The sequence below is a fragment of the Brachybacterium massiliense genome (assembly GCF_900184245.1).
In the GTDB taxonomy this organism is placed as follows: domain Bacteria; phylum Actinomycetota; class Actinomycetes; order Actinomycetales; family Dermabacteraceae; genus Brachybacterium; species Brachybacterium massiliense.
In genome coordinates this window covers 164684-277541 of sequence record NZ_FXXB01000006.1, presented here as the reverse complement: position 1 = coordinate 277541, position 112858 = coordinate 164684, and the positions used below count along the sequence as shown (strand labels likewise).

Genomic DNA, 112858 nt, shown 5'->3' with positions numbered 1-112858 from the left:
GCCCCTGCGGCGGGCACAGCGGTGCGGCGCCCACCCCCTCGCGCGTCGCGGCCTCGCGGGTGCGGGCGGCGAGCACCTGCGCGGGCCAATCCTCGGCCCGTCGGCCCTCACCCACCCCGATCAGCGCACCCACGAGAGAGCGGACCATGTGGTGGCAGAAGGCGTCGGCGACGACGGTCGCGACGATGAGGCCCTCGTCGGCCCGGCCCTCGCCGGGCCGCTCCCAGCGCAGCTCACGCAGCTCGCGGATCGTGGTGGCGCCGTCGCGCGGGCGGCAGAAGGAGAGGAAGTCGTGCTCGCCGAGCAGGGCCCGGCTGGCGCGGGCCATCGCCTCGACGTCGAGGGGCCGACGGTGTCGCAGCACGTCGCGGCGCAGCGGGTCGTGGGCGGCGGGCCCGTCGGAGATGCGGTAGCGGTAGCGGCGCCACTGGGCGCCGAAGCGGGCGTCGAAGTCATCGGGGACCTCGCGGGCAACGTGGACCACGATGTCCTGCGGCAGCACGCCGGCGAGGCGGGTCACCAGGGCCTCGGCGGGGCTTCGGTCGGAACGGCCGGGGAGGGTGGCGAGCACGTCATCAGGCAGGTCGAGATGGCAGACCTGCCCGCGGGCGTGCACCCCGGTGTCGGTGCGGCCGGCGACGGTTACGCGGGCGGGGACGCGGGCGATGCGGCCCAGCGCCTTCTCGAGCTCCCCCTGGACGGTGCGCTGCCCGGGCTGGGCGGCCCAGCCGTGGAAGTCGGTGCCGTCGTAGGAGAGGTCCAGTCGCAGGCGGGTCGCGCCCCGGCCGCCGGTGGCGGGCGCCGTTGCGGGCACGGTCACGTGGGAGAGGACGACGGGCATGGGAGTGATGGTAACGGCGCGAGCGCGGCGGGTCGCATCGGCGGCAGACTCCGCAGTGCGGGCAGGTGTCCCCGATCCGGGGAGCTCTGGGTAGCCTGCCCACGTGAAGATCCTCATCCTCGGCAGCGGCGGCCGCGAGCACGCGATCACCCGTCGACTCGCCTCCGACTCCCCTGCCCCCGAGCTGCACGCCGCGCCCGGCAACCCCGGCATCGCGCAGCTCGCGACCTGTCATGACGTCGCCGTCACCGACCTCGACGGCCAGGTGCGCCTGGCCGATGAGCTGCAGCCCGATCTGGTGGTGATCGGCCCCGAGGCACCGTTGGTGGCCGGCGCCGCGGACCGCCTGCGGGAGGCCGGGCACACGGTGTTCGGGCCCTCGGCGGCCGCCGCGGTGCTCGAGGGCTCGAAGTCCTGGGCGAAGGAGATCATGGCCGCGGCCGGCGTGCCCACCGCCGCCTCGGTGACGGTCGCCGCGGTCGAGGAGCTCGCCGCAGGGCTGGACCGGGTCAACCCCCTCGCCGATGTCCCCTACGTGGTCAAGGCCGACGGTCTCGCCGCCGGGAAGGGCGTGGTGGTCACCGAGGATCGCGACGCCGCGATCACACATGCCGAGGCGGTGCTGACCGCCGGTGGTCAGGTGGTGCTCGAGGAGTTCCTCGACGGCCCCGAGGTGTCCCTGTTCTGCGTCAGCGACGGCACCCGCGTGGTGCCGCTCGCGCCCGCGCAGGACTTCAAGCGCGCGCTCGACGGCGACCAGGGCCCCAACACCGGTGGCATGGGCGCCTACTCCCCTCTCCCCTGGGCTCCCGACGGCCTGGTCGAGGAGGTGCTGCAGAAGGTGGCCCGCCCCACGATCGCCGAGCTGGCCGGCCGCGGCATCCCCTTCGTGGGAGTGCTGTACTGCGGCTTGGCGCTCACCTCGCGCGGGCTGCGCGTGATCGAGTTCAACGCCCGCTTCGGCGACCCCGAGACCCAGGTGGTGCTCGCACGCCTCGCCTCGCCGCTCGCTCCGCTGCTGCTGGCCGCCGCCCGCGGTGAGCTGGCCGAGGAGACGCAGCTGGACTGGAGCGAGGACAGCGCGGTGACCGTGGTGCTGGCGAGCGCCGGATACCCCGTCACCAGCCGCAGCGGCGACCCGATCACCGGGATCGAGGACGCCGAGCAGCTCGGCGCCCATGTCATCCATGCCGGGACCGCGCTCGCGGACGCCACCCTGGTCAGCGCCGGCGGCCGCGTGCTGTCGGTGGTGGGCACCGGAGCGGATCTGGAGGCCGCGCGCGCTCTCGCGCTGCGCGCCACCGAGGCGATCGGGCTCGAGGGCAGCCATCACCGCAGCGACATCGCCCTGCGCGCCGCGACCGACGAGCAGGCCGCGAACGAGGTGACCGCATGAGCTCCCACCTCACGTCACCGCTGATCGAGGCCCCGCAGCTGGAGGGCTGGGACCACGTCGTCTCCGGCAAGGTCCGTGAGCTGTACGTGCCCACGGGCGTGGACCCGTCGGCCGCCGAGGAGGTGCTGGTGCTGGCCACGGACCGCATCAGCGCCTACGACCATTCCCTGCAGCCGGGCATCCCGGAGAAGGGGTGCCTGCTGACCGGGATCAGCATGTTCTGGTTCGAGCAGCTGGAGGACATCGTCCCCCACCACGTGCTCTCGGCGACCGATGTGCCGGCGGAGGTGGCGGGCCGGGCGCTGCGCTGCCGCGGCCTGGACATGGTGGCGCTCGAGTGCATCGCGCGCGGCCATCTCACCGGCTCGGGCCTTGCGGACTACCGCGCGGGCGGCTCGGTGGGCGGGCATGTGCTGCCCGCCGGGCTGGTGGAGGCCTCGCGCCTGGAGCCGGCGATCTTCACCCCGTCCACGAAGGCGGAGGCCGGTCAGCATGACGAGAACATCACCGTCGCCCAGGCCCGGGAGCTGCTGGGCGAGGAGCTGACCTCGCAGCTGGAGTCGCTGACCCTCGCGGTGTTCGAGCGGGCCCGCCGCATCGCGGCCGAGCAGGGCATCATCCTCGCCGATACGAAGCTCGAGTTCGGGCACTCCCGCGTGGACGGCACGCTGATGCTGGGCGATGAGGTGCTCACCCCGGACTCGAGCCGTTTCTGGTCCGCGGACACGCACGCCCCGGGCCGCACGCCCCCGAGCCTGGACAAGCAGTTCGTGCGGGACTGGCTGACCTCCGCCGCCTCGGGCTGGCACCGCGGCGCGGATGTGCCGCCTCCGGCGCTGCCCGCCGAGGTGGTCGAGCAGACCAGGTCGCGGTACGTCGAGGCGTATGAGCGCCTCACCGGCCGCTCCTTCTGAGCGAGGGCTCAGAAGGCCACCAGCACGAGCACGGTCGCCGCTGCGACGCCCGCCGTCAGCAGCAGATCTCCTGAGCTGAGGGCGGCGGGCTTCCACACGGTACGGGGGCCGTCCCCGAGGCCGCGCAGCTCGAGGGCGAGCGCCAGGCGCTCGGCGCTGCGCAGCGCATCGACCAGCAGCGCGAAGGCGCAGCGCAGCAGGTGCCGCGGCCGCAGCCGTGCCGCCTCGCCCCGGCTCGTCAGCGGCAGCCGCACCCGGTGGGCGCGGGTGATGGTCTCCCAGCGGCGCGGCAGGTCATCGAGCAGCCGGCGCCCCGCGAGCAGCGCGTAGGCGTAGCGGGCGGGAAGGCGGGCATGGCGCTGCAGGCTCACCATGGTGCTGCGGGGGTCGGTGGCGCGGGCGACGGTGAGCGCGCCGACGCCGATCACCAGCGCCCGCAGCGCGAGCGCCGTGCCCAGCACGATCCCTTCCTCGGTGATCCTCACCGGCAGCTCGGGCCAGGGCTCGTGGCCGGGCCTGCTGACCATGTTGACCAGCAGCACCCCGGTCGCGAAGACCGCGAAGGGCAGCTGCGCGCGCAGCAGGGCGAGCGGCCCGAACCTGGCACCGAGCATCGCGCCGGCGCTGAGCAGCAGGTAGAGCACCAGCAGCGGCGCGGGATCGGTGAGGGTGATGCTCACGACGCTCAGTGCGGTCAGCAGGCCCAGCAGCACCGTCGGGTCCCGCCGGGAGAGCGGGCCGACGGGCACCGCCGTGCTCGGGGAGGGCTTGGGATCGGCGCTCGGCCCGGCGTCCCGAGTCTTCGACGCTGCGTGGCTCTCGCCATGCGGTTCCTCGACGACGGACAGTCCCGCGCGTCGGCGCAGCGATGCATCCGCGAGCAGCTCGTGCGGCGGCATGGGTCCGTGGGTCTTCCCGCCGGCGATCACCACCACCGCATCCGCCTCGGCGACCGAGTGCAGGTCATGGGTGGACATGACCACGCCTCGACCTTCCTGCGCCGCCTCGCGCAGAAGCGCCATGACGGTGCGCTGGGCGGCGCGGTCCAGCCCGTAGCCGGGCTCGTCGGCGAGCAGCACGGGGCGGTCGCCCAGCAGCATCGCGCCGATCGAGAGCCGACGCTGCTGACCGCCCGAGAGCCGGAACGGGCTCGCCGCCTCCTGCTCGCGCAGGCCCAGCCGTTCGAGCATCCGCTCGACCTGTACGGTCGAGGCGCCCGAGGCGGCGAGCTCCTCGCGCACGGTGCCGGCCAGGAACTGTGCCTCGGGGCGCTGGAACACGAGCCCCGCAGGGGCTCCTTCGACCGTGCCGTGGAGGGGCGGGTCCAGCCGGGAGAGGGCACCGAGCAGCGTGGACTTGCCGGCGCCGTTGCGGCCCACGACGGCGAGCAGCTCACCGGCCCGGACCTCCAGGTCGACGTCCTCGAGCACGGCCTGCTCGCCGTGACCCAGCGCCGCGGCACGGGCTGTGAGCAGCACCGCTCCCTGCTCCTCGCCGCCCGGCCGTGCGGGGCCGTCGGCCATGTCGCGCGGGCCGGCGATTCCCACTGCGGCGTGAGTGGGTGCAGCCCCGCCGTCGACCCGAGCCGGGGCGAGCGTCTCCTCGAGCTCGCGGGGAAGCCAGCAGCCGGCTTCCCGCAGCGTCTCTCCGTGGCGGTCGAGCACCTCGGCGGTGGGGCCGTCGGCGAGGATCCGGCCGTCGGCGGTGAGCGCGATGGTGCGCGCCGGCAGTCCCGCGACGCCGCGTTCCCCCGCCCAGTCATCGAGCCGGTGCTCGATCAGGAACGTCGCGATCTGTCCGCTCGCCGCTGCGGACTCGACGGTGCGGCGCACGGCGGCGACTCCGTCGGCGTCGAGCATCGCGGTGGGCTCATCCAGCAGCAGCAGGCGGGGTCGGGCCACGAGCGCGGCGGCCAGGCCCGCCCTCTGCAGCTCGCCCCCGGAGAGCGTGCCCGCGCCGCGCTCGGCGAGCGCGGCGACCCCCGCGATCCCGAGCGCCCGCTGCACCTGCTGACCGATCTGCGCCGGAGGTGTGCAACGGCTCTCGAGGGGCAGGGCGACGTCGTCCTCGAGGCGCGGCAGGCACACCCCGTCGGCAGGGTCCTGGCCGAGATGTCCGAGCACCTGCGCGGCGGCGAGGGCACCGCCGTCAACGGGGTCGATCCCGCCCACGGACACGCTCCCGGTGACGCGAGCGCGCTGGTGGGAGGGGATCGCCCCAGCCAGGGTGCGCAGCAGGGTGGATTTCCCGCTGCCGCTCGGGCCCAGCAGCAGCACCTGCTCGCCGGCGCTCACGGTGCCGCTCCACGGCCCCACACCGGCCCCTGAGGGCAGCACGATCTCCAGATCCTGCGCCTCGATGACGGGCACGGGCGGCGCGCTGCTGGTTGCCTGCCGGGCGAGGCCGGGCTCAGCGGACACGGCGCTCGGGGAACGCGCTGCCGCCGTCTGCCGCGGCGCCGATCGCGAAGTTCGTGAGCACGCCGGTGCGCTCGAGGGCGCGCACGATGACCTTCGCGAAAAGTCCGCCGAGCACGATCCCGGAGAGCACCTGCACGGTGAGGCGGAGGGTGAGCAGGTCCTGGCCGTACCAGCCGAAGCGGTAGGCGGTCCAGAAGAACACCAGCCCCGCGCCGAGCGCGCCGGAGGCCGCGAACACGCCCCACCCGAAGCGGCGGTAGCGGGTCAGGGCGAAGGGCAGCTCGCTGCCGATCCCCTGCAGAGCCCCGGAGAGCAGCAGCAGCGGGCCGGCGGGGCTGCCGAGGAACACCACCTCGATCGCCGCCGCGAGGATCTCGGCGATGACGCCCACGCCGGGCCGACGCAGGATCGCCAACGCCACCGGTGCCACCAGCAGCCAGGTCCCGAAGAGCACATGCTGGGCGAGGTCTCCGGCAGGTCCCATCGCGATCGCGAGCAGATTCCAGGCCTGCACGAACACCCAGTACAGGAATCCGAACACCACGCCGAGCACCACGACCATCACGATCTCGCGCAGGGTCAGCCTCGTGCGCCGCGCCGCGGCGGCGGTCTCCACCGCGCTCATCGTGCCGCTCCGTCTCGGGCGTCGCCATCGAGCTCGCGCGCCTCATGGGAGGGGCTGTTCAGCGAGAGGATGAGGTGGCTGGTGACGTGCTGGACGCTGCGTCCCACCAGCAGCCAGCCGGCCACGGCGGTGGCGATGACCTCGCCGATGTCTCCCTCGAGGCGGGTGACGAAGTGCTCGGAGCCGCGGAAAGTGCCCAGCTCGCGGGCATGGTCGATGGCGGCGTAGATGTCGCGCATGTGGTCGGGGGCGGTACCGCCGGCCGAGACCTGGTCCGCGAGCGGATAGAGCGCCCATTCGGCGGAGGCGTAGCGGCCGGTGCGGCGGGGCTCGGGCACGTCGGTGCAGCGGGGGCCGGCGCCGCCGGGCAGCTCGCACACCACCTCGCCGGGGCAGCCGCGGGAGAGGGTCAGGGAGAGGGTGGCATGGTGCTCGGTGCGAGCGAGCGCCTCGGCGAGGTCGATCAGGGCGCGCTGGAGGTGCGTCTCGTGGCCGCCGAGGTAGGTGGAGACGTCCCCGGTCTCGCGCACCAGCCCGGTGAGGTCGAGGCGGGAGAGGATGTCGACGAGCACGCGGGCGTAGTCGTCAGTCATCACGGAGGCGGTCACCCGGGCGCCCACGCCGAAGCCGAGCGGGGTGGCGGTGGGATCGGCGGAGGGTGCGCCGCTGGTGGAGGCGATCGTCATCGTCCGTGCCTTTCATGGAGGGCACGGGCGCGCAACGGCGTTCGCCGCGCGGAGCTCCCTGCGCCGGCATGATCCGGATCAGGTTCTACGGTCGGAGTTGGAGAACTCCCTCTCAGCCCGGCCTACCGGACTCCCGTGCACGCGGTCACCCTAGACGACCCGGGAGGCGGTCTGCACATCGGTGACCACTGAGCGGACCTGGTCCGGTTCAGGAGCTGTCCTCGATCAGGGGCACGGCACGGAAAGCGTCCTCGAGCACCTGCTGCGGCGTGGACGGTCCCTCGTGCGCCATCGCCGCTCAGCTCCCGGGCAGCGTGATCGTCCCGTCGGCCGGCCAGTCGCGCACCTCGGTGCCCTCGGGGGCGAGGTTCGTGGACTGGCGCAGGAAGATCGGGCGGCCGACGTCGCTCGCGATCGCGTCGTGGACGGGCAGCGCGAGCACCGGCTTCACCTCGCGCAGGAAGTCGATCGTCTCGGCCATCTTCGACCACGGGGCCACCACCGCGAAGGCGAGCACGTCGATGCCGTGGAACTGCGCGACGGGTTCGAGGGAGTCGCCGGTGACGCCGAGCCTCGGCTCTGCTCCCGCGCTGATGACGAGGCCCGAGTTGCCCACCCGGGGGATGTCCGGGTGGATCACGGCGTGCTGCCCGCCCACGGCATCGATCCGCACCGCGGCGTGCCCGTCGAGAGCGGGCATCTCGTGGCTCTGACCTGCGGCGAAGGGGTGCAGCCGCTGCGCGGGAACGGCCGCGTGGCCGTCGGCGGGCTCGGCGAGCTGCGCGGCGGTCTCAGGCTCGGCGAGCACCTGGGCGTCGGGGGCGAGCGCGAGCACCTCCGCGAGCAGTCCGCGCTCGAGATGGTCGGGATGCTGATGGGTCACCAGCACCGCATCGATGCCGGCGAGCAGCTCCTCCCCCAGGGCCCGCACCGCCTCGGCGCTGAAGGCTCCGGGGTCGATCAGCAGGCGACGGCCGGCGACCTCCACGAGCAGGCACGAGTGGACGAGGTGGCGGATCTTCATCGGTTCCTCCCGGAAGCGCACGGAACGGGGCTGCTCCGAACCTATCCCCGTCGGCCGCTCCTGCCCAGGGCCCGACCGCCCCCGCCCGGCGGCTGGACCGCTCGCGCCCGGACGCTGGGCCACTCCCGCCCGCCGGCTGGACCGCCCCCGCCCGGTGGGCGGGGTGTCCCCTCCACCGATCGGTGGAGGCGGGTGTGGCGCACCGGTGGTGCCGCGCACGCCCCTGCCGGCACGAGAGTGGACGCATGACCAGCACCAGCCCGCAGACCACCCCTCTGCCCACCGAGATGCCGCCCCCGGCGCTCACCGTCTCCCGCCTCACGAAGTCCTACGCGGGACGCCGGGTGGTCGACGACATCTCCCTCACCGTCCCGCGCGGCAGGATCTTCGGCCTGCTCGGCCCCAACGGCGCGGGGAAGACCACCACCATCGAGATGTGCGAAGGGCTGCGCCGTCCCGACGCGGGCACGATCGACGTGCTCGGCATGGATCCGCAGCGCCTGTGCGAGAAGGACCGCAACCGCCTGGGGATCGTTGCCCAGAGCGGCTCCGAGCGCGCCTCCCTCACGGTGCGCGAGATGGTCGCCCAGTACGCCGCCTACTGCGAGGACCCCTGGGACGTGACCGAGCTGCTCGCAGCCACGGGCCTCGCGGAGAAGGCCGCCTCGCGCATCGCGACGCTCTCCGGCGGGCAGCGTCGCCGGCTCGACGTGGCGCTCGGGATCGTCGCGCAGCCCGAGCTGGTGTTCCTCGACGAGCCCACCACCGGCTTCGATCCCGCCGCGCGCCGCGAGTTCTGGGAGCTGATCCGCTCGCTGCGCGATCTGGGCACCACGATCGTGCTGACCAGCCATTACCTCGACGAGATCGAGTATCTCGCGGACAGCGTCGCGGTGATCCGCGCCGGGCGGATCATGGCCGAGGGCACCCTTTCGCAGATCCACCGCACCCACGGCGACTCCGCCACGGTGAGCTGGACCGGCCCCGACGGACCGCAGCGGCGCACCGTCCCCGATCCCGATCCGCTGCTGCGCGAGCTCCTGGCTGCGCACCCCCATCTGCCCGACCTCGAGGTGCGCCGGCCCTCCCTCGAGGAGATCTACCTCGACCTCGTCTCGGAGGAGTCCCCCCTCGAGGAGATCTACCTCGACCTCGTCTCGGAGGAGTCCCGATGACCGCCGCCCCGTCCCTGCGCCCCGCAGCGCCCGCCCACGCCCGCCGCTCCCCCGGCCTCGTCTCCGCGGTGGCGATGCGCACCCGCGTGGAGATGCTGCAGTTCTACCGCGAGCCGCTGCAGGTGTTCTTCGGCTTCGCCTTCCCGATCGTGCTGTTCGCGATCTTCGCGACCATCTTCGACCAGTCCTGGACCATGCCGGACGGCACCGAGGTGAAGACCTCCACCTACTACCTGGCGGGGATGATCGCCGCTGCCGTGATGACCTCCGGGTTCCAGTCCACTGCGGAGATCATCGCCACCGAGCGCGACGACCGCACGCTGCGCCGCCTCGCGGTGAGCCCGATGCCCCGCAGCGCCTACCTGCTGGGCAAGGTGGTGCTGGTGCTGATCAACACCACGCTGCAGACCGCCCTGCTGCTGGTGGTGGCGCGGGCGCTGTTCGATGTGCCGATGCCGCACCAGGTGCTCACCTTCGCGTGGGTGCTCCTGCTGGGCACGGCCGCGGCCACCGCCGCCGGGGTCGCCTTCGCCTCCGCTCTCCCCTCGGGGCGCGCCGCGATCGCCGCGGCCACCCCGATCACCGTGGTGCTGAGCTTCTTCTCGGGCAGCTACATCCCGATGTCGGAGCTGCCCACCTGGCTGCAGCACCTGGGATATGTGTTCCCCCAGGCCTGGATCGCGCGCGGCTTGCGGGTCTCGCTGCTGCCGGAGCAGTTCGGGCAGGAGATCGAGATCGCGCCCTTCGGCCTGAGCGACATGCCCGTGCTGCCGCTGGCCGCACTAGTGTTGACCGCATGGCTGGTCGTGATGCTGGTGCTGGCGAGGACCACGTTCCGGTGGAGCCCTCGTGATGCCGGCTGACGCGCGCACCATGGTCGCCGGCGGCCACCTCGAGGAGGATTCGGCCGAGCAGCGCGGCTGGATGACGAACTGGCCGCTGCACCTGCTGGTGCTCGTCACCGCGGTGCTCGGGCCGGTGCTGAGCTCGCAGCCCTGGACCCCGCTGGTGATGGGGCTGTGGGTGGCCGCCTACGCCGCCGCGCACTGGGCGGTGGTGCTGCGGCGCCTTCCCGGAGCGGGCCCGATGAGCGTCGCGGTGCTGATCGCCCTGTCCCTGCTCGCGCTGGTGGTCACGGATCAGGGCCTGCACCTGTTCGCCTCGTTCATGCTGATGTGGGTGCTGCTGCCGAGCTACCGCTCCGGCGCGATCGCCACGCTCGTGCTGGGCACCGGGCTGGTGCTGGTGCTGCTGCCGGAGACGCTCTCCACGGGGCCGACGGGCCCGGCGCTCGCCGTCGCGATCGCCACCGGCGCCGGCAGCACGGCCTTCTCTCTCGTGATCGCCTCCTGGATCTGGCGCTCGGAGGTGATCTCCGCGCAGCGGCACGCCCTGGCCGAGGAGCTCGCCGACACCGTCACCACGCTCGAGCGGACCCGCGCTGAGCTGGGCGCCCTCGAGCGCCGACGCGGAGCCCACGAGGAGTCGGTGCGCCTGTCGGCCGAGATCCACGACACCCTCGCCCAGTCCTTCACCTCCATCACGATGCTCACCCAGGCCGCCCGGCAGCCGGGCGTCGAGCCCGCACCGCTGCTCGCCCAGATCGAGGAGCTCTCCCGTGAGGGACTGGCCGAGTCACGGGCACTGATCTCCCGCTCCCAACAGCCGCTGGACCTCGCCGCGAGCCTCGACCGCCTCGCCGACGACCTCGCCCAGCGCACCGCCGTGGACTGCTCGGTGGACACCTCCGCCTGGTCGCCGCTGTCCACGCGCGCCGAGGTGGTGCTGCTGCGCACCCTCCAGGAGGCGCTGCGGAACATCGAGCACCATGCCGAGGCGGCGACAGTGCGGCTCCGCCTCGCCCGCGAGGACGGTCAGGCGGTGCTCGAGGTGGAGGACGACGGGATCGGCTTCGACCCCGCCCTGCCCACCGCCGGATTCGGCCTGACCGGGATGCGGTCCCGGCTCGAGGCCGAGGGCGGCGGCCTCGAGATCGAGACGGCCCGGGGCCGCGGCACCTCGCTGCGCGCCGTGCTGCCCGGAGCGCCCGCCGATGCTGCCGTCGGCTCCCCGGCGGAGCGCCTCGCCGACTCATCCACCGGCTCTGCCGTCGGCTCCCCGGCGGAGCCTCCCGCCAGCTCGTCCACCGGCTCTGCCGCCGGTTCTCCCGCTGGCTCTGCTGCTGATTCTGCTGCCGGCCCAGCCATCGTTTCCCCTGCCCCGGAGGTGCCCCGTGACCGCTGAGCCGCTGCGGATCGTGCTCGCCGACGACCACCCTATCTTCCGCTCCGGACTGCGGGCGGTGCTCGAGGGCGCCGGACACCGGGTGGTCGCCGAGGCCGGCTCCGGGGACGAAGCAGTGAGTCGCGTCGAGCGCCTGGTGAGCGAAGGTCAGCGGCCCGACCTGGTGCTGATGGACCTGCGGATGCCCGGGACCGACGGAGTCTCCGCCACCCGGACCCTCGCCGCGGCGGACCAGCCGGTCCCGGTGCTGGTGCTGACCACCTACGACACCGACTCCGCGATCCTGCGGGCGATCGAGGCGGGCGCCACCGGCTACCTGCTCAAGGACACCCCTGCCCCGCAGCTCCTCGAGGCGATCGCGAGCGCCACCAGCGGACGTACCACCCTCGCCCCCGCCGCCGCTTCCGTGCTGGCCTCCTCGCTGCGGGGGCCTCGCCCCGAAGAGCTGACCGGGCGGGAGCTGGAGGTGCTGCGCCTGGTCGCGGAGGGACTGTCGAACTCGCAGATCGGCACGCGCCTCTCGATCGCCGAGTCGACGGTGAAGTCCCACCTGCTGCGGGTCTTCGCGAAGCTCGGCGTGGACGACCGCACCCGGGCGGTCACCCTCGCCCTCGAGCGCGGGCTGCTCTGAGACCCTCGCCCGGCGACGCGTCCCCCACCGTGGGCGGACTGCCGCGCAGGGCTCCACGCTCGCTACGATGAAGGGGTCGGGCACGGACCCGTCGGCCGCACCGCGTCGATCCCGAGCCCGCCCCTGAGTCGGCCGCACCGCGTCGATCCCGAGCCCGCCCCTGATGCCCCACCCGTCCGGCCCGCCCATCGAGGCCGTCGTCCCCAGGAGAGCACCCATGCCACGTGTCGTGGTCCACGTCATGCCGAAGCCGGAGATCCTCGACCCGCAGGGCAAGGCCGTCGCCGCCGCGCTGCCGCGACTCGGCTTCGAGGGCATCGCCTCGGTGCGCCAGGGCAAGCGGTTCGAGCTCGAGGTCGAGGGCGAGGTCACCGACGAGGTGCTCGCCTCCCTGCGCGAAGCGGCCGAGACGCTGCTGTCGAACCCCGTGATCGAGGACGTCGTGGCCCTCGAGGTCGAGGACGCCTCCGCGGAGGGCGCAGCCTGATGCGCATCGGTGTGGTGACCTTCCCGGGCACGCTCGATGACCGGGACGCGCTGCGCGCCGTGCGGCTCGCCGGCGGTGACCCGGTCACGCTGTGGCACGGCGAGGACGATCTGCGCGACGTCGAGGCAGTCGTGCTGCCCGGCGGCTTCTCCTACGGCGACTACCTGCGCGCCGGGGCGATCAGCCGCTTCGCCCCGGTGATGGACAAGGTCGTGGACGCCGCGAAGGGCGGGATGCCGGTGCTCGGCATCTGCAACGGCTTCCAGATCCTGTGCGAGACGCATCTGCTGCCCGGCGCGATGATCAAGAACGCCCACCGTGCGTTCCTCTGCCGCGATCAACCGCTCACGGTCGAGAACACCCGCACCGCCTGGACCACGGGCTACAAGACCGGACAGGTCATCCGCATCCCGCTGAAGAACCAGGACGGCCAGTACGTCGCCGACGAGCGCACGCTCGCCGAGCTCGAGGCCGAGGAGCGGATCGTGTTCCGCTACGCCGCGGGTGCCACACACGGCCCGGCCGGCTTCGAGGCCAACCCCAACGGCTCGCGCCACGACATCGCCGGCATCACCAACGCCGAGGGCAACGTGGTGGGGCTGATGCCGCACCCCGAGCACGCGGTCGAGGCCGGCTTCGGCCCGGACCACCCCGGTCAGGGCACCCGCTCCGGCACCGACGGCCTGGCGATGTTCACCTCCGTGCTGCGCAGCCTGGTCTCCTGACCCGCACCGCGTGAGGCGGACGCCCGCACCGCACCGGGCGCAGAGCATCGCACACTGCGCGCTGAACAGCCCGCTCAGGAACCACTTCCGGCAGGAATCTGGTTCGTGAGCGGGCTGTTGCGTTATGGACGGCGCCGGTCAGCGGATGGCGCGGAGCACCGTGAAGCGGCGGTCGCGGGCGCGCTGCTCGACGTCTCCGACCCGCCGCTCCACCTCGGTGCGATAGCGCAGGTGCGAGTTGTGCACGAACCAGAGCTGCCCGCCCGGGCGCAGCACCCGCGCGGCGGAGTCCAGCAGACCCTGCACGAGCGTCGCGTCCACCGTGGTGCCGTCGTGGAAGGGCGGGTTCAGCAGCACCAGGTCCAAGCTCTCCGCGTCGAGACCTGACAGCGCGTCATCCCAGCTCACCTGCACGTTCTCGCGCGTCAGGTCGTTGGCGGCGAGGGTCTCGCGGGTGGAGCCGACGGCGTCGGCGTCCACGTCGCTGCCCAGCACCGACGTCTCCGGCAGCGCAGCGGCGAGGTAGGCGGTCATGAGCCCGTTGCCGCATCCCAGATCCGCGGCGGCGCGGAGGGGCGCTTCGGGGGCGCCGAGCTCGCCGGCGGTGAGGGCTCGATCCAGCGCGTCCAGCAGCAGCAGGCTGCCGGCATCGGCCCCGGCCCCGCCGAACACCGCACCTATCCCGCGCAGGGCCAGCTCCCGCGGCTCGCCGCGCACCGTGAGGAGGGCGCTGCTCTCGGCGGCGGCAGGGGCGGTGGCCTGCTCGCGCAGATCGGTCGCGATCAGGGCCCGGGACTTCCCGATCCCGCGGCTCGCGCGGACCTCGTCGAAGAGCGTCCCGAGCGCCTCGTTCTGTGCCCGGGTCATGTGCTTGACACGCCCGCCCGCGACGATCTCGAGTCCGTTCTGGCCACTGCCCCGCACCGCCTCGGCGAGGCGACGGGCACGGTCCTCGAGGGCGTGCACGGCCTTCGGCAGACGCATCAGCACCATCAGGTGCCCCTCGACCTCGGCCGCGGCCTGCTCGAGCGGGGTCACGCCCGGACCTGCGGGAACGCGCAGACGACCCGCATCGATCTGCTCGGCGAAGCGCTCCTGCAGCGCCGCGGCGCGGGTGAGGGAGGAGGTCCAGCTGAGCACCACAGCGTCCGCGTGGTCGGCGACAGCGTCGAGGGCGAAGGCGGTCAGCTCGCCTGTCGCATCGTCCACCACGACCACGTCGCAGGGGCAACCGATCCCGAGCTCCTCGGCCGCGGCGATGATCACGCGGTCGGTCTGGTCCGGGCCCTGCGGCGCCGGGGCGGTCTGCGGGGTGTGGTCCGGTGCGGCGTCGGGGGTCTGGGGCACGGGTCAGTCCTTCGGGGGGATGCCGACGCGGCCGCGGGTGCGCAGCCGGCCGTGTGGAAGCTGGGGAGCGGGCAGGGCCGCGGGGGTGTGCGGGGCGAAGGTGCCGAACTGCTCGTCGTCGGCCGCGAGGCCGCCGCGGGTGCGGGTCTCCGCGTGGATCGGGACCTCGGCGATCGTACCCTCCGCGCCGATCTCTGCCTGGTAGCGGGCCCGGAACTGCTCGATCTCCTCGTGGCTGCGGCCCACGAAGTTCCACCACATCAGGATCTCCTCGCCGAGCGGTTCGCCTCCCAGCAGCATCACCCGCAGGCCCTCCCCCGCTCCCGCGCGCAGCGTGAGCTCGGAGGCGCCGTCGGGCACCACCATCAGCTCGCGCTCGGCCACCTCGGCGGAGCGGTCCCGGCTGCGCAGCTGCGCGGCGCCCCGGTCCACGAGCAGCCCGTACTCGTGCTCGGGGTCGAGCTCGATGCGCAGAGAGGTGCCCGCGTCCAGGTCCAGCTGGACCATGAACAGCGCGGTGTCGGTCCCGACAGGGCTGGTGTGCTCGAGCAGTCCGCCCTCCTCGTCCTGGGCACGGAAGCTGCCCAGACCCACGCGGGCGCGAGCGGTGGTGGTGGCGATCTCGGGCGGGGTGTGGACCTCGAAGTGCTGGTCGCGGAAGCGTGCTCGGTCGGGCAGGGCGTACCAGAGCTGGACGCCGTGCAGGATCGTGGTGTCGAGGGTGGAGAACTCCGAGTGGGTGATGCCGGAGCCGGCCACCATGATGTCCACGTCCCCGGGTCGCACCAGGGCGTGGCTGCCGATCGAGTCGCGGTGGGTGATCGCCCCGTCGAACAGCCAGGACACCGTCGCCAGGCCCGTGTGCGGATGGCGTGCGACCTGCATGCCTCCGCTGCCCGTGACGTCATCTGGGCCGAAGTGGTCCACGAAGCACCAGGCTCCGATAAGGGACGTCGCCCGGGCGGGCAGGGTGCGGTGCACGGTCATCCCGCGGGGCCCGCCGAGCGGCACGTCACGGGGTTCCAGCAGCAGGAAGTCCTCGAAGGCGCTCATGGGCTGAGTCTAGGTCGCCCACGCTCCGCCGAGGCCGGGGTGGGAAGTGCTGCCCGGGGCCGTGCCGGCGCGGGTGACCCGGGGCCGCGCCGGGGCGGACCGGCCGCTCTCCCACCCCGCCACGCGACAGAAAGTTCCAGGCAGCTGGTACTTCCTGCCGTGTGACCGGTGGCGCGAGCGGGCGGCCGCTGGCGGGCCGGGGTCGGCACCGCCGCTCACTCCCAGGCGGCCGTCTGCGGATCCACGCCGTGGGCGCGGGCGTTCTCCTCGATCACGGCACGCAGCCACGCCGCGAGGCCCTCGGCCCGCTCATCGTAGTGCGCGGCGAAGCGCGGATCCTCGGTGTACATCCGTGCCAGCACCACCTGCATTGAGCGGGTGCAGTCGTAGTGGCGAGCGATCGTGGCGCGGTGCCGCTCGGCGAGGGCGTTCGCCTCCTCGCTGCCCGGGGCGATGCCGCGGGCGAGAGCATCGGCGAGCGCGGACTCGACGGTCTCGAGCTCGTCCTTGACCTGCTGCCACTGCTCGGGTCCCCACTCGCGGGTGCGGGCGGCGGACTGCTTCCACGCCTCGGTGCCGCCCCAGCGCTCGCGCGCCTCGTCCTGGTAGGCGGGGTCCCAGTCGGCCCCGAAGATGCGTGCCTGCTCCTCGGCGCTGAGCCTGATGCCGTTCTCGTGTGTCATGTCTGTCCTCTCGATCATCTCGTCGACGGCGCGTGCCGTCCTCTCGAGCCGGCGGATCCGCTCCTCGAGCAGGGTCCGCTGGCGCTGGAGGTGCTCGCGCGGGTCGACGGAGGGGTCGTCGAGGATCTCTCCGATCTGCGCGAGCGCCAGACCGAGCTCGCGGTAGACGAGCACCCGGTGGATCCGGGCCACGTCCTCGGCGTCGTACAGGCGGTACCTCGACCAGCTGCGCCCACTCGGGCGCACCAGGCCGATCGCGTCCCAGTGATGGAGGGTCCGGACGCTCACGCCGACGAGGTCGGCGACGCGCCCCACGGTGAGGTCCTCGTGCACGGTCGTCTCGGTCATGGGATCCACCGTCGGGCCTGACGCCGCGTCAGGGTCAACCCCGTTCATCGGTGCGCTCGTCGGGAGCAGGGACGGGCGGGAGCGATCTGACCGGCTCGAGCACCGGATCGTCATAGGACATCTGCGCATGCGCCATCCGGCGATCCTCCCGCAGGCGAGCCCTCCCCGCCACCTCGACGACCGTAGGCTGGGTCCATGGCTCTCCCCCTCCTGGTCGACTGCGACACCGGCATCGACGACGCGATCGCGCTCGCCTATCTCGCCGCCCATCCGAAGGCCCGGGTCAGCGGCATCGTCTCCACCGGCGGCAATGTCGAGGTGGGCGCCGTGCATCGCAACAACCTGGTCCTCGCCGAGCTGCTCGGCATCGACGCCCCGGTCGCGCGCGGCGCGGAGCGGCCGCTCGTGCAGGAGCCGATGTACGCCGACGACACCCACGGTCCGGGCGGACTCGGCCACGCCGTGCTCCCCGCGCCGTCCCGGACCGGGGGTCCCCGCAGCGGCGCCCAGCTGTGGGTGGATCTCGCGCGCGAACGCCCCGGCGAGCTGACGGGCCTGGTGCTGGGCCCGCACACGAACCTCGCGCTGGCCCTGGAGATCGAGCCGGAGCTGCCTCGACTGCTGAGGCGCCTGCACATCATGGGCGGGGCGATCCATCATCGCGGCAACACCGGGGCCACGAGCGAGTGGAACATCGCCGTGGATCCGGAGGCGGCGCAGCGCGTGCTCTCCGTCTTCTCCTCAGCGCCGCAGCGCCCGGTGATGGGGGCGCTCGAGGCGACGGAGTCCGTCCGTTTCACCCAGCGTGAGCTGGACCGCTTCGCCGCCCTGGCCGAGAGCACCGGTCATCCGGTGGCGCAGATCCTGGTGGACGCGCTGCGGTTCTACTTCGAGTTCCACGAGGCCGACGGCTTCGGCTGGTCGGCGCACGTGCACGACCCGCTGGTCACCGCGCATGCCGTCACCGGCGACTTCGCCGGGACGAGACCGCTCGCGGTGGACGTCGAGCTGGCCGGCACCCTGACCCGCGGTCAGACGGTGGGCGATGAGCTCGGGCGCTGGGGCCGGGAGCCGAATCTCGAGGTGCTCACCGACGTCCGGCCGGGAGAATTCATCGAGCACCTGCTGACCGCGCTCGAGGCCGGTCTGGCCCCGGCCTCCGCCGGATAGCTCCGGGCCCGGTGCCGACCGGGCGAGCAGGCCCGGGCGAGCCCTCCCCCGGACCTGCCCCGGAGCTCACCGATCCAGGGTCGTCACCTCGACCTCGAAGCAGCGGCGCGGCCCCTTGTCCCCGCGGCCCGCGCGCCAGCCGGTGCAGGTGACGGTGCCCGTGCCGGCATCGTCCGCGAAGGCGACCAGCACGGTGCCCGGCAGCGTCACCGGGGCGTCGAAGGAGACGTCCCAGCGCAGCGGACGCGAGAGATCGACCCGTGATTCGGTGAAGGCCCGGGAGGCGGTGTACATCCCGTGCGCGATCGCCTTCGGGAAGCCGAAGACCTTCGCGCTCAGCGCCGACATGTGGATCGGGTTCACGTCCCCCGAGACCGCCGCGTAGCGCCTGCCGGCATCCGCGGGCAGGCTCCAGCGGCCCGTCGGCGTCGGCGCCTCGAACTCGCGCCGCTCGGCGCGAGCGTCGGCCGACGATGGCCCCGCACCATCCCGCCCGGCCGACGGCCCCGAGGCCTTGGCGAGGTAGGTGGACACATCGGTGGCGATGATCTCGCCATCCTGAGCGAGGATCGTCGAGACCGCCTCGAAGGTGCGTCCCTTGCGGTGCGGCCGCAGGTCCCGCACCCGGCACTCGACGTCCACCAGCTCCCCCACCCGCACCGGACGGTGCTGGAGCACCTGGTTGCGCAGATGCACCAGGCCCAGCAGCGGGAACGGGAAGTCCCGCCGCGCCATCAGCGCGAGGGAGACGGGGAAGGCGAGCACGTGCAGCACGCCGGGGTGGACGAGGTCGGTGGCGGGCCCGCCCATCAGGTGGTCGAAGTCGCGGGCGCGCTCCGCATCGATCCGCACCGAGCGCACTCGGTACGCGATCGCGGGAAGGGTCGGCTCGCCCTTTCTCCGGCTGCTGCGCGGGTCCAGCGCCGCGGCGTAGACGGCGGGGAAGGAGGGGACGTCGGCGAGGTCCTTGATCTGCTCGGCGGTCTGCACGGCGCTCACTTCCCCACCATGTTCTGGCCGCACACGCGCAGCGTCTCGCCACGGATCCCGCCCGCCTCCGGGGTGGAGAGGAAGGCGATCGCCTCGGCGACGTCCACGGGCAGGCCTCCCTGCTGGAGGGAGCTGAGCCGGCGGGCCACTTCCCGGGTCAGGGCCGGCATCCTGGCGGTCATCTCGGTCTCGATGAAGCCGGGGGCCACCGCGTTGGCGGTGCCGCCCCGCGAGTCGAGCTGCGCGGCGAGCGCCTCGACGAAGCTGATCACACCGGCCTTGGAGGCGGCGTAGTTGGTCTGCCCCCGGTTGCCCGCGATGCCGCTGGTGGAGGCGAGGGAGACCACGCGCGGCTGTTCGCCCAGCACGTCCCCGGCCTCGATCAGCGCCTCGGTGAGGGTGATCTGGCTGCTGATGTTCACCGCGAGCACCGCGTCCCAGCGATCGGCGGTCATGTTGGCCAGCAGCTTGTCGCGGGTGATGCCGGCGTTGAGCACGAGCACGTCGAGGGCGAGGCCCCGCTCCCGCAGCGCCTCCACCAGGCGCCGGCCCGCGCCCGCGGAGGTGACGTCAAGCTGGATCGGCACGGCGCGCAGCTCATTGGCAAGGCGTGCCAGCTCGGTGCCCGCACCCGGGATGTCCAGCACCACGAGCTGGGCGCCGTCGGCGGCGAGAGTGCGGGCGATCGCCGCACCGATGCCCCGGGCGGCGCCGGTGACCAGCGCCGTCCTCCCGGCCAGGGGCAGGGACTCGTTCTCGGTGTGGCTGCCGGCCCCGCTCGCGACGGTCAGCATCTGACCGGTGACGTAGGCGCTGCGGGCGGAGAGGAAGAAGCGCAGCGCACCGAGCACACCGGGGGCGTCGAGGCCCACGCCGTCCTCGACAAGGATCCCGTTGGCGGTCGCGCCCCCGCGCATCTCGTGGGCGAGCGAGCGCACGAAGCCCTCGACCCCGCCGCGGGCGGCATCCCGTGCCGGGTCCGACCCGCGGGCGGGACGGGACACGGTGACCACCCGGGCCCCGGGGACGAGGCTGCGCATCGCACCGGCGAGCGGGAGCACGAGCGGGCTGAGGTCCGCGGGCGCGGAGATCTCGTCGGCGACGATGATCACCGAGCCGACCTTCCGCAGCTCCTCGAAGCGACGGCGCACGTCCACGCCGCGCTCGAGCAGCAGGTGCGCGATCCCGTCGGCCCCGGCGCCGTCCCCCACCACCACGACCGGTCCGAGCACGGGCTCGGGACGGTCCTCGCGGCGGAGGAGCTTCGCGGGACGGGGCAGGCCCAGCTGCTTGGCGAGGGCCCCGCCGGGGGCGGAGCGGATGAAGCGGGTGTAGGCATCGGTCATGGGAACCTCCGGGTCGGGGCGACGGGTGCGGGGTGCGGGAGGGCCGCGCGGTGATCAGTCGGTGACGGACTCGAGCAGCACGACGGTGCCCTGACCGGCCGCGGCGCACACGGAGATCAGGCCGCGCTGGACGCGGCCGGTTTCCTTGGCGCGCTCGTGCAGGAGCTTGGAGAGGGTGGCCACGAGCCGCCCGCCGGTGGCCGCGAAGGGGTGGCCAGCGGCGAGGGAGGAGCCCGCGACGTTGAGCTTGTCGCGGTCGATCGCGCCGAGCGCTCCGCCGCGCCCCAGCCGCTCACGGCAGAACTCCTCGGACTCCCAGGCCTTAAGGGTGGTCAGCACGGTCGAGGCGAAGGCCTCGTGGATCTCGTAGAAGTCGAGGTCCTGCAGGGCCAGACCGTTGGCGTCCAGCAGCTCGGGCACCGCGTAAGCGGGGGCCATGAGCAGGCCCTCGTCGCCGTGCACGTAGTCCACGGCGGCGCTGCGCGCGTCGACCACGCGGGCGAGCGGGGTCAGGCCGTGCTCGGCGGCCCACTCCGCGCTGCCCATCAGCACGGAGGAGGCGCCGTCGGAGAGCGGGGTCGAGTTGCCGGCGGTCATGCTCGGCTCGGCGACCTGCGGCGACTTCACGCCGAAGACGGGCTTGAGGGAGCCGAGCTTCTCGAGCGTCGAATCGGGACGCAGGTTCTGATCGCGCGAGAGCCCGCGGTAGCCGGTGACGAGGTCGTCGAAGAAGCCGGCGTCGTACGCGGCGGCGAGGTTCCTGTGAGAGGCCAGGGCCAGCTCGTCCTGCTCCTGACGGCTCACGCCCCACTGAGCCGTGGTCAGCGCCTGGTGCTCGCCCATGGACAGCCCGGTGCGGGGCTCGCCGTTGCGGGGCGGGACCGGGGCGAGGTCCGCAGGACGGATCGCGCCGAGCGCCTTGAGGCGCTGCATCGCGGTCTTCGCGGCGAAGGCGCGGTGCAGGATGCGGCGCAGCCGCGGGGTGACCTCGATCGGGGAGTCCGAGGCGGAGTCGACGCCGCAGGCGATGCCGGAGTCGATCTGGCCCAGCTGGATCCGGTTGGACACATGGATCACGGTCTCGAGGCTGGTGGCGCAGGCCTTGGACATGTCGATCGCGGGGGTGCGCGGGTCCAGGGGCGTGCCCAGGGCGCTCTCGCGGGTGAGGTTGAGGTCCCCGGCGAGCTTGAGCACGGCGCCGCCGGCGATCTCGCCGAGCTTCTCGCCCTGCAGGCCGTAGCGGGCCACCAGGCCCTCGAGCGCCGCGGTGAGCAGGTCCTGGTTGGAGATGCCCGCGTAGGGGCCGCCCGAACGGGCGAAGGGGATCCTGTTGCCGCCGAGGATCAGGGCGTCGCGCGGGAAGTCGGGCTGGGTCACGGGGTGCACCTCTTCGTGGTCACTGTGGTCGCTGCGAGGGTCGGAGTGCCGGGTCGGGGCTGCGGGATAGTACGGGCCGGGCGGGCCCGTCCGCTCGCGTTCCGCCGACGCGCTCCGGAGAATCTTCTGCGGAGCACTTTACATAGAACCGACGGTACTTGATACCCTAGGTTCTGTGAACGCGACGACGCAAGCCCCCGTGGACGGCCGATCAGCCCGTTGGGCCCGCCACCGGGAGGAGAGACGGGCCGAGCTGCTCGATGTGGCCCGGCACCTGATCCATGAGAAGGGCCCCGACGTGACGATGGAGGACATCGCCGCGGCCTCGGGCACGTCGAAGTCCATCGTGTACCGCTACTTCGAGGACAAGGCCCAGCTCCAGCGCGCGCTCGGGCGCAGCATCCTGTCCGCGATGCACGCGAAGCTGCTCGCGGAGATGCGCACCCTGGAAGAACGGGTGGGGCGCACCCCCGCCCCCGACGAGCGGATCCACGCGATGATCCTCGCCTACGTCGAGACGGCGCAACGCTCCCCGGGCGTGTATCGCTTCGTGACCCGCCCCAGCGACGGGCTGAACCACTTCCTCTCCTCCGTCTCCCGGCTGGTGGCGACCTTCCTGCCGACCGAGACCCCCGCACCCCAGGTCTGGGCCCACGGCGCCGTGGGCTTCGTCGAGAGGGCGGTCGACACCTGGATGACCGATATCGACAACAACACCGACAACAGCACCGACGGCGAGCCCGACGAGGAGCTCACCGGCCGCGCCGCACCCACCCGGCGCACCACCCCACTCACCTCCGATCAGCTCGTGACCCACCTGGTCACCTGGCTCATGAAGGGACTGCACGCATGACCATCGACTCCCGCACCGCACCCGCCCTGCCGACCGCCGACGGGACGACCTCCGACGTGTCGACCACCGCGAATCCCACCGGCCCCATCCCCATCCCTCCCGGCGGCAGCCCGCGCCTGGACATCGAACAGGTCTCCGAGGCGCTGCTGGGCCGATGGGCCGACGCCCGCCGCGAGGCCCGCGAGCGCGCCGCCCGCCCCGAGCTCCACCGCCCGATCGACGCCTCGGTCGCCGAGCACCGCGAGCGCGTGTTCGAGCAGCTGGGCCTGCTCGCCGAGGAGGACGTCTCCCACCGAATGCTGCCCGAGCACCTGGGCGGCCCCAATGACAACGGCGGCAACGTCGCCTCCTTCGAGGAGCTGGTCGTCGCCGACCCCTCCCTGCAGATCAAGGCGGGCGTGCAGTGGGGCCTGTACACCTCCGCGATCGTGCAGCTGGGCAACGAGGAGCAGCAGCGCGCCTGGGTGCCGGACGCGATGGACCTGACCACCCCCGGCGCCTTCGCGATGACCGAGATCGGGCACGGTTCCGACGTGCAGTCCCTGGCGACCACCGCCACCTACGACCCCGACGGCGGGGAGGACGGCGAGTGGATCATCCACACCCCGTTCCGCGCCGCCTGGAAGGACTTCCTGGGCAACGCCGCGATCCATGCGAAGGCGGCGACCGTGTTCGCGCGCCTGATCACGAACGGCGTGGACCACGGCGTGCACTGCTTCTACGTCCCGGTGCGGGACGCCGACGGCGAGCTGCTGCCCGGCGTCTCGAGCGAGGACGACGGCGAGAAGGGCGGCCTGAACGGGATCGACAACGGCCGCCTGGCCTTCGACCAGGTGCGCATCCCGCGCACCAATCTGCTCAATCGCTACGGCGACGTCGCGCCCGACGGTACCTACACCTCCCCCATCGAATCGCCCGGCCGGCGCTTCTTCACCATGCTCGGCACCCTCGTGCAGGGCCGCGTCTCGCTCGACGGCTCTGCGATCCGCGCCAGCCAGCTCGCGCTGCACATCGCGATCACCTACGCGACCCAGCGCCGCCAGTTCAGCGCCGCCGATCCCACGCAGGAGACGGTGCTGATGGACTACCAGGCACATCTGCACCGCCTGCTGCCCAAGCTCGCGGAGACCTACGCGGGGGCGTTCGCGCACGAGCAGCTGCTGCTGGCCTTCGACGACGTCTTCTCCGGCCGCGCCGACGATCCCGAGTCCCGTGAGGACCTCGAGACGCTCGCCGCGACCCTCAAGCCCACCTCGACCCGCCTGGCGATGGACACCATCCAGGAGTGCCGCGAGGCCTGCGGCGGAGCGGGATTCATGGCGGAGAACCAGCTGGTGGGCCTGCACCAGGACCTCGACGTCTACACCACCTTCGAGGGCGACAACACCATCCTGCTGCAGCTGGTCGCCAAGCGTCTGCTCTCCGACTACACCTCCGAGCTCAAGAACGTGGACCGCGCCGGGATCGGCCGCTTCATCGCCCAACGCGCCGAGGTGCTCGCCAAGCGGCACACCCCCTGGGCAAGCCTGGGCCAGAGCGTCGCCGACCGCGGCAACTCCCGCCGCGCCTTCGACTCGATGCGCCAGGCCGAGTTCCAGGAGGAGATGCTCGCCGACCGCGCCCGGATCAAGGTCGAGGAGGTCGCCCTCTCGCTGCGCGGGGCCGCGAAGATGAGCCCCGCCGACGCCGCCGCCGAGGTCAACAAGCACCAGGTGGAGATGCTCGACGCCGCGCGCGCCCACGCCGATCTGGTGCGCTGGCGCGCCTTCACCGCCGGCATCGAGGCACTGGGCGATGAGGACTCACGCGCCGTGCTCACCGATGTGCGTGACCTGTTCGGCCTCACCGCCATCAACGACGACCTGGCCTGGTTCCTGCTCAACGGCATGATCTCCACCCAGCGCGGCCGCCAGATCGAGGGCGACCTGCGACGGCTGCTGTGGCGTCTGCGCCCGCACGTGCTCGACCTGATCGCCGCCTTCGACGTGCGCCCCGGGCACGTGCGCGCCCCGATCGCACTCGGCGGCGAGCAAGAGCGGCAGGACGAGGCGGCCGCCTACTTCCGCGCCCAGCGGGCCAGCAGCACGGCCCCGGTGAGCGAGAAGACGCTGCGCGACAAGGAGAAGCGCGCGCGCCGCGCCGCGGCCGCCGCGAAGCGCTGAGGCACGCGGCGCCGACGGGGGCGGTCTCAGCAGGTGCTCGGTACCGCCCCCGTCCGCGCCGCGATCGTAGACTGGGGGCGCCGCGTCGGGCTCCCCGCCCCGCGCTCCCCAGCCCTCGTGACGAACGGAACCGACACCGCGATGACCGCTGACCTCGCCCCCTCCTCACCGCACGGCCGGCCGCACCCGTCCGGGGATGTCGACACGGTCGAGCACGCCGCCTCCACCCCTGAGCAGGCGCAGCCGTACGCGGAGCTCGGACTCAAGGACGACGAGTACGCGAAGATCCGCGAGATCCTGGGCCGCAGGCCCACCAACGCCGAGCTGGCGATGTACTCGGTGATGTGGTCCGAGCACTGCTCCTACAAGTCCTCCAAGAAGCACCTGAGCACCTTCGGCAAGCACACCACCGAGGCGATGCGAGAGAAGCTCCTGGTGGGCATGGGCGAGAACGCCGGCGTGGTCGACATCGGCGACGGCTGGGCGGTGACGTTCAAGGTCGAGTCCCACAACCACCCCTCCTATGTCGAGCCGTACCAGGGCGCGGCCACCGGCGTGGGCGGCATCGTGCGCGACATCATCTCGATGGGCGCCCGCCCCGTCGCCGTGATGGACCAGCTCCGCTTCGGCGCGATCGACCACCCGGACACCGCTCGAGTGGTCCACGGCGTGGTCTCCGGCGTGGGCGGCTACGGCAACTCGCTGGGCCTGCCGAACATCGGGGGCGAGACCGTCTTCGATGCCTCTTACCAGACCAACCCCCTGGTCAACGCCCTCGCGGTGGGCGTGATGCGCCATGAGGACATCCACCTCGCCTCCGCCACCGGCCCGGGCAACCAGGTGGTGCTCTTCGGTGCGCGCACCGGCGGCGACGGCATCGGCGGCGCCTCGATCCTCGCCTCGGAGACCTTCGACGAGGGCGGTCCCGTCAAGCGTCCGAGCGTGCAGGTGGGCGACCCCTTCATGGAGAAGGTGCTCATCGAGTGCTGCCTCGAGCTGTTCGCCGCGGGCACCGTCGAAGGCATCCAGGATCTCGGCGCCGCGGGCATCTCCTGCGCCACCAGCGAGCTCGCCGCCAACGGCGGCTCCGGCATGCACATCCACCTCGAGGAGGTGCTGCTGCGCGATCCGAGCCTGAACGCCGGAGAGATCCTGATGAGCGAGTCTCAGGAGCGCATGATGGCCGTGGTGCGTCCCGAGAAGCTCGCGGAGTTCCAGGCGATCGCCGCGAAGTGGGACGTCGAGGCCGCGGTGATCGGTGAGGTCACCGGAGACGGTCGCCTCACCATCGACCACCACGGTCACCGCATCGTCGACGTGGACCCGGCCACCGTCGCCGTGGACAGCCCCGTCTACGACCGCCCCTACGCCCGCCCCGACTGGCAGGACCCCTACGCCCGCCCCGACTGGCAGGACGCCCTGCAGGCCGACACCGCCGAGGCCCTCCCCCGCCCGGAGGGCGCGGAGGAGCTCGCCGCGACGATCCGCACCCTGATCGCCTCCCCGAACCTCGCCTCGAAGGGCTGGGTCACCGACCAGTTCGACCGCTACGTGGGCGGCAACACCGCGCTCTCGATGCCCGACGACGCCGGCGTGCTGCGCATCGACGAGACCACCGGGCGCGGCATCGCGATCGCGACCGATGCCAACGGTCGCTACACCAAGCTCGACCCGCGCACCGGCGCACAGCTGGCGCTGGCCGAGGCCTACCGCAACGTGGCCACCTCCGGCGCGGTGCCGCTGGCGATCACCGACTGCCTGAACTTCGGCTCCCCCGAGGATCCGGGCCCGATGTGGCAGCTGGTGGAGGCGATCGGCGGCCTCGCGGAGGCCTGCGAGGCGCTCGAGGTGCCGGTCACCGGCGGCAACGTCTCCCTGTACAACTCCACCGGCGAGCCCGGCCTGATCGACTCCGCGATCCATCCCACCCCCGTGGTGGGCGTGCTCGGCGTGTTCGACGACGTCGCCCGCCGCGTGCCCTCCGGCTGGCAGGGCGAGGGCGAGTCCGTGCTGCTGCTGGGCACCACGCGCGAGGAGCTCTCCGGCTCCGCCTGGGCGGACGTGGTCCACCAGCACCTGGGCGGTCTCCCGCCCCGCGCCGATCTCGACGCCGAGCGCGCCCTGGCGAAGGTGCTGATCACCTCTGCCGCCCAGCAGCTCGGCTCCGCCGCGCACGACCTCTCCGAGGGCGGTCTCGCGCAGGCGCTGGTCGAGTCCGTCACCCGCTTCGGCGTAGGCGCGCAGGTCTCGCTCGCGGCGCTGACCGAGCGCGACGGCGTGGATGCGGCCACCGCCCTGTTCTCCGAGTCCCAGGCCCGGGCGCTGGTCGCGGTCCCTGCCGAGCACGAGGAGCGCCTGACGGCCCTCGCGGCCGAGAATGACGTGCCGGTGCTGCGCCTTGGCACCACCGGGGGTACCGCGCTCGAGATCGACGGTGTGGGCTCCTTCGCCGTGGGTGAGCTGCGGGACCTGCGTGAGGGCACCCTGCCGCGCTACTTCGGCTGAGCATCCGGCGGCTCCCGGCGCACCACTCCCGCGTGCTCGCCGCCAGCCGGTCTCAGCTGTCGTCGACGACCTGCGTCAGCGACAGCTGAGACCGGCTCGCCGAGAGCCGACGGGCATCAGGCCCCGTCGCGGCGGGGCCGGTTCCTGCGCACCATGTCCCATGCTCGCCGGCCCGCACCGCTCACCAGCGCCCGCATCCCCGGAACCTCGCGGGGCTCCGCGATCCGATCCAGACGCTCGTGCAGCTGCGCGACCTCCGCCCGCAGCGACCGCAGCTCCTCCAGCACGCGCTCCTCGCTGCGGCTCACGTGCGCCTCGGTGTCCTTGGACAGGAACATCGGCAGTCCGAGGCCGTTGTCCTGCACCCACTGCCGGAAGTAGCGCTCGCGCAGCTCCGCGTCGTGATGGCGGTGCCCGCCGGAGGCGGCGAACATCGAGTTGCTGTCGGCGCCGACGGCGGAGGGGCGCTGGCGCCACTGAGCGAGCGGGCGGTCCAGGAAGCCGATCTCTGTGTGCCGGAGCAGCTGGAGGTGGAAGGCGTAGTCACCGACCACGGGCATGGACTCGTCGTACAGGCCGACGATCTCGTGCACGCTGCGGCGATGCAGCATCGAGATCGGCACGTTGCGGTTTACGGCGACGTAGTCGAGCAGACGCACCCCCTCGAGCTCGCCCCAGAAGGGGAATGCCTCCTCGTCGACGAATCCGGTGGGGGTCTCGCGCTCGTGGACGACCCAGGTGCGCACCACCACGGCCCCCTGCTCCGGATGGGCCTCGAGGTGGGCGAGGGTTTGCTGGAGAAAGGTGGGATGCCAGGTGTCGTCGTCGTCATGGACAGAAACCGTGGGCGCGGTGGTCTCGCGCAGTCCGTGGTTGCTGGCCGCCTCCATGCCCGTGGAGACCTCGCGGTGGATCACGCGGATCCGTCCGTCGGCCTCGGGCGTATGCCGGGCGACGACCGCATCGACCGCGGCGGCGTCGCCCGCATCGTCGACGATCACCAGCTCCCAGTCCTGTCGGGTCTGGCCGAGCAGGTCCTGGACGGCGCGGTCAAGCATCACGGGCCGGTCGCGGGTGCGCATGATGACGGCGACTGAGGGCTCCCCGGTACCGCCGACGGTGCGGGTCCAGGGGGCAAGGCGGCCGCGAAGGTTCGCGTCCCAGCGCATCACCGGCTCCAGACCGGCTCCGATAGGGTCAACGAGGCCGACAGGCTCGGCGGCTGCCTGCTCCAGGGCTGTGCTGACGCGGTCCCACCATTCCTCGCCCGCCGCCAGCAGGCGGGGCCTGGCGCTCACCAGATGCGCGTGCTCTTCCTCGCGGCGGGCGATCAGCGCCTCGACCAGGGGTGCGACGAGTGAGGAGGGTCCGCCGGAGACCGGGTCCCACAGCGCGGCGGCGGGGACCGCGGCGCCCGCCAGGCCCGCGTTCCGCATCGCCCCGTCCATCCGGGTGTGCCCGTAGCGGTTCAGGGGCAGCGCGAGCACCGAGGAGCCGGCCGCGGTGCCGAAGACAACCGGGTGGAAGCGGGTGCTTATCACCCAGCCGGCCCGGGTGGTGCGCACGGCGGCCTCGGTGTCCAGCGCGATCGGCAGCACCGTCGCCGGGATGCTTAGCTGCGCGGCGACCTCCTGATGCAGCGCCAGGTCTCCGCCGCCGTCATCGGGGTCGGCCATGTGCGGGACCAGCTCGATCCGGGCGCCGGTGCGCTGAGCGACCTCTTCGATCACCGCGCAGGCCAACGCGATGTAGTCGTCACGGGGAAGAGGGTCACCGTCCCCGCCGAGGGTGACGCTGAGCAGGCTCGGGTCGACCTCGTGATCCTCGCCGTGCGCCGGCATACCCAGGCCCACCGCATCATCGAGGGTCTGAACCAGGGCGGGATGGTCGGGGCACAGGTCGCGCGCGATCCGGATGCTATGGACATCGCGCAGACCCACGAGGTTGCACAGCTCGAGCAGCTCACGGGCGCTCTCGCGGTCCGCGGGGCTGAGCTCGGGCCCGAGACTCTGACCGGTCAGCACCACGGGCTTGCCCAGGGCGCGGGCGATGAGCGCGGTGGCCAGGCGCTCGTCAAGCAGCCAGCCGTATCGGGAGTTCAAGCTCCCTCCCCCGCCGATCACGAGCGCGTCCACCCCGCGCAGCTGCTCGATGATCCCGAAGAGCTTGTCCTCGGCGGGAAGGGCCCTAACGTCCCCTGCCAGGACGCTTCGGATCTCCTCGAGGTACCGGCCCCGGTCCTCGAGCGGCCAGGGGAAGACCAGCGCCGGGATGCTCTCGCGCGGTGCGGACCCGCCCGGCCCGTACTTCTCGTGGCGCGAGAGGCGCACGACCTCGTGGCCACGTGCTCGGAGGCGCCGCGTGCTCATCGTCGCGATCGCTTCGTCGCCGACGTGGTAGACACTCTGGTCCACGTCGCACAGCAGGGCGACCTTCACCGGCTTCTCCTCCTACGTCTCGGAGCGGGACCGCTCCTCCTCGGAGGAGTCAGAGCCCCCGCTGCTTCATCCAGCGGATCATGAATGCGGCCATGGCGTCGCGATTGATCGGGTCAACGGGACGGAACGTCCCGTCGGGCCAACCGTTCGTGATGCCCTGGGAGACCAGCCAGGTGATCTCCTTGCCGAACTGATGCCTCGACGGGACGTCGGAGAACTTGTTCGAGGTGCTCGTCGCGGTCGCCTCGGAAGCACGGTACAGGAAGGCGGCGACCGCTCCACGCTCGACGGAGGCCGTGGGACGGAAAGTGCCGTCCGGCCAGCCCTCGACGATCTTCTCGCTGTGCGCCCAGGTGATCTCCTTGTAGAACTGCCTGCTGCGCGGCATGTCCTTGAATGGGGAGGCCGGCGGCGGGGTGAAGGCGGGCTCGCCGAGGGCGCGGTAGACGAAGGCCACCATCGCGTCGCGCTGTATCGGGGCGAGCGGGCGGTAGCTGCCGTCCGACCAGCCCTCGGTGATGCCCCGGCTGGCGAGCTGCTCGATCTCACTGCGGAACTTGAGGTTCGTCGGGACGTCGATGAACCGGCGGTTGTGGAACTGGACGCTGCTGCCGGTCTTCACCACGTTCCCGTTCTGGAACTTCTGGACGGTCTGGCCGAAGCGGGTGGAGGCGGAGTTCGTGGGCCGTCCCCAGGAGGCCCGCCACTGGGTGGCAAAGGGCGTGGCGTAACCGGTGGCCCGGCCGCTGCCCTCCTGCAGCACCAGTCCCTTGGTCAGCACGGTGGCGGTGTACTTCCCCGTGCGGTAGGCGCTCTTGATCACCGTACCGAGCTTCGAGGCGCCTCCTGCCTTGGTGAAGGCGTTCAGGTGCTCCTTCCAGCCGCCGTCGATGAAGGCCTGGGCCTCTCCCCGGATCGTGTCGAACTGACGATAGAGGCTCAGCCCCGGGCACTCCGTGTAGTTCACATCGCGATGACCCATCATCTTGGCGAGCGAGATCGTCTTGCCCGCCGTGAAGCGGGTTCCGGTACCGGGGGTCCAGGAAGACTTCCCCCAGACGCTCGTCTGGAAGGTCGAGAGCAGCTTCCATCCCACCAGCTGCGCGACCGCGACGCGAGCGGCGCGAGGAACGGCGGTTGAGGAGTAGTCGCCCATCACCGAGATCCCGAAGGAGCCCGAGTTGAAGCCGTAGGCGTGGGCGCCGGTGATGTTGCGATGCAAGCCGCCGCTGCGGCCCTCGAAGATCTGGCCGTACTTGGAGACCAGGACGTTGTAGCCGATGTCGGCCCAGCCCAAGGTGGCGGTGTGGTAGGTCAGGATGCCGCGCACGATCTGGGCGGACTGGCTAGAAGTGTAGTTGTTCGTGCCGGCCGTGTGGTGGATGACCACGGCCTTCAGCTGGTTCGCCGCGCTCGTCCCGCGAACCCGTGACTCATCGGCCCCCCAGGAGGCGCGAGAGACGTAGGAGGGCATCCCGGGCCCGAGCGCGGGCGTGGCCGGGTTCGTCGCCGCGGGAGCGGAGGCCGTGCGCAACTGCGTGCTCTGGGGAGCAGCGCCGGAGGGGCCCCCAGACTGGGCGAGGGCGTCATCGTCGTTCGTGGCCGAGGTCGTCACGACGTGGGCGGTGAGCGCTTCAGTGGCATCAGCACCGTCGAGCTCGGCGCGGACCTGCACGGCAGAGACCACACCGAGCCAGGACGCCTCGGTGCCTGCGGCCTCCTCCCCCGTCTCCGGGTCCTCCGCCGTCTCGAGTTCGAGCCACTCGGTCCACTCGCCGTCATGGTCGAGGCCGCGCGCGTGCACCACCGGTGCGTCGATGTCCGCCGGCCAGGTCGCCGCGATCATGGTGGCGGGCTGCTCGGCGAGGTCCCGGACCTCGGCGCCGTCTGCTTCGACGAGCGGGACGCCCTTCAACGGGACGTCGACGATGCGCGTCTCACCACCGGTGACGGTGGGATCCGCGATGGCCGGAGCGGCGCTGAGCACTGCGGCGCCGGCGGGCACGGCGGCTGCGGCCGCGAGCAGGCCGCGGCGGGACAGGGACGAGGGGCGGGGGGCGTCGGTGGCGGGGGGAAGAGACCGCTTGGACATGGCACAGCTCCGAGAACGTGGTGATGCTCGGGACTGCCCGGAGCACGTCGCTCCAGGGGACGGAGCGGCCCGGGCGCACGAGCAATGGGCATCCACGCGCAACGCTAGTGCACGACGGGCGAAGGGCAACCCCGATGCCGGTCACGATCCGACAAAGGCTGGAGATGCTCGTCTCTCCCCGTCGACGCCCTGGACCGCGCCGCCCGGGCATGACGAAGGGCGGGACGCCGGGGTCTCCCCCGTCGGCCCGCCCTCGTCGGTGCGGTCCTGGCTCAAGCCTTGGACTCGTCCTCGGTCGTCTCCGCGAGATCCGCCTCGACGGTCTCCTCGGCGGCGGTGTCCTCGGCCTTGGTCGCGTTCTTCGCGGCGCCCTCGGCCTCCTTCACCACGGCCTGCTTCGCCGAGTACTCCTCGGTGACCAGCTCGATGACGGCCATGGGGGCGTTGTCGCCCTTGCGCGGGGCCACCTTGGTGATGCGGGTGTAGCCGCCGGGACGCTCGGAGAAGGTCGGCGCGATCTCCTCGAACAGGGTGTAGACGACACCCTTGTCGCGGATGGTCTCCATCACGCGGCGACGGGACGCGAGATCGCCCTTCTTCGCCTGGGTGATCAGACGCTCCGCGTGGGGGCGCAGGCGCTTGGCCTTGGTCTCGGTGGTGGTGATCGCCTTGTGGCGGAACAGCTCGGTGGCGAGATTCGCGAGGATCATCCGCTCATGAGCGGGGGATCCGCCGAGGCGAGCGCCCTTGGTGGGTGCAGGCATGGAAGTTCTCCTTGAGGAATATGAAGGTCAGTACTGGTCGCCGAAGCCGTCGGAGTAGGAGTCCAGGGCCGAGGGGTCGAACCCGGCCGGGGAATCCTTCAGCGACAGACCGAGGTCGGCGAGCTTCGCCTTGACCTCGTCGATGGACTTCTGGCCGAAGTTGCGGATGTCGAGCAGATCGGCCTCGGAACGGGCGGTCAGCTCGCCGACGGTGTGGACACCCTCGCGCATCAGGCAGTTGTACGACCGGACCGTGAGGTTGAGGTCGTTGATCGGCAGCGCCAGATCGGCGGCCAGGGCCTGATCCGTGGGCGAGGGGCCGATCTCGATGCCCTCCGCCTCCTGGTTCAGCTCGTGGGCCAGTCCGAACAGCTCGACCAGGGTCTTGCCTGCCGAGGCCACCGCGTCGCGCGGGGAGATGGCGGGCTTGGTCTCGACGTCGACGATGAGCTTGTCGAAGTCGGTGCGCTGCTCGACACGGGTCGCCTCGACCTTGTAGGTCACCTTCAGCACGGGCGAGTAGATCGAGTCGACCGGCACTCGGCCGATCTCGCCGTCGACGCCCTTGTTCTGCGCGGCGGAGACGTAGCCGCGACCGCGCTCGACGATCAGCTCGATCTCCAGGCGGCCCTTCTCGTTGAGGGTCGCGATGTGGAGGTCGGGGTTGTGGATCTCCACGCCGGCGGGCGGCGTGATGTCGGCGGCGGTGACGCGGCCGGCTTCCTCACGACGCAGGTACATCACGACGGGCTCGTCGTTCTCCGAGGAGACGACGAGGTTCTTGATGTTGAGGATGACCTCGGTGATGTCCTCCTTGACGCCGGGGACGGTGCTGAACTCGTGCAGCACGCCGTCGATGCGGATCGAGGTGACCGCGGCGCCGGGGATGGAGGACAGCAGGGTACGACGCAGGGAGTTGCCGAGGGTGTAGCCGAAGCCCGGCTCGAGCGGCTCGATGACGAACCGGGAGCGGTTGTCCGACACGACCTCTTCGGTCAGCGTGGGGCGCTGTGCAATGAGCACTGGTGGATCCTTTCAGCGAACGTCCGCCATATGACGCTCAGAAGGGGGCGGTGGGCCTAGAAGGTTTGTGGTGTCCAGGGTCCCGGGAGGGCGGCGCGGCCGCCCGTCCCGGTGCGGTCGGGGCAGAGACGACGCCCCTCCCCCGACCGGTGAGGTCAGACGCGGCGGCGCTTGGCCGGGCGGGTGCCGTTGTGCGGCTGCGGGGTGACGTCCTGGATCGAGCCGACCTCGAGGCCGGTCGCGGTGAGCGAGCGGATCGCGGTCTCGCGGCCGGAGCCCGGGCCCTTCACGAAGACGTCGACCTTCTTCATGCCGTGCTCCTGGGCGCGGCGGGCAGCGGCCTCGGCGGCCATCTGCGCGGCGTACGGGGTCGACTTGCGCGAGCCCTTGAAGCCGACCTGGCCGGCGGAGGCCCAGGAGATGATGGCACCGGTCGGGTCCGTGATGGACACGATGGTGTTGTTGAACGTGCTCTTGATGTGTGCCTGGCCGTTGACGACGTTCTTCTTGTCCTTGCGTCGCGGCTTGCGCGCGGCCTGCTGGGTCTTGGTTGCCATGCGGCAGAACTCCTCTGGTGAGTATGGGGTGCGCCGGATCCCTCAGCGGCGCGGGGTGACTACGGGTCCGAAGACGTCCGCGGTCCGACGGCGGATGCCGTGGATCAGCGGGCCTTCTTCTTGCCGGCGACCGTGCGCTTGGGGCCCTTGCGGGTGCGGGCGTTGGTCTTGGTGCGCTGTCCGTGCACCGGGAGGCCGCGGCGGTGGCGCAGGCCCTGGTAGCTGCCGATCTCGACCTTGCGGCGGATATCGGCGGCCACCTCACGGCGCAGGTCACCCTCGACCATGTAGTTCGCCTCGATGTGATCGCGGAGCTTGACGAGATCCTCGTCGCTGACCTCGCGAACACGGGTGTCACCGGAGACACCCGTCGCGGCCAGGGTCTCCTGGGCGCGGGTGCGACCCACGCCGAAGATGTACGTCAGGGCGACTTCGAGGCGCTTCTCGCGCGGAAGGTCGACTCCCACCAGACGTGCCATGTGCATTCTCCTACTGTCTCGGAGGCCTGATCCGACTCCCCGCCCGGGTCTCTTCCCTGGCGCCGCAGCCTCCGCACTGCGGGTGTCCGGCGCATGCCGGCGGAGTCGTCTCTTCTCTTGTGTGGTGCCCGCGATGCGGGCTGCCCCGTGGGGCGTGCCGCCCTCAGGCGGCGGTCACGGCAGATGCCGGGACGGACGGATGTGCTCCGTTCAGCCCTGGCGCTGCTTGTGACGGGGGTTCGAGCAGATCACCATGACGCGCGAGTGGCGACGGATCACCTTGCAGTTGTCACAGATCGGCTTGACGCTCGGCTTGACCTTCATTGCTTTCCTTCTCCCGGGACGATCACTTGTAGCGGTACACGATGCGGCCACGGTCGAGGTCGTAGGGGCTCAGCTCGACGACCACACGGTCCTCGGGAAGGATGCGGATGTAGTGCTGGCGCATCTTCCCGGAGATGTGCGCGAGCACCATGTGCCCGTTGTCGAGCTCGACCCGGAAACGCGCGTTCGCGAGCGCCTCCGTGACTCGGCCCTCGACCTCGATCACGCCGTCCTTCTTCGCCATGCCTCCCCAATCTCTCGCCACCGGCATGCCGGGTCCGAGTTCCGCGTTCCTGAATGTTCAGGCTGTGCTCACCGACCGTCGGGTGACGGTACGGTGGTCGAAGAGGGCGCACCTGCACGAGTCGTCGGCCTCGCGGAACGAGACGGCGGAGCCGCCCGCTCGATCGGCACGACGGGACTGCCCGACCTGCGATGAGGACGACGCGCACGGAGCACACCCGATGGACCAGCCTACACGCGAGGCCCGGATCAGGCGAGAGCTGGCGCGATGACCCCGGTCACGTCACATCGCGGGGCCGGTCCGCTGCGCGGCGCTCAGCCGGCGGCGAGCGGATCCGGAGCGGCGGTGATGCCGCGGGCCGCGAGCTCGGCGGCGCCGCCGTCGCCCTCGGTGAGCACCAGCAGCCCCTGCTCGGTCACGGCGACCGAGTGCTCCACGTGAGCGGCCCGGCCGCCGCCGGTGGCGCGCACGGTCCAGTCGTCGTCCTCGAGCACCCAGGAGCCGGGGCCCTGGATGAGCATCGGCTCGATCGCCAGGCACATGCCGGGACGGATCTTCGGGCCGCGGGAGCGCGTGCGGTAGTTCATGACGTCGGGCGCCTGGTGCATCGCGCTGCCGATGCCGTGCCCGCCGAAGCCTTCGAGGTGCGAGAGGGTCTCCCCCGCGGCGTCGGTGACGTGGTCCTCGATGGCCGCGCCGATCTGGCCCACCCGCTCCGCGGTGGCCAGGGCCGCGATGCCGGCCCACAGCGCCTCGCCCGTGATGCGCACCAGGTCCTCGTCGGCGCTCGAGCGCGGCGCGCCCACGATGTGGGTGCGGGCGGCATCGGAGTGCCAGCCCTCGATGATCAGTCCCCCGTCGATCGAGACGATGTCGCCCTCCTGCAGGGGGCGGTCATCGGGGATGCCGTGGACGATCACCTCGTTGACGCTGATGCACAGCGTCGCCGGGTAGCCCTGGTAGCCCAGGAAGTTCGGGGTGGCGCCCTCGTCACGGATCATGTCGTGGGCGAGGGTGTCCAGCTGGTCGGTGGTGATGCCGGGCCGGATGTGCTCGGCGAGCATGTCGTGCACTCGGTGCAGCAGCTTGCCGCTGCGCCGCATCACCGCGATCTGCTCGGGGGTCTTGAGCTCCACCCGCTCCGGCAGCAGGCTCATCGGTCGGTGAGGGCCTTGCGCAGCGACACGGTGACGTCGTCGATCGAGGCCATGCCGTCGACCCGGCGCACCAGGTCGCGCTTCTCGTAGACGTCGATCAGCGGCGCGGTCTGCTCGGCGTACACCTCGAGGCGGCGACGGATCGTCTCCTCGGTGTCGTCGCTGCGTCCCTGCGCCTTGCCGCGCTCGACCAGCCGGCCCACGACCTCCTCGGTCTCGACCACGAGCAGCAGCACCGCGTCCAGCGAGGTGCCGAGCTCCTCGAGCATGCCGTCGAGCGCCTCGACCTGGTCGATGGTGCGGGGGTAGCCGTCCAGCAGGAAGCCGTCCTTCGCATCGTCCTCGGCCAGGCGCGAGCGGACCATGTCGTTGGTGACGGAGTCGGGGACGTACTCGCCCTTGTCCATGTAGGACTTCGCGAGCACGCCCAGCTCGGTCTCGCCCGAGACGTTGGCGCGGAAGATGTCACCGGTGGAGATCGCCGGGATCGACAGCTCCGCGGCCAGGCGCTCCGCCTGCGTGCCCTTCCCGGCTCCGGGCGGGCCCACGATCAGCAGGCGGCGGGCGGATGCGGCGGGGGCGGACGACTCGGTCACTTGAGAATCCCTTCGTAGTGGTGCTGCTGGAGCTTCGCGTCGATCTGCTTCACGGTGTCGAGGCCGACGCCGATGATGATCAGCAGGGACACGCCGCCCAGCGGGAAGTCCTGGGACGTCCCGAGGTAGGCGAGGGCGAACAGCGGGATCAGGCAGATCACCGCGAGATAGACGGCGCCGGCGGACTGGATCCGGTTGATCACGTAGCGCAGGTAGCGCTCCGTGGGGCGGCCCGCGCGCACGTTGGGGACGAAGCCCCCGTATTTCTTCATGTTGTCGGCGATCTCCTCCGCGTTGAAGGTGATCGAGGTGTAGAAGAAGGCGAAGAACACGATCAGCGCGACGTAGACCACCGCGTAGATCCAGGAGAACGAGAAGCCCAGCACGAGGTGCGAGTTGACCCACTGGACCCAGCCCGCCTCGGGGTCCCCGAAGGAGGCGGCCATCTGGGGCAGGGCCAGGATCGAGGAGGCGAAGATGACCGGGATGACGCCGGACTGGTTGACCTTCACCGGGATGTAGGTCGAGGTGCCGCCGTACATCCTGCGGCCCACCATGCGCTTGGCGTACTGCACCGGGATGCGGCGCTGGGACTGCTCGACGAACACCATGCCCACCATCACGACCAGCGCGACGAGGATGACCAGGGAGAAGGTGAGCCAGCCCTGCAGCTGCCAGACCTGGGCGAAGGAGCCGGGGAAGGACGCCGCGATGGACGTGAAGATCATCAGCGACATGCCGTTGCCGATGCCGCGCTCGGTGATCATCTCGCCCATGAACATGATCAGCACGGTGCCCACGGTCATGGTCAGCACCATCGTGAGGAGGGTCGGGATCGACTGGTCCGGCACCAGCGGGAGGTTGCAGCCGACGAAGAAGTTGCCCGAGCGCACCAGGGTGATGATGGTGGTGGACTGGAGCACGCCGAGGCCGATGGTGAGGTATCGGGTGTACTGCGTGAGCTTCGCCGTGCCGGAGGCGCCCTCCTTGTGGAGGGCCTCGAACCGCGGGATCACCACGCGCAGCAGCTGCACGATGATCGAGGCGGTGATGTAGGGCATCACTCCGAGAGCGAAGATGGACAGCTGCAGCAGGGCCCCGCCGGAGAACATGTTGATCATGCCCATCACGTTGGAGCCGCCGCCCGAGGCCGCCTGATCCGCGCAGATCATCACGTTGGTGGCATCGAATCCCGGGGTGGGGATGAAGACACCGAGGCGATAGACCGCGATCAGGCCGAGCGTGAAGAAGATCTTCGCCCTCAGCTCCGGGGTGCGCAGCGCGCGCACGAACGAGTTCACCTGTTTCCCTCCTGGAGGTCCGGGGACTGGACCAAGGGTGTCACGGTCCGTCCCGGTGCCGCGGCACATGCGCGGCCGTCGGACCGGCCCGGCTAGGACGTCCGGATATGGCGACGGGGCACCGCGGTGCAGACTATTCTGCGCCGCGATGCCCCGTCAAAAGAGACTCACGCGGTGGTGACGGAACCGCCAGCCGCCGCGATCTTCTGCTCCGCCGAGGCGGAGAACTTCTGCGCGGTGACGTCGAGCTTGACGCTCAAGTCACCGGAGCCCAGCACCTTGACGGGCTGGTTCTTGCGCACAGCGCCCTTGGCCACGAGATCCTCGACCGTGACGGTGCCGCCCTCGGGGAACAGCTCCTGCAGGGTCGCGAGGTTCACGGGCTGGTACTCGACGCGGAACGGGTTGGTGAAGCCGCGAAGCTTCGGCAGCCGCATGTGCAGCGGCATCTGCCCGCCCTCGAAGCCGAACGGCACCGTGTTGCGGGCCTTGGTGCCCTTGGTGCCGCGACCAGCGGTCTTGCCCTTCGAAGCCTCACCACGGCCGACGCGCGTGCGTGCGGTCTTGGACCCGGGCGCGGGGCGCAGGTCGTGAAGCTTCAGAGGGTTCTGGGAGTCAGTCATGTTCAGTCCACCTCTTCGAACGTCACCAGGTGGGTGACGGTGCGGATCATGCCGCGGATCTCGGGGCGGTCTTCCTTCACCACGGTGTCACCGATGCGCTTGAGGCCGAGGCCGCGCAGGGTGGCTCGCTGGCTCTGGGTGCCGCCGATCTCGGAACGGGTCTGGGTCACCTTGATCTGCATCAGGCACCCACCTTCTGAGCGCGAGCGGCTGCACGACCCTCGGCCTGAGCCCGCAGGAGCGGGGCCGGGGCGACGTGCTCGACCGAGAGGCCACGACGTGCTGCCACGGCCTCCGGCTCCTCGAGCTGCTTGAGGGCGTCGACGGTGGCCCGCACGATGTTGATCGCGTTGGTCGAGCCGAGCGACTTGGAGAGCACGTCGTGCACTCCGGCGCACTCGAGCACGGCGCGGACCGGACCGCCGGCGATCACACCGGTGCCGGGGGCCGCGGGGCGCAGCAGGACGACGCCCGCCGCATCCTCGCCCTGGACCGGGTGCACGACGGTGCCCTGGATGCGGGGGACGCGGAAGAAGTTCTTCTTCGCCTCCTCGACACCCTTGGAGATCGCCGCAGGGACCTCCTTGGCCTTGCCGTAGCCGACGCCGACGGTGCCGTCGCCGTCACCCACCACCACGAGGGCGGTGAAGGAGAAACGACGGCCGCCCTTGACGACCTTCGAGACTCGGTTGATGCTCACGACGCGCTCGAGGAACGCCGACTTCTCGGCGTCCTGACCGCGACCGCGACCACCCTGGCGGCCGCCGCGGTCGCCGCCCTGACGGCCACCGCGCTCGTTGCTGTTGGGGTTGTCGTCCCGCCGGCCGGAGGCCGCGGGACCGTTGCTTCGCTGCTGTGCAGCCATATTCAGATCCTCTTCTCGTCCTGTGTCCGGGCGGCGATCACAGCGCCAGGCCAGCCTCGCGGGCGCCGTCTGCGACGGCGGCCACACGGCCGTGGTACTTGTTGCCGCCGCGGTCGAACACGACGGAGTCGATCCCGGCAGCCTTGGCGCGCTCGCCGACGAGGGTGCCGACGGTGCGGGCCTTGTCGGCCTTGGAGGCCTCGGTCTGACGCAGGTCCGCCTCCATGGTCGATGCCGACGCGAGGGTCTTGCCCAGGGCGTCGTCGACGACCTGCACGAAGACGTGGCGCGCCGAGCGGGTGACCACCAGGCGGGGGCGCTGGGCGGTGCCGACGACACGGCGACGGACGCGCAGATGACGACGGCCGCGCATGCGCAGCTTGCTGCCGCGGTTGCCCTTGGTGTGCTTGAGTGCGTAACCCATGATCACTTACCAGCCTTTCCGGCCTTGCGGACCACGACCTCGTCGGCGTAGCGCACGCCCTTGCCCTTGTAGGGCTCGGGCTTGCGGAGCTTGCGGATGTTCGCGGCGACCTCGCCCACCTGCTGCTTGGAGATGCCGTTGACCGAGAGCTTGGTCGGCGACTCCACGGTGAAGGAGATGCCCTGGGGCGCCTTCACCACGACGGGGTGGGAGAAGCCGAGCGCGAACTCGAGGTCCGTGCCCTTCGCGGTGACGCGATAGCCCGTCCCCACGATCTCCAGCTTCTTGGTGAAGCCCTCGGTGACACCGAGGACGATGTTGTTGATGAGGGTGCGGGTCAGGCCGTGGAGGGCCTTGGTCTCGCGCTCCTCGTCGGGACGGCGGACGACGATGGTGCCGTCCTCGCCGCGCTCGACGGTCAGGGGCGCGGGCACCTCGTGGGTGAGCTCACCCTTGGGGCCGGTCACCGTGACGGTGCGACCCTCGATGGCGACGTTCTGCACTGCTGCCGGTACTGCGACCGGTCGGAGTCCGATGCGGGACATAGCTGTTCTCCTCTCCCGCTCACCAGATGTAGGCGAGGACTTCCCCACCCACACCCTTCTTGGCAGCCTGCTTGTCGGTCAGGAGGCCGGAGGACGTGGACAGGATCGCCACGCCCAGGCCGCCGAGGACCTTGGGCAGGTTGGTGGACTTCGCGTACACACGCAGGCCGGGCTTCGAGATACGGCGGATCCCGGAGATGGCGCGCTCACGGCTGTCCGAGTACTTCAGCTCGAGCACGAGCTTGGAGCCCACCTCGGCCTCCTCCTCGGTCCAGCCGAGGATGTAGCCCTCTGCCTTCAGGATGTCCGCGATGCGGGCCTTCAACTTCGAGTACGGCATGGACGCGGTCTCGTGGTACGCCCCGGAGGCGTTACGGATCCGCGTGAGCATGTCCGCGATCGGGTCGGTCATGGTCATGTCTGTTGCTTCTTCCTCACCTGGTTTCCCTCGGCCGCGATGACTGCGACGAGGGACCTCTGGCGGTAGTCCTTACCAGCTGCTCTTGGTGACGCCGGGGAGCTCTCCGCGGTGAGCCATCTCGCGAAGGCAGACGCGGCAGAGACCGAACTTGCGGTACACCGAATGAGGGCGACCGCAGCGCTGGCACCGGGTGTAGGCGCGGACCGCGAACTTGGGCTTGCGCTCCGACTTCTTGATCAGGGCTGTCTTTGCCATATCAGTTCTCCTTGAAGGGGAAGCCGAGCAGCTTGAGCAGCGCGCGTCCCTCGTCGTCGGTCTTCGCGGTGGTCACGACCGTGATGTCCATACCGCGGACGCGGTCGATCTTGTCCTGGTCGATCTCGTGGAACATGACCTGCTCCGTGAGACCGAAGGTGTAGTTGCCGTTGCCGTCGAAGTGCTTCGGCGAGAGACCGCGGAAGTCACGGATACGGGGCAGGGCGGTGGACAGCAGGCGGTCCAGGAACTCCCACATGCGGGCGTTGCGCAGGGTGACGTGCGCACCGATCGGCATGCCCTCACGCAGCTTGAACTGCGCGATGGACTTGCGGGCCTTGGTGACCTGCGGCTTCTGGCCGGTGATGTCCGCGAGGTCGCGGATCGCGCCGTCGATGACCTTCGAGTCGCGTGCGGCGTCGCCGACGCCCATGTTCACGACGATCTTGGTCAGGCCGGGCACGAGCATCACGTTCTCGTAGCCGAACTGCTCGGTCAGCTGAGCCTTGATGGTCTCGTTGTACTTGTTCTTCAGGCGCGGGGTGGGCGCCTGGGTGGCGGTCTCGCTCATCTCAGATGTCCTTCCCGGAGCGCTTCGCGAAGCGGACGCGCACCTGCTTGGTACGGCCGTTCTCGAGCTCGAGGGTCTCGACGCGGTAGCCGACCTTGGTCGGCTTGTTGTCCTCCGGGTCGACCAGGGCCACGTTCGAGACGTGGATGGGGGCCTCGCGCTGCTCGATGCCGCCCGCGCCGCCTGCCTGGTTGGGCTTGACGTGGTGGGTGCGGCGGTTGATGCCCTCGACCAGCACGCGCTGGGTATCGGGGAACACCTGTAGGACGCGGCCCTGCTTGCCCTTGTCGCCGGGCTCGAGGCCGCGCTTGGCGGCCTTGTCGCCGTCGCTGGTGCGACCGGTGATCACCTGGACGAGGTCGCCCTTCTTGATCTTCATCTTTGCCATGTCACACCACCTCCGGTGCCAGCGAGACGATCTTCATGAAGCGCTTGTCCCGCAGCTCGCGCCCGACCGGGCCGAAGATGCGGGTGCCGCGCGGCTCGCCGTCGGTCTTGAGGATGACCGCGGCGTTCTCGTCGAATCGGATGTAGGAGCCGTCGACGCGACGGACCTCCTTGGACGTACGGACGATGACCGCCTTGACGATGTCGCCCTTCTTGACGTTGCCACCGGGGATGGCGTCCTTGACGGTCGCCACGATGGTGTCCCCGATGCTGGCGTAACGGCGACCGGAGCCACCGAGAACGCGGATGCAGAGAATCTCCTTGGCACCCGTGTTGTCGGCGACCTTCAGTCGCGACTCCTGCTGAATCACTCGTTCTCCTATCGTCTCACCGGTTCTCTTCCCGCTCGCGCGAGCGAGCAGGCCGAGCCTGGCGGAACGGAATGTGGACCATGCCCGGCAGCGCACCGATCGGCGGACCGACAGGGGCGTCACCGCCGACGAGCCCCGGGCACCAAAGAATCCTCGGCCGGACTCAGGCACTGGCGTGGTGAACGCAGGACGTTCGCCTCTTGTGCGAGGTCTCCGACGAGGAGGGATCGGGTGGCACCGGATCCAGTCGCGGACTCCTGGGACCCGACTCCAGACAGGAGCGGGCGCACAGTCCTCCGGCAACCGTTCAAGACTACGCTCCCCCGCCCTCGGATGTCACCCCTTCAGCGGCGCACCGGGCATGTGTGCTTGCTCTCCCCTGCCCGGGGGCGAGTAGGTTCAGCTCATGATCGACATCGATATCGCACGACGCCTGCGGGACCGAGGACTGGCCTGGGAGCCGGCCGACGGGGATCGCTTCGCGATCGACAACGAGCAGCTGCGCGCGGAGACGTTCATGCTCTCCTCCATGGTGGTCGAGCAGGCCCGAGGCCGCAACGGGCTCCCGGTGCTGCGCTTCAACGGCACCACCGAGTGGGCGCTGGACTCCGTGGAGCAGGACGAGGTGGTGTGGCTGCCCCGCGAGGACCAGCTGCGCGCTGCGCTCGGGGACAGCTTCCGGGCCCTGCACCGTCAGCAGGACGGCAGCTTCACGGTGACGGTGCGGAGCGAGGATGGTGCAGAGCGCTCGGTGCCCGCGCCGCGGGCCGAGGATGCCCTGGCCGGTGCGCTCCTGATCCACCTCACCGGCAGCTGATACACGTCACCGGCAGCTGAGCCGCGTGGCGGCCCGGGCTGCTGTGTCCCGGGCACAGCGGAAGGGCCGGCCCTCCCTGGGGGAGGACCGGCCCTTCTCAGAGGAGCGGTGCGGTCACGAGGACCGCCCGATCACTTGGCGCGCTCGAGGATCTCGACCAGTCGCCACCGCTTGGTCGCGGAGGTGGGACGGGTCTCCATGACCAGGACACGGTCGCCGATGCCGGCGCTGTTCTCCTCGTCATGAGCCTTGAAGCGGCTGTTCTTCGTGGTGACCTTGCCGTAGCGGGCGTGCTTGACGCGCTCCTCGACCTCGACGACGACGGTCTTGTCCATCTTGTCGGAGACCACGTAGCCACGCAGGGTCTTGCGGTACGGGCGCTCGCTCGAGGACGCCTGGGCGCCCTCCTTGTCGAGCTCCTCGATGGCCGGGGACTCGGCCTTGGTGTTGTCAGTCATCTCTGTTCCTCGCTTCGCGGTCACTCGGCGGCGCCGGGCGCCTGACGGATGCCCAGCTCGCGCTCGCGCAGGATCGTGTAGATCCGTGCGATGTCCTTCTTGACGGACCGCAGACGGCCGGAGTTCTCGAGCTGACCGGTCGCGGACTGGAAACGGAGCTTGAACAGCTCGTCCTTGGCCTTCGCCAGCTCCTCGGCCAGCTTCGCGTCGTCCAGCTTGTCGAGTTCATCGGCGGTGAGCTTGGTCGCTGCCATCAGATGTCACCACTCTCTCGGCTCAGGATGCGGCTCTTCATGGGGAGCTTGTGCTGCGCCAGGCGGAGTGCCTCGCGAGCCACCTCCTCCTCGACGCCGGCGATCTCGAACATGACTCGTCCCGGCTTGATGTTGGCGATCCACCACTCGACCGAACCCTTACCGGAGCCCATGCGGACCTCGGCAGGCTTCTTGGTGAGCGGACGATCGGGGTAGATGTTGATGAACACCTTGCCGCCACGCTTCATGTAGCGGGTCATGGCGATACGTGCAGCCTCGATCTGGCGGTTGGTGACGTAGGCCGGCTCGAGAGCCTGGATGCCGTACTCACCGAAAGCCAGGTCGGTGCCGCCCTTGGCCATGCCCGTGCGGTGCGGGCGGTACTGCTTGCGGTGCTTGGTCCTGCGAGGGATCAGCATGTCGCTCAGGCCTCCGTTCCGGGCTGCTGTGCGGGCGCTGCAGCCTGCTCGCCGGCTGCGGGAGCGGCCTGGGCCTGCTCCCCACCACGGCGCGCAGCTGCGTTGCGCTCGTTGCGACGGCCGCGGGGACGCTCGGCACGCGGGCCACGGCCGCCGGAGCGGGGACCCTGCGAGGCGGCCTGCTGAGCCGCGAGCTCCTTGGCGGTGACGTCGCCCTTGTAGATCCAGACCTTCACGCCGATGCGGCCGAAGGCGGTGCGGGCCTCGTAGAAGCCGTAGTCGATGTTCGCGCGGAGGGTGTGCAGCGGCACGCGCCCCTCGCGGTAGAACTCGTTACGGCTCATCTCGGCGCCGCCGAGGCGGCCGGAGACGGCCACTCGGATGCCCTTCGCGCCGGCGCGCTGCGCGGACTGCATGCCCTTGCGCATCGCACGACGGAAGGAGACACGGGCGGCGAGCTGCTCGGCGATGCCCTGTGCGACCAGCTGAGCATCGGCCTCGGGGTTCTTGACCTCGAGGATGTTCAGCTGGATCTGCTTGCCGGTGAGCTTCTCCAGCTCACCGCGCAGACGCTCGGCCTCCGCGCCACGACGCCCGATGACGATGCCCGGGCGGGCGGTGTGGAGGTCCACGCGGACGCGGTCACGGGTGCGCTCGATCTCGACCTTGGAGATGCCGGCCCGCTCCATGCCGTTCGACATGAGGTTGCGGATCGCGACGTCTTCCTTCACATAGTCGCGGTAGCGCTGACCCTCCTTGGAGGAGTCGGCGAACCAACGGCTGGTGTGCTCCGTGGTGATCCCGAGGCGGAACCCGTTGGGGTTGATCTTCTGACCCATACGTACGGCTCCTTACTTGTTCACGGGAGCGACCACCACGGTGACGTGGCTGGTGCGCTTCTTGATCTGGAAGGCTCGACCCTGTGCACGCGGCTGGAACCGCTTCATGGTCGGACCCTCGTCGACGAATGCGGCAGAGACGGCGAGTTCGCGCTCATCGAAGCGCTCCCCTGCCTGATCTGCCTTCACCCGCGCGTTGGCGATCGCGGACTCGACGAGCTTGAGGACGGGCTCGCTGGCGGCCTGCGGGGCGAACCGCAGGATGTCCAGGGCCTCGGCCGTGCTCTTGCCACGAATCAGGTCCACAACGCGGCGAGCCTTCATGGGCGACATGCGGAGGTACCGCACCTGCGCCTTGGCTTCCATTGCTGTCCTGCTTTCTTCTGGATGTCGGGACGTGCTGCCGCACTGACCGAGGTCAGCGACGACGGCCCTTTCTGTCGTCCTTCTCGTGGCCCTTGAAAGTCCGCGTGGGAGCGAACTCGCCGAGCTTGTGACCGACCATCGACTCGGTGACGAACACCGAGACGTGCTTGCGGCCGTCGTGCACTGCGAAGGTGTGGCCGAGGAAGTCCGGGGTGATGACCGAACGACGCGACCAGGTCTTGATGAGGTTCTTGGTGCCCTTCTCGTTCTGGGCGTCCACCTTCTTCTGAAGGTGGTCGTCCACGAAGGGGCCCTTGGCGATACTGCGAGGCATGTTTCCTGGTTCTCCCTATCAGCGCTTCTTGCCGGTCCGGCGACGGCGCACGATGAGCTTGTCGCTCGCCTTGCCCGGTCGGCGGGTACGGCCCTCGGGCTGACCCCAGGGCGACACCGGGTGACGGCCACCGGAGGTGCGGCCCTCGCCACCACCGTGCGGGTGGTCGTGCGGGTTCATGACGACACCGCGGACGTGGGGGCGCTTGCCCTTCCAGCGCATGCGGCCGGCCTTGCCCCAGTTGATGTTGGACTGCTCGGCGTTGCCGACCTCGCCGATGGTGGCGCGGCAGCGGGCATCCACGTTGCGGATCTCGCCGGAGGGCATGCGCAGCTGCGCGTAGGGCCCTTCCTTCGCGACCAGCTGGACGGACGCGCCAGCGCTGCGGGCGATCTTCGCTCCGCCACCGGGGCGCAGCTCGATCGCGTGCACAACGGTGCCCAGGGGGATGTTGCGCAGCGGCAGGTTGTTGCCGGGCTTGATGTCCGCGCCCGGACCGTTCTCGATCCAGTCGCCCTGACGCAGCTTGGCCGGCGCGAGGATGTAGCGCTTCTCGCCGTCCAGGTAGTGCAGCAGCGCGATGCGCGCGGTGCGGTTGGGGTCGTACTCGATGTGAGCGACCTTCGCGTTGATGCCGTCCTTGTCGTGACGGCGGAAGTCGATCACGCGGTAGGCCCGCTTGTGGCCACCGCCCCGGTGACGGGAGGTGATACGACCGTTGCTGTTGCGGCCGCCGCTCTTGGACAGCGGGCGGACCAGCGACTTCTCCGGCGTGGACCGGGTGACCTCGACGAAGTCGGCGCCACTCGAGCCGCGACGACCGGGGGTGGTCGGCTTGCTCTTACGAATTGCCATGTGGGTTTCCCTCAGACTCTCTTCGGCTCCTCGGATATCGGCCGCCTCAGGCGACCGACCCTCCGAAGATGTCGATGGCTCCGTCAGTCAGGGTGACCACGGCGCGCTTGGTGTCCTTGCGCTTGCCGGTCCCGAAGCGCGTGCGGCGCGACTTGCCCTGACGGTTGATCGTGTTCACCGAGGAGACGTTCACGTCGAAGATCTTCTCGACGGCGATCTTGATCTCGGTCTTGTTGGCGTCGGCAGCCACCAGGAAGGTGTACTTGCCCTCGTCCATCAGCCCGTAGCTCTTCTCGGAGACCACCGGGGCCAGCAGGACGTCGCGGGGATCCTTGTTCAGCGAGGTCACTTGGACTCCTCCTCAGCCGGGGTGGACTCCTTGACCGCGTTCACGAAGCCGGCGGCCTTGGCGGCCTCCTCGCTCGCGAACCAGACCTCGGCCTTGGTACGGCCGTACCACGGGGAGTCCGGGGTGTGGAACTTCATCGAGTCCTGGTTGCCCTTGATGGTGAAGCCCTCGGGTGCGGAGCCGTCGGCCTGTGCGGCCGCCGAGCCCTCGCCGAAGGGGGCGTCCTGCGCGGCGGCAGGGGCGGCGGCGGCAGCAGCCGGCGCAGCCTTCGCCGCGGCGAAGTTCGAGGTGGGCAGGGCCAGGGTCGCCTGAGCCACGAAGTCCTCGAGCGCACCGGCGGTGAAGACCACGTCGTCGGAGAGCATGACGTCGTAGGTGTTCACCTGGTCCGCGTACAGGACGTGGGTGGTCGGCAGGTTGCGGGTGCTCAGCGCGCCCAGGTCGTCATCGCGACGCACGACCACCAGCAGGTGGCGACGGTCGGAGATCTTCGCCAGGGTCTGACGCGCGGCCTTGGTCGACGCGACATCGCCCGCCAGGAGCGAGGAGACGACGTGGACGCGGCCGTTGCGTGCCCGGTCCGAGAGGGCTCCGCGCAGAGCGGCGGCCTTCATCTTCTTCGGGGTGCGCTTGCTGTAGTCACGCGGGACGGGGCCGTGGACGACGCCGCCGCCGGTGAACTGCGGTGCGCGCAGGGAGCCCTGACGGGCACGACCGGTGCCCTTCTGCTTCCAGGGCTTCTTGCCGCCGCCGCGCACCTCGGCGCGGGTCTTGGCCTTGTGGGTGCCCTGGCGGCCTGCCGCCTGCTGGGCGACGACCACCTGGTGGATCAGGGGCACGTTGGTCTGCACGTCGAAGATCGACGCGGGCAGCTCGACGGAGCCGGACTTCTTACCGGCCGGATCGAGCACGTCGACAGTCAGGTTCGCTGCCATCGGGCTCAGGCCTCCTTCGCGGGGCTCTTGACAGCCGAGCGGACGAGCACGAGACCGCCCTTGGGGCCGGGGACGGCACCCTTGACGAGCACGAGGCCCTTCTCGACGTCGACCGCGTGAACGGTCAGGTTCTGGACACTGGTGCGGTCGCCGCCCATGCGGCCAGCCATGCGCTGACCCTTGAACACGCGACCGGGGGTGGAGGCGCCACCGATGGAGCCGGGCTTGCGGTGGTTGCGGTGCTGGCCGTGGGACGCGCCCACGCCGGCGAAGCCGTGGCGCTTCATGACGCCCGCGGTGCCCTTGCCCTTGGAGGTGCCGACGACGTCGACCTTCTGGCCGGACTCGAACACCGAGGCGTCGATCTCCTGGCCGACGGTGTAGTCAGCGGCGTTGACGGTGCGCAGCTCGACGAGGTGACGGCGTGGGGTCACGCCGGCCTTCTCGAAGTGGCCCTTGAGCGGAGCCGACACCTTGCGGGGGTCGATCTGCCCGTAGGCGATCTGGACCGCGTCGTAGCCGTCGGTCTCGACGGAGCGGATCTGGGTGACGACGTTCGCACCGGTCTGCACGACGGTCACGGGGACGAGCTTGCCGTCCTCGTCCCAGACCTGGGTCATGCCGAGCTTGGTGCCGAGCACGCCGGACACCGGAGCGGCCTTCTGGCCGGTCAGTTCGTTGCTCATCTCCACCACCCTCAGAGCTTGATCTCGATGTTGACGTCCGCGGGCAGGTCGAGGCGCATGAGCGAGTCCACAGCCTTGGGCGTGGGATCGACGATGTCGATCAGTCGCTTGTGCGTGCGCATCTCGAAGTGCTCACGGGAGTCCTTGTACTTGTGGGGAGAACGGATCACGCAGAACACGTTCTTCTCCGTCGGCAGCGGCACCGGGCCCACGACCGTCGCGCCAGCGCTGGTGACCGTGTCCACGATCTTGCGCGCGGAGGTGTCGATCACCTCGTGGTCGTACGACTTGAGCCGGATGCGGATCTTCTGTCCCGCCATGGCGTCCTGTCTCTCTTCTTCGTCTGGCATGGATGCGGCCGCCTCCCGGTACCCGAGGACGGGCGTGTCGGCCTCCGCAGGGCGTGTGAGCCCAGCATCGAACCGCCGTGAGCCGGCTGCTTCTGCGACTGATCCCTCGTCGATGCGCGATCGATGCCTAGGGGCAAGGTTCGCATCCTCGGGACGGGCCTCATCCGGTGATCATTCGCCGAGGATGACCCTCGGAGAACGGAACCGGGCATGTCGGCCCGCGCAGACAACTTGAACAGTCTGCCAGACGGCGCTGTGCTCCCACAAGGTCGCACCAGGTGCACCCGGTCACAGATCACGTCCGTGCGGCGCTGCTCCTGCCTCCACGATGAGGCAGGGCACCGCCCGGGCCCCGGGGGCGCGGTGCGATGCCCTCCCATTGTCGCAGAGACGGGACGAGCTCACTTGTCGGTGCTCGGCCCCACTCCGCCCTGCAGCTGGCGCTGGAAGATGACGTACACGATCAGCACAGGGATCACGGTGATGACCACCGAGGCGAACATGCCGCCCCAGTCCACCTTGTAGCCCTGCTGGGCCTGGAGGTTCACCAGGCCCTGAGCGAGCACGTAGTTGTCGCGCTCGGTGTTGAGGACCAGGGGGAGCAGGTACTGGTTCCACATCCCCAGGAAGTTGAAGATCGCCACCGAGACCAGGCCCGGCTTCGCCATCGGCAGCATCACCTGGAAGAAGGTGCGGAAGTCCCCGGCGCCGTCGATCGCGGCGGCCTCGCTGATCTCGTCGGGCAGGCCCGAGAAGAACGAGTGCAGGAAGAACACCGTGAACGGCAGGGCGAAGGCGACGTAGGAGAGGATCACGCCGACCAGGCCCATCCGCCCGTCCAGCAGCCCCATGTTCTTCAGCACGAAGAACAGCGGCACCACGGCCAGGAAGATCGGGAAGGTGAGGCCGGCGACCATGCCGTAGTAGATCGCCCGGTTGCCGGGGAACTGGAAGCGGGCGAGCACATAGGCGCACATCGCCCCCAGCAGCATCACGGCCACCAGGCCCGCGCCCACGACGATCAGGGTGTTGAGGAAGTACTCCCCGATCTTCGCCTCCTGCCAGGCGCGGGAGTAGTTCTCCCACTGCATGTGCTCGGGCAGGCCGAAGGGGTCCGTGAGGATCTCGCGGGAGGTCTTGAACGAGGTGTAGACCGTCCACAGCAGCGGCAGGATCACCAGCAGCGCCCACAGCGTCAACACCGCGTGGTGCAGGGCGGAGAACCCGGCGCCGTCGCTGCCGCGATCACGACGCCGCACAGGGATGCGGCGCTGCTCGCCGCTCCCCCGCTCACGCACCTCGGCGTGCGTGCTCGGGTGGGTCGGGGCGCTCATCGCTTCTCCTTCTTGCTGCGGCCCAGCCCGATGACCACCACGGCCACCAGCATGGTCACCACGGCCATCATCACACCCATCGCGCTGGCCTCGCCGAAGCGGCCGTCGCGGAACGCGGTCTGGTACAGGTGGAGCGAGACCACCTTGGTGCTGTTGTCGGTGCCGCCGTTGGGGGTCATCACCGACACGAACGTGAAGGCGTCCAGGGCGAAGATGCCCATGTACACCAGGGCGGTGGAGATGTTGTCCCGCACCATCGGCGCGACGATCTGCACCGAGGTGCGGAAGCGTCCGGAGCCGTCGATGCGTGCCGCCTCGAGCACCTCCTGCGGGATCGACTTGATCCCGGCGACGAACAGCACCATGTAGAAGCCCACGAACGTCCAGATGATCGCGAAGCCCACCGCTGCGAGCGCGAAGCGCTGATCACCGAGCCAGGCGGTGCCGACGTCCTGCATCGGCTCCGCGCCGACGATCCCGAGCACCGCGTTGACCGGGGTCAGCAGCAGGTTCAGGAAGCCGTTGAGCAGGCCTCCGCCGGGGTGGTAGATGAAGTTGAACAGGATGCCGGTGATCACGGCCGGGATCGCATACGGGAAGAAGCTCACCACGCGGTAGAAGCCGGCGCCCCGCACACCGCGCACACCGCCGTGGGTGCTGCCGCCGATGGTGACCATCACCGCGAGCGCGAAGGCCAGCACGATGGTGATCGTCGGCAGGGCGATCAGCAGCGCGAGGTTGTTGCGCAGCGACTTCCAGAAGACGGGGTCGTCGAAGATCCTCTGGTAGTTGGCCAGGCCGATGAACTCCATCGACGGGCTCAGCCCGCTCCAGTTGGTCAGGGAGTAGTAGAAGGACTGGGCGAACGGGGAGACGACGAACATCAGGTACACCGCGAGCGGGATCCCCAGGAACACGAGGAAGAACAGCATCCGCTGCGGGGTGGGCACGCGCCGACGGCGGCGGGCGACCCCACGGGTCGCCGCCGCCGTCTCGCGCTCTCCGACGTCGACGCCGGAAGCGGTCATGAACCAGCCTCGAACTTGGTGATCGAGTCGTCCTCCCGCACCCGGTCGATCATGGCCTGCTCGGCCTCGCGCAGACCCGCTGCGTCGATGTCGCCCTTGAGGAAGCTGGTCCAGTTGGTGATGGAGTCCGCCCCCAGGCCGTACCAGTCCGAGAAGTTGTAGGTGAAGGTGTTCTCGCCCGCGGCCTGGATCATAGTGTTGACCGAGGCGAGAGCGGTCGAGCCGAAGCCGTCCTCGGGCACGGTGTCCTTGATGACCGACGGGGCCTTGGTCAGCTCGGCGAAGTTCTCGGCCTGCTCCTTGGAGAGCATGATCCGCAGGAACTCCGCACCGCCGGTGGGGTTCTCACCACCGGAGGGCACGAAGTACTGCTCGGCGGCGGTGCCGTGGAAGGCCTCGTGCGGCATCGCGCTGTCGGGCAGGGACGGGACCGGTGCGCCGGTCATGTCGTATCCCTCGGGGGTGACGTCGGCCTGCTCGTTCTCGATCCAGGAGCCGGAGGGGTAGAACACCGAGGTGCCGGTGACCCAGTTGGTCTGCGCGTCGGTGTGCTTGATGCCCTCGCCGCCGGGCTCGAAGTAGCCGGCTTCGACGGCCTCGGCCATCGCGTCGTAGGCCTGGACGATGGCCTCCTGCTCGAAGGCTCCCTCCTCGAGGGCATCGATCTTGGTGAGCACCTCGGGCCCGCCCAGCTTGGCGGCCATGGACAGCGCCATCTCCTGGTAGTAGTTCGAGGCGTTCTGGCCGCCGTAGGAGAACAGGTAGCGGCCCTCGCCCTTGACCTCCTCGCCCAGGGCCATGAGGTCCTCCCAGGTCTCCGGGACGGTCCAGCCCTTCTCCTCGAACTCCGAGGCCGAATACCACAGGGCGAACACGGTGTAGACGTAGTTCATGCCCAGGAACTTGCCGTCGAACATGCCGGGCGAGGTGACGCCGGGCAGCAGGTTCTCCTCGACGGTGCCCTCGGCGTCGAGCATCGGGGCGGCGAGCAGGTCGCCGAGGTCAGCGAGCTGCGGGACCAGACCGTCGATCGCGAGCTTCTGGGCGCCGGAGTTGTCGAACAGGTCCGGCGGGGTGCCACCGGCGAACTGGGGCTGGAGGTCCTGCTGGATGTTCACGGTGCCGGAGACGTCCACCGTCGCATCCGGGTAGAGCTCCTGGTACTTGGTGCCCGCGTCCTCGGCGTACTGGGTGCCGTATCCGCCGTCGAAGATGACTGCGGTGACCGCAGCGGCGCCGTCGACGCCCAGCGGGTTCTCGTCCGTGACCTCGCCGTCGCCGGTCACCGAGCCGCCGCCCTCCGTGGTCTCTCCGCCTCCACCGCCCGCGCAGGCCGCGAGCACGGAGGCGCCCGCTCCGGCGCCGGCGAGAGCCAGGAAGCTGCGCCGGGAGGCGCCGAGGCGCTCGAGCGGGGTCATGTCGTCAGAAGCAGTGGTGCCCATGGGGACCTCTTTCATCCTTGAAAGGGTCGGGAGCACGCCCTGCGGCGTGCTTCGCCCGACGAGTGGTAGAGCACACAGTACGACGATTTACACCGTTTCTCCGACAGCTGTCGGCCCCGGACAGGTCACGTTTGCATATAGGAGGCAGTGCGGCGCGCTCAGGGCCGCGGCCCGATGGAGCCTGGTCGCTGTCCTCTGGCGTTGCGGGGGCGTCCCGCGCCCACCCAGCGGATTCGCCGAGTGCTGGTCTACGGTGTCCCCATGAGCCAGCCACCGCAGTCCACCAGCCCGGCGTCGCCGCTGACGGCGCGTCTCTACGACCTCGAGTATCCGCGCTCCCTCGGCGTGTACAGCACCTATCAGGAGGTGCAGTCGGTGGTCGACACGCTCGCGGACAACCAGTTCCCCGTGCAGTCCACCCTGATCGTGGGCACGGACCTGAAGCTGATGGAGCGGGTCACCGGCCGCAAGACCTGGCCCAAGGTGATCGGGCAGGGCGTGCTCTCGGGCCTGTGGATGGGTCTGTTCCTCGGCCTGCTCCTGCTGCTGATCAATCCCGGCAACTTCATGATCGTGCTGACCAGCATCCTGATGGGCATCGTGTTCTTCACCGTGTGGACGGTGATCGGCTACGCGATGACCGGCGGCAAGCGCGACTTCACCTCGATGACCTCGACCATCCCCATGCAGTACGAGCTGCTGGTCGAGCACAAGCATGCCGCGCAGGCTCGTCAGATCCTCGCCGACTCCGGGGCGGCTCCGGTCCCCGCTCCCGGGCACGCACCCCCGTCGCAGGGCGGCCACGGCCCGCAGCACGGCTCCCCCGTCCCGCAGGGCCAGCAGTACGGCGCTCCTGCCCTGCACGGCCCGCAGTACGGCGCTCCCTCACCGCAGCAGACTCCGCAGCACGGCGGCCCGACGCCGCAGTCGGCACCTCCTGCTCCCGCGCAGCCCGGTCGGCCGAACTATGGCCAGCCCGCACCGCAGAACGCACCGGCGCAGGAGCCGGGTCGCGGTCAGCGCCCGAGCTTCGGCCAGCCAGCGGGCACGCCCCTGCACGAGAGCTCCTCGGCCCCATCGGCGCAGTCGGCCTCCCCTGCCGCCGGCGGCTACGGCTCCGCCGGCTCGGCGGAGGCCGACGGCGAGCAGCGTCCCGAGACCCCTCAGGAGCCGCCCCGGCGCTGACCTCTCCGGCGGCTCGCAGAAGGCCCCCGCCCCCGCACCCTCAGTGCGGGCACGGGGGCCTTCTGCTGCGCCCGGAGCGGGGCTCCAGTCGTGGGGATCGGCGCCGACGCGGTCTATCAGAGCGAGCACGGCGCCAGCGCGGATCCGGGCATGAGAAAGGGGCCCTGCACCGGTCTCCCGGCACAGGGCCCCTCCCTGCGGTGCGGCGCTCGGCGGACGAGCGCCTCACGTCAGCGGGGACTGGCCCCGCTCAGATCACTTGTTGATCTTGGTGACGCGGCCGGAGCCCACGGTGCGGCCACCCTCACGGATGGCGAAGCCGAGGCCCTCCTCCATGGCGATCGGCTGGATGAGCTCGACCGACATCTCGGTGTTGTCGCCGGGCATGACCATCTCGGTGCCCTCGGGCAGCGTGATGACGCCGGTGACGTCGGTGGTCCGGAAGTAGAACTGCGGACGGTAGTTCGAGTAGAACGGGTTGTGACGGCCGCCCTCGTCCTTGGACAGGATGTAGACCTGCGCCTCGAACTCGGTGTGCGGGGTGATAGAACCCGGCTTCACGACGACCTGGCCGCGCTCGACGTCCTCACGCTTGGTGCCGCGCAGCAGCAGGCCGCAGTTCTCGCCGGCCCATGCCTCGTCCATCTGCTTGTGGAACATCTCGATGCCGGTGACCGTGGTCTTCTGCGGCTCGCGGATGCCCACGATCTCGACCTCGGAGTTGATGGTCAGCTTGCCGCGGTCCACCTTGCCGGTGACGACGGTGCCACGACCCTGGATCGTGAAGACGTCCTCGATCGGCATGAGGAAGGGCTGGTCGAGATCGCGGACCGGGTCCGGGATGTTCTCGTCCACGGCATCCATGAGCTCCTCGACGGACTTGACCCACTTCTCGTCGCCCTCGAGAGCCTTGAGCGCGGAGACCTGGATGACCGGCGCGTCCTCGTCGAAGCCCTGAGAGCCCAGCATCTCGCGGACCTCCATCTCGACGAGCTCGAGGATCTCCTCGTCCTCGACCATGTCGGACTTGTTGAGAGCTGCGAGCAGGTAGGGGACGCCGACCTGCTTGGCGAGCAGCACGTGCTCACGGGTCTGAGCCATCGGGCCGTCGGTGGCGGCAACCACGAGGATCGCGCCGTCCATCTGAGCGGCACCGGTGATCATGTTCTTGACGTAGTCGGCGTGGCCGGGGGCGTCGACGTGCGCGTAGTGACGCTTCTCGGTCTCGTACTCGATGTGCGAGACGTTGATCGTGATGCCGCGCTGCTTCTCCTCGGGCGCGTTGTCGATCGTGTCGAAGTCGCGCGCCGTGTTCAGATCCGGGTACTTGTCGTACAGGACCTTCGAGATCGCAGCGCTCAGCGTGGTCTTGCCGTGGTCGACGTGACCGATGGTGCCGATGTTGACGTGCGGCTTGGTCCGCTCGAACTTGGCCTTCGCCATGATGGTGTCCTCCTAGGACTTCTTATCGTGGTACTTCTGGATCGGGATCGGATCCCCGCCTCGGCGAGGTGGAGGTCCGATGGGGGTTTCGGGGGAGGCAGGAGAAGGAGCCTACCTGCTTCCCCCGACTCCTCACTCGCCCCGGGTCTTCGCGACGATCTCCTCGGCAATGCTGCCGGGGACCTCCGCGTAGCTGTGGAACTGCATGGTGTACATCGCACGACCCTGGGTCTTGGACCGCAGGTCGCCGACGTAGCCGAACATCTCCGACAGCGGGACGAGAGCACGGACGATCTTGACCCCGCTCGCGTCCTCCATCGACTGCACCAGACCTCGCCTGGAGTTCAGGTCGCCGATGACATCTCCCATGTACTCCTCAGGAGTACGGACCTCGACGTCCATGAGGGGCTCGAGGATGACCGGCTGCGCCTTGCGCAGGGCCTCCTTGGCCGCCATGGAGCCGGCGATCTTGAAGGCCATCTCCGAGGAGTCGACGTCGTGGAATGCGCCGTCGAGCAGGGAGGCCTTCACGTTCACGACCGGGTAACCGGCGATGATGCCGCCCTGGAGAGCGTCCTGGATGCCGGCATCCACGCTCGGGATGTACTCGCGCGGGATGCGGCCGCCGGTGACCTTGTTCTCGAACTCGTAGAACACGCCGTCCTCGGCGTCCTCGAGCGGGCCGAAGGTGATCTGGACCTTCGCGAACTGGCCGGAGCCGCCGGTCTGCTTCTTGTGGGTGAAGTCGAACTTCTCCACGACGCGCTTGATCGTCTCGCGGTAGGCGACCTGGGGCTTGCCGATGTTCGCCTCGACGTTGAACTCGCGGCGCATGCGGTCCACGAGGATGTCGAGGTGCAGCTCGCCCATGCCCTTGATGACGGTCTGGCCGGTCTCCTCGTCCAGCTCCACCTGGAAGGTCGGGTCCTCCTTGGCGAGCTTCTGGATGGCGACACCCAGCTTCTCCTGGTCACCCTTGGTCTTCGGCTCGATGGCCACCGAGATGACCGGCTCCGGGAAGCTCATGGACTCGAGCTGGATCGGGTTGGCCGGATCGGTGAGGGTGTCACCGGTGGTGGTGTCCTTCAGGCCGATGAACGCGTAGATGTGGCCCGCGAAGGCCTCCTCCACCGGGTTCTCCTTGTTGGAGTGCATCTGGAAGAGCTTGCCGACGCGCTCCTTCTTGCCGGTGGTGGCGTTGAGGATCTGCATGCCCTGCTGCACCTGGCCGGAGTAGACGCGCACGTAGGTGAGCGAGCCGAAGAACGGGTGCGCGGCGACCTTGAAGGCGAGCGCCGAGAAGGGCTCGTCCCAGTCGGCGGCGCGAGTGAGCTCGGTCGACTCGTCGCCCGGCTTGTGACCGATCATGTCGGGCACGTCCAGCGGCGAGGGCAGGTAGTCGACGACACCGTTCAGGACGGGCTGGATGCCCTTGTTCTTGAAGGCGGTGCCGCAGAAGACCGGGTAGGCCTGCGAGGAGATGGTCAGGGCGCGGATGCCGGCCTTGAGCTCCTCGATCGAGAGGTCGCCCTCCTCGAGGTACTTCTCCATGAGCTCCTCGGAGCTCTCGGCGACGTCCTCGACGAGCTTGCTGCGGTACTCCTCGACCTTGTCGGCCAGGTCCTCGGGGATCGGGATCTCACGCTGCCACTGGCCGAGCGAGGGGTCACCCTTCTTGGAGTTGATGGCCGGCATGTCCTCGGCGAGGGTGTCGGGCCACTCGTAGGCCTTCATCTCGACCAGGTCGACGACGCCGCGGAAGTCGTTCTCCGCACCGATCGGGACCTGCATGACCAGCGGCTTGGCGCCGAGGCGGTCGGTGATGGTGCCGACGGTGAAGAAGAAGTCAGCGCCCAGCTTGTCCATCTTGTTGACGAAGCAGATGCGGGGGACCTCGTACTTGTCGGCCTGGCGCCAGACGGTCTCCGACTGGGGCTCGACGCCCTCCTTGCCGTCGAACACTGCGACGGCGCCGTCGAGCACGCGCAGCGAGCGCTCCACCTCGACGGTGAAGTCGACGTGACCGGGGGTGTCGATGATGTTGATCTGGTTGTCGTGCCAGTAGCAGGTCGTCGCGGCCGACGTGATCGTGATGCCGCGCTCCTTCTCCTGCTCCATCCAGTCCATGGTGCCGGCGCCGTCGTGGGTCTCGCCCATCTTGTAGTTCACGCCGGTGTAGAAGAGGATGCGCTCGGTCGTGGTGGTCTTGCCGGCATCGATGTGAGCCATGATGCCGATGTTGCGGACCTTGTTCAGGTCGCTGAGCACTTCGAGTGCCACGGGCTTGTGCCTTTCTGGAGAACGGATGCTGGTGGAGCTGCCGGAGGACGGCAGGTGGGGTTCGCCCGGACGGACGAACCCCACCGTGCACTCACCAGCGGTAGTGAGCGAAGGCCCTGTTGGACTCGGCCATCTTGTGAGTGTCCTCGCGACGCTTGACAGCGGCGCCGAGACCGTTGGACGCGTCCAGGATCTCGTTCATCAGACGCTCGGTCATGGTGTTCTCACGGCGGGCGCGGGAGTAGCTGACCAGCCAGCGCAGCGCGAGAGTAGTGGAACGACCGGGCTTGACCTCGATCGGGACCTGGTAGGTCGCACCGCCGACGCGGCGGGAGCGGACCTCGAGGGAGGGCCGGATGTTGTCCAGCGCCTTCTTCAGGGTGACGACCGGGTCCTGGCCGTTCTTCTCACGAGCCCCCTCGAGGGCGCCGTAGACGATGCCCTCGGCGACGGTCTTCTTGCCGTCGAGGAGGATCTTGTTGATGAGCTGCGTGACGATCGGCGAGCCGTAGACCGGATCGACGACCAGCTGGCGCTTGGGAGCGGGGCCCTTACGAGGCATTACTTCTTCTCCTTCTTCGCGCCGTAGCGGGAGCGCGCCTGCTGGCGGCCCTTCACGGACTGGGTGTCCAGAGCGCCGCGCACGATCTTGTAGCGCACGCCGGGCAGGTCCTTCACACGACCGCCGCGGACGAGCACGATCGAGTGCTCCTGGAGGTTGTGGCCCTCGCCGGGGATGTAGGCGGTGACCTCGACGCCGGTCGACAGCTTCACACGCGCGATCTTGCGCAGCGCGGAGTTCGGCTTCTTGGGGGTCTGGGTGTAGACGCGCGTGCAGACACCGCGGCGCTGGGGCGAACCCTTGAGCGCGGGCGTCTTCGAGGAGGACGAGCGAGCGTCCCTCCCCTTGCGCACCAACTGCTGAATAGTAGGCACAGCTTCTCTTCCTTGTCAGCCCTCGATGCTGTTGGCACCGAAGGATCACCTTCTTCGACCGCTCGCACGGCCGGCGACCCAATGTCACCTCCCCATGCCCGGGGTGCGCGGTGACTCGACCCGCCCGTCAGGTGATGGCACCTGCCGGGCGTCCAGGAGGACCGTGATCGGTGCCCGCGGGCAGGGGGCCGGGCATGGCCCCCGCACCGAATTCGGGCACGCCGCGAGGATCCGCTCCTCGCGGGGGACATCCTCCGCCGCTCTCGAGAAGGCGACGGATCAGTCCCGGGTCACGACCAGAGGGCACTCCGGACGCACACGCAGTCTACTGAGATGCGCGGGATGCGGTCAAAGCTTCTCCTCGGTTCCGACGCAGATCACATGACGCCGTATGAGCGACGGTTTGCCTTCTGGTGACGTGCCGGGATATAGCACATGACCCCGCAGGTCAGAGCCGGTTCCCAGGAAGTGCTCGCGCCCCGTCCCGGCGACGTCCGGTGCCAGGAGCGCGGACGGGACCCCGAGCCTCGGCTCGGGGTCCCGTCGGGTGCAGCCGTGGGCCGCGGGGCTCAGCGGATGCCGAGCTTCGAGGTGCAGGAGGGCCAGGCGCCCCAGCCCTGCGCGGCCTGGGTCTTCTTGGCGATGTCGATCTGCTGCGAACGGCTGGCGAGGTTCGCGGTGGGCGCGTACTTGCCGCCGCCGAAGGCGAGCCAGGTCGACTTCGAGAACTGCAGGCCGCCGTAGTAGCCGTTGCCGGTGTTGATGGACCAGTTGCCGCCGGACTCGCACTGAGCCAGGCGGTCCCAGACGGAGCCGGAGGGCGCGGACGGCGCCGAGGCGCCGGTGTTGCCGCCCGAGGAGGAGGACGACGAGGAGGAGGACGACGACGACGAGGAGCTGCGCTCGGAGCTGCGGTTCGCGCTGTCGTTCTGGCGGGGCTCGGGACGCGGCGCGGGCTTGGTGCCCTCGGCGACCACCTTCGTGGTGGGCTCGGAGGTGATCTCCTCGGAGACGACCTCGGACTCGGTGACCTCGCCGTCGACCTTCACCTCGCGGATGACCTTCTCCTTGGAGCCGGACTTGCCCTCGGTGGTGACCTTGGTGCGGCCCTCGAGCAGGTCGTCGTCCTTGACGGTCTTGGTCTCGAACGGGATCTTCTCGGTCTCGGTGCGCTCGGTCTCGCGCACACGCTGGACGGTGTGGGTGGCGCCGTCCTCGAGCAGGGTGTCGCGCGGGACGTCGGCGGTGTCGGTGTCCTCGATGTTGCCCAGGACCTTCTCCATCGCCTCGCCCACGGTGAGGGCGGTGACGTCGAAGGTGTCCTGGCCGTACTGGCCCTTGAAGGTGACGGTCTTGCGGGTGACGACCTCGACCTGGCCGTCGGCGGCCTCGAGGGTCTCCTCGGGCTCGGGGGTGATCCGTGCGCCCTCGGCCTTGTACTCGGTCTCCGCGAGCGCATCGGCGACGGTGTCACCGGTGGTCAGCAGATCGGTCTCGACGCCGTCGATGGTGACGGTGACGGGGGTGCGCTGGACGACCTGGATGTCCATGCCGTCGGTGACGGGCTCGTCGAGGGCGGGGGTCACCAGGTCGGTGTCCTTCACCTCGATGCCCTCGGCGGCGAGCAGGTCACCGACCGTGGGCTGGGAGAAGGTGCGGACCGAGGACTCCTCGCCGTACACACTGATCTGCGCCTCGTTCGACATCGCGAACGCGGTGCCGCCACCGCCGACTGCGATGACGCAGACGGTCGCGGCCGCGAGGATCCACGGGCTCTTCTTCACTGTTCCACCTGTTCCTTGCCGCCGGCATGCGGCGCGTCGTGTCGTTCCCTGAGCGTCGGACCCCGCGGGGCGGGGTCTGCAGCTCCGACACGCGCGCGCACTCACGGGGAGGCGCAGCAGGAAAGGTCGCGCGGGAACTGCCAGGTGCCATGGTTTCCCGATTCGCGCGGAGACGTAAGGGATCCGGCCAGAGTTTGAGCAAGCGCCCAAGAGGTCTTTACCCTCTCGTGAACCTCCGCGTCTGCCAGGTCACCCCGCAGGCCTTCGCAGCCCCCTGGGACGCGACCTGGGACACAGCACGGAGGTCCACCGCTCCCCCGCCGACACCCCGGGAACGGGTGAGCCGTTGGCACGGAGGGGCCGACAGAGCGGGCTCCGTCCCCGCCCTCGTGCACCGCGGCCGACGCCTGAGACGACGACGCCGCGGGGCGGCCCCACCTCAGTGGGACCGCCCCGCGGCGTCCGGTCACCCCGCCTGCCCGGGGGCGGCGGGGTGCCGTGTCAGCGTCTGCTCAGCGGCAGATCACCGGAAATCGGTGCGGAAGGGATCGGCGTAGTCGATGTCGTCGAGGTTGACGGCACCGGTCTGGCCGAAGCCCGAGAAGTCCAGCTCGTCGTAGCCGGGCACCTGGTACATCTGCGCCTTCGCCTCGTCGGTGGGCTCGACCGCGATGTGGCGGAACCGCGACAGGCCGGTGCCGGCCGGGATGAGCTTGCCGATGATGACGTTCTCCTTGAGCCCCATGAGCTGATCGCTCTTGCGGTTCAGGGCGGCCTCGGTGAGCACACGGGTGGTCTCCTGGAAGGAGGCCGCCGAGAGCCACGACTCGGTCGCGAGCGACGCCTTGGTGATGCCCATCAGCTCCGGACGACCCGAGGCCGGCTGACCGCCCTCGGAGAGCACCCGACGGTTCTCCCGCTCGAAGGTGACGCGCTCGGCGAAGTCACCGGGCAGCAGACCGGTGTCGCCGGACTCGATGACCGTCACGCGACGGAGCATCTGGCGCACGATGACCTCGATGTGCTTGGCGTGGATGTCCACGCCCTGGCTGATGTACACCTTCTGGACCTCGTCCACGAGGTGCTGCTGCACCGCGCGGGGGCCGAGGATGCGCAGAACCTGCTTCGGATCCACCGAGCCCTGGGTGAGCTGCTGGCCGACCTCGATGTGGTCGCCGTCGGCGACCAGCAGCGACACGCGCTTGGAGACGGTGTACGAGACCGGGTCCGAGCCGTCGTCCGGCGTGACCGTGATTCTGCGCTGCTTGTCGTTCTCCTCGATCTCGACACGACCCGAGAACTCGGAGATCGGCGCAAAGCCGGCCGGGGTGCGGGCCTCGAACAGCTCCTGCACACGCGGCAGACCGTGCGTGATGTCGCCGTCGGCGCTGGCCACACCACCGGAGTGGAAGGTACGCATGGTCAGCTGGGTGCCGGGCTCACCGATCGACTGGGCCGCGACGATGCCGACGGCCTCGCCGATGTCGACCAGCTGGCCGGTGGCGAGCGACTTGCCGTAGCACTGGGCGCAGGTGCCCACCGCGGAGTCGCAGGTCAGCACGGAGCGGATCTTCGCCTCGCGCACGCCCGCCTCGACGAGCTGCTCGATGAGCACGTCACCGAGCTCGGCGCCGGCCGGAGCCGCCTCGGAGCCGTCGGCCCCGATGGCCGCGGTGGCCAGGACGCGCCCGTACACCGTGGACTCGGCGTGCTCGTGCGTGCGCAGCTCGCCGGCCTCCTCGACCGCGATCGGCAGGACCAGGCCCTTGGTGGTGCCGCAGTCGTCCTCGCGGACGATGACGTCCTGCGAGACGTCGACCAGACGACGGGTCAGGTAGCCCGACTGAGCGGTCTTCAGCGCGGTGTCCGCCAGGCCCTTGCGGGAGCCGTGCGAGGCGATGAAGTACTCCAGGACCGAGAGCCCCTCCTTGTAGTTGGAGAGGATCGGGCGCGGGATGATCTCGCCCTTGGGGTTGTTCACCAGGCCGCGCATACCGGCGATCTGACGGACCTGCATCCAGTTGCCTCGTGCGCCCGAGTCCACCATCCGGAAGATGGTGTTGGTCGACTCGAAGTTCGCCCGCATGGCCTGGTCGACCTCGTTGGTCGCCTCGGTCCACAGGTCGATGAGCTCCATGTTGCGCTCGTGCTCGGAGATCAGGCCCAGGTCACGGTTCTCCTGGATCTGGGCGTTCTTCTCCTCGTACTTCGCGATGATCTCCGCCTTGTTCGGCGGGGTCACGACGTCCGAGAGGGCGAAGGACGCGCCCGAACGGGTCGACCAGGTGAAGCCGTAGGCCTTGAGCGCGTCCAGCGACGCGGCGACCTGGCCCTTGTCGTAGCGCTCGGCGAGAGCGTTGACGATGCCGCCCAGGCGCTTCTTGCCGACCTGGCCCTCGACGAACGGGAAGTCCACCGGCAGCGTCTCGTTGAAGTAGACGGAGCCCAGAGAGGTGGTCAGGACGATCGGGTCGCCCTCGGTCCAGCCCTCGGGGGCCTCCCAGCCGCTCGGCGGGACGATGTCCGTGAAGCGGATGTCCACCATGGCGTTGAGGTGCAGCTCGCCGCGGTCGAAGGCCATGATGGCCTCCGCCTCGGAGGCGAAGCGGCGACCGGCGCCCGGGACGTCCTCGCGCACCGTGGTGAGGTGGTAGAGGCCGATGATCATGTCCTGTGCGGGCATGGTCACGGGGCGGCCGTCGGACGGCTTGAGGATGTTGTTGCTCGAGAGCATCAGGATGCGGGCCTCGGCCTGCGCCTCCGCGGACAGCGGCAGGTGCACGGCCATCTGGTCACCGTCGAAGTCCGCGTTGAAAGCGGCGCAGACGAGCGGGTGCAGGTGGATGGCCTTGCCCTCGACCAGCTGCGGCTCGAAGGCCTGGATGCCCAGGCGGTGCAGGGTGGGCGCACGGTTCAGCAGCACCGGGTGCTCGGTGATGACCTCTTCGAGGACGTCCCACACCTCGGGGCGCGCACGCTCGACCATCCGCTTGGCGGCCTTGACGTTCTGGGCGTGGCTGAGCTCGACCAGGCGCTTCATGACGAAGGGCTTGAACAGCTCGAGCGCCATGCCCTTGGGCAGACCGCACTGATGCAGGCTCAGCTGGGGGCCGTTGACGATGACGGAGCGGGCGGAGTAGTCCACGCGCTTGCCCAGCAGGTTCTGACGGAAACGACCCTGCTTGCCCTTGAGCATGTCGGACAGCGACTTCAGCGGGCGGTTGCCCGGTCCGGTGACCGGGCGGCCGCGACGGCCGTTGTCGAACAGCGAGTCGACCGACTCCTGCAGCATGCGCTTCTCGTTGTTCACGATGATCTCGGGGGCACCGAGATCCAACAGCCGCTTGAGGCGGTTGTTGCGGTTGATCACGCGGCGGTACAGGTCGTTGAGGTCGGAGGTCGCGAAGCGGCCGCCGTCCAGCTGCACCATCGGGCGCAGGTCCGGCGGGATCACCGGGACGGCGTCCAGCACCATGCCGACGGGCGAGTTGGTGGTGGTCAGGAACGCGGAGACGACCTTGAGGCGCTTGAGCGCACGGGCCTTCTTCTGTCCCTTGCCGGTCGCGATGATCTCGCGCAGCTGCACGGACTCGGCCTCGAGGTCGAAGTCGCGCAGACGACGCTGGATCGCCTCGGCGCCCATGCCACCCTCGAAGTAGGTGCCGTAGCGGAGCTTCATCGCGCGGTAGAGCTGCTCATCACCCTCGAGGTCGGCGACCTTGAGGGACTTGAAGCGCTCCCACACGCGGGTGATCCGGTCGATCTCCGCGTCGTACTTCTTGCGGATCTGGGCCTGCTCACGCTCGCCGGAGTCGCGGACCTTGCGCTTCGCGTCGGCCTTCGCGCCCTCCTCCTCGAGCTGGGCGAGATCCTTCTCCGCGGTCAGCGCACGCTGGTTGATCGCGGCGTCGCGCTCGTTCTCGAGCTCCTTGACCTCGAGGTCGAAGCGCGCCTGCAGATCCGGCATGTCGTCGTGGCGGGCCTGCTCGTCCACCTCGGTGATCATGTACGCGGCGAAGTAGATGATCTTCTCGAGATCCTTCGGCGCGAGGTCCAGCAGGTAGCCCAGGCGGCTCGGCACTCCCTTGAAGTACCAGATGTGGGTGACGGGAGCGGCGAGCTCCACGTGGCCCATGCGCTCACGACGCACGGAGGACTTGGTGACCTCCACGCCGCAGCGCTCGCAGACGATGCCCTTGAAGCGGACGCGCTTGTACTTGCCGCAGTAGCACTCCCAGTCCCGGGTGGGGCCGAAGATGCGCTCGCAGAACAGGCCCTCCATCTCGGGCTTCAGGGTGCGGTAGTTGATGGTCTCCGGCTTCTTGACCTCGCCGTGGGACCAGCCGCGGATGTCGTCGGCCGTGGCGAGGCCGATGCGCAGCTCGTCGAAGGTGTTGACGTCGATCACAGGTGTCCTTCTCTCGATCGGAAGAGTGTGTGTCTGAGGGAACGGGGTCGAGGGTGGGGCTCGGGGGCGGTCACCGCGTCACGCGGCGGGACGGCGCCTCCCGAGCCCGCGCCCCTCAGACCTCTTCGATGGAGCCGACGCCCTCGTGGGGTCGGCGGGACAGGTCGATGCCGAGCTCCTCCGCCGCGCGGAAGACCTCCTCATCAGCTTCCTGAACCTCATGGGCGGTGCCGTCGGCCGAGAGGACCTCGACGTTCAGGCACAGCGACTGCATCTCCTTGAGGAGCACTCGGAAGGACTCCGGGATGCCGGGCTCGGGGATGTTCTCGCCCTTGACGATCGCCTCGTAGACCTTGACGCGGCCGGCGATGTCATCGGACTTGATGGTCAGCAGCTCCTGCAGGGCGTAGGCGGCGCCGTAGGCCTCGAGGGCCCACACCTCCATCTCGCCGAAGCGCTGGCCGCCGAACTGGGCCTTACCGCCCAGCGGCTGCTGCGTGATCATCGAGTACGGGCCGGTGGAGCGCGCGTGCAGCTTGTCGTCCACCAGGTGGTGGAGCTTCAGCATGTACATGTAGCCCACGGAGATCGGGTCCGGGAACGGCTCGCCGGAGCGACCGTCGAACAGACGCGCCTTGCCGTCCTCCTTGACCATCCGCTCACCGTCGCGGTTGGGGCGGTGGTTGGCGATCAGGCCGGTGACCTCTTCGGCGGTGAGGCCGTCGAAGACCGGGACCGCGACCGCGGTGCCGGGCTCGCCGTGGAGGGCGCCCTCGGGCAGATCCGCCGCGGTGGGATCCTCGGGGTCGAGGTCCCAGCCGGCCTTGGCGACCCAGCCCAGGTGGGTCTCCATGACCTGGCCGATGTTCATTCGGCCGGGCACGCCCATCGGGTTCAGGATGATGTCGATCGGGGTGCCGTCCTCCAGGAACGGCATGTCCTCGACCGGCAGGATCTTGGCGATGACGCCCTTGTTGCCGTGACGGCCGGCGAGCTTGTCACCGTCGGTGATCTTGCGCTTCTGGGCCACGTAGACGCGGACCATCTCGTTGACGCCGGTGGGGAGGATGTCCCCGTCCTCATCATCGGTGAAGACCTGCACACCGATGACGGTGCCGGACTCGCCGTGGGGGACGCGCAGCGAGGTGTCGCGCACCTCGCGGGCCTTCTCGCCGAAGATGGCGCGCAGCAGGCGCTCCTCCGGGGTCAGCTCGGTCTCGCCCTTCGGGGTGACCTTGCCGACCAGGATGTCGCCCGGCTCCACCTCGGCGCCGATGCGGATGATGCCGCGCTCGTCGAGATCGGCCAGCACGTCGTCGCCGACGTTCGGGATGTCCCGGGTGATCTCCTCCTTGCCGAGCTTGGTGTCGCGCGCATCGACCTCGTGCTCCTCGATGTGGATCGAGGTGAGGACGTCGTCCTGGACCATCCGCGAGGACAGGATGATGCCGTCCTCGTAGTTGTGGCCCTCCCAGGACATGAACGCGACCAGCAGGTTCTTGCCGATGGCGAGTTCGCCCTGATCGGTCGAGGGGCCGTCGGCCAGGATCGAGCCCGCCTCGACGCGATCACCCTCGTTGAACAGCACGCGCTGGTTGTAGGAGTTGCCGGCGTTGGAGCGCTCGAACTTCCCGATCGGGTAGGTCTGGCGGGTGCCGTCGTCGGCCATCACGACCACGAGGTCCGCGGAGAGCTCCTCGATGACGCCGCCCTTGGAGGCGACGACCACATCGCCGGCGTCGACCGCCGCGCGACGCTCCATGCCGGTGCCGACCAGCGGCATCTCGGAGCGCAGCAGCGGCACGGCCTGGCGCTGCATGTTCGAGCCCATGAGCGCACGGTTGGCGTCGTCGTGCTCGAGGAAGGGGATCATCGCGGTGGCGACGGAGACCATCTGACGTGCGGAGACGTCCATGTAGTCGACGTCGGCGACGGCGACCAGATCCGGCTCGCCGCCGGGCAGACGCACCAGCACCTCCTCGTTCAGGAAGCGGCCGTCCTCATCGATCTTGGCGTTGGCCTGCGCGATGATGTGGCGGTCCTCGTCATCGGCGGTGAGGTAGACGACCTCGTCGCTGACGCGGCCGTCCGCGACCTTCCGGTACGGCGTCTCGATGAAGCCGAAGGGGTTGATGCGGGCGAAGGTCGCCAGCGAGCCGATCAGACCGATGTTCGGACCCTCGGGGGTCTCGATCGGGCACATGCGGCCGTAGTGCGACGGGTGGACGTCACGGACCTCCATGCCGGCGCGGTCACGGGACAGGCCGCCCGGGCCGAGCGCGGAGAGGCGACGCTTGTGGGTCAGGCCCGACAGCGGGTTGTTCTGGTCCATGAACTGCGAGAGCTGGGAGGTTCCGAAGAACTCCTTGATCGCCGCGGTGACCGGACGGATGTTGATCAGGGTCAGCGGCGTGATCGCCTCGACGTCCTGGGTGGTCATGCGCTCGCGCACGACGCGCTCCATGCGGGACAGGCCGGTGCGGACCTGGTTCTGGATCAGCTCGCCCACGGCGCGGATGCGACGGTTGCCGAAGTGGTCGATGTCATCGGTCTCGACCCGCACGGGCTTGCCGTCGGCACTGGTGTACTCGCTGACACCGTCGTGCAGGGCGACGATGTACTTGATCGTGGCGACGATGTCCTCGAGGCGGAGGGTCGACTCGGAGAGGCTGCCCTCGAGGCCGAGCTTCTTGCCGATCTTGTAGCGGCCGACCTTCGCGAGGTCGTAGCGCTTGGCATTGAAGTAGAGGTTGTTCAGCATCGCCTCGCCCGCATCGCGCGTGGGCGGCTCGCCCGGGCGTTGCTTGCGGTAGATGTCGATGAGCGCCTCGTCCTGGGAGGCGATGCGGTCCTTCTCGAGCGTGGAGCGCATCGACTCGAACTCGCCGAACTCCTCGAGGATGTCCGAGTGGGACATGCCCAGGGCCTGCAGGAGCGTGGTGACCGACTGCTTGCGCTTGCGGTCGATGCGGACGCCGACCTGGTCGCGCTTGTCGATCTCGAACTCGAGCCAGGCGCCGCGCGACGGGATCATCTTCGCGGTGAAGATGTGCTTGTCGCTGGTCTTGTCGATGGACTCCTCGAAGTACACGCCCGGGGAGCGGACCAGCTGCGAGACGACCACGCGCTCGGTGCCGTTGATGATGAAGGTGCCCTTGGCGGTCATGAGCGGGAACTCGCCCATGAAGACCGTCTGGGTCTTGATCTCGCCGGTCTCGTTGTTCATGAACTCCGCGATGACGTACAGCGGAGCCGCGTAGGTGAGGTCCTTCTCCTTGCACTCGTCGACCGTGTACTTCGGGTCGTCGAAGGTGTGGTCGCGGAAGGACAGCGACATGTTGCCGGCGAAGTCCTCGATCGGAGAGATCTCCTCGAGGATGTCGGCGAGACCGGAGGTCTGCGGGACATCCTCGCGACCGGCGGCGGCGGCCTCAGCGGCACGCTCCTGCCAGCGCTCGTTGCCCAGCAGCCAGTCGAACGAGGTGGTCTGCAGACTCAGCAGATCCGGGACCTCGATCGGGTCGCCGAGCTTCGCGAAGGTGACGCGAGGGGAGGCGGTACGAAGTGCGATGTCAGTGGTGCGATCGGTGCTCGAGGCAGCCAAAGGGGGGTCCTTCCACAGGCCGATGACGGAATCCCAGGCGCGGCGAACACCCGTCGGGCGGTGGAGCAGGCAATGTGGTGAGACAGAGCGGCAGAACCGAGGCGGGCGACGCACAGCGCAAGGACCGAGCATACAGAAAATCGCGGATGGACACAAGTGCCGTGACGCGGCTGGTCCATCCGCGTCGGCCGCTATATGCCTGGCGCGGAGGTTCTGACGTCGCTTCCTGCCCGTCTGGCTCGACCGGCCCGGCGGTGTCATCACACCGGGCACATGCGGCAGGAACAGCTCCGTACGGCAAAAAGGATGAACGGAAAATCGCTCGGAGTCAAGCAGGCGCGTCCTCTGCCGGGGTGTCGCACCACGTCAGGGGCTTCTTCTGGTCGTGTCAGCGGGGCAGCGGCAGAGCCCGCCGTGCTCGTCGGAGGGCGGGGCGGCATGACGCGGGCCGCACCTCCCCTGCCAGGTGATGCGGCCCGCGATGATCTCGCTCACGTCGCGCAGCTCCGTGTGGAGCAGGCGGTGCGGGGCGGGGCCCGGTGCGCCCCGGTCCCCGCGCCGCTCGGCTCAGCGGCGCCGGCGCATCACCAGCAGCGCACCGCCGCCGAGCAGCAGGGCCGCCGCCGCGGCGAGGGCACCGGTGATCTCGACGCCCGTGCGTGCGAGCGGGCCGCCGCCGGAGCCGTCAGCGGAGCCCGAGCCGCCGCCCGCGCCCGTGCCGGCTCCGCTGCCGCCGCCCGTGCCGTCACCCGCGTCTCCCCCGCCGCCGGGAGCGCCGGCCGGGAGGAGCAGGTAGGTGGCCTGCGAGGGGCCCTCGAAGGTGAGCACGCCGTCGGCCCAGGTCGCCTGGACCGGGAGGCGGGTCCCGTCGGGGAGGACGCGCAGCACGCGCTCCCCCTCCGTGCCGGGGACCGTGATCACAGACTGGAGGGAGCCGTGGGTGTTGGCGAGCACCAGCACGCGGGCCTCGCCGCCCTCGGCCGACTCGAGCGCGGCGGCGAGCGTGTCATCGCTGCGGAAGGTGGCGGTGACGGTGACCTCGCCGGCGGTGAGGGTGACCTCCTCGAGCACGATGCTCACAGTGATCCGCTGCTCGATCGGCTCGCCCTCGGCATCGACCAGGATGTCGCCCGCCTCGTCGATCGCGAGGATGCCGACCTCCTGCTCCCCGTCCACCAGCACGGTGCCGGGTGCCAGGCGCAGCGAGACGCCCGCCTCCTCGGCCTGCTCGGCGTCACCGGCGAAGGTCGCCCGGTAGGAGGACAGCACGGCCCTGGCCAGCGCCGCCTGATCGCCGAGCTCCTCGCGGTGGATGCTCAGCTCCACCGACTCGGGGCCGTCGATGCCGAGCGCCGTCTCGAGCGGGGCGATGCGGAAATCGGCGGTCTCGGTGGTGGTGTTGCCCGCGAGGTCGGTGGCGACCACGGTGAGGGTGTGGGCGCCCTCGTCGAGATCGTCGGTGGAGACCAGGGCGGTGAGGACCTCCTGGACCGCCATGGTGCGCGCTCCGGTGGCCGCGAACGGGATCTCGGCGATGTCGCCGTCCGCAGCGTCGGCCTCCGCAGCGTCGGCCTCCGCGGCGTCCGTCTCCGCGGAGGCGGTGTCAGCGGTGTCGGCCTCGGCGCCGTCGGCGTCCGCGGTGTCGGCGTCGCCGGTCAGCTCCCGCAGATCGATCAGGGCGTCCTCGACGGAGTGCTCCTGCGTGGACAGGTCGCTCGTGACCTCCTCGACGACCTCGCCGTCGAGCAGCACCTGCATCCCGGCGATGTGGTCACCGCTCGCGGAGACCTCGATCTCCGCGCCGACGGGCAGCGTCTCGCCACGCTCGGCGATCTCCAGGTCCACGCGGGGCGGATCCTGGTCGACGATCACCGGGATCAGACCCACCAGCACGTTGCCGTTGGAGTCGGAGAACTCCACCAGCAGGGTGTCACCGTCGGCGACGGTGATCTCGGTGGAGAACTCACGCGTGTTCGAGCCCTCCCCCGGGCTGCCGATGTCGAAGCGCTCGATCACCGTCGAGTCGTTCAGCGACAGGGCGTAGCCCCAGCCGTCATCGGCGGCGGTGCCGGCCACGGTGACCTGCTCCTCGGCGGTGTAGAGGGTGCCGCCCACCAGGGTGGGCTCCTCGATCTTCAGGGTCGGCGCCGTGACGTCGAAGTACACGCGCACCCCGCGGTCGTAGCGGACCTGGCCGTCGGCATCCTCGATCACCATCCTGACGTGGTTCTCGCCGGTGGCCACGGGGAGGTCGGCGGCGAAGGAGCCGTCCTCCGCGATCGCGACCTCGATCGGGTCCGCCTCGACGATCCGGCCCTCGTCGTCCGCGCGGGCGCCGGGGGTCAGCGTGATGGTGCCGCCGGCGGGGTAGCTGCCCCGCAGCGTGAAGACGCTGCCGTCGGCGCTGACGTCCTCGGTGCTGCCGGGGACGAAGCACGCCCCGGACTCGAGCACGCAGTCGGCGTTCAGGATCTCGGGCATCGCCCAGCCGCCCTGCGGCGCGCGGCCGGAGATCGCGAAGGACTGCGAGTCGGTGTTCACCCCGTCGGAGGCGGAGAGGGTGAACGCCGCGGCGCTCTCCCCCGGCGTCACCGTGATCTCGAAGGTGCCGTCGGCGCTCACCTCGCCGACGGTCTCGCCGGAGGTGACGGTGAGGGTCGCGTCCTCGCGCTCGTCGGTGACGGTACCGCGCACGGTGATGCTGCCGTCGTCGTCGAGGATCGCGGCGCCCTGCGGGTCGGTCTCCATCTCGGTGATCTCGAGCTCGGGCGCGGTCGCGTCGTAGGTGACCGTCAGGGACTGCTCCTGCACGATCTCGCCCTCGACGTCCCGGCCCTGGACCAGGAACTCCTGGGGGCCCTCGACGAGCGGGAGCGGGAGGCGGAAGCGGCCGTCCGGGGTGGGCACGGACTCCTCGCCCACGCGCACCTCGACGATGTCGGAGGAGACATAGCCGCTCAGCAGCAGCGCATCATCGGAGACCATCAGCGACTGCGGGCCGAGCACCCCCTGCTCGAGCTGCGTCATGTTGGCGATCAGCATGGTGGACTGCTCGAACACCTTGGTGGCGGCACCCAGGTTGAAGCCGCCGTCCAGCACCGAGACGGTGACGAACGGAACCGCCTCGGGATCCACCTCGATCGAGTAGCTGCCATCGGGCGCCTCGGTCACCGGGATGTCCTCACCGGAAGCCGCGGTGACCGTCGGCGGCTGCAGCAGCCCTGAGCCGTCCTCGACGATGCTGAAGGGCAGCAGTCCGGCCTCGTAGGCACCGAACTCGATCACGGGGGCGGTCGCGTCGATCCCGAAGTCGAACTCGGAGGTCTGCCACGGCTGGTCCTCGCCGAGGCGGGCCTCGATGCGGTAGGTGTACTGGCCGTCGGGCAGCGCGGCGAACTCCGCCGCCTGCGGGTCGTACAGCGTGCCGTCGAAGGTGTAGCCGGTCCACTGCAGCTGGCGCGGATCGGAGACCGCGCCCCAGTCGGCGAGCAGGTTGCGGTACACGCCCTGCTCCTCGCCGAGCACGGTGATCTGCTCACCGGAGGCGTCGAGCACCGAGTAGCGCACGTCCGAGGCGTTGCGCATGGGCACCAGGTTCGGGGCGATCACGTCCATGTCGCCGTCGCCGTTGGGCGAGAGCCAGAACTCCCCCATCTCGCTGTGCAGCGGGAGGGTGGAGCCGCCCCAAGTGGTGATCAGCTCGCTGCTGACGCCCACGCCCTCGAGCGCCTCGCCTGCGGGAAGGATGATCGGCTCGGCGTTCCAGTCGCCGGCGAAGCCGAGGAAGGGGACCACGAGGTCCGGCTGGTCCGCGGCGGCGGACTCGAAGCCCACCCAGCCGCCGGTGAAGTGGTCCCCGCCGCTCTCGGGAGTGACCGTCACCTGGACGTCAGCGCTGCCGCCTGCGGGGACGACGACCTCGCCCGGCAGGGACACGGAGCCGCCCGAGGCACGCACCGTGGTGGCGGCGCCGGCGTCGTTGGTCTCGGCCAGCAGCGGGACCTCGGGGAGCGCGAAGGAGACGTCCTGCGCACCGCTGTTGGTGAGGGTGACGGTGAAGGAGGCGGATCCGTCGATCTCGCGCAGCGCGGCGCCGCCCTGGCCGTCGACGGTAGCGATCACCTGGGAGTCCAGGGCCTTGTCCACCTGGGCGAGGCCGGCGCCGATCTGGCGCGGGGAGGCCGACGGGACGCCGTCCTCGGTGGCCGGGACGAGGGCGGTGTTCATCAGCATGACCTTGGCGAGGTCCACGCGCTCGGCGCCGGTGACCTCGGGGCGGTTCTCCTCGAGGTGCTCGAGCACGAGCGCCGCCATGCCGGCGACGTTCGGGGACGCCATCGAGGTGCCCGAGCTCGAGCCGTAGGTGCCGTCGTTGTAGGTCGAGTAGACGTTGCCGCCGATGCCCGCGATCTCGGGCTCGAAGTCCAGCGTGGGGGTCGCGCCCCAGGAGGTGAACGAGGACGGGGTCAGGCCGCCCGCGACGGGACGCACATCCATCTCGTCGGTGATGCGCAGGGTGGTCTCGCCCGCGGCGATCGCGGCCTTCAGCTCGAGGCCGACGGACTGGGTGACGGTGATGCCGGGCAGGGTGAAGGTCTCCACGCCCGCCATGCCGAAGGGTGCATCCTCCGTGTTGTAGATGACCACGCCCCCGGCGTTCGCGTCGATCGCGTTCTCGTACTTCTCGCTGAAGGCGATCTCGCCGCGGCCGATGAGGGCGTAGGCGCCGTCGAGGTCGCGGCCCGCGGTCTCCTCGGCGGTGCCCAGACCCAGGTCCACCAGGGGGTGGGGCTCGCCGTCGTGAGTGCCGGTCGCGGGCGTGTAGGGCACGCCCTCCTCCTCGCCGCCGACGTAGGCCATCAGCTGGGTGAGGGCGGCGTTGTCGATCGAGGCGACCGTGAAGGCGGAGCCCAGGGTGCCCGGGGCACCGATGGTGCCGTCGTCGTGGAGGCCGTAGAGGTCGTCGGCCACGCCGCCGGGCGAGAAGTTCTGGCCGTCGTTGCCGGCGGCGATCACGGAGATCACTCCGGCGTCGCGTGCCGCTTCGATTGCCAGCGAGCTGGCGTCGGAGGAGTTCTTCTGGCCGTTCGCGGCGCCGAGGGACATGTTGATGACGTCGGCGTCGAGCTTCACCGAGTCCTCGATGGCGGCGACGATGTCGGAGTCGGTCGCGCCGCCGCCGGCGTTGGAGAACACCTTCATCGCGAGCAGCTGCGCGTTGGGGGCCACGCCGTCCAGCTCGCCGGTCTCGACGAAGTCGCCGGGCTGATCGCCCTCGGAGCCGTTGGCCGCGGCGATGCCGCCGACGTGCTGCCCGTGGGCGTCGACCACGCTGTCCTTGATCACGAAGCTCTCGTCGGCGTAGTTGTAGCCGTCGGGCACCTTGCAGGTGAAGTTCGCTTCGGCGGCCGGGTTGATCTCGGTGATCGCGGCGGCATCGCAGTCGTCCAGGCGCAGGGCCGGGTGACCGGCGTCGATGCCGGAGTCGATGATCGAGATGACCATGCCGGTGCCGTCGACTCCGTGGTCCTCGAACGCGGCGGGGACGCCCTGGAGGTCGCGTGCGGTGTGCTCGGTGCGCTCGTAGACACGCTCGCGACGCACCGAGACCACCTCGGGCTCGAGCGAGAGCGCGGCGAGGCGATCCCCCGGCACCGCGGCGGAGAAGCCGTTGACCAGGTAGCCGAACTGGCGGTCCACCTCGAGGCCGTGCTCCTCGGTCCACGAGTCGATCAGCCGCTGCTGCTCCTGCAGACGGGAGCTCTCCTCGGACATGGAGTAGCTGGTGGGCTGGTTCTTCAGCAGCACCACCACGTCGACCGGCTCCGCGGTGAGATCATCGGCGATCCCCGCGATGTCCTCGACGGGCGCCGGGGCGGCCGGAGGCGTCGTCGCCTCCGGCGCCGCGGCGGCGGTGGACATGCCGAGACCGAGGGTCCCGATCAGTACGGCGCCGGACAGAGCGGCGAGACGACGAAGCGGCCGTGATGGCACAGGGACCCCCGAGTGATTCATGACATAAGCCCGACCAGCTTAGGGAGCGTTCAGAGAACTTTCAGCCGATCGTCCTCGCCCGAAGGTCACGAATAGGTGACGGCGCAGGGGCGGCGGGCCGACGGGGCACGGCCGGGGCGACCTGGATGTCCGGGGGTGCCGTCACGCCGCTGGAGGCCCGAGGACATGCAGAAGGGCCGCCCCGCAGATGCGGGACGGCCCTTCAGGAGCAGTGCGACTGCCGTCGGATCAGGCGTGCGCCGGGCGCACGCCGGTGATCACTTGACGGAGACGGTCGCGCCGGCCTCCTCGAGCTTCGCCTTGGCAGCCTCGGCGTCGTCCTTCTTGACACCCTCGAGGACGGGCTTGGGAGCCTCGTCGACGAGCGCCTTGGCCTCCTTCAGGCCGAGCGAGGTCAGGCCGCGCACCTCCTTGATGACGGCGATCTTCGCGGAGCCAGCGGACTCGAGGATGACGTCGAACTCATCCTTCTCCTCCTCGGCGGGGGCGTCACCACCGGCGGCGGCGCCACCGGCAGCGGCCACGGCCACGGGGGCGGCGGCGGTCACGTCGAAGACGTCCTCGAACTGCTTCACGAACTCGGAGAGCTCGATGAGGGACATCTCCTTGAAAGCTTCGATGAGCTCGTCGTTGCTGAGCTTCGCCATGGTGGCGTTCCTTCCTGTAGTCGGGACCTGCGTCCCTGCGGTGTAGAGCGGCGCACACGCGCCAGGTCATGCGGTCCGGATCTCCTGGTCAGGGTCTCCGGGGGACAGCGCTGAGGCTGTGGATGCGGAAGCCGCGAGCCCGAGGGCTCAGGCGGCTTCCTGCTTGGCCCGCAGCGCGTCCACGGTGCGCGCCGTCTTGGACAGCGGTGCAGCGAACACTGCGGCGGCCTTGGACATCGACGCCTTCATGGCGCCGGCGGCCTTGGCCAGCAGGACCTCGCGGGACTCGAGGTCCGCGAGCATCTGGACGTCCTGTTCCGAGAGCAGCTTGCCCTCGAAGTAGCCGGACTTGACCACGAGGTTCTCGTGGGTCTTGGCGAAGTCACGCAGAGCCTTCGCAGGCTCCACCGGCTCGCCCTTGATGAAGGCGATAGCGGTCGGCCCGCTGAGCGTGCCGTCGAACACGTCGATGCCGGCCTCGCGGGCAGCGATCTCCGTGAGCGTGTTCTTCACCACGGCGTAGGTCGTCTCGGAGCCCAGTGCGCGGCGGAGCTCCTTGAGCTCCCCCACGCTGAGCCCGCGATACTCGGTGATGACGGCGGCGTCGGATGCACGGAACAGGTCCGCGATCTCGGCGACGGCGTCCACCTTTTCGGGGTTCGCCATGGCCCTCCTTCCAGAGGTCTCTCGCCACCGGGTGAAGGCGTCCCAGGAAGGGAAAGGGCCTCGACACGCAAGTGTCGAGGCCAGCACGCACGATCCGGCTCCCCGGGAGCTGCTGCTCCGCGGAGGGCGCGACCGTGCGGGTCGCATCTTCACCTGCGCAGGCCGTCCCAGGGGGACTTCTTCGGTCGCTCTCCGGGTGGAGGGCGACGACCGGCGGTCTTCGGTAGGCACCACAGTAGTGCAGACCCGCCCCCGCGCGCCATGCCGTCGGCGGCGGTCTCCGTCACAGTCCGGAGCCGCTCCCCCGCACGGCCTGCCGGGCCGCGACGAGCTCGGCGACGCCCGCGAAGCGCGCTGCCCACCGCTCCCCGGGGGTGCGCGTGGTCATCTACTGGCGCAGGGCGAATCAGTACGGTCATATCGCCGTAGGGACACGCCACCCGCCAGTAACTGACGAACCGGCCTCTCCCCGCCCCGGACAGCACGACGCCCCGCCCACCGCTGGGGGTGGACGGGGCGCCGAGATGCGAGGAGGAGACGAGGCTCAGGCTGTTCCTGCTGCCTGAGCTCCTACCGCTCGTACGTCGCTCAGGCCTCGTCGGTGTCCTCGAGGAGGTTGCGCGTACGGTTCACGTCGACCGGGATGCCCGGGCCCATGGTGGTGGACACGGTGATCTTGGTGATGTAGCGGCCCTTGGAGGCGGACGGCTTCAGACGCAGGATCTCGTCGAGCGCGGCGACGTAGTTCTCGACCAGCTGCTGGTCGGAGAAGGAGACCTTGCCGACGATGTAGTGCAGGTTGGCCGCACGGTCGGTGCGGAACTCGATCTTGCCGCCCTTGATGTCGGACACGGCCTTGGCGGTGTCCATGGTGACGGTGCCGGTCTTGGGGTTCGGCATGAGGCCGCGGGGGCCCAGCACGCGGCCCAGCTTGCCGACCTTGCCCATCAGGTTCGGCGTCGCCACAGCGGCGTCGAAGTCGGTCCAGCCGCCGGCGACCTTCTCGATCAGCTCGTCGTCGCCGACCTCGTCGGCGCCGGCCTCACGGGCGGCGTCGGCCTGCGCACCGGTCGCGAAGACGATGACGCGGGCGGTCTTGCCGGTGCCGTTGGGCAGGTTGACGGTGCCGCGCACCATCTGGTCCGCCTTGCGGGGGTCCACGCCCAGACGCATCGAGACCTCGACGGAGGCGTCGAACTTGGCCGGGGAGGACTTCTGGGCCAGACGCAGAGCGTCCAGCGGGGAGTAGGCGCGACCCTCTTCGATCAGCGCGGCGCCGTTCTTGTAAGCCTTGCTACGGAAACCCATTGTCGTCAGCCCTCCACCGTGATGCCCATGGAACGAGCGGTGCCGGCGACGATCTTCGCCGCGGCCTCGATGTCGTTCGCGTTCAGATCAGGCATCTTGGTCTCCGCGATCTCGCGGACCTGTGCCTGGGTGATCTTCCCGACCTTGTCGGTGTGCGGGGTCGCCGAGCCCTTCTGGAGGCCTGCGGCCTTCTTGATCAGCTCAGCGGCCGGCGGGGTCTTCGTGATGAAGGTGAACGAGCGATCCTCGTAGACCGTGATCTCGACCGGGACGATGTTGCCGCGCATGTCCGCGGTGCGATCGTTGTAGGCCTTCACGAACTCCATCATGTTCACGCCGGCAGCGCCGAGCGCGGGACCCACGGGCGGCGCAGGCGTGGCCTGGCCGGCCTGGATCTGGAGCTTGATGATGCTCGCGATCTTCTTCTTGGGAGCCATTGCTCTTCCTTACTGTGGTGTGGTCCGGGCGGAGGTCATCATGCACTCCTCCCACGGCTGGACCCGCGCTCGCGCGAGGCGGAAACGGGTCCGGGATGCGACGTTACCTGCACGTCGCGGCGGCGTCGACCGGGATCGGGAGTGATCCTGGTCGTACTGGCACGGCCGGGGCCGTGCGCCGCTCAGATCTTGGCGACCTGGTCGAAGCCGAGCTCGACCGGGGTCTCGCGACCGAAGATCGACACCAGCACCTGCAGCTTCTGGGCCTCGGCGTGGATCTCGGAGATGGTGGCCGGCATGGTCTCGAAGGGGCCGTCCATGACGGTGACGGACTCGCCGACGTGGAAGTCGGGCATCTTCTGCGCGGCGGCGGGCTTGCTCGAGGAGCCGCCCGAGGAGCGCTTCTTCTCCGGCAGGCCGACGGAGGGGGCGAGCATCGAGTAGATCTCGTCGAAGGTCAGCGGGGTGGGCTCGGTGGCGTTGCCGACGAAGCCGGTCACGCCCGGGGTGTCCCGCACGACCCGCCAGGACTCGGTGGTCAGATCCATGCGCACCAGCACGTATCCGGGCACGCGGACGCGGCGGACGATCTTCTTCTGGCCGTTCTTGACCTCGGTCGCGTCCTCCATCGGGACCTGGACCTCGAAGATGTAGTCCTCCATGTCCTGGGTCTCGGTGCGCGTGGCGAGCTGGGTCTTCACGCGGTTCTCGTGACCGGAGTAGGAGTGGATGACGTACCACTCGCCGAGCGACGAGCGCAGGTGCATCTTCAGCTGCGCGAGCGGATCCTCCTCGGGCTCCTCGTCGGCGGCGCCCTCTGCGGTTGCGTCCTCGTCGGCCACGTCGGCCTCGACGGAGTCGTCGCCCTCGGCGGCGTTCTCCGCGGCGCCGTCGGACTCGTCCGCGCTCTCCTCGAGATCCGCGGCGGCGTCGGCCTCGACCTCGGCGAGCTCAGCGGCGTCCTGGGGCGCGGCGGCGTCGGCCTGCGGGGAGGCGGAGAAGGAGAGGGAGTCGTCGACGTTCTCGTAGGACTCGTCGGGGGTCGAGGTCTGGTCGCTCATCGGCGGGAACCTGCCTTCCTGGCGGCTGGGGACTGATCGGTCACGGTGCGGTGCGCGGTGCGGGCCGGCCTGCGGCTCACACGTCGGGGACCGTGAAGGCGATCCTGGAGAGCCAGCTGAACACGGAGTCCAGGCCGAAGATCAGCAGGATCATGAAGACGACGAACAGCAGAACCGTGATCGAGTACAGCACCAGCTCGCGACGGGTCGGGGTGACGACCTTCCGGAGCTCCGCGATGACCTGGCGGATGAACAGACCGATGGCCAGGAACGGGTTCTTCGACCCGGTGCCCTGGGCATCGGCGCCTGCGGGCGTCGACGGGGCGTTCTGGCGGGAGTTCACGTCTGGACTGTCCGATCTCGTCGAGGTCATCCGCATCCGGCCGGATCACCCCGACCGGACCGGCAGGGCAGACAGGGCTCGAACCTGCAACCTGCGGTTTTGGAGACCGCTGCGCTACCAATTGCGCCACTGCCCTTCACGAGGAACCTGCCTCGTGAGGTAGATCCGCGAGCCCCTGGAGGAGCCCGTCGTTTCTGACCAGCGATCAGCATACAAGCCTCCGGGGGATGGTGCGAATCGACTGGCGTCAGATCACATCACATCCGCTCCCGCAGATGCCGGCGGAGATGTCAGCGGAGATGCCGACGGGGATGCCGGGGCGCTCGCTCGCCGCGGCATCGGAGGGGTCCGGAGGGGCGATCGGAGGGGTCCGGAGGGGCGATCGGAGGGGTCCGAATGGGCGCAGGTCCTGGCACCTCTCCCCCGGCTCTGCCACGATAGGTGTGTGACCACCGACGATTCCAGCACCCCTGTGACCAGCAATCCCGACTCCGAGCGTGCGCGCATCTCGCAGCGCGTCGGAGCGATCCAGCCCTCGGCGACCCTCGCCGTCGATGCGACCGCGAAGGCGCTCAAGGCGGCAGGCCGTCCCGTGATCGGCTTCGGCGCCGGTGAGCCGGACTTCCCCACCCCGCAGCACATCGTCGACGCCGCGATCGAGGCCGCGCAGGATCCCAGCACGCATCGCTACTCCGCCACCGGCGGCCTGCCCGAGCTGCGCTCCGCGCTGGCCGAGGCGTTCAGCAGCACCACCGGCCTGGAGATCGAGCCGGCGCAGGTGCTGGTGACCAACGGCGGCAAGCAGGCGGTGTTCCAGACCTTCGCGACGCTGCTGGATCCGGGCGACGAGGTGCTGCTGCCGGCCCCGTACTGGACCACTTATCCCGAGGCGATCCGCCAGGCGGGCGCCGTCGAGGTGCCGGTGCTGGCGGGAGCGGACCAGGGCTATATCCCCACCGTGGACCAGCTCGAGGAGGCGCGCACCGAGCGCACCCGCGTGCTCGTGCTGTGCTCCCCCTCGAACCCGACCGGCGCGGTGCTCACCCCCGAGCAGGTCGCCGAGATCGGGCGCTGGGCCCTCGAGCACGGCATCTGGGTGGTGACCGACGAGATCTACCACGCGCTGACCTACGAGGGCATGCCCTTCACCTCGGTGCTCAAGGCCGTGCCCGAGCTGGCCGAGACCACTGTCCTGCTGGGCGGGGTGGCGAAGTCCTTCGCGATGACCGGCTGGCGCGTGGGATGGATGGTGGGCCCGGCCGATGTCATCAAGGCGGCCGGCAACCTGCAGTCCCACCTGACCTCGCACGTCAACAACATCGCCCAGCGCGCGGCGCTGGCCGCGCTGACCGGGCCCTCCGAGCCGGTCGAGCAGATGCGCGAGGCCTTCGACCGCCGTCGCCGCCTGATCGTCGAGAAGCTCTCGGCGGTGCCCGGCTTCACGGTGCCCACCCCGACCGGTGCGTTCTACGTGTTCCCGGACGTCTCCGGTGCGCTGGGACGCGAGATCCGCGGGAAGAAGGTCACCACCTCGACCGAGCTCGCCACGGTGATCCTCGAGGAGGCCGAGGTCGCGGCCGTGCCCGGCGAGGCCTTCGGCGCACCCGGCCACCTGCGCTTCTCCTACGCCCTGGCCGATGACGACATCGTCGAGGGCATCGACCGGGTGGCAGCGCTCCTGAGCGAATGAGCCTCACCCGCGGCGGGCTCCGCGATCTGCAGGCGCTGCCCAAGGCGCATCTGCATCTCCACTTCACGGGGTCGATGCGCCAGCAGACCCTCCTGGAGCTCGCCGCGGAGCGCGGCATCCGCCTGCCGCGCTCCCTCACCGACGATGTCGCGCTGCAGGTCGAGCCCACCCGGCGCGGCTGGTTCCGCTTCCAGCGGCAGTACGACGCGGCGCGCGCCGTCGTCGACTCCGAGGCGGCGATGCGGCGGATCCTGCACGAGGCGGTGCTCGATGACGCCGCGGAGGGCTCGGGCCGCCTCGAGCTGCAGGTGGATCCCACCAGCTATGCGCCCTTCGTGGGCGGCCTGACCCCCGCGCTCGAGATCGTGCTGGACCAGGCGGCGCTCTCGGAGCGCGAGACCGGCGTGAGCGTCGGGATTATCGTGGCCGCCTCCCGCACCCGCCACCCGCTGGATGCGCGCACCCTGGCACGGCTCGCGGCGCGCAACGCGGGACCGGTGGTCGGCTTCGGGCTGTCCAACGACGAGCGCCGCGGCACCACCGCGGAGTACGGCCCCGCCTTCCGGATCGCCCGGGAGGCCGGGCTGCTGTCCGTGCCGCACGGCGGGGAGCTGCTGGGGCCCGAGCACGTCCGGGACGTGGTCGACCACCTGGGCCCGCACCGTCTGGGGCACGGGGTGCGTGCGGCGGAGGATCCGCGCCTGCTGGACCGGATTGTCGAGGCCGGTATCGGGCTCGAGGTGTGCCCGGCCTCGAACGCCTCCCTCGGCGTGCTGGACACCGCCGCCGATGTGCCTCTGCGGCGCCTGGTCGAGGCGGGGGCGCAGATCGCGCTCGGGGCGGATGACCCGCTGCTGTTCGGCTCACGGCTGCTGGATCAGTACGAGACCGCGCGGGCCGTGGGCTTCGACGACGCCGAGCTCGCGGAGCTCGCGGCCTCCTCGATCCGGGTCTCCTCCGCGCCCGAGCCCGTGAAGCAGCGCCTGCTGGGCGGGGTGCGGGACTGGCTCGCCGCCGAGCCTCTCCCCCGCTAGCGCACAGCGACCGGGCTGCGGCCCGAGCGCCGGTGCCCGCCTCAGACGCCGGGCGGGTCGCCGGGCCTCTCCCCCGGTGCGCCCCGCGCTGGCCGCACGGCGTGCTCGCGGGATTTCCAGCGCACCGTCCTGCGCAGCGCCGCGGCGAGCGCCGGGAGCGTGAGCAGGGGCGTGACCGGGCCGAGCAGGCCCTCGGCGAGGTCCTTCGGCCCGCGCCGACCGGTGGCCGCGGCGACCACCGCACGATCGGCGATGCTCGCGAATCGCAGGACCCGCACCCACGGTGTGGGCCGCAGGCACCACACCAGCGTGTGGGAGAGGCCGTACCCGGTCACGGTCGCGATCGTGGCCAGGCGTGAGCCGCCGTGGAGGGCCACGGCGGATTTCCCGAACCCCTGCACCGAGTCGCGGTAGGAGTCGTAGTTGCGCACCCCGAACAGGCGCCCGCCCAGCACCAGACGGGTCCGTCCCGGCCGGCCATCCCGGCGCAGGCGCTGCACGGCCCGGCCCAGCGCCATGTCGTCCTGGATCACCCCGGCTAGCGCGTGATGACCGCCGGTGGCGAGGTAGGCGCTGCGGTCGATCGCGATCAGCGCACCGCTGGTCGCGCCCGCGCCCAGCCGGTCCCAGGCCAGCAGCGGCCAGGGCGCGAGGGTGAGCACGATGTTCTCGGTCAGCGGGGAGAGCAGGCGGGTTCCGACGGTCAGCCCCCGCATCGAGGGCAGCACGCTGAGCAGGTCCGCGCGCAGGCGGCGCTTCGCCGCGAGCACGGCGTCGAGGGTGCCCTCCTCCCATGCCGTATCCGCATCGGTGATCACGAGCACCTGCCCGCGCGCGGCCCGGGCGAGCTCCCAGAGCGGCCAGTTCCGGCCCACCCAGCCCTCGGGCCGCGTCGAGGAGAGCACCCGCACGCCGTGCTCCTCGGCCCGGTCGAGGCCGGCGCTGTTCAGCCCGTCGTCGAACACGAGGATCTCGTCGGCCCCCTGGGCGGCGAGGGCGCGCAGCAGGCCGGGGAGGTTCGCCTCCTCGTCCCGGGCGGGCACCAGGAGGGACACCGTCGGGGCCTGAGGCCGCGGGGCGGAGGGCCGCAGGCGCGGCATCACGGCGAGGTTCAGGGCGAGCGTGGCGGCGCGTGCGAGGTAGACCGCGGTGACGCCGGCGAGCAGCGCGCGGCGCGGGCTCACCATGACAGCACCATCCCCGTGGTGGTCAGGCCCGCGCCGGTGCCCACCAGCAGCACCTGGTCGCCGCCGGTGACGCGGCCCTGCTCGAGCGCCTGGTGGAGGGTCAGCGGGATGCTCGCGGCGACCACGTTGCCGAGGTGCTCGAGGGTGGTCTCGATCTTCTCCTCGGGCCATCCGTAGCGGCGCAGCAGCGTCATCCCGGCGGCGCTGGTCTGATGCGGGATCACCCGGTCGATCCCCTCCAGAGAGGTGGAGAGCCCCGTGCGGAGCTGCTCGAGGAAGGGCGGGACCCGGGTGTGGGCGAGCTTGAGGGCGTGCTTGCCATCCATGCGGAAGGCATAGTCGCGCAGGTCGTCTCCCGGGGCGGGCCGGAAGGAGCGGTAGCCGCCGGCGCGGATCTCGGTGGCCGCCGCCCCCTCGGGCCACATCTGGGCGAGGTAGCGCACGATCCCCTGTCCCTCGCGCTCGGCCGGGCCGAGGATCACCGCGGCCGCGCCGTCCCCGAACAGCAGGGAGGACTCCGGGTCTGTGAGGTCCAGGCCGCGGCTGGAGGCTTCGCAGCTGACCACGGCCGCGCTGCGCACCTGCCCGGTGGCGATCTGGAGGGCAGCCTGGTGCATGCCCACCAGAGCGCTGACGCAGGTGGAGTGCACGCTGAACGCCTGGCCGCCGCGGAATCCCGTCAGCTCGGCGAGGTGCGCGGAGCCGTCCGGGATGGGCTGCGGGGTCCCGCCCGAGGCGTGGATCAGCAGGTCCAGCTGGTCGATCCGGAGCCCGGCGGCGGTCAGCGCGTCGGTGAGGGCGCGGGCGCCGTAGCGCAGCGGGTCCTCGCCGGGCTCGACCCAGCGGCGCTCTCGCACGCCCGTGGCCCGCACGGCCCGTTCCGGGTCGATGCCGATCCGCTCGGCGAGCTCGGCGGTGGTGACCACGCCCGCGGGCAGAGCGCTGGCGGTGGCGAGGATCCTGGTGGGCAGCATCGGTCTCATCTCCCTGTGCGCAGGACGCGTCGCAGCTTGGTCCCTGCCGGGGCGGGCCGCCATGCGTGCTCGTCGATCGTGACGAGATCCCAAAGTACGCCCTGTCTGCGCAGTGCACGGCCGATTCGCTCACGCACCTCCGCCCGGACCGGAGCGCTGCTCGGTGCGGTCTCGACCCGAAGCATCGCGGGGCCGGTCTGGAGCACGCGGTACTCCTCGAGGCCCGGGACATCGCTCAGCGCGCCGCGCACGAAGTCGGGCCAGATGGTGATCTGTGCTCCCCCGGGGCCAGGGAGCTCGAGCGCGTCATCCTGCCGGCCGATGATCCGGCGGATCCGACGGGTGGCGCTGCCGCAGGAGCAGTCCGGGGCGAGGTCCAGGACGTCGTCGAGGCGGTGGCGGATCACGGGCTGGGCGCGCCGGCGCAGGTCGGTGAGCACCGGGCGCACCAGTCCCCCGCCCAGCGGCTCGGTCTCCACATGGACGTGCTCCTCGGCGAGGTGCAGCTCCCCGGCGGCGCAGGGCAGGCCGAGCATCCCCTCGGTGGCCTGGTAGATCTGCACCACCGGCGCCTCGAAGCCGTGCTCGAGCACGCTGCGGGTCCCGTCCTCGAGCACCTCGGCGACGCTGACCACCTTCTCGGGCCGGGCCCGTGCACCGGCCTCGAGCACGGCGCGCAGCACCGACGGCGGGCCGACGACGAGCGTGGGGTCGGTGGCGGTGAGCGCGGCGGCGAGCTGCTCGATGGGGCGGAGGATGTCGTGGAAGTCGATCTGCACGCGGGAGGAGGCCGCGGTGCGGTACAGCGTGCCGTCGGCCCGCAGGAAGAAGGCGACCCGCTGCGGGGTGCGAAGCGACCAGGGGAAGGGGCGCAGGAGGGCGGCGAGCACGGTCCCGGCCCAGCGCAGGCGGTCCTCGCGGTCGACGAGGAAGGCGCCGCGCGCGCCCGAGGTGCCGGTGGACAGCCCCACCCCCACCTCGCCCGCGGCGGTGGTGAGGGTGCCGGTGAAGTCGCGCGTGTCCTCGGCCTCGTGGGCGAGGGCGAGCACCTCCTCCAGGCGCACTCCCACGGTGTTCAGTGCATCGAAGTGCGCCATCATCTCGCGCTTGCCCACCGGCGGCAGCTGCCACCACCGCTCGGGCGGGAGGTCTGCCTCGGCGAAGCGCTGCGCGGTCCAGGCGGAGTGCTGCAGCAGCCACGGGATCTGGTGGCGGGCCAGGCGGCCGTGGCGGGCACGGACGGCGTCCCGCGTGGTGAGGCGACGGCGTGCGGCGGCGACCCCTTCGAGCCCGATCAGAGCGGTATCGGGCAGCAGGCGTTCAGCGGCGCGGGCTCTCATGGGAGACCCTCACCTCCGCACGGGGATGGCGGGCGAGCCACTGCCGCCACCGCTGCCCTGTCTCCCGCGCCGCGGCGGGGTCATGGCTGACCAGGCGGTGGATCAGCGGATGGGCCGGGATTCCCTCGCGCAGCGCCTGCTCGCTCCAGGCCACGTCGCCGCCGAGCAGCACCAGTCCTCCGCCGTCGCCGTCGGCGCCTCCGCCGTCGGTCTCTGCCACGCGCGCGATCGCGCACACCGAGCCGTGCGTGTGCCCCGGCGAGGGGACCAACCACAGGCTCCCGTCGCCGAAGAAGTCCGTGGCCCGCTCGAAGGGCGCGAGCCCCGGCGGGGCGGGGGCGTGCGCGAGCGGCCGCAGTCGCTGTCGGGCGGGCACGGCCTCGGGGACGATCCCGTGGCGGAGGGCGGGGACGCCGCGGAGGGAGGTGAGGGTGTCGATCTCGGCGGCGTCCATCCACACGGGGGCGTGCGGGAGGTCGACGGCGCCGGAGAGGTGGTCGAGGTGCAGGTGGGTGACGATGACCGCGGTGATCGAGGAGGGGTCCGTGCCGCGGCGGGCGAGCTGGGCGAACAGCTCCTGCTCGCGGGGCAGGGACGCCGGCAGCAGGGTGCCGTAGAGCCGGGCGGGCCAGCGCCGCAGCGCCTCGAGGGCCGTGCGGGAGTATCCGGCGTCCAGCAGCACGGTGCCGTGCTCGGGGTGCTCGATGAGGGTGACGCCCGCGGGAAAGCGCCGGGGGCGCCAGGGCTGGCCGCGCTGGGCGAGGGCGGCGAGGGAGGTGCACCACCCCACCTGCAGGTGCGCGAGACGCAGCACGGTCATGCCCCTTCCTCCTCCCAGGCGGAGGCGAGCCCGTCCTCGCGCACCGGGGCGTAGCCGAGCTCCTCGCGGGCGCGGGTGAGGTCCAGCCGCATCCCGCGCGTGAGCAGGCGGATCCCGGTGGCGGTCAGTCGCGGCTCCGCACGGCCGAGGCGGCGGGCGACCTGCTCGACCAGGCCCGCGGCCCGCTCGACCGGGGCGGCGGGCAGGCGATGGCGCGGGCGGGGCAGGCCCCGGTGGTCGGCGAGCCGGTCGATGCCGTCCCAGATCGCGATCGGGGTGCCGTCGGCGATGTTCACGGCACCGGTGACCTCGCTGTCGAGGGCGAGCGCGATCGCGTGAGCGGCGTTGTCGACATGGGTGAGGTCGGTGAGCACGTCGCCGTCGACCAGCCGGGGCAGCCGGCGCGACTCGAGCGCGGCAACGATGCGGGGCACGATCGAGGTGTCTCCGGGCCCGTAGATCCCGCGGGGCCGCAGCAGGCACGCGTCGGGGTGCGCGGCGATCACGGCGCGCTCGGCGAGGTGCTTGGAGCGGGCGTAGTCGCTGTCGAAGCGCGGCCCGACGGGCAGCGACTCCGGGACGGGGCGCTGCGGGGTGCCCCAGCGGGGGTCCTCGTGCACGGCCCGGTTGTAGATGCTGGGCGAGCTGATGTGGACCAGTCTCAGGCCCCGCTCGGCGCTGGCCCGGGCCAGGCGCGCGGAGGCGTCGACGTTGATCCGCTGCAGCTGATCGCGCCGTGCCCAGAGGGTGGACAGGGCCGCGCAGTGCACCACCGCGTCGACGTCCTGGAGCAGCGGGCGCAGGGAGTCCGCGGCGGTGAGATCGGCGGTGCGCAGGCGCACCCCGGCCTCCTGGAGGGCGCGGCGGCGGGAGGAAGGGAAGACCCTCCCGGTCCCCACCACCTCGTGCTCCTCGACGAGGAGCCGCGCGGTGCGGCCGCCGAGGAACCCCGATGCTCCCGTGACCAGGACTCTCATCGCTGGCCCCGTCGGCTCGCTGTGCCCGCCGGCCGGCTCATCGCGCGCCGCGCCTCAGCGGTCCTGGCCGGCGCCCTCGGACGGCAGCGCGAGGAAGAACACCGGGGCCTCGAAGCCCTGCTCGGTGAAGGCGGCGGCGATCGCGGCGGCGACCTGCTCGGCCTGCTCCGCCTCGACCAGGGCGATCGTCGAGCCGCCGAAGCCGCCGCCGGTCATGCGGGCGCCGTGGGCGCCGGCGGCCCGGGCCGCGTCGACCGCGACGTCGAGCTGGGCGACGGTGACCTCGTAGTCCTCGCGCAGGGAGTCGTGCGAGGCGTTCAGCAGCGCGCCGAGCTCGGTGACGTTCTCGCGCACGGTGCCGGCGGCGAGCAGCGCGCCGAACTCGCGCACGCGCTGGATCTCGGTGATGACGTGGTGGGCGCGGCGGCGCACCACCTCGTCCTGGATCGTCGCCAGGAGCGTCTCGAGCGCGGCGGGGTCCGTGGCCTCGACGTCGCGCAGGGTGTCCACCCCGAGCTCGCGGGCGGCCTGCTCGCTGTCCGCGCGGCGTGCGGTGTACTCGCCGTCCACATGGGAGTGCTCGGCGCGGGTGTCCGTGATCAGCAGTGCGAGGCCCTGGGAGGCGAGGTCCCACGGCACGGGCCGGGTGGAGAAATCCCGGCAGTCCAGGAACAGGGCGTGCCCCTCGCGGGAGAGCACGGAGGCGGACTGGTCCAGCCCGCCGGTCGAGGCGCCGGCGAAGTCGGTCTCCGCGGTGATCGCGGCGCGCACCCGGTCCAGCGGCTCGGTGCCGAGCGAGAGGAGGTCCTCGATCGCCTCGGCGGCCGAGCACTCGAGGGCGGCGGAGCTGGAGAGCCCGGCCCCGAGCGGCACCTGCCCGTCGATCAGGATGTCCATGCCGCGGGTCGAGGCGCCGGAGATGCGCGAGCCGAGCGCCCACAGCACGCCCGCCACGTAGGCGGGCCAGCCGGTGACGGTCTCCGGGCTGAGGGTGCGGGCGTCGATGTCGAGCACAGTCTCGTCCTGCACGGAGCGCAGCCGCAGGCGGTTGGTGGGTGTGCGGGCGGCCGCCGCGAAGCAGCGATGGGAGATCGCCATGGGCAGGCAGAGCCCGTCCTGGTAGTCGACGTGCTCGCCGATGATGTTGACGCGCCCGGGCGCGGACCACACGCCGTCGGGCTGGTAGCCGAACGACTCCTCGAACAGCTGCGCCGCGCGTTCCGCGGCCGCCGCACGGTCCGGGGCCGCGGAGAGCTCGACGGCGGCGGGCGAGGCGGAGGGGGCGGCAGAATTCATGGATGTCCTTCCGAAGCGATGAGGGGCCGGTGGCGCAGCGGGAGGCGCGTCCGTCCCGGCTCGGCGTCGGTGAGTCTATCCGTCATGACGACAAGAGGGCAGGGGCGGTCTCTCAGGGTCGCACCGCGAGGCATGCCACCGAGGGGGCGGGGATCGGTTCGCCGAGGGTCTCGAGCCGCTCCTCCCGGCGATGGAGCACGTCGATGCGGTCACCCTCCTGCGCGGCGACCAGCACCAGATCGTCCCACTGGGTGAAGTGGCGGGGATGGGCGCCGACCTGCACCTCGGCCACCCGCTCGGGGCGCCTCATGGTCAGCGACAGCAGGGAGAGGGTGTCGGGGCCGCGGTTGGCGACCAGCAGCAGGGAGTCGTCGTCGGCCAGCTCGATGTGGGAGACGGCGTTGTCACCCTCGTGCCCGCTCGCGGGGATCATCGAGCGCACGCTCCAGCGGTGCGCGCTCACGCTCGCGCGGGCCACGGAGCCGGGTGTCGGCGCCGTCGCCTGCTCCCGGGAGGCGGTGGCGACGGTGCCCGAGAGCTCGCAGGCGATGTGCAGCTGCTCGGACTCGTGGTCGGTGGCCAGGTGCCTCGGCCCGCTCCCCCGGCGCAGCGGGATCTCGCCGGCCAGATCGATCATGCCCTCGGGGTCCTGGTGGTACAGCAGCACCCTGTCCAGGCCGAGATCCGGCACGGCCAGGAGCTCCGTGCCCGGCAGCGCGATGACCTGATGCGGGTGCGGCACCGCGACGTCGCTGTGGTCGCGGTGGTCGTCGAGGTCGATCTGCTCGAGCGGCAGTCCCTCCTCGTCCAGCCGCACCGTGGCGACCGTTCCCGCGCCGTACTGCGCGATCACCAGCGTGGAGGGGTCCGTGCCATGGGCCAGGTGGCAGCCGCCGTGCCCCTGGACGGCGAGGTCTGCGACGATCTCGGCGCTCTCGCCGTCGGCGCTGACCCGCACCGCGACGACCCGGGTGGGTTCCGTCTCGAGCACGGCGTACAGCAGGGAGCCGTCGCCGCTCCACAGCACGAAGGAGGGATCGGGCAGGTCCACCACGGCGAGGCGGGCGACGGCCGGCGCGGCGGCGGGGTCCTCGCGGCTCAGCCGCAGGATCTCCAGGCCGGGGCCTCGGCCCCGGCCGCTGCGCGAATAGCCGCCTGCGGCGATCAGTGCGGTGGGGCTCATGGTCACTCCTCGCGATCGGTGCGCCGCCCCGAGGTGCTCTCCTGTTCGGAGGGCAGTTCGAGATCCTCCAGGAAGGAGGGATCCTCGAACATCGTGGACGACAGCGCTGTCATCTCACCGGTCATCGTAGACGGCTCGATGACCGGAGCACCACGACGGCGCCGCACGCGCCGTGAGCCGAGGGAGAGACGGCGGCGGCGCATGGTGGTGAACGGCGAGGAGATCGCCGGGGTGTAGGCGATGCCGCTGCGGCGGAAGTACGGCATCAGCCGTGAGGCCAGCAGCTGGCCGGCCACCACGCCGGCGGCGATCGAGACCGCGATCTCGGCCGCGCCCAGCAGCTCGGCGGCGCCGGACATCAGGTCATCGCCCAGCCCCAGCAGGCCCCGGTAGATCCGGCTGCCGGGCACCAGCGGGATCACGCCCGCCATCACGAAGGCGAGGGCGGGGGCGCGCAGCCGGTCCCCGAGCGCTGTCGCGGCGAGCCCGCTGAGGAACGCGGCGACGCCCACGGCGACGGTCCGGTCCAGCATCAGGCCGCCCAGCACCTGGGAGATGATCGCCGAGCCCGCGGCGACCAGCGCGGCGGTCAGCAGCAGGCGGGCGGGCACCTGGGTGCCCACGCCGTAGCCGAGCCCCATCCCGAGCCCCGAGATGATCGCGACCACGGCGGTGGTGAGGGTCAGCGGCATCGAGGCGCTCACCGAGATGTCCGCGCCCAGCAGGTCCGCCACCAGCATCCCCACCCGCACCCCGGCGACCAGGCCGACGGTCAGCATGAGCGCCTCGAGCATGCGCCCCGCGGCGGTGACGTACCAACCGGTCACGGCATCCTGCACCGCGCTGATGGAGGACAGCCCCGCGAGCTGCACGATGATGCAGGAGACCACCACGATCGAGGGGTTCGCGGTGCTGTCCACGAGGGCGACCGCGGCCGCGGCGAGCACGGCGACGAGACCGCCCAGGGCCTGGCCGTAGAAGGGCGGGATGTTCCAGCGGGCGAGCACCTCGCCGGCGCCGATCAGCAGGCCCGCGGCGAGGGTCGCGGCGACCACCACCAGGCTGCCGGCCCCGAAGCTCAGCGCGGCCGCCCCGCCCATCACGGCGAAACCGCCGATGACCAAAGGGATCTTGTACAGCGGCGGGCGCTGCGGGATCGCGGCGGCGCGGCGGCGCGCCTCGTCCAGCGGCAGCTCGCCGGAGAGGTACTCGTGGGAGATGTCCTCGAAGGCCGCCAGGCGCGCGAAGTCCTGCACCCGCACGCTCGCCGAACGCACCCTGGTGAAGGGGGTGGCCGACTCATCGGCCAGATAGGAGATCGTCACCTCGTTGAACGTCACCTGGGCGGAGACGTTGCGCAGGCCGGAGGAGCTGGTCACCCGCAACACGGTCGCCGTGACCTCGGAGGCCGCGGCACCGTTGGTCAGCAGGCCCTCGCCGATCCTCATGGCGAGGTCGAACACAGCATGGAGCCGGGCGGAATCGGTGGGCACGGATCGATCGTGCCATACCGCCGAGGGCCGGGAACACCTCGCCCGGGCGAGGACTCGTCACACTCGCGCAGCAGGCGGCGGGCTCAGAGGTTCGGCGCGGTGGACAGCAGGCCGAGGGAGATCGCGAGCAGCAGGAGCACGGCCACGTCGAGCCCGCGCGAACGCACCGCGAGGGCGCCGACGGCCCGGATGGGCAGCACGGCGCGCAGCACTGCGAGCACCCCCAGCAGGAGCGCGAGCAGCAGCCCGGCCAGCGCCGCGGAGGAGATCACGCCGACCACCAGGATCCCGCACAGCGCGATCAGCGCGAGGGTGAGCACCGCCTGCCGCTGGAAGGCGGCGGCGAGGCTGGTGGGGGGACGTCGTTCGAGCACAGACCCATGGTACGGGCCGTGGGGCCCTCCCCCGCCGGTTACCCTGGCCGTGGTCGGCAGTGCCGTCGACCGCCGCCCTACCTGGAGGACGCCTCGATGACCCACCCCGGCGCGATGACGGGCCCCACTCGCCGCGAGCACGATCTGCTCGGCGATCGCGATGTGCCGGCCGACGCCTACTACGGGATCCAGACTCTGCGCGCGCAGGAGAACTTCCACATCACGGGGGTGCCGCTGCACCACTTCCCGCGGATCATCGAAGCTCTCGCGCACGTCAAGCGGGCCGCGGCCCGCGCCAACCATCGCCTGGGCGCGCTCGACGACGCGCGCGCCGCCGCGATCGACCAGGCCTGCGAGGAGATCGTGGGCGGTGCGCTGCATGAGCACTTCGTGGTGGACATGATCCAGGGCGGTGCGGGCACCAGCACGAACATGAACGCCAACGAGGTGATCGCCAACCGCGCCCTGGAGATCATGGGGTTCGAGAAGGGGCAGTACGACGAGCTGCACCCCAACAACCACGTCAACCTCGGCCAGTCCACCAACGACGTCTACCCCACCGCGGTGCGGCTGACGATCATGCTGTCCTTCCCGGCGCTCGCCGAGGCGATGGACCACCTGATCCGGACCCTGCGCGCAAAGGGGGACGAGTTCTCCGACGTGCTGAAGATGGGCCGCACGCAGATGCAGGACGCGGTGCCGATGACCGTGGGCCAGGAGTTCCACGGCTGGGCCGTCACCATCGAGGAGGACGTCCAGCGCCTGACCCGCACCGCGACCCTGTTCCAGGAGATCAACCTGGGCGCCACCGCGATCGGCACCGGCATCACCTCCGATCCGCGCTACGCGAAGATGGCCACGGCGAACCTCGCCGAGCTCACCGGCATCCCCTTCGTGGTCGCCGCGGACCTGGTGGAGGCCACGAGCGACACCGGCGCCTTCGTGACCTTCTCGGGGATCCTCAAGCGGATCGCGGTGAAGATCTCCAAGATCTGCAACGACCTGCGACTGCTCTCCTCCGGCCCGCGCGCCGGCTTCCACGAGATCAACCTGCCCTCGGTGCAGCCGGGCAGCTCGATCATGCCCGGCAAGGTGAACCCGGTGATCCCCGAGGTGGTCAACCAGGTCGCCTTCGAGGTGATCGGCAACGACCTCTCGGTGACCTTCGCCGCCGAGGGCGGTCAGCTGCAGCTGAACGCCTTCGAGCCGGTGATCTGCTTCAACATCCTCGAGTCCACGCGCATCATGACCCGGGCGATGAACACCCTGGCCGATCGCTGCATCGCGGGGATCACCCTGAACGAGTCGGTGCTCGAGGACTACCTGCGCCGCTCGATCGGTGTGGTCACGGCGCTGGTGCCGGTGCTCGGCTACGCGGCCTCGACCGAGGTGGCGCAGGCGGCGCTCGAGACCGGGCGTCCGGTCGCCGAGCTGGTGCTTGAGCGGGGCCTGCTGGACGAGGAGCGCCTGGAGGGGCTGCTCTCCCCCGCCTCGATGACCGCCCCGCACCGCGCGACCGCGACCGGCACGATCCCGGTGTTCGAGGATTTCGACGAGGTCGAGCGCGATTCGGGCGAGGTGGGCATCCCGCCGACGGATCGCGCGGACTTCTGAGCTGCTCTCCGCGACGCTCACCCGCTGAGACAGGCCGGGCCGGGCACCTCGAGAGGTGTCCGGCCCGGTCTGTGGCTGTTCAGCGCGGCTGCTCAGCGCCGACGGCTCACTCGTCGGCCTCCTCCATCTTGCCGCGCATGACCAGCTTCGGATCCGGGGTGCCGACGACCTCGTGGTCCTTGTCCTCGTACTCGAACTGCGAGAGGAAGTAGCGCATGGCGTTCAGGCGCGCGCGCTTCTTGTCGTTCGAGCGGATGATGGTCCACGGCGCGTACTTCTTGTCCGTGCGGCGGAACATCTCCTCCTTCGCGGCCGTGTAGGACTCCCAGCGGTCCAGGGACTCGAGGTCCATCGGGGAGAGCTTCCAGCGCCGCACCGGATCCAGCTGACGGATCGCGAAGCGGGTGCGCTGCTCCTTCTGGGAGACGGAGAACCAGAACTTGGTGACGTGGATGCCGGAGTCCACGAGCATGCGCTCGAAGTGCGGCACCTGGTTCATGAAGGTCTCGTACTGCTCGGGGGTCGCGAAGCCCATCACCCGCTCCACGCCGGCGCGGTTGTACCAGGAGCGGTCGAACAGCACCATCTCGCCGTCGGTGGGCAGGTGCTGGATGTAGCGCTGGAAGTACCACTGGCCGCGCTCGCGGTCGCTGGGCTTGTTCAGCGCGACCACGCGGGCGGTGCGGGGGTTGAGGTGCTCGGTGAAGCGCTTGATGGTGCCGCCCTTGCCGGCCGCGTCGCGCCCCTCGAAGATGATGATCGACTTCTGGTCGTTGTCCTCGAGCCAGTACTGGTACTTCAGCAGCTCGACCTGCAGCTTGTACTTCTCGAGCTCGTACTCGTCCCGGTCCATGCGGGTCTCGTACGGGTACCCCTCCTGCCAGGTGTACACGGGGTTGCCCTGCGGGTCGATCAGATCCGGGTCCGGGGTGTGCCCGTCGGCGACCGAATACCCCTCTTCACGCAGGTGCTCGATGTACTCGCGCAGGCTCTGGTTGTCGGGGATCTTCACGGTCGCTCCTTCGCACGCTGGTGGATGGCACCAACTCTAGAGGTCCTGCATGACCGCAGGGTGAACAGCGGTCCCTCGACACGGCCGGCAGGTCGTGCCGGGCCCGGCCGTGTCGCGTGGGGGGTGTCCATGCGCGGGCTCAGTGCGCGAAGTGGCGGGTGCCGGTGAAGTACATCGTCACGCCCGCCGCGCGGCAGGCCTCGACGACCTCCTCGTCCCGGATCGAGCCGCCGGGCTGCACGACTGCCTTCACGCCCGCGTCCAGGAGGATCTGGACGCCGTCGGCGAAGGGGAAGAACGCGTCCGAGGCGGCGACCGCTCCGCGGGCGCGCTCCGGGGCGGCCTCGCCCTCGGCGTGCTGGCCCAGGCTGTTCGCGCGGGAGACGGCCAGGCGGCAGGAGTCCAGGCGGTTGACCTGCCCCATCCCGATGCCCACGGCGGCGGAATCCCTGGCCAGCAGGATCGCATTGGACTTCACGGCGCGCACCGAGCGCCAGGCGAAGGCGAGGTCGGCGAGGGTGGCCTCGTCGGCCGTCTCGCCCGCGGCGAGCGTCCACTGCGAGGGGTCATCGCCCTCGGCGTCGATCGCGTCGGCGTCCTGGATCAGCATCCCGCCCCAGATCTCGCGCATCTCGACGCCGCGGGAGTACTCGCCCGCAAGGCGCAGGATCCGCAGGTTCTTCTTGGTGCGCAGCAGCTCGAGCGCCTCGTCCTCGTAGCCGGGGGCCAGGATCACCTCGGTGAAGACGGGCTTGACCTGCTGGGCCATCGCGAGAGTGACCGTGCGGTTGGCGGCGATCACGCCGCCGTAGGCGGAGACCGGATCGGTGCCGTGGGCGCGGGCGTGGGCGAGGGCGATGTCCTCCCCCTCGGCGGTGACGGCGATGCCGCAGGGGTTGTTGTGCTTGACCACGGCGACGGCGGGGAGGGCGTGGTCGTAGGCGGCGCGCACGGCGGCGTCGGCGTCGACGTAGTTGTTGTAGCTCATCTCCTTGCCGCCGAGCTGCTCGGCGCCGGCGAGGCCGGGCGCGGACTCGTCGGTGACGGCGAGGCGGGCGCGCTGGTGCGGGTTCTCGCCGTAGCGGAGGGTGGCGGCGATGCCCATCTCGGCGGCGTCGGCCTCGGAGAGGTCGAGGATGCTCAGGTCCTCGTCGAGCTCGCCCGCCGGCGGGGCCTCGTCCTCGGAGGTCTCCTCGGCGGGGGTCTCGAGCTGCTCGAGCATCCAGTCGCTGATCGAGTCGTCGTACTCGCCGGTGCGGGTGAAGGCGATGGTCGCGAGCTCCTGGCGCTCGGCGAGGGTGAAGCCGCCGGCCGCGGCGGCCTCGGCCGCGATCGGGTAGACCTCGGGGTCCACCACCACGGCGAGGGAGGCGAAGTTCTTCGCCGCGGCGCGCACCATGGTGGGGCCGCCCACGTCGATCTTCTCGATGATCTCGTCGAAGCTGCCGCCGGCGGCGACGGTCTCGCTGAAGGGGTAGAGGTTCACCACGACCAGGTCGAAGGGTGCGATCTCGTGCGCCTCGAGCTGGCTGCGGTGGGTCTCGAGCCGCTGATCGGCGAGGATCCCACCGTGGATGCGGGGGTGGAGGGTCTTGACGCGGCCGTCGAGCATCTCGGGGAAGCCGGTGACGGACTCGACCTCGGTGACGGGGATGCCGGCCTCGCGGATCGTAGCACCGGTGGAACCGGTGGAGACGATCTCGACGTCGTGCTCGGCGAGGGTGCGGGCGAGGTCCACGATCCCAGTCTTGTCGAAGACGGAGATGAGGGCTCGACGGATGGGGCGGCGTGCTTCGGTGCTCACGTGGCGTGCTCCTGTTCGGATCTGCTGCTGCGGCGGGCACCCAGGCGGTCGATGCCCACGACGTCACTCCCCGGTGGTCGCCCACCTTCGCCAGTCGTGTGCGGTCAGTCTATCCGGCAGGCGCGCGGGCGCGAGGGTCAGCCGGCGGCGGTGAGACGCCGCACGACGTCGACCAGGAGCGGCTGCTCGACCGCCTTGATCCGCTCGTGGAGGCTGTCCTCGGTGTCGTCGTCCAGGACCTCCACGGCGTTCTGGGCGAGGATCCGCCCGGTGTCCACGCCGGCATCGACCTCGATGACGCTGCAGCCGGTGATCTTCACCCCGTGGGCGAGGGCGTCGCGCACGCCGTGGGCTCCGGGGAAGGAGGGCAGCAGGGCGGGGTGGGTGTTGATGATGCGGCCGCCGAAGGCCTCGAGCAGCGGCGGGCCCACGAGCTTCATGAAGCCGGCCAGCACCACCAGGTGCGGTGAGTGCGTGCCGACGGCGGCGGCGAGCGCCTGATCCCAGGCGGCGCGATCGGGATGGTCTCCCAGGCGCACGATCTCGGTGGGGATCTGCGCGGCGCGGGCGTGCTCGAGCCCGGCGGCGTCGCGGTCCGCGATCACGGCCACCACCTCGTAGGGGCAGTCCGGGGTGCGGGCGGCATCGAGCAGGGCGGCGAGATTCGAGCCGGTGCCGGAGATGAGGACGACGACGGGGAGGCGGGTCACGGCACCAGGGTAGTGCGCAGGGCTGCGGACGGCCGGGCGGTCCGCGCCGAGGTGACGAGTGCGCAACGTCGGGCGGTCCTGGCCGTGGCCGGTCCGCGGTGCGGGCACAATGGGGTCATATGAACAGCGACTCCACCTCCGGCCGGTCCACGGACAAGCACGCGTCGCGGCGCCGCCTGACGGGCTGGCTGCTCGTGGCGATGCTGGCGTCCCTGCTGCTGATGTCCGCACCGCTGCCGGTCTCGATCGCGGCGGGCGTGACCTCGCTGGTGGCGCTGGTGCTGCTGATCGTGCTGATCGTGCGCTCGATCGGCGAGCGCCGTTACGGGATGGCGATGATCGGCACGCTCCTCGGGGTCCCCGCGATGCTGATGGTGATCTTCGGGGCGACGCTGAACGTGCTGTTCTACGGCCCGATGTCCGAGCTGGAGGACTGCCGCTCCACGGCGTTGACAGAGCAGGCGCGCGTCCAGTGCGAGAGCGCGCTGCCGGATTCGATGGCCCATTGGGTCAGCGATCTCTTCGGCTGATCCAGGAGCCGCGCCGCGAGGAGTCCCCGGCGTCGATCCCGTCGAGGGACCAGGCGTCGGCCTCGGCATCGTCCTCTTCGGCCGACGGGGTTGGCGCGGAGGGCGCGGACGGAGCGGAGGCAGCGGAAGCTGCCGACGGCGCGGACCGGACTGACGGTGCCGAGCGTGCCGACTGCGCGGCGGCGGTGCGCCCGGACAGTGCCGAGCTGAGGACCGATCGGAACTCGGAGTCCGCCGTCGTCGGGCTGTCCTCCGGCACCTGCGAGGCATCTTCCGTCGAGTCGACGTCGTCGGCCTGCTCGGTCTCGTGGGCCCCGTCGTTCTCGTCGGCCCCGTCGATCTCGTCGGCCCCGTCGTTCTCGTCGTTCCCGTCGATCTCGTCGTCCTGCCCGGTCTCGGGCTCGTCCTCGTCGGCTGCGGAGCCGTCCTCGCGGCGCTCCCCGCGCTCGGCCGCCTCGACCCGTTCGCGCAGGGACGCGACCGTGCTGCGGGCCCACGGGATCAGCGGGGTGGCGAGCACGCCGAGCACGAGGGCGGTGGTCAGCGCCACCACCCCGATCAGGGGCAGGGCGAGGCTGTTCATCTGGGGGCCGAGGTGCACCAGTCGGCCGTCCCCGATCCCGCCGGTGGACAGGCCCGCCAGCAGCAGGGCGACGACCACCACGGCCAGCGGGTAGCCCACCCAGCCGATGATCTGCTCACGCCGCTCGTGCTCGGCCAGGTCCCGGATCAGGCGCACCGCGCCGAGCGCCACCGGCACGGCGGGCAGCACCATCAGGGCCCAGGTCCACTCCGGGAAGTCGCCGGGGCCGGGCAGCGCGCCGAGGATCGGCAGCGCGGGCAGCACCCCGGTCTCCGCCCCGCCGAGGGAGATGCCAGTCGAGGTGCCCACACCCACCGTGCCGCCGAGCAGCACCGTCAGCGCCCACACCGCGAGCAGGGGCAGCAGCGCGAGCTGCACGAGGGTCAGCACCAGCCCGCCCACGATGCCGGGGGCGAGGCCGTCGAACAGGGAGGCCTGCTCCGGCACGGAGAGCAGGAGCATCACCGTGATCGCCGCGAGGCCCATCCACAGCAGGCCGATCACGGCGGTCAGGGCGGCGCGCGCGATGTCCCCGTAGGGGGTGGGCAGCAGCTCGAGCACGCGCACCCCGGGCACGGACTGCGTCGGCTCCCGCCGCAGCGACCACAGCAGCCCGGCCAGGCCTCCCACGAGCGCGACCATCGCCCCGGAGACCACGGCGGAGGTCACCACCGGGGAGACGTCCGTGCTGCGTCCGAAGCTCGCCAGCACCGCCAGCCCGATCGCGTAGACCAGCGTGTACATGCCCAGGGCGGAGCCCACATCGCGCAGCGCCCCGGCGCGCAGCACGCCGTCGTCCCGCACGGGCCGCAGCGCGCGCCCCACCCGGCGCATGGACAGCGCGGACAGCAGCATCAGCAGGATCAGCAGACCGAACGGGGTCAGGGTCACCGCGCCGTCGACCACGCCCGTGGTCAGCACGATCCCGCCGCCGTGGCCGAGGATCAGCACGCTGAGGGAGATGAGGATCGCATCCAGCGCGGTCGCGCTCGAGGCGGTCCCGGCGACCTGCGCGGCCAGTGCCGGCACCACCACCACGGCCAGGGCGATGCCGAGCGAGGAGAGGGCACCCAGGACACCGCGGACCAGGGGTGTCGCGATGCTGTCGACCTTGCTGCTCACGCGTCTGCTCCTCGATTCCCGTCACGGCGGAGACGCGGAGCCGGACTCGGCCCCGCGGGCCCCGCGGACGGGGTCGCCGGTCCATGGTCGCACCTCGGGCCACCTGCTCCGTGCATCTGGGGGCGGGACACGGATCACGGCGCCGGGCCCCTGCGTTGTCGCATAATGACGGGGATGTCTGCCCAGCTCCTGTCCCCCGACGCCCCCGCGGCGACCCTGGTCGTCCGCACCCTGCGCATCGAGGAGCCCGTCGACCTGCTGGGGCATGTCCCCGCCGATGTCAGCGGGGCCTGGATCCGCCACGGTCAGGGCTTCGTGGCCCGCGGGACGGCCTGGTCGGTGCAGACGAGCGGCCCGCACCGCTTCGCGGCCGCGGGTGCCGCCTTCCGCGCGCTCGCCGAGGCCGCGCGCGTCGACGACGAGGTGCGGGTGCGCACCAGCGGGCTGATCTGCCTGGGCAGCTTCTCCTACGCCGACGCCTCCGAGCGCCCCTCGACGTTGATGATCCCGCGCGCCCTGCTGGGCGTGCACGACGGCGAAGCCTTCCTTACCGTCGTCGGCGTGGACGAGGAGCCCGAGCTGCCGGTCTCCTGGCGGGATCTGTTCCCCTCCACCCCCGTGCCCCGGGCGCCGCTGGGCGAGCTCGAGGTCGAGGCTGATCACACCCCGGACGAGTACCAGGCGCTGGTGCAGCAGGCCGTGGCCGAGATCCGTGCGGGCCGCGCCGAGAAGGTGGTGCTCTCCGAGCGCACCGCGGTGCGCTCGGCCGAGCCGCTCGAGCCGGCCGTGATGCTTGCCCGCTTGGCCCGCGTCTACCCGAGCACCTGGGTGTATCACCTCGAGGACGTGGTGGGCGCGAGCCCCGAGATGCTCGCCCAGACCGAGGAGGGGCGGGTCTTCTCGCGCGTGCTGGCCGGGTCCCGTCCGGTCGCCGACGACGGCGAGCTCGACGAGATCGACCGCCGCGCCTTCCGCTGCGATGCGAAGGAGCTGTCCGAGCACGCCTTCGCGGTGGACTCCGTGGTGGACCGCCTGGCGGGCCTGGCCGAGCAGATCGACGTCTCCGCCGAGCCGTTCGTGCTGCGCCTGCCGGGGCTGGAGCATCTGGCCTCGGACGTCTCGGCGACGCTGCGCGAGGGCACCACGAGCCTCGACGTCGCCTCGCGCCTGCATCCGTCGGCCGCTGTCTCGGGCACCCCGCGCGAGGAGGCGGACCGGATCATCGCGGAGCTCGAGCCGCAGGACCGCGGCGGCTACGCCTCACCGGTGGGCTGGATGGACTCCCGCGGCGACGGGCAGTGGGCGATCGCGCTGCGGATGGCGCACCTGGTCGATGAGCGCACCGTGGTGCTGCAGGCCGGCGGCGGCCTGGTGGAGGCATCGGACCCCGTCTCGGAGCATGCCGAGGCGCTCGCGAAGTGCCGCCCGATGCTGCGGGCGCTGCGCGGGGATCATCCCGCCTGACCCACCCCCTTGCGCGGGGACGGGTCAGCCGCCGCGCACCCCGAAGGTGACCTCGAGCGTCTCCACGCTCCCGTCGCGCACCAGCTCCAGCTGGTGGCTCGAGCCGATCTCCAGCCCGCGCACCACCCCGGTCAGCGCGGCCGCGCCGCCGACGGGGATGTCGTCCACGCCGATGATCAGATCGCCCTCCTGCAGCCCGGCCTCGGAGGCGGGGCTGTCCGGCTCGACGGCGACCACCTCGGCGCCGCGGTAGGTGGCCTCGCCGTCGTCGGCCGAGCCGTCGCTCGTGGTCACGCCCAGGAAGGCGTGCTCGGCGGTGCCGTCCTCCTGGAGCTGCTCGGCGATCATGATCGCGGTGCTCGAGGGGATCGCGAAGCCCAGTCCAATGCTGCCGGCGCGTCCGGAGCCGCCGGGGATCCCGGCGATCGCGGTGTTGATGCCGATCACCTGGCCGGCGGCGTCCACGAGGGGGCCGCCGGAGTTGCCGGGGTTGATCGCGGCGTCGGTCTGGATGGCGGAAGTGTAGGTGGTGTCGGAGCCGTCGTCCTCTTCGCCCGAGGCGGTGACGGGGCGGTCGAGCGCGGAGACGATGCCGGTGGTGACGGTGTTCTCAAGGCCCAGCGGGGTGCCCAGCGCCATTACCGGCTGCCCCACCTCGACGGTGCTGGAATCGGCGAACGTGGCCGGCTGCAGGCCCTCGGGCGGGGAGTCCAGGCGGATCACGGCGAGATCCGTGGTGGGGTCCGTGCCGACGACGGACGCGCTGTAGCTGAGGCCGTCGCTCGTGGTGACCGCGAGCTCCTCGCCGTCGCTGACCACATGGTCGTTGGTGAGGATCGTGCCCTGCTCGTCCAGGATCACGCCGGTGCCCTGGCTGGTGCCGCCGCCGGTGGCGACAGTGATCGAGACGGCGCTGGGCGAGACCTGCTCTGCGATGCTGGCCCAGTCCGCCGCGGCGGCCGGGGACGAGGCGGGGCTCGCCTCGGTGCTGCTCGGCGGCGGTGCCTGGCTCGCGGACGGCTCGGGGCTGAACAGCTGGTCGTAGACCACCACTCCGCCGAGGGTGGCGCCGCTGGAGAGCATCATGCCGAGCACCACGAGCGCGCCCACTCCGCCCCAGCCCGGGCCGCGGCGCGACGCAGCGGGAGCCACTGCAGGTGCAGGAGCAGACGCCGGGGCCGGACCCTGCGGGGAGGCCGGCGGGCTGTCCCAGCCGTAGGCAGGGGTGGGGGCGCTGTACGACGGGGCCTGCGGAGCGCCGGCCTGCGGGGCGGGGTCCTGCGCGCGGAAGGCCTGCGGGGTGCGGGCCGGCTCGCCCCAGGGGTTCGCGTCATGCCGCGGGGGCTGCTCGCTCCACGGGCCGGGCTGCTCACCGGGGTGATGCTGCGGTGCGTGCTCGTCCTTCATGGGGTCCATGGGAGCATCTGCGGTCGAGATGTGCTCGGGTCCGCGCTGGATGTCTCCTGGACGACGAGCACGCGCAGGCCGCGAGAGGGCTGGGCGAGAGCCTCCGGCAGAGTCTCGGCGGTGACCCGCTGCGAGGTCGCCCCGAGCGCGGCGACGGCGGCCGCGATGTCCACGCCGTGAGGGGTGGTGAAGAAGCGTCGCAGCAGGTCAGGCGGGGCGGAGGCATGTTCGAGGCCGGAGAAGATCCGGCCTCCGTCATCGTCCACCACGATCACGTCGAGGCACGGACGCTGCTCCTCGGGACCGATCAGCAGTCCGGTGAGGTCGTGCAGAGCGGTGAGATCGCCCACCAGCAGCCGCACCCGCCCGGGGACGGAGTCAGTCTCGCGGGCCAGGGCGAGGCCGCCGGCCATCGCGGTGGTGCCGTCGATCCCGGCCAGTCCCCGGTTCGCGATCACCTCGGCGCGATGCGGGGCGGCGTGCTGTTCGAGGTCGCGCACCAGGCTCGAGGAGCCGAGCACCAGCAGGTCCTGCTCCTCGCAGGCCTCCCACACCGCGAGCGCGGCGCGCTGCTGCCAGGGGCGCGGCAGTGCGTCCGTGGTCCGTGCGGCGGCCTCGTTCCAGGCCTCGAGGTGGGCGCGGCGCCGCTCGGTCCGCTGTTGCTCCATCTCGGCGGGCCCGCCGCCGGCGACGGAGAGGATGTTCTCAGCGCCTGCCTCCTCTCCCACGGCGGCCGGGACCACGAGGTGGGCGCGGCGGGCCACGTCGGCCCAGTCGGGGTGGGGATCGACCACGATCACCTCGACGTCCGGTGCGCCCAGCAGCGCGCCGACGACGGGGCGGGAGAGCGTGGGGTGACCGAACACGAGCGCCCGGTGGGGGCGCAGCGGGTGCTCGGCATCGGCCATCACCTCGCGCAGCAGGGCCGGGTAGCGGGGCACCGCGGTGCTGCCGCGGAGCGCGCCCGAGCTGGGCTCCGCCAGCAGCGGCAGAGTATGCGCGGCGGCGAGCTCGGCGGCGGCGGGCCCGGCGCCGTCCCCTGCGACCACGACGGTGCGATCGTCGACCGGCACGGGATGCGGCGCCGGCGCGCTGCGGAGCAGGCGCCGGGTGAGCCGGATCCGCTCGCGGGGCTCAGCCGGAGCATCCACGGCAGTGTCGGTATCGGCGCCGGCGCGGGGCACGAGCGGATCGCGGAAGGAGAGGTTCAGATGGACCGGGCCGGGGTGCTCCCCCGTAGCGAGGGCGAGGGCCCGGGCGGCGGTGGAGACCGCGGTGCGCAGCTCGACCTCGGTGGCCGCGGCGGCGGTCGGGGCGGGCAGGTCCACGGACAGGCGCACCAGCGAGCGGTACATGCCCGCTTGGCGGGTGGCCTGGTTGGCGCCCACCTCACGGAGCTCGGCGGGGCGGTCCGCGGTGAGCATCAGCAGCGGGATGCGGGAATGGTGCGCCTCCATCACCGCGGCGTGCAGGTGGGCGGTGGCGGTGCCGGAGGTGGTCACCACCGCAGCGGGATGCTGCGGCCGTGCCCGGCTCAGCCCGAGGGCGGTGAAGGCCGCGGCGCGCTCGTCGATCCGCACATGGGCGCGGATCCGGCCCGCGACCTCGGGCGCTGCGAGACCGTAGACCAGCGGCGCCGAGCGGGAACCGGGGGCGAGTACCGCCTCCCGCAGCCCGAGCTCGGCCAGCGCGCTCCACAGCGCGACGGACTGATCCACCGCGCCGGAGCCGGTGGGTCGGGGCGCGGGGATCCAGGCCGACGGGACGGGCAGGGCGGTGGTCTGAGGCACCACGCCAGGGTAATGCTGTCGCCGCGGCGAGGGCCGGGCTCGTCGGGACCGCCCGGTCGGCGCGATCCCATCCCGGAGCCGTGGGCCTGTCTCAGAGGTGGGCGGCGCAGTCCTCGAGGCGCCGCGCCCAGCGCGCCTCGAGCTCGGCCGGGGCGGCGTGGCGCTCGAGAAGCGCGAGCGCCGGCTCAGGGCGGGCCACCGGGAGCATGCCGCCCTGCGCCCGCAGCGGCTCCTCGACCAGATCCCCGGTGAGCAGGGTCGCGGTGGCCAGGCCGCTGGCATGGGGCAGCTCGGGCAGCGCCGCGGCGAGCGCGAGCCCGGCGCTGAGGCCCACGCTCGACTCGAGCGCGGAGGAGACCACCACCGGCAGTCCCGCCTGCTCGGCCAGCTCGAGGCAGCGCCGCACTCCCCCGAGCGGCTGGACCTTCATCACCAGCACATCGGCGGCCTCGGCGCGAGCCACCCGCAGCGGGTCCTCCGCGCGGCGCACGGACTCGTCGGCCGCGATCCTGATGCCGAGCGTGCGGCGCAGCACGGCCAGGTCCTCGAGGGAGGCGCAGGGCTGTTCGGCGTACTCGAGCCCGCCCGCGGCGCGTTCAAGGACGGGCAGGGCCTCCTGCGCCTGCTCGAGGGACCAGGCGGCGTTCGCGTCGATCCGCAGTTGGGCGTCGGGCCCGAGCGCATCACGCACCGCCTCGAGCCGTTCGGCGTCCTCGACGAGCGTCGAGGTGGGGTCAGCGACCTTCACCTTTGCGGTGCGGGCGCCGCCCACGGTCGCGATGCGGTGCGCGAGCACCGCAGGGACCACGGGGATTGTCGCGTTGACCTCGATCTCCTCGCGCAGCGGGTCGGGACGCTCCTCGGTCGCGTCGGCGAGCGCAGCGCGCAACCAGGTCGCGGACTCGGCCGCGTCGTAGTCCCAGAACGGGGAGAGCTCGGACCAGCCGGCCGGGCCATGCAGCAGCAGGCCGTCTCGCTCGGTGATGCCGCGGAACCGGGTGGTCATGGGGATCGACCACGCGTGGACGCGATCGATGCCGCGCTCGGCCAGGGCGGGAGGGATACGCATGCCCACGAGGGTAATGAGAGGACGGCGCCGGGTCGAAGCGGGCACACTGGCGCGATGCCCCACACCCCACCGCCCACCCTCGGCCATGGGCTGCGCCCGGTGCGCGAGAGCGACGCCGAGGCGCTGCTGGCCGCGTACCGCTCCGCGCCGGACATGGCGCGTCAGGGCACCGTGACCACCCTCGAGCAGGCGCGCGCGCAGGTGGGCTGGCTGCTCGCGGAGGACCGTAGGGCGATCGCGATCGTGGACACCGGTGCTGGCCCCGGGGCCGACGGTACCGAGGGAGCCGACGGCGCCGACGGGCCTCTCGTGGGACTGGTGGCCATGAGCATCGATCCCGAGAACCGCAACGGCTGGTTCTTCTACTGGCTCCACGCCGCGCATCGCGGGCGGGGCCTGGCCGTGCGCTCCGCGGTGAGCGTCGCCGATCGCGCGCTCACGCCGCAGGCCGAGGGCGGGTGGGGGCTCGAACGCCTCGAGCTCGGGCACCGGGCGAACAATCCCGCCTCCGGTGCCGTGGCGCGGGGCGCCGGCTTCGTGCAGGAGGGCCTCGAGCGCGGCAAGTTCCTCCTGGGCGGTCAGAGGGTGGACGTGCTGACCTACGGGCGCCTGCGCAGCGATCCGGTACCGCACCTGGCCGGACTACCCTGGCTTCCATGACCACTGCTCCTGCCCCGCTGCCCCGCCAGGTCTCCGACACCTTCGATCCGCGACGCTGGCGCGAGGTGCCCGCGAGCGAGCACGGCGGGCCCGCGCTGACCGACATCACCTACCACCGCGCGGTGGAGCGGGTGGAGTCCCCCGACGGGGAGCGCACAGAGCGCGACCTGCCCACGGTGCGCATCGCCTTCGACCGCCCCGAGGTGCGCAACGCCTTCCGCCCGCACACGGTGGACGAGCTGTACCGGGCGCTGGACCATGCCCGTCTGGACACCGGCGTGGGCGTGATCCTGCTGACCGGCAACGGCCCCTCCCCACGGGACGGCGGCCATTCCTTCTGCTCGGGCGGGGACCAGCGGATCCGCGGCCGGGCCGGGTACGAGTACGCCGAGGTCGAGGAGTACGGGGAGACCTCCCAGGTGCGCACCGGCTCCTCGGGCCGCCTGCACATCCTCGAGGTGCAGCGCCTGATCCGCACCATGGGCAAGGTGGTCATCGCCCTGGTCAACGGCTGGGCCGCAGGCGGCGGGCACTCGCTGCACGTGGTCGCCGACCTCTCGATCGCCTCGCGCGAGCACGCCCGCTTCAAGCAGACCGATGCGAACGTGGGCTCCTTCGACGGCGGCTACGGCTCTGCCTACCTCGCCAAGCAGGTGGGCCAGAAGCGGGCCCGCGAGATCTTCTTCCTCGCCGAGGAGTACTCCGCCCAGGACGCCTACGACTGGGGCGCCGTGAACCGGGTGGTGGACCACGCGCGGATCGAGGAGACGGCGCTCGAGATGGCCGCGACCATCGCCACCAAGTCCCCGCAGGCGATCCGGATGCTGAAGTTCTCCTTCAATCTCGCCGACGACGGCCTGATGGGCCAGCAGGTCTTCGCCGGGGAGGCGACGCGCCTGGCGTACATGACCGACGAGGCGCAGGAGGGCCGCGACGCCTTCCTCGAGAAGCGCGACCCCGACTGGTCCCGCTTCCCGCACCCCCAGGGCTGAGATGAGCGACTCCGCCGCGGGTGCCTCCCTGCCCTGGCTGCTCCCGCCCCCGTACGACGCCTCTGCCGCCTCGCTGACCGCTCACGCCCAGGCGATCGGCGAAGCGATGGCGGGGCGGGGCAGGCTGTGGCTGGGTCCGTTCACACCGCCCGCACAGCTGCCCGTGGGCTATGAGGACACCGCTGTGGTGGTCCCCACCTCAGGCTCCACCGGGGCCGCGAAGGCGGTCGCGCTGACCCGGCAGGCGCTGCGCGCCTCGCAGGACGCGACCGCGCGGCTCTTCGCGGCCGACGGCACCGCCTCCGCCACCGGCGGGCACGGCTTCTGGCTGCCGCTGCTGCCGCCCACGCACATCGCCGGGGTGCAGGTGATCGCCCGCGCGCACCGCACCGCGCAGGTGCTCGGCCTCGAGAGCGCGGCACTGCCCGATCCGCTGCCGGATCTGCGCGGCCACTTCGACGCCGAGACCTTCGTGCGCCTGGCCGAGCCCGCGCTCGCCCGCGCCGAGCAGCTCGGCCTGCCGGCGCTGACCTCGCTCGTGCCTACCCAGCTGGCGCGGATCGTCACGGGCACCGGTGCGGCCGACGTGCGGGCACGCTCTCTGCTCAAGCGCTTCGCCGCTGTGCTCGTGGGCGGCGCCGCGACCGCACCCGATGTGCTCGCCCGGGCCCGGGGACAGAAGATCTCGGTGCGCACCACCTACGGCTCCTCGGAGACGGCGGGCGGCTGCGTGTACGACCGCGCTCCCCTGCCCGGGGTGCGCCTGCGAGTGCTGGACCCGGACCCCACGGGAGCGGGCCGGCTGGAGATCTCCTCCCCCACGCTCGCGACCGGCTATCTCACCGCCGAGGGCAGCACCGACGACTCGCCATTCACCGCTATCTCTGCCCCTGCCCCCACCTCGGCTACGGCCTCCACCGAGGGCTCCGCGCGTGCCTTCCTCACCTCCGATCTCGCGCAGATCGGCGAGGACGGCGCCCTGAACATCCTGGGACGGGCGGACGACGTGATCAACACCGGCGGCCGCAAGGTACTGCCCCAGGACGTCGAGCGGGCGATCGAGCGCTCGCTGATGCTGCGGGGGATGGTGCGCGCCAGCGTGGTGGTGGGCGTGGCGGATCCCGAGTGGGGCCAGCGCGTCGAAGCGCTGGTCACCCTCGAGCCCGGCCTCGACCCCGAGGACGCGAGCTCCCTGGTGCGCTCGGCGCTGCGCACCTCCGAGGTGCCCGCCCACATGATCCCCAAGCAGGTGCACGTGGTCGCTGAGCTGCCGCTGCTGGGCATCGGCAAGGTGGACCGCGCCGCCGCCCGCCGCCTCGCCGAGAGCTGACCACCGGCCCGCCCGCCCGAGTCGAGCGGCGCGTGCTCCTCGCGTCGGCGGGGCGGGGGCGTGCCGCTGCGACGTATCCTCGTGGGGGTCGTCGCGCGGCGCGGCACCGAACACGATCCTCGAGGAGCATGATGGCCACCCTGTCGCAGTGGGTGCAGGGCGCCCGTCTCGAGGAGCATGATGGCCAACCTGTCGCAGTGGGTGCAGGGCGCCCGTCCCCGCACCCTCCCCGCGGCCCTCGCCCCCGTGGCCGCCGGCACCGGCGTGGCCGTCCGTCAGCTGGAGGAGCTGCACGGAGAGATGGACTGGGCGCTGGTGCTCCCCCGGGCCCTGCTCGCCCTCGGGGTGGCGTTCAGCCTGCAGATCGGCGTGAACTACGCCAACGACTACTCCGACGGCATCCGCGGCACCGACGACGACCGTGTGGGCCCCTTCCGCCTGACCGGCTCGAGAGCGGCCGCTCCGGGCACGGTGAAGCGGGCCGCGATCCTCTCCCTGGCCCTCGGCGGACTCTTCGGGCTGGCGCTGATCGCGCTGGCCCAGATCTGGTGGACCGTGCTGGTGGGTGCCGCCGCGATCGCCGCCGCATGGTTCTACACCGGGGGCAGAAAGCCCTACGGCTACCTCGGGCTCGGCGAGCTGTTCGTGTTCGTGTTCTTCGGTCTCGTGGCCGTCAACGGCACCGCCTACGCGATCACCCTGCAGCCCTCGTGGGCGGCGCTGCTCGCATCGATCGCGATCGGGCTGCTCGCGGTGGCGCTGATGCTCACCAACAACCTGCGCGACATCCCCACAGACACCCTCGCGGGCAAGCGCACCCTCGCGGTGCGGCTCGGCGAGAAGGGAACACGAGCGCTGTTCACCGCGACGCTGCTGGTCCCCTTCGTGCTGATGGTGCCGGTCATCATCGTGCATCTGCCGGCGGCGCTGGTGCTGCTGGCGCTGCCGCTCGCGATCGGGCCCGTGCGCACCGTGCTCGGCGGGGCGATGGGCCGGGACCTGATCCCGGTGCTCGGCGCGACCGGGCGGCTCGAGCTGGTCTACTCGCTGCTGCTGCTCATCGGTCTGCTGATCTGATCCCGTCGGTCCCGGCAGGGCCCTTGGGGTCCTCGAGATCGGCCGTCTCCTCCGGATCCTCGGGGTCGACGATCTCGCCCCACCCCTCGAGATCGCCCGATCCCTCAGGATCCCGCGGCCCCTCGAGATCCCCCGTCCCGTCGGGATCCTCCGGGTCGAGCGGGTCATCTCCCTCGCCGGAGTCGTCCAGCAGCGAGTCCTCGAACTCGGCGTCCTCGTCGATCTCCTGGCCGCGCCGCTCGGCGCGACGCTCGTCGGCCGCCTTCCACCGCATCGCCGCCGCATCGCGCAGACGATCCAGGAACAGGATCGAGATCAGCATGGCCAGCAGCGCCGCCAGCACGCCGGCGAGCATCAGGCCCACGCCCATCAGGGTGAGCAGCCACCAGATCAGGACCCACAGCCCCAGGCGGATCACGGCGTAGAGGAGGAGAGGACGCATGAGGTCCAGGGTAGTTCGCCCGCCTGGGACCGCCCTGCCCCCGGGTTCCCCACACGATGATCAGGTCCGTTGCCTACACTTCGGCCATGGCACGCGGAATCCTGGCAGTACTCTCGATCGCCCTGACGGTCTTCGCGCTCGCCGACTGCGTGCAGACCGAGGACGACAAGATCCGAGGCCTGCCCAAGTGGGCCTGGATCGTGCTGATCGTGCTGATCCCCTGGGTGGGACCGATCACCTGGCTGTTCGTGGGCAAGGACCGCTCCCGCCCCGCAGGCCAGGGCCCGCGCCGGCAGGGCCCGCTCGCCCCGGACGAGGATCCCGACTTCCTGCGCAAGCTCGACGAGGACATCCGCCGCGAGCGCCGCGAGAAGAAGCAGCGCGGTAGCGACGACGAGGATCCCGGCAACCCGCCGCAGAGCTGAGCGGCCAAGGACTCGCAGGGAGCCGGAACCCACCCACCACGCACAGCGGCCCCACCATGCACAGCGGCCCGGGACGGTGTTCACCGTCCCGGGCCGCTCACGTCGGCGCCTGTGCGCGGGGCTCAGAGCCCCGAGTAGGAGTGCAGGCCGTTGATCACCGTGTTGACGATCGTGTAGTTGAACACCACGGCCACGAAACCGGCCAGCGCCAGCCAGGCGGCACGGGTGCCGCGGAAGCCGCCGGTCGCGCGGGCGTGGAGGTAGGCCGCGTAGATCACCCAGATGATGAACGTCCACACCTCCTTGGGGTCCCAGCCCCAGAAGCGCCCCCAGGCCTCGCGGGCCCAGATCGCACCGAAGATCAGGGTGAAGGTCCAGCACACGAAGGCGAGGGAGTGGATGCGGAAGCTCAGCGACTCCAGCACCGTCGAGGACGGCAGACGATCGAGCACGTGGCCGGCGCGGCCCCAGTGCTCGGGGTGCTCCCCACCGGCCTCGGCCAGCTCCACCAGGGCGCGCTCGTGACGGGCCTGCACCAGCTGCAGCCCGGCCAGCACGGCGCCGAGGATGGACAGGGCGGTGGCGATGATCGCGATGCCGATGTGGATGATCAGCCAGTGGGAGTTCTGGAGGCTCGGCGTCAGCGCCGCGGCGGGCACGATCCAGAAGGTCTGGGCCAGCAGGAGCACCAGCAGCACGGGGCCGACCACGAAGGTGCCCAGCGTGCGCAGCTCGACGCGCTTGATGCTGAACAGCAGAAACGCGACCATCACCAGCGCCGTGCTGGTGGTCGCGAACTCGTACATGTTGGCCCACGGCACCCGCTGCGTGGCCGCCGCACGGGCCACCACCCCGAGCACGTGCAGCAGGGTCCCGGCCCCGGCGAGCAGGAAGGCGAACTTCTGCGCGGTCATCGTGCCGGGCGTGCGCTCCCCCGTGCCCGCGGAGCCGCCTGCGGCAGAGCTCGCGGGCGTGGTCCCCGCGTCCTCGGCACCGGAGGTGATCCCGCCACCGGCGCCGACGCCCGCGCCGTGCAGGACCCGATCGACGTCCTTCGCCTCCTGGGCGGCCAGGCGCTGATCGCTGCGCTTCTGCGAGATCGAGGCGAGATCGGCGGAGAATCCGAACAGGGCCAGGACGTAGAGGACGATCGCCACCACGAGGGAGAGGTTCGAGAGCTCCGCGAGCTGCTCATTGATCACTGTGCACTTCCTTCAGAAGGGTCTTGCGGGGCCTGTGAGGGCCGGTCGGGCTGCGGGCGGTGCGCCGAGTCCCGAGGTCCATCCTGCGCCGCCTGGAGCGTGGTGGCCAGAGCCCGCACGTCCTCTTCGAGCATGGGGTCGTCGCTGCGAGCGAGGCCGGCGACCTCGAGCACGGCACCGTCCGCGGTGGAGCGTACGCGCACCCACACGCGCCGGCGCGGCACGAACAGCGAGAGGATCAGTCCGCCCACGGCGATCAGGGCGCTGACCAGCACCCAGCGCTCGAAGGGGTCGTGGGCGATGTCGAAGGCCGCGTAGCGGCGCAGCCCGTCGAAGCTGACGGTGGTGCCGTCGGGCAGCTCGAACTCCTGGCCGGGGTAGAGCCGCATCAGCACCGGATTGCCGTCCTCCCCCGTGACCGGGGTGAGGGTGCTGACGTCGACCTCGTAGGCGTTCTGGGGGACGCCGGAGTCCAGGCCCAGATCGCCCTGGTGGACGGTCAGCGCGAGCTGAGGGTCCAGCGCATCGGGGTAGAGCGAGCGGGGTCCCTGGTCGTCGATCGTGCCGGTGGGCAGGAAGAAGCCGACCACCGCGGTCTGCTCGGGCTGGGCGTCCGGCGCCTTGATCACCAGCTGCGAGGAGTAGCCCATGTCCCCCAGCGGGACGGTGATGATCGGGCCCTCGGCGACCACGGTGCCCTGCGGGTCGGTGACGGTGACCTCGGGGGCGTAGCCGTTGCCGAGCAGGTACATCGAGGCGCCGTCGACGTGGAGGGGCTTGTTGACCTGGAGGGTCTGCGAACGCTGCTCCTGGCCGGGGGTGGTCACCAGCACGTCGGCCTCGAAGGAGCGGGGTTCGCCGACGTTGCCGGACTCGCCGGGCTGGACGTAGGTGGCGCGGAAGTCCTCGAGGGTGAAGCGGAAGGGCGGCATCTGGGACTCGTCGAACCAGGCGCCGGACTCGAAGGAGTCGTATTGGGTCAGCGAGTTCGAGAAGCCCTGCTCCTCGATGATGGTGATCTGGCCGCGGTAGGAGGTCATCTGACCGCCGGCCAGGCATACCAGGACGCCCACCATCGCGATGTGGAAGGCGAGGTTGCCGGTCTCGCGCAGCAGGCCCCGCTCGGCGCTGACGGAGCGGGAGGACTTCTCCTCGCGCACCTCGGTGCGGTAGCGGGAGCGGCGCAGCGCCTTGTGGGCGCGCTCGAGGAGGGCGTCGGCATCTGCGCCGGGCAGCTCGGTGCGGGTGTAGCCGGCGAAGCGGGTCAGCCGCGAGGGGGTGCGCGGAGGCTTCGCGCGCAGCTGGCGCAGGTGCACTCCCACGCGCGGCACGATGCAGCCGATCAGGGAGATGAACAGCAGCAGGTAGATCGCCGAGAACCAGGGCGAGGAGAACACCTCGAAGAAGCCCAGCGCGTCCAGGATCTCGCCCCAGCGGCCGTTCTCCTCGAGGAACTGCTCGGTCAGGGCGGGGTTGACGCTGCGCTGCGGGTACAGCGAGCCGGGCACTGCCGCGATGGCGAGCAGCATCAGCAGGATCAGCGCGGTCTGCATGCTGGTCAGCTGGCGCCACAGGAACAGCAGCGTGCCCCGCAGGCCCAGGCCGGGCAGCGTGGCCGGGCCCTTGCCGTCGACCTCGGGCTTGCTGCTCCAGGAGTCGCTCGCCCCGGTCGTGGGTGCCGCCTCGCCGCGCGCGGGCGGCCTGGTCTTCTCGTTCATCACACCACCGGCTCGAAGTTGCCGATCAGGCCCTGCAGCTCACCCATCCACGCCGACCACACCCCGGTCATCAGCAGCACGCCGATCGCGATCAGCAGCGCGCCCGAGAGCAGGCCGATGGTGCGGCGGTGGGAGGAGAGCTTCCTGCTCAGGCCCAGGGCCCGGTCGAATAGCAGCGCGAACACCACGAAGGGGATGCCCAGGCCCAGCGAGTAGGCCAGCGCCAGCACGGCGCCCCGCATCGCGGCGCCGTCCCCGCCGCCGTCGAGGGACAGGGCGATGATCGCGGCGTAGGTAGGGCCGATGCAGGGGGTCCAGCTGAGTCCGAACACGATCCCCATCAGCGGGGCGCCCAGCAGCCCGGCGTCGGGGCGCTTCGAGGTGGCCGGGCGGGTGGCGGACAGGCTCGGGAACACGCCCATGAACAGCAGGCCCATCAGGATCACGATCGCGCCGGCGACGCGGTTGATCCACACCGCGTGCTCCTGCAGCAGGTATCCCAGCGCCCCGGCGAAGC

At 71.0% G+C, this 112858-nt stretch carries 104 protein-coding genes, 1 tRNA gene and 2 riboswitches (2 of these 107 cut by a window edge); of the genes, 24 read left to right on the top strand and 81 right to left on the bottom strand.

Annotation, left to right across the window (positions count from 1 at the left end; genetic code table 11):
- Positions 1 to 841 carry the 5' portion of a tRNA pseudouridine(38-40) synthase TruA gene (gene truA, locus BN4251_RS05725; protein WP_245810210.1) on the bottom strand. 107 nt of this gene lie to the left of the window's left edge, so 841 of the gene's 948 nt are visible here — the first part of the coding sequence; its start codon is at positions 839 to 841; its stop codon lies beyond the left edge, outside the window.
- 103 nt (positions 842 to 944) lie between these two features.
- Here truA and purD point away from each other — a divergent pair, with 103 nt between their 5' ends.
- On the top strand, positions 945 to 2237 hold the full coding sequence (gene purD / locus BN4251_RS05720; RefSeq protein WP_087484162.1) for a phosphoribosylamine--glycine ligase: 1293 nt from the start codon (positions 945 to 947) through the stop codon (positions 2235 to 2237).
- On the top strand, positions 2234 to 3151 hold the full coding sequence (locus BN4251_RS05715) for a phosphoribosylaminoimidazolesuccinocarboxamide synthase (protein ID WP_087484161.1): 918 nt from the start codon (positions 2234 to 2236) through the stop codon (positions 3149 to 3151). Before purD ends, BN4251_RS05715 begins: the two co-directional genes overlap by 4 nt.
- Positions 3152 to 3159: 8 nt before the next feature.
- On the opposite strand, the gene BN4251_RS05710 is transcribed toward BN4251_RS05715, so the two are convergent.
- From BN4251_RS05710 to BN4251_RS05695, 4 genes are all read right to left on the bottom strand, one after another.
- The gene (locus BN4251_RS05710) at positions 3160 to 5571 is read right to left on the bottom strand and encodes an ATP-binding cassette domain-containing protein (RefSeq protein ID WP_087484160.1); all 2412 of its coding nucleotides are present in this window, start codon (positions 5569 to 5571) and stop codon (positions 3160 to 3162) included.
- A complete protein-coding gene (locus BN4251_RS05705) occupies positions 5561 to 6196 on the bottom strand; it encodes an ECF transporter S component (protein WP_087484159.1) in 636 nt (211 codons plus the stop codon). Before BN4251_RS05705 ends, BN4251_RS05710 begins: the two co-directional genes overlap by 11 nt.
- Positions 6193 to 6882, bottom strand: a complete 690-nt coding sequence (locus tag BN4251_RS05700) for a YkoF family thiamine/hydroxymethylpyrimidine-binding protein (RefSeq protein ID WP_087484158.1) — start codon at positions 6880 to 6882, stop codon at positions 6193 to 6195. The genes BN4251_RS05705 and BN4251_RS05700 overlap by 4 nt, the downstream gene beginning before the upstream one ends.
- A 38-nt stretch (positions 6883 to 6920) precedes the next feature.
- A riboswitch (TPP riboswitch) is annotated at positions 6921 to 7029 on the bottom strand.
- Positions 7030 to 7180: 151 nt separating this feature from the next.
- Positions 7181 to 7906, bottom strand: coding sequence for an MBL fold metallo-hydrolase (locus BN4251_RS05695; RefSeq protein ID WP_087484157.1), 726 nt, complete (start codon positions 7904 to 7906; stop codon positions 7181 to 7183).
- A 245-nt stretch (positions 7907 to 8151) separates the two neighbouring features.
- Here BN4251_RS05695 and BN4251_RS05690 point away from each other — a divergent pair, with 245 nt between their 5' ends.
- The 6 genes from BN4251_RS05690 to purQ all read left to right on the top strand — a co-directional run bounded on the left by BN4251_RS05690 (position 8152) and on the right by purQ (position 13168).
- The gene (locus BN4251_RS05690) at positions 8152 to 9081 is read left to right on the top strand and encodes an ABC transporter ATP-binding protein (protein ID WP_245810209.1); all 930 of its coding nucleotides are present in this window, start codon (positions 8152 to 8154) and stop codon (positions 9079 to 9081) included.
- Positions 9078 to 9944, top strand: coding sequence for an ABC transporter permease (locus tag BN4251_RS05685; RefSeq protein WP_087484156.1), 867 nt, complete (start codon positions 9078 to 9080; stop codon positions 9942 to 9944). Before BN4251_RS05690 ends, BN4251_RS05685 begins: the two co-directional genes overlap by 4 nt.
- Positions 9934 to 11325 (top strand): sensor histidine kinase, encoded by a 1392-nt coding sequence (locus BN4251_RS18635; protein ID WP_087484155.1) that lies wholly within the window; start codon positions 9934 to 9936, stop codon positions 11323 to 11325. The genes BN4251_RS05685 and BN4251_RS18635 overlap by 11 nt, the downstream gene beginning before the upstream one ends.
- Entirely contained in the window at positions 11315 to 11956 is a 642-nt protein-coding gene (locus tag BN4251_RS05675) for a response regulator (protein WP_245810208.1), read from the top strand. Before BN4251_RS18635 ends, BN4251_RS05675 begins: the two co-directional genes overlap by 11 nt.
- Before the next feature lie 217 nt (positions 11957 to 12173).
- Positions 12174 to 12443, top strand: coding sequence for a phosphoribosylformylglycinamidine synthase subunit PurS (purS, locus tag BN4251_RS05670; protein ID WP_087484153.1), 270 nt, complete (start codon positions 12174 to 12176; stop codon positions 12441 to 12443).
- A complete protein-coding gene (gene purQ / locus BN4251_RS05665) occupies positions 12443 to 13168 on the top strand; it encodes a phosphoribosylformylglycinamidine synthase subunit PurQ (RefSeq protein ID WP_087484152.1) in 726 nt (241 codons plus the stop codon). Before purS ends, purQ begins: the two co-directional genes overlap by 1 nt.
- Before the next feature lie 138 nt (positions 13169 to 13306).
- Here the strand turns inward: purQ and BN4251_RS05660 are convergent, their stop codons facing one another.
- The 3 genes from BN4251_RS05660 to BN4251_RS05650 form a co-directional block, all read right to left on the bottom strand.
- Positions 13307 to 14515 (bottom strand): class I SAM-dependent methyltransferase, encoded by a 1209-nt coding sequence (locus BN4251_RS05660; protein ID WP_087484151.1) that lies wholly within the window; start codon positions 14513 to 14515, stop codon positions 13307 to 13309.
- 3 nt (positions 14516 to 14518) lie between these two features.
- Positions 14519 to 15568: a pirin family protein gene (locus tag BN4251_RS05655; RefSeq protein WP_087484150.1), complete on the bottom strand. Its 1050-nt coding sequence runs from the start codon at positions 15566 to 15568 to the stop codon at positions 14519 to 14521.
- A 215-nt stretch (positions 15569 to 15783) separates the two neighbouring features.
- Positions 15784 to 16599 carry a MerR family transcriptional regulator gene (locus BN4251_RS05650; RefSeq protein WP_087484149.1) on the bottom strand — a complete coding sequence of 272 codons (816 nt, stop codon included), beginning with the start codon at positions 16597 to 16599 and terminating at the stop codon, positions 15784 to 15786.
- A gap of 195 nt (positions 16600 to 16794) precedes the next feature.
- Here BN4251_RS05650 and BN4251_RS05645 point away from each other — a divergent pair, with 195 nt between their 5' ends.
- Positions 16795 to 17769, top strand: a complete 975-nt coding sequence (locus BN4251_RS05645; protein WP_087484148.1) for a nucleoside hydrolase — start codon at positions 16795 to 16797, stop codon at positions 17767 to 17769.
- A gap of 66 nt (positions 17770 to 17835) precedes the next feature.
- Here BN4251_RS05645 and BN4251_RS05640 read toward each other — a convergent pair whose 3' ends face one another.
- Genes BN4251_RS05640 through BN4251_RS05630 form a run of 3 tightly spaced genes read right to left on the bottom strand, consistent with a single transcriptional unit; the run spans position 17836 to position 21482 of the window.
- Entirely contained in the window at positions 17836 to 18768 is a 933-nt protein-coding gene (locus BN4251_RS05640; protein WP_087484147.1) for a MaoC/PaaZ C-terminal domain-containing protein, read from the bottom strand.
- Positions 18765 to 20105, bottom strand: a complete 1341-nt coding sequence (locus tag BN4251_RS05635) for a 3-oxoacyl-ACP reductase (RefSeq protein ID WP_087484146.1) — start codon at positions 20103 to 20105, stop codon at positions 18765 to 18767. Before BN4251_RS05635 ends, BN4251_RS05640 begins: the two co-directional genes overlap by 4 nt.
- A 54-nt stretch (positions 20106 to 20159) precedes the next feature.
- On the bottom strand, positions 20160 to 21482 hold the full coding sequence (locus BN4251_RS05630; RefSeq protein ID WP_087484145.1) for an acetyl-CoA C-acetyltransferase: 1323 nt from the start codon (positions 21480 to 21482) through the stop codon (positions 20160 to 20162).
- A 175-nt stretch (positions 21483 to 21657) separates the two neighbouring features.
- Here BN4251_RS05630 and BN4251_RS05625 point away from each other — a divergent pair, with 175 nt between their 5' ends.
- From BN4251_RS05625 to purL, 3 genes are all read left to right on the top strand, one after another.
- A complete protein-coding gene (locus tag BN4251_RS05625) occupies positions 21658 to 22335 on the top strand; it encodes a TetR/AcrR family transcriptional regulator (RefSeq protein ID WP_087484144.1) in 678 nt (225 codons plus the stop codon).
- Positions 22332 to 24497 (top strand): acyl-CoA dehydrogenase family protein, encoded by a 2166-nt coding sequence (locus BN4251_RS05620; protein WP_087484143.1) that lies wholly within the window; start codon positions 22332 to 22334, stop codon positions 24495 to 24497. The genes BN4251_RS05625 and BN4251_RS05620 overlap by 4 nt, the downstream gene beginning before the upstream one ends.
- A 141-nt stretch (positions 24498 to 24638) precedes the next feature.
- Entirely contained in the window at positions 24639 to 27002 is a 2364-nt protein-coding gene (gene purL / locus BN4251_RS05615) for a phosphoribosylformylglycinamidine synthase subunit PurL (protein ID WP_087484335.1), read from the top strand.
- A 116-nt stretch (positions 27003 to 27118) separates the two neighbouring features.
- On the opposite strand, the gene BN4251_RS05610 is transcribed toward purL, so the two are convergent.
- The 21 genes from BN4251_RS05610 to rplN form a co-directional block, all read right to left on the bottom strand.
- A complete protein-coding gene (locus BN4251_RS05610; RefSeq protein ID WP_087484142.1) occupies positions 27119 to 29440 on the bottom strand; it encodes a polysaccharide pyruvyl transferase family protein in 2322 nt (773 codons plus the stop codon).
- A 49-nt stretch (positions 29441 to 29489) separates the two neighbouring features.
- A complete protein-coding gene (locus BN4251_RS05605) occupies positions 29490 to 31532 on the bottom strand; it encodes an S-layer homology domain-containing protein (protein WP_087484141.1) in 2043 nt (680 codons plus the stop codon).
- A 272-nt stretch (positions 31533 to 31804) separates the two neighbouring features.
- Positions 31805 to 32296, bottom strand: coding sequence for a 50S ribosomal protein L17 (gene rplQ, locus BN4251_RS05600; RefSeq protein ID WP_087484140.1), 492 nt, complete (start codon positions 32294 to 32296; stop codon positions 31805 to 31807).
- 27 nt (positions 32297 to 32323) lie between these two features.
- Entirely contained in the window at positions 32324 to 33319 is a 996-nt protein-coding gene (locus BN4251_RS05595; protein ID WP_087484139.1) for a DNA-directed RNA polymerase subunit alpha, read from the bottom strand.
- A gap of 155 nt (positions 33320 to 33474) precedes the next feature.
- Positions 33475 to 33876 (bottom strand): 30S ribosomal protein S11, encoded by a 402-nt coding sequence (rpsK, locus tag BN4251_RS05590; protein WP_087484138.1) that lies wholly within the window; start codon positions 33874 to 33876, stop codon positions 33475 to 33477.
- A gap of 104 nt (positions 33877 to 33980) precedes the next feature.
- A complete protein-coding gene (rpsM, locus tag BN4251_RS05585; protein WP_087484137.1) occupies positions 33981 to 34355 on the bottom strand; it encodes a 30S ribosomal protein S13 in 375 nt (124 codons plus the stop codon).
- 210 nt (positions 34356 to 34565) lie between these two features.
- Complete coding sequence (rpmJ, locus tag BN4251_RS05580) at positions 34566 to 34679, bottom strand: 50S ribosomal protein L36 (protein WP_010532506.1); 114 nt, start codon at positions 34677 to 34679, stop codon at positions 34566 to 34568.
- 22 nt (positions 34680 to 34701) lie between these two features.
- Positions 34702 to 34923 (bottom strand): translation initiation factor IF-1, encoded by a 222-nt coding sequence (gene infA / locus BN4251_RS05575; protein WP_053917122.1) that lies wholly within the window; start codon positions 34921 to 34923, stop codon positions 34702 to 34704.
- A 314-nt stretch (positions 34924 to 35237) separates the two neighbouring features.
- Positions 35238 to 36080, bottom strand: a complete 843-nt coding sequence (gene map, locus BN4251_RS05570) for a type I methionyl aminopeptidase (RefSeq protein ID WP_087484136.1) — start codon at positions 36078 to 36080, stop codon at positions 35238 to 35240.
- The gene (locus BN4251_RS05565) at positions 36077 to 36676 is read right to left on the bottom strand and encodes an adenylate kinase (protein WP_087484135.1); all 600 of its coding nucleotides are present in this window, start codon (positions 36674 to 36676) and stop codon (positions 36077 to 36079) included. The genes map and BN4251_RS05565 overlap by 4 nt, the downstream gene beginning before the upstream one ends.
- Entirely contained in the window at positions 36673 to 37977 is a 1305-nt protein-coding gene (gene secY, locus BN4251_RS05560; protein WP_087484134.1) for a preprotein translocase subunit SecY, read from the bottom strand. The genes BN4251_RS05565 and secY overlap by 4 nt, the downstream gene beginning before the upstream one ends.
- A 167-nt stretch (positions 37978 to 38144) precedes the next feature.
- Entirely contained in the window at positions 38145 to 38600 is a 456-nt protein-coding gene (gene rplO, locus BN4251_RS05555) for a 50S ribosomal protein L15 (protein ID WP_087484133.1), read from the bottom strand.
- A gap of 2 nt (positions 38601 to 38602) precedes the next feature.
- The gene (gene rpmD, locus BN4251_RS05550; RefSeq protein WP_151904822.1) at positions 38603 to 38785 is read right to left on the bottom strand and encodes a 50S ribosomal protein L30; all 183 of its coding nucleotides are present in this window, start codon (positions 38783 to 38785) and stop codon (positions 38603 to 38605) included.
- On the bottom strand, positions 38782 to 39465 hold the full coding sequence (gene rpsE / locus BN4251_RS05545; RefSeq protein ID WP_087484132.1) for a 30S ribosomal protein S5: 684 nt from the start codon (positions 39463 to 39465) through the stop codon (positions 38782 to 38784). Before rpsE ends, rpmD begins: the two co-directional genes overlap by 4 nt.
- 37 nt (positions 39466 to 39502) lie before the next feature.
- Entirely contained in the window at positions 39503 to 39889 is a 387-nt protein-coding gene (gene rplR, locus BN4251_RS05540) for a 50S ribosomal protein L18 (RefSeq protein ID WP_087484334.1), read from the bottom strand.
- Positions 39890 to 39891: 2 nt separating this feature from the next.
- Positions 39892 to 40434: a 50S ribosomal protein L6 gene (rplF, locus tag BN4251_RS05535; RefSeq protein ID WP_087484131.1), complete on the bottom strand. Its 543-nt coding sequence runs from the start codon at positions 40432 to 40434 to the stop codon at positions 39892 to 39894.
- A gap of 19 nt (positions 40435 to 40453) precedes the next feature.
- Positions 40454 to 40852, bottom strand: a complete 399-nt coding sequence (rpsH, locus tag BN4251_RS05530; protein WP_087484130.1) for a 30S ribosomal protein S8 — start codon at positions 40850 to 40852, stop codon at positions 40454 to 40456.
- 72 nt (positions 40853 to 40924) lie between these two features.
- Positions 40925 to 41110, bottom strand: coding sequence for a type Z 30S ribosomal protein S14 (locus BN4251_RS05525; protein ID WP_010550318.1), 186 nt, complete (start codon positions 41108 to 41110; stop codon positions 40925 to 40927).
- Position 41111: 1 nt separating this feature from the next.
- Positions 41112 to 41681, bottom strand: a complete 570-nt coding sequence (rplE, locus tag BN4251_RS05520) for a 50S ribosomal protein L5 (protein WP_087484129.1) — start codon at positions 41679 to 41681, stop codon at positions 41112 to 41114.
- A gap of 1 nt (position 41682) precedes the next feature.
- Positions 41683 to 42069, bottom strand: coding sequence for a 50S ribosomal protein L24 (gene rplX, locus BN4251_RS05515; RefSeq protein ID WP_087484128.1), 387 nt, complete (start codon positions 42067 to 42069; stop codon positions 41683 to 41685).
- A 1-nt stretch (position 42070) separates the two neighbouring features.
- Entirely contained in the window at positions 42071 to 42439 is a 369-nt protein-coding gene (gene rplN, locus BN4251_RS05510) for a 50S ribosomal protein L14 (RefSeq protein ID WP_087484127.1), read from the bottom strand.
- A gap of 406 nt (positions 42440 to 42845) precedes the next feature.
- On the opposite strand from rplN, the gene BN4251_RS05505 reads away from it, so the two are divergent.
- The gene (locus BN4251_RS05505) at positions 42846 to 43256 is read left to right on the top strand and encodes a hypothetical protein (protein ID WP_087484126.1); all 411 of its coding nucleotides are present in this window, start codon (positions 42846 to 42848) and stop codon (positions 43254 to 43256) included.
- Between the two features lie 131 nt (positions 43257 to 43387).
- Here the strand turns inward: BN4251_RS05505 and rpsQ are convergent, their stop codons facing one another.
- The 14 genes from rpsQ to ngcE form a co-directional block, all read right to left on the bottom strand.
- A complete protein-coding gene (rpsQ, locus tag BN4251_RS05500; protein WP_087484125.1) occupies positions 43388 to 43714 on the bottom strand; it encodes a 30S ribosomal protein S17 in 327 nt (108 codons plus the stop codon).
- Positions 43715 to 43734: 20 nt separating this feature from the next.
- Positions 43735 to 43968: a 50S ribosomal protein L29 gene (rpmC, locus tag BN4251_RS05495; protein WP_087484124.1), complete on the bottom strand. Its 234-nt coding sequence runs from the start codon at positions 43966 to 43968 to the stop codon at positions 43735 to 43737.
- Positions 43968 to 44387 carry a 50S ribosomal protein L16 gene (gene rplP, locus BN4251_RS05490; RefSeq protein WP_087484123.1) on the bottom strand — a complete coding sequence of 140 codons (420 nt, stop codon included), beginning with the start codon at positions 44385 to 44387 and terminating at the stop codon, positions 43968 to 43970. The genes rpmC and rplP overlap by 1 nt, the downstream gene beginning before the upstream one ends.
- A gap of 5 nt (positions 44388 to 44392) precedes the next feature.
- Positions 44393 to 45226: a 30S ribosomal protein S3 gene (gene rpsC / locus BN4251_RS05485; RefSeq protein ID WP_087484122.1), complete on the bottom strand. Its 834-nt coding sequence runs from the start codon at positions 45224 to 45226 to the stop codon at positions 44393 to 44395.
- Positions 45227 to 45238: 12 nt separating this feature from the next.
- Positions 45239 to 45592 (bottom strand): 50S ribosomal protein L22, encoded by a 354-nt coding sequence (gene rplV / locus BN4251_RS05480; protein WP_087484121.1) that lies wholly within the window; start codon positions 45590 to 45592, stop codon positions 45239 to 45241.
- A gap of 52 nt (positions 45593 to 45644) precedes the next feature.
- Positions 45645 to 45926 (bottom strand): 30S ribosomal protein S19, encoded by a 282-nt coding sequence (gene rpsS / locus BN4251_RS05475; protein ID WP_087484120.1) that lies wholly within the window; start codon positions 45924 to 45926, stop codon positions 45645 to 45647.
- Positions 45927 to 45944: 18 nt separating this feature from the next.
- On the bottom strand, positions 45945 to 46781 hold the full coding sequence (gene rplB / locus BN4251_RS05470) for a 50S ribosomal protein L2 (RefSeq protein WP_087484119.1): 837 nt from the start codon (positions 46779 to 46781) through the stop codon (positions 45945 to 45947).
- A gap of 46 nt (positions 46782 to 46827) precedes the next feature.
- Positions 46828 to 47130, bottom strand: a complete 303-nt coding sequence (rplW, locus tag BN4251_RS05465) for a 50S ribosomal protein L23 (RefSeq protein WP_087484118.1) — start codon at positions 47128 to 47130, stop codon at positions 46828 to 46830.
- Complete coding sequence (gene rplD, locus BN4251_RS05460; protein ID WP_087484117.1) at positions 47127 to 48065, bottom strand: 50S ribosomal protein L4, sunset domain variant; 939 nt, start codon at positions 48063 to 48065, stop codon at positions 47127 to 47129. The genes rplW and rplD overlap by 4 nt, the downstream gene beginning before the upstream one ends.
- 5 nt (positions 48066 to 48070) lie before the next feature.
- Complete coding sequence (rplC, locus tag BN4251_RS05455; protein ID WP_087484333.1) at positions 48071 to 48751, bottom strand: 50S ribosomal protein L3; 681 nt, start codon at positions 48749 to 48751, stop codon at positions 48071 to 48073.
- Between the two features lie 11 nt (positions 48752 to 48762).
- The gene (rpsJ, locus tag BN4251_RS05450) at positions 48763 to 49071 is read right to left on the bottom strand and encodes a 30S ribosomal protein S10 (protein ID WP_087484116.1); all 309 of its coding nucleotides are present in this window, start codon (positions 49069 to 49071) and stop codon (positions 48763 to 48765) included.
- Positions 49072 to 49502: 431 nt separating this feature from the next.
- Positions 49503 to 50435, bottom strand: a complete 933-nt coding sequence (locus tag BN4251_RS05445; protein WP_087484115.1) for a carbohydrate ABC transporter permease — start codon at positions 50433 to 50435, stop codon at positions 49503 to 49505.
- Positions 50432 to 51463, bottom strand: a complete 1032-nt coding sequence (locus tag BN4251_RS05440) for a carbohydrate ABC transporter permease (protein WP_342744511.1) — start codon at positions 51461 to 51463, stop codon at positions 50432 to 50434. Before BN4251_RS05440 ends, BN4251_RS05445 begins: the two co-directional genes overlap by 4 nt.
- On the bottom strand, positions 51460 to 52920 hold the full coding sequence (gene ngcE, locus BN4251_RS05435; protein WP_245810207.1) for an N-acetylglucosamine/diacetylchitobiose ABC transporter substrate-binding protein: 1461 nt from the start codon (positions 52918 to 52920) through the stop codon (positions 51460 to 51462). Before ngcE ends, BN4251_RS05440 begins: the two co-directional genes overlap by 4 nt.
- Positions 52921 to 53166: 246 nt before the next feature.
- Between ngcE and BN4251_RS05430 the strand changes: the two genes are divergently transcribed.
- Entirely contained in the window at positions 53167 to 54090 is a 924-nt protein-coding gene (locus BN4251_RS05430) for a YflT domain-containing protein (RefSeq protein ID WP_087484331.1), read from the top strand.
- Positions 54091 to 54345: 255 nt separating this feature from the next.
- On the opposite strand, the gene tuf is transcribed toward BN4251_RS05430, so the two are convergent.
- The 15 genes from tuf to BN4251_RS05355 form a co-directional block, all read right to left on the bottom strand.
- Positions 54346 to 55533, bottom strand: a complete 1188-nt coding sequence (gene tuf / locus BN4251_RS05425) for an elongation factor Tu (protein WP_087484113.1) — start codon at positions 55531 to 55533, stop codon at positions 54346 to 54348.
- 132 nt (positions 55534 to 55665) lie between these two features.
- Positions 55666 to 57813 carry an elongation factor G gene (fusA, locus tag BN4251_RS05420; RefSeq protein WP_087484112.1) on the bottom strand — a complete coding sequence of 716 codons (2148 nt, stop codon included), beginning with the start codon at positions 57811 to 57813 and terminating at the stop codon, positions 55666 to 55668.
- Positions 57814 to 57904: 91 nt separating this feature from the next.
- Positions 57905 to 58375 carry a 30S ribosomal protein S7 gene (gene rpsG / locus BN4251_RS05415; protein ID WP_010550341.1) on the bottom strand — a complete coding sequence of 157 codons (471 nt, stop codon included), beginning with the start codon at positions 58373 to 58375 and terminating at the stop codon, positions 57905 to 57907.
- On the bottom strand, positions 58375 to 58749 hold the full coding sequence (gene rpsL, locus BN4251_RS05410) for a 30S ribosomal protein S12 (RefSeq protein ID WP_087484111.1): 375 nt from the start codon (positions 58747 to 58749) through the stop codon (positions 58375 to 58377). Before rpsL ends, rpsG begins: the two co-directional genes overlap by 1 nt.
- A 569-nt stretch (positions 58750 to 59318) precedes the next feature.
- Entirely contained in the window at positions 59319 to 60533 is a 1215-nt protein-coding gene (locus tag BN4251_RS18865; RefSeq protein ID WP_087484110.1) for a resuscitation-promoting factor, read from the bottom strand.
- A gap of 523 nt (positions 60534 to 61056) precedes the next feature.
- A complete protein-coding gene (locus BN4251_RS05400; RefSeq protein WP_087484109.1) occupies positions 61057 to 64941 on the bottom strand; it encodes a DNA-directed RNA polymerase subunit beta' in 3885 nt (1294 codons plus the stop codon).
- Positions 64942 to 65056: 115 nt separating this feature from the next.
- Complete coding sequence (gene rpoB / locus BN4251_RS05395; RefSeq protein WP_087484108.1) at positions 65057 to 68545, bottom strand: DNA-directed RNA polymerase subunit beta; 3489 nt, start codon at positions 68543 to 68545, stop codon at positions 65057 to 65059.
- A 567-nt stretch (positions 68546 to 69112) separates the two neighbouring features.
- Positions 69113 to 74467 carry a S8 family serine peptidase gene (locus BN4251_RS05390; protein ID WP_087484107.1) on the bottom strand — a complete coding sequence of 1785 codons (5355 nt, stop codon included), beginning with the start codon at positions 74465 to 74467 and terminating at the stop codon, positions 69113 to 69115.
- 350 nt (positions 74468 to 74817) lie between these two features.
- The gene (gene rplL, locus BN4251_RS05385; protein ID WP_087484106.1) at positions 74818 to 75207 is read right to left on the bottom strand and encodes a 50S ribosomal protein L7/L12; all 390 of its coding nucleotides are present in this window, start codon (positions 75205 to 75207) and stop codon (positions 74818 to 74820) included.
- Positions 75208 to 75354: 147 nt separating this feature from the next.
- On the bottom strand, positions 75355 to 75873 hold the full coding sequence (gene rplJ / locus BN4251_RS05380; protein ID WP_087484105.1) for a 50S ribosomal protein L10: 519 nt from the start codon (positions 75871 to 75873) through the stop codon (positions 75355 to 75357).
- Between the two features lie 588 nt (positions 75874 to 76461).
- On the bottom strand, positions 76462 to 77181 hold the full coding sequence (gene rplA, locus BN4251_RS05375; RefSeq protein WP_087484104.1) for a 50S ribosomal protein L1: 720 nt from the start codon (positions 77179 to 77181) through the stop codon (positions 76462 to 76464).
- 5 nt (positions 77182 to 77186) lie between these two features.
- Complete coding sequence (gene rplK, locus BN4251_RS05370) at positions 77187 to 77618, bottom strand: 50S ribosomal protein L11 (RefSeq protein ID WP_087484103.1); 432 nt, start codon at positions 77616 to 77618, stop codon at positions 77187 to 77189.
- 182 nt (positions 77619 to 77800) lie between these two features.
- Complete coding sequence (nusG, locus tag BN4251_RS05365) at positions 77801 to 78679, bottom strand: transcription termination/antitermination protein NusG (protein WP_087484102.1); 879 nt, start codon at positions 78677 to 78679, stop codon at positions 77801 to 77803.
- Positions 78680 to 78755: 76 nt separating this feature from the next.
- Complete coding sequence (gene secE, locus BN4251_RS05360) at positions 78756 to 79022, bottom strand: preprotein translocase subunit SecE (RefSeq protein ID WP_087484101.1); 267 nt, start codon at positions 79020 to 79022, stop codon at positions 78756 to 78758.
- A 63-nt stretch (positions 79023 to 79085) separates the two neighbouring features.
- A tRNA-Trp gene (locus BN4251_RS05355) sits at positions 79086 to 79158 on the bottom strand.
- A gap of 309 nt (positions 79159 to 79467) precedes the next feature.
- Here BN4251_RS05355 and BN4251_RS05350 point away from each other — a divergent pair.
- On the top strand, positions 79468 to 80712 hold the full coding sequence (locus BN4251_RS05350) for a pyridoxal phosphate-dependent aminotransferase (RefSeq protein ID WP_087484100.1): 1245 nt from the start codon (positions 79468 to 79470) through the stop codon (positions 80710 to 80712).
- Entirely contained in the window at positions 80709 to 81746 is a 1038-nt protein-coding gene (locus BN4251_RS05345) for an adenosine deaminase (protein WP_087484099.1), read from the top strand. The genes BN4251_RS05350 and BN4251_RS05345 overlap by 4 nt, the downstream gene beginning before the upstream one ends.
- A gap of 41 nt (positions 81747 to 81787) precedes the next feature.
- On the opposite strand, the gene BN4251_RS05340 is transcribed toward BN4251_RS05345, so the two are convergent.
- The 9 genes from BN4251_RS05340 to BN4251_RS05300 all read right to left on the bottom strand — a co-directional run bounded on the left by BN4251_RS05340 (position 81788) and on the right by BN4251_RS05300 (position 91390).
- Positions 81788 to 82933, bottom strand: a complete 1146-nt coding sequence (locus BN4251_RS05340) for a glycosyltransferase family 2 protein (RefSeq protein WP_087484098.1) — start codon at positions 82931 to 82933, stop codon at positions 81788 to 81790.
- Positions 82927 to 83907, bottom strand: a complete 981-nt coding sequence (locus BN4251_RS05335; protein ID WP_212647587.1) for a 3-oxoacyl-ACP synthase III family protein — start codon at positions 83905 to 83907, stop codon at positions 82927 to 82929. The genes BN4251_RS05340 and BN4251_RS05335 overlap by 7 nt, the downstream gene beginning before the upstream one ends.
- A 5-nt stretch (positions 83908 to 83912) precedes the next feature.
- A complete protein-coding gene (locus BN4251_RS05330; protein WP_087484096.1) occupies positions 83913 to 85247 on the bottom strand; it encodes a F390 synthetase-related protein in 1335 nt (444 codons plus the stop codon).
- Positions 85228 to 86067, bottom strand: coding sequence for an MBL fold metallo-hydrolase (locus BN4251_RS05325; protein WP_087484095.1), 840 nt, complete (start codon positions 86065 to 86067; stop codon positions 85228 to 85230). The genes BN4251_RS05330 and BN4251_RS05325 overlap by 20 nt, the downstream gene beginning before the upstream one ends.
- Positions 86064 to 87044 carry an NAD-dependent epimerase/dehydratase family protein gene (locus BN4251_RS05320; protein ID WP_087484094.1) on the bottom strand — a complete coding sequence of 327 codons (981 nt, stop codon included), beginning with the start codon at positions 87042 to 87044 and terminating at the stop codon, positions 86064 to 86066. The genes BN4251_RS05325 and BN4251_RS05320 overlap by 4 nt, the downstream gene beginning before the upstream one ends.
- Before the next feature lie 54 nt (positions 87045 to 87098).
- Complete coding sequence (galK, locus tag BN4251_RS05315) at positions 87099 to 88340, bottom strand: galactokinase (protein ID WP_087484093.1); 1242 nt, start codon at positions 88338 to 88340, stop codon at positions 87099 to 87101.
- Positions 88341 to 88452: 112 nt separating this feature from the next.
- Complete coding sequence (locus BN4251_RS05310) at positions 88453 to 89523, bottom strand: lactonase family protein (protein ID WP_087484092.1); 1071 nt, start codon at positions 89521 to 89523, stop codon at positions 88453 to 88455.
- A gap of 2 nt (positions 89524 to 89525) precedes the next feature.
- A complete protein-coding gene (locus BN4251_RS05305) occupies positions 89526 to 91016 on the bottom strand; it encodes a threonine/serine exporter family protein (RefSeq protein ID WP_087484091.1) in 1491 nt (496 codons plus the stop codon).
- Positions 91017 to 91099: 83 nt separating this feature from the next.
- Positions 91100 to 91390, bottom strand: a complete 291-nt coding sequence (locus tag BN4251_RS05300; protein WP_087484090.1) for a DUF3017 domain-containing protein — start codon at positions 91388 to 91390, stop codon at positions 91100 to 91102.
- A gap of 96 nt (positions 91391 to 91486) precedes the next feature.
- Between BN4251_RS05300 and BN4251_RS05295 the strand changes: the two genes are divergently transcribed.
- Positions 91487 to 93004, top strand: coding sequence for an aspartate ammonia-lyase (locus BN4251_RS05295; RefSeq protein WP_087484089.1), 1518 nt, complete (start codon positions 91487 to 91489; stop codon positions 93002 to 93004).
- A 106-nt stretch (positions 93005 to 93110) separates the two neighbouring features.
- Here BN4251_RS05295 and ppk2 read toward each other — a convergent pair whose 3' ends face one another.
- From ppk2 to purN, 3 genes are all read right to left on the bottom strand, one after another.
- Positions 93111 to 94016: a polyphosphate kinase 2 gene (gene ppk2 / locus BN4251_RS05290; protein WP_087484088.1), complete on the bottom strand. Its 906-nt coding sequence runs from the start codon at positions 94014 to 94016 to the stop codon at positions 93111 to 93113.
- A 139-nt stretch (positions 94017 to 94155) separates the two neighbouring features.
- Positions 94156 to 95820, bottom strand: a complete 1665-nt coding sequence (purH, locus tag BN4251_RS05285) for a bifunctional phosphoribosylaminoimidazolecarboxamide formyltransferase/IMP cyclohydrolase (RefSeq protein WP_087484087.1) — start codon at positions 95818 to 95820, stop codon at positions 94156 to 94158.
- Between the two features lie 31 nt (positions 95821 to 95851).
- A riboswitch (ZMP/ZTP riboswitch) is annotated at positions 95852 to 95928 on the bottom strand.
- A gap of 29 nt (positions 95929 to 95957) precedes the next feature.
- Positions 95958 to 96530 carry a phosphoribosylglycinamide formyltransferase gene (purN, locus tag BN4251_RS05280; RefSeq protein ID WP_170931848.1) on the bottom strand — a complete coding sequence of 191 codons (573 nt, stop codon included), beginning with the start codon at positions 96528 to 96530 and terminating at the stop codon, positions 95958 to 95960.
- A 119-nt stretch (positions 96531 to 96649) separates the two neighbouring features.
- Between purN and BN4251_RS05275 the strand changes: the two genes are divergently transcribed.
- Positions 96650 to 97060, top strand: coding sequence for a hypothetical protein (locus BN4251_RS05275; RefSeq protein WP_087484085.1), 411 nt, complete (start codon positions 96650 to 96652; stop codon positions 97058 to 97060).
- On the opposite strand, the gene BN4251_RS05270 is transcribed toward BN4251_RS05275, so the two are convergent.
- Positions 97041 to 98765, bottom strand: a complete 1725-nt coding sequence (locus tag BN4251_RS05270; protein ID WP_245810206.1) for a cell division protein PerM — start codon at positions 98763 to 98765, stop codon at positions 97041 to 97043. The genes BN4251_RS05275 and BN4251_RS05270 overlap by 20 nt on opposite strands.
- Positions 98766 to 98939: 174 nt before the next feature.
- Here BN4251_RS05270 and BN4251_RS05265 point away from each other — a divergent pair, with 174 nt between their 5' ends.
- On the top strand, positions 98940 to 100229 hold the full coding sequence (locus tag BN4251_RS05265; protein WP_170931847.1) for an isochorismate synthase: 1290 nt from the start codon (positions 98940 to 98942) through the stop codon (positions 100227 to 100229).
- 24 nt (positions 100230 to 100253) lie between these two features.
- Here the strand turns inward: BN4251_RS05265 and BN4251_RS05260 are convergent, their stop codons facing one another.
- The 3 genes from BN4251_RS05260 to BN4251_RS05250 all read right to left on the bottom strand — a co-directional run bounded on the left by BN4251_RS05260 (position 100254) and on the right by BN4251_RS05250 (position 104495).
- Positions 100254 to 101636, bottom strand: a complete 1383-nt coding sequence (locus tag BN4251_RS05260) for a S1C family serine protease (protein ID WP_245810205.1) — start codon at positions 101634 to 101636, stop codon at positions 100254 to 100256.
- Complete coding sequence (menD, locus tag BN4251_RS05255; RefSeq protein ID WP_170931846.1) at positions 101633 to 103426, bottom strand: 2-succinyl-5-enolpyruvyl-6-hydroxy-3-cyclohexene-1-carboxylic-acid synthase; 1794 nt, start codon at positions 103424 to 103426, stop codon at positions 101633 to 101635. Before menD ends, BN4251_RS05260 begins: the two co-directional genes overlap by 4 nt.
- Before the next feature lie 91 nt (positions 103427 to 103517).
- Entirely contained in the window at positions 103518 to 104495 is a 978-nt protein-coding gene (locus tag BN4251_RS05250; protein WP_087484081.1) for an o-succinylbenzoate synthase, read from the bottom strand.
- A 54-nt stretch (positions 104496 to 104549) separates the two neighbouring features.
- Here BN4251_RS05250 and BN4251_RS05245 point away from each other — a divergent pair, with 54 nt between their 5' ends.
- The 4 genes from BN4251_RS05245 (at position 104550) to BN4251_RS05230 (ending at position 108554) form a co-directional block, all read left to right on the top strand.
- Entirely contained in the window at positions 104550 to 105155 is a 606-nt protein-coding gene (locus BN4251_RS05245; protein WP_087484080.1) for a GNAT family N-acetyltransferase, read from the top strand.
- Positions 105152 to 106147, top strand: coding sequence for a 1,4-dihydroxy-2-naphthoyl-CoA synthase (locus BN4251_RS05240; protein ID WP_087484079.1), 996 nt, complete (start codon positions 105152 to 105154; stop codon positions 106145 to 106147). Before BN4251_RS05245 ends, BN4251_RS05240 begins: the two co-directional genes overlap by 4 nt.
- Before the next feature lies 1 nt (position 106148).
- Positions 106149 to 107477, top strand: coding sequence for an AMP-binding protein (locus BN4251_RS05235; protein ID WP_087484078.1), 1329 nt, complete (start codon positions 106149 to 106151; stop codon positions 107475 to 107477).
- Positions 107478 to 107657: 180 nt separating this feature from the next.
- Positions 107658 to 108554, top strand: a complete 897-nt coding sequence (locus BN4251_RS05230; RefSeq protein WP_087484077.1) for a 1,4-dihydroxy-2-naphthoate polyprenyltransferase — start codon at positions 107658 to 107660, stop codon at positions 108552 to 108554.
- Here the strand turns inward: BN4251_RS05230 and BN4251_RS18460 are convergent.
- Positions 108535 to 108996 (bottom strand): DUF4229 domain-containing protein, encoded by a 462-nt coding sequence (locus tag BN4251_RS18460; protein ID WP_212647586.1) that lies wholly within the window; start codon positions 108994 to 108996, stop codon positions 108535 to 108537. The two genes, BN4251_RS05230 and BN4251_RS18460, sit on opposite strands and share 20 nt — an antisense overlap.
- Positions 108997 to 109082: 86 nt before the next feature.
- Here BN4251_RS18460 and BN4251_RS05220 point away from each other — a divergent pair, with 86 nt between their 5' ends.
- Positions 109083 to 109421, top strand: a complete 339-nt coding sequence (locus tag BN4251_RS05220; RefSeq protein WP_087484076.1) for a PLD nuclease N-terminal domain-containing protein — start codon at positions 109083 to 109085, stop codon at positions 109419 to 109421.
- Positions 109422 to 109543: 122 nt separating this feature from the next.
- On the opposite strand, the gene ccsB is transcribed toward BN4251_RS05220, so the two are convergent.
- The 3 genes in view from ccsB to BN4251_RS05205 are tightly spaced (each overlapping or abutting the next) and all read right to left on the bottom strand, a layout consistent with a single transcriptional unit that may run on beyond the window.
- A complete protein-coding gene (ccsB, locus tag BN4251_RS05215) occupies positions 109544 to 110623 on the bottom strand; it encodes a c-type cytochrome biogenesis protein CcsB (RefSeq protein ID WP_087484075.1) in 1080 nt (359 codons plus the stop codon).
- Positions 110620 to 112341, bottom strand: a complete 1722-nt coding sequence (gene resB, locus BN4251_RS05210) for a cytochrome c biogenesis protein ResB (RefSeq protein ID WP_087484074.1) — start codon at positions 112339 to 112341, stop codon at positions 110620 to 110622. Before resB ends, ccsB begins: the two co-directional genes overlap by 4 nt.
- Positions 112341 to 112858, bottom strand: partial view of a cytochrome c biogenesis CcdA family protein gene (locus BN4251_RS05205; RefSeq protein ID WP_087484073.1) — the 3' portion only. The gene runs 286 nt beyond the window's last position; 518 of the gene's 804 nt are visible here — the last part of the coding sequence; its start codon lies beyond the right edge, outside the window; its stop codon occupies positions 112341 to 112343. The genes resB and BN4251_RS05205 overlap by 1 nt, the downstream gene beginning before the upstream one ends.

What these genes read in the sequence shown, in the direction of transcription:
- BN4251_RS05635 (WP_087484146.1), bottom strand. Translation starts at nt 20,105, where the DNA reads ATGACCGATGCCTACACCCGCTTCATCCGCTCCGCCCCCGGCGGGGCC.
- infA (WP_053917122.1), bottom strand. Translation starts at nt 34,923, where the DNA reads ATGGCGAAGAAGGACGGCGTGATCGAGGTCGAGGGCCGAGTCACGGAG.
- rpmC (WP_087484124.1), bottom strand. Translation starts at nt 43,968, where the DNA reads ATGGCAGCGACCAAGCTCACCGCCGATGAACTCGACAAGCTGGACGAC.
- rplX (WP_087484128.1), bottom strand. Translation starts at nt 42,069, where the DNA reads ATGGCAAAGATGAAGATCAAGAAGGGCGACCTCGTCCAGGTGATCACC.
- BN4251_RS18635 (WP_087484155.1), top strand. Translation starts at nt 9,934, where the DNA reads ATGCCGGCTGACGCGCGCACCATGGTCGCCGGCGGCCACCTCGAGGAG.
- BN4251_RS05715 (WP_087484161.1), top strand. Translation starts at nt 2,234, where the DNA reads ATGAGCTCCCACCTCACGTCACCGCTGATCGAGGCCCCGCAGCTGGAG.
- rpsQ (WP_087484125.1), bottom strand. Translation starts at nt 43,714, where the DNA reads ATGACTGACAACACCAAGGCCGAGTCCCCGGCCATCGAGGAGCTCGAC.
- BN4251_RS05240 (WP_087484079.1), top strand. Translation starts at nt 105,152, where the DNA reads ATGACCACTGCTCCTGCCCCGCTGCCCCGCCAGGTCTCCGACACCTTC.
- BN4251_RS05700 (WP_087484158.1), bottom strand. Translation starts at nt 6,882, where the DNA reads ATGACGATCGCCTCCACCAGCGGCGCACCCTCCGCCGATCCCACCGCC.
- BN4251_RS05295 (WP_087484089.1), top strand. Translation starts at nt 91,487, where the DNA reads ATGACCCACCCCGGCGCGATGACGGGCCCCACTCGCCGCGAGCACGAT.
- rplR (WP_087484334.1), bottom strand. Translation starts at nt 39,889, where the DNA reads ATGGGTTACGCACTCAAGCACACCAAGGGCAACCGCGGCAGCAAGCTG.
- ngcE (WP_245810207.1), bottom strand. Translation starts at nt 52,920, where the DNA reads ATGAAAGAGGTCCCCATGGGCACCACTGCTTCTGACGACATGACCCCG.
- BN4251_RS05695 (WP_087484157.1), bottom strand. Translation starts at nt 7,906, where the DNA reads ATGAAGATCCGCCACCTCGTCCACTCGTGCCTGCTCGTGGAGGTCGCC.
- BN4251_RS05655 (WP_087484150.1), bottom strand. Translation starts at nt 15,568, where the DNA reads ATGAGCGCCTTCGAGGACTTCCTGCTGCTGGAACCCCGTGACGTGCCG.
- BN4251_RS05335 (WP_212647587.1), bottom strand. Translation starts at nt 83,907, where the DNA reads ATGCTGCCCACCAGGATCCTCGCCACCGCCAGCGCTCTGCCCGCGGGC.
- rplJ (WP_087484105.1), bottom strand. Translation starts at nt 75,873, where the DNA reads ATGGCGAACCCCGAAAAGGTGGACGCCGTCGCCGAGATCGCGGACCTG.
- BN4251_RS05275 (WP_087484085.1), top strand. Translation starts at nt 96,650, where the DNA reads ATGAACAGCGACTCCACCTCCGGCCGGTCCACGGACAAGCACGCGTCG.
- rpsE (WP_087484132.1), bottom strand. Translation starts at nt 39,465, where the DNA reads ATGGCTGCACAGCAGCGAAGCAACGGTCCCGCGGCCTCCGGCCGGCGG.
- BN4251_RS05220 (WP_087484076.1), top strand. Translation starts at nt 109,083, where the DNA reads ATGGCACGCGGAATCCTGGCAGTACTCTCGATCGCCCTGACGGTCTTC.
- rpsC (WP_087484122.1), bottom strand. Translation starts at nt 45,226, where the DNA reads ATGGGTCAGAAGATCAACCCCAACGGGTTCCGCCTCGGGATCACCACG.
- rplL (WP_087484106.1), bottom strand. Translation starts at nt 75,207, where the DNA reads ATGGCGAAGCTCAGCAACGACGAGCTCATCGAAGCTTTCAAGGAGATG.
- BN4251_RS05605 (WP_087484141.1), bottom strand. Translation starts at nt 31,532, where the DNA reads ATGTCCAAGCGGTCTCTTCCCCCCGCCACCGACGCCCCCCGCCCCTCG.
- rpsS (WP_087484120.1), bottom strand. Translation starts at nt 45,926, where the DNA reads ATGCCTCGCAGTATCGCCAAGGGCCCCTTCGTGGACGACCACCTTCAG.
- rplO (WP_087484133.1), bottom strand. Translation starts at nt 38,600, where the DNA reads ATGACTGACTCCCAGAACCCTCTGAAGCTTCACGACCTGCGCCCCGCG.
- BN4251_RS05650 (WP_087484149.1), bottom strand. Translation starts at nt 16,599, where the DNA reads ATGACCGAGACGACCGTGCACGAGGACCTCACCGTGGGGCGCGTCGCC.
- rplB (WP_087484119.1), bottom strand. Translation starts at nt 46,781, where the DNA reads ATGGCAATTCGTAAGAGCAAGCCGACCACCCCCGGTCGTCGCGGCTCG.
- BN4251_RS05230 (WP_087484077.1), top strand. Translation starts at nt 107,658, where the DNA reads ATGGCCAACCTGTCGCAGTGGGTGCAGGGCGCCCGTCCCCGCACCCTC.
- BN4251_RS05645 (WP_087484148.1), top strand. Translation starts at nt 16,795, where the DNA reads ATGGCTCTCCCCCTCCTGGTCGACTGCGACACCGGCATCGACGACGCG.
- rpsG (WP_010550341.1), bottom strand. Translation starts at nt 58,375, where the DNA reads ATGCCTCGTAAGGGCCCCGCTCCCAAGCGCCAGCTGGTCGTCGATCCG.
- galK (WP_087484093.1), bottom strand. Translation starts at nt 88,340, where the DNA reads ATGAATTCTGCCGCCCCCTCCGCCTCGCCCGCCGCCGTCGAGCTCTCC.
- nusG (WP_087484102.1), bottom strand. Translation starts at nt 78,679, where the DNA reads ATGAGCGACCAGACCTCGACCCCCGACGAGTCCTACGAGAACGTCGAC.
- rpsM (WP_087484137.1), bottom strand. Translation starts at nt 34,355, where the DNA reads ATGGCACGTCTGGTGGGAGTCGACCTTCCGCGCGAGAAGCGCCTCGAA.
- BN4251_RS05685 (WP_087484156.1), top strand. Translation starts at nt 9,078, where the DNA reads ATGACCGCCGCCCCGTCCCTGCGCCCCGCAGCGCCCGCCCACGCCCGC.
- rpsK (WP_087484138.1), bottom strand. Translation starts at nt 33,876, where the DNA reads ATGGCAACCAAGACCCAGCAGGCCGCGCGCAAGCCGCGACGCAAGGAC.
- rplD (WP_087484117.1), bottom strand. Translation starts at nt 48,065, where the DNA reads ATGGCAGCGAACCTGACTGTCGACGTGCTCGATCCGGCCGGTAAGAAG.
- BN4251_RS05260 (WP_245810205.1), bottom strand. Translation starts at nt 101,636, where the DNA reads ATGAAGGACGAGCACGCACCGCAGCATCACCCCGGTGAGCAGCCCGGC.
- tuf (WP_087484113.1), bottom strand. Translation starts at nt 55,533, where the DNA reads ATGGCGAAGGCCAAGTTCGAGCGGACCAAGCCGCACGTCAACATCGGC.
- rplF (WP_087484131.1), bottom strand. Translation starts at nt 40,434, where the DNA reads ATGTCCCGCATCGGACTCCGACCGGTCGCAGTACCGGCAGCAGTGCAG.
- BN4251_RS05330 (WP_087484096.1), bottom strand. Translation starts at nt 85,247, where the DNA reads ATGAGAGCCCGCGCCGCTGAACGCCTGCTGCCCGATACCGCTCTGATC.
- BN4251_RS05620 (WP_087484143.1), top strand. Translation starts at nt 22,332, where the DNA reads ATGACCATCGACTCCCGCACCGCACCCGCCCTGCCGACCGCCGACGGG.
- BN4251_RS05525 (WP_010550318.1), bottom strand. Translation starts at nt 41,110, where the DNA reads ATGGCAAAGACAGCCCTGATCAAGAAGTCGGAGCGCAAGCCCAAGTTC.
- rplP (WP_087484123.1), bottom strand. Translation starts at nt 44,387, where the DNA reads ATGCTGATCCCTCGCAGGACCAAGCACCGCAAGCAGTACCGCCCGCAC.
- rpsJ (WP_087484116.1), bottom strand. Translation starts at nt 49,071, where the DNA reads ATGGCGGGACAGAAGATCCGCATCCGGCTCAAGTCGTACGACCACGAG.
- BN4251_RS05310 (WP_087484092.1), bottom strand. Translation starts at nt 89,523, where the DNA reads ATGAGCCCCACCGCACTGATCGCCGCAGGCGGCTATTCGCGCAGCGGC.
- BN4251_RS05340 (WP_087484098.1), bottom strand. Translation starts at nt 82,933, where the DNA reads ATGGTGAGCCCGCGCCGCGCGCTGCTCGCCGGCGTCACCGCGGTCTAC.
- rplQ (WP_087484140.1), bottom strand. Translation starts at nt 32,296, where the DNA reads ATGCCTGCACCCACCAAGGGCGCTCGCCTCGGCGGATCCCCCGCTCAT.
- BN4251_RS18460 (WP_212647586.1), bottom strand. Translation starts at nt 108,996, where the DNA reads ATGCGTCCTCTCCTCCTCTACGCCGTGATCCGCCTGGGGCTGTGGGTC.
- BN4251_RS05430 (WP_087484331.1), top strand. Translation starts at nt 53,167, where the DNA reads ATGAGCCAGCCACCGCAGTCCACCAGCCCGGCGTCGCCGCTGACGGCG.
- rpmJ (WP_010532506.1), bottom strand. Translation starts at nt 34,679, where the DNA reads ATGAAGGTCAAGCCGAGCGTCAAGCCGATCTGTGACAACTGCAAGGTG.
- BN4251_RS05345 (WP_087484099.1), top strand. Translation starts at nt 80,709, where the DNA reads ATGAGCCTCACCCGCGGCGGGCTCCGCGATCTGCAGGCGCTGCCCAAG.
- BN4251_RS05440 (WP_342744511.1), bottom strand. Translation starts at nt 51,463, where the DNA reads ATGACCGCTTCCGGCGTCGACGTCGGAGAGCGCGAGACGGCGGCGGCG.
- purL (WP_087484335.1), top strand. Translation starts at nt 24,639, where the DNA reads ATGACCGCTGACCTCGCCCCCTCCTCACCGCACGGCCGGCCGCACCCG.
- BN4251_RS05245 (WP_087484080.1), top strand. Translation starts at nt 104,550, where the DNA reads ATGCCCCACACCCCACCGCCCACCCTCGGCCATGGGCTGCGCCCGGTG.
- rplA (WP_087484104.1), bottom strand. Translation starts at nt 77,181, where the DNA reads ATGGGTTTCCGTAGCAAGGCTTACAAGAACGGCGCCGCGCTGATCGAA.
- rplC (WP_087484333.1), bottom strand. Translation starts at nt 48,751, where the DNA reads ATGAGCAACGAACTGACCGGCCAGAAGGCCGCTCCGGTGTCCGGCGTG.
- BN4251_RS05690 (WP_245810209.1), top strand. Translation starts at nt 8,152, where the DNA reads ATGACCAGCACCAGCCCGCAGACCACCCCTCTGCCCACCGAGATGCCG.
- BN4251_RS05320 (WP_087484094.1), bottom strand. Translation starts at nt 87,044, where the DNA reads ATGAGAGTCCTGGTCACGGGAGCATCGGGGTTCCTCGGCGGCCGCACC.
- purQ (WP_087484152.1), top strand. Translation starts at nt 12,443, where the DNA reads ATGCGCATCGGTGTGGTGACCTTCCCGGGCACGCTCGATGACCGGGAC.
- rpsH (WP_087484130.1), bottom strand. Translation starts at nt 40,852, where the DNA reads ATGACCATGACCGACCCGATCGCGGACATGCTCACGCGGATCCGTAAC.
- map (WP_087484136.1), bottom strand. Translation starts at nt 36,080, where the DNA reads ATGAGCCTGCTGCCGGAGCGGGTGGAGCTCAAGACCCCCGAGCAGATC.
- BN4251_RS05390 (WP_087484107.1), bottom strand. Translation starts at nt 74,467, where the DNA reads ATGTCCACCGCCGCCGCGGCGCCGGAGGCGACGACGCCTCCGGCCGCC.
- rplV (WP_087484121.1), bottom strand. Translation starts at nt 45,592, where the DNA reads ATGGAAGCCAAGGCGCAGGTGCGGTACCTCCGCATGTCGCCCATGAAG.
- BN4251_RS05325 (WP_087484095.1), bottom strand. Translation starts at nt 86,067, where the DNA reads ATGACCGTGCTGCGTCTCGCGCACCTGCAGGTGGGGTGGTGCACCTCC.
- resB (WP_087484074.1), bottom strand. Translation starts at nt 112,341, where the DNA reads ATGAACGAGAAGACCAGGCCGCCCGCGCGCGGCGAGGCGGCACCCACG.
- BN4251_RS05505 (WP_087484126.1), top strand. Translation starts at nt 42,846, where the DNA reads ATGATCGACATCGATATCGCACGACGCCTGCGGGACCGAGGACTGGCC.
- BN4251_RS05235 (WP_087484078.1), top strand. Translation starts at nt 106,149, where the DNA reads ATGAGCGACTCCGCCGCGGGTGCCTCCCTGCCCTGGCTGCTCCCGCCC.
- rplK (WP_087484103.1), bottom strand. Translation starts at nt 77,618, where the DNA reads ATGGCTCCCAAGAAGAAGATCGCGAGCATCATCAAGCTCCAGATCCAG.
- rplE (WP_087484129.1), bottom strand. Translation starts at nt 41,681, where the DNA reads ATGAGCGAGACCGCCACCCAGGCGCCCACCCCGCGCCTGAAGAACAAG.
- purS (WP_087484153.1), top strand. Translation starts at nt 12,174, where the DNA reads ATGCCACGTGTCGTGGTCCACGTCATGCCGAAGCCGGAGATCCTCGAC.
- BN4251_RS05265 (WP_170931847.1), top strand. Translation starts at nt 98,940, where the DNA reads ATGTCTGCCCAGCTCCTGTCCCCCGACGCCCCCGCGGCGACCCTGGTC.
- BN4251_RS05250 (WP_087484081.1), bottom strand. Translation starts at nt 104,495, where the DNA reads ATGCGTATCCCTCCCGCCCTGGCCGAGCGCGGCATCGATCGCGTCCAC.
- BN4251_RS05445 (WP_087484115.1), bottom strand. Translation starts at nt 50,435, where the DNA reads ATGAGCGCCCCGACCCACCCGAGCACGCACGCCGAGGTGCGTGAGCGG.
- BN4251_RS05705 (WP_087484159.1), bottom strand. Translation starts at nt 6,196, where the DNA reads ATGAGCGCGGTGGAGACCGCCGCCGCGGCGCGGCGCACGAGGCTGACC.